A 114,207-nucleotide genomic window follows, 5' to 3' on the forward strand; every position below is an offset into this window, starting at 1 on the left:
CAACCATATCCGCTTCGCCCGCCTGGGCCTGGCCGCCGCGGAAATCGCTGCCGGTGAAGGCATGGTCCACTGGAAGCCCGACCTGGTCCACGCCCACGACTGGCCCGCCGGCCTGGCCCCGGCCTACATGCACTGGCGCGGCCTGCAGACCCCGACCCTGTTCACCATTCACAACCTGGCCTACCAGGGCGTGGTCAGCCGCGCCTGCTGCCCGGAGCTGGCGATTCCCAACCATGCCCTGCAGCAGGAAGGCATGGAGTTCTACGGCAAGCTGTCGTTCCTCAAGGCCGGCCTTGCCTACTCCAGCCACATCACCACGGTCAGCGCCACCTACGCCCGAGAGATCACCACGCCGTCGTTCGGCTGCGGGCTGGATGGCTTTCTAGCCAGCAAGGCTCAGCAAGGCCTGCTCAGCGGCATTCCCAACGGCATCGACGAAAGCTGGGACTCGGCCAGCGACCCGCACCTGGCCCACCCCTTCAGCCTCAACGACTGGGAGGGCAAAGCCGTCAACGCCCGGCAGGTCCGCGCGCTGTTCGAGCTGCAGCCCTCGACCGGGCCGCTGTTCGCCGTGGTCTCGCGCCTGGTGTACCAGAAAGGCCTGGACCTGACGCTGGGGGTGGCCGACTACATTGTTCGCCAAGGCGGCCAGATCGCGATCATCGGCCGCGGCGAGCCAGAAGAAGAGCAAGCCATGAGCGAACTCGCCCTGCGCTATCCCGGGCAGATCGGCGTGCGCATCGGCTTCAACGAAACCGATGCCCGGCGCATGTTCGCCGGCAGCGATTTCCTCTTGATGCCATCTCGCTACGAACCCTGCGGCCTGAGCCAGATGTATGCCCAGCGCTTCGGTTCGCTGCCGGTGGCACGCAACACCGGGGGCCTGGCCGACACTATCGAGAACGGCGTCACCGGTTTTCTGTTCGATGAGTCCACTGTCGACAGCTACCGCGAAGCCCTGAGCCGGGCGTTTTACGTGTACGGCAAGCAGAACCTGCTCAACGCCATGCGTTGCCTGGCCATGACCCAACCCTTCAACTGGTGCCAGGCCGTCGAGCCTTATGCCCGTCTCTACGAGGAATTGGTTGAAAACGCCCGTGTAACCCCACGCTGACGCGAGGTGGCAGGTATGCCCTTGAGGTCACAGGAACAAGCGACCCACGGGGCCGCGATGCTGGACAGTAGCAGCGCCCGGTTTGCCCTCTGGGCACCCGACGCGCAACGGGTTGAAGTCGAGTTCGAAGCGGGCCCGCGTGAACCTTTGCAGGCACAGGCCGACGGCTGGTTCGTCGGCCGCCTCGCCTGCAAGGCCGGTAGCCGGTACCGCTACCGGATTGACGCTGAGCAGACGGTCGCCGACCCGGCATCGCGCTACCAGCCCGAAGGCGTGCACGGCCCCAGCGAGCTGGTGGACCAGGCGGCCTACCGCTGGCAACATCCGAACTGGCACGGCCGCCCCTGGCACGAAGCGGTCATCTATGAGCTGCACGTCGGCCTGTGCGGCGGCTATGCCGGGGTCATCGAGCGCTTGCCGGCCCTGGCCGAGCTGGGTATTACCGCGATCGAACTGATGCCGATCGGGCAGCTCCCCGGGAATCGCAACTGGGGCTATGACGGCGTGCTGCCGTTCGCCCCGCAGCACAGCTATGGCACCCCGGACCAGCTGCGCCAACTGATTGACCAGGCGCACGGGCATGGCCTGATGATCGTGCTGGATGTGGTCTACAACCACTTCGGCCCGGATGGCAATTACCTCGGCCGCTACGCCAGCGGGTTTTTCCGTGAGGATCGCCAGACCCCCTGGGGCGCGGCGATCGATTTTCGCCGCCGCCAGGTGCGCGATTTCTTTATCGAGAACGCCCTGATGTGGCTGCAGGACTACCGCGTCGATGGCTTGCGCCTGGATGCCGTGCATGCCATCGACGATCCGGACTTTCTCGCCGAACTGGCGCGCCGGGTGCGCAGCCAGATCACCCCGGGGCGTCAGGTATGGCTGAACCTTGAGAACGAACACAACCAGGCGCACCTGCTTGAACAGGGCTTCGATGCGCAGTGGAACGACGACGGTCACAACGCCCTGCACGTGCTGCTCACCGGCGAACAGGAGGCGTATTACGCCGACTACAGCGAGTCGACCATCGAGAAGCTGGCGCGCTGCCTGAGCCAGGGCTTTGTCTTCCAGGGCCAACCCGACCGCAACGGCCGTCCCCGCGGCGAGCCCAGCGGGCACTTGCCGCCCACAGCCTTCGTGCTGTTCCTGCAGAACCACGACCAGATCGGCAACCGCGCGTTCGGTGAGCGCCTGAACCAGCTGTGTCCGCCACAGGCCTTGCGGGCAGCCACCACCCTGTTGTTGCTGTCGCCGATGATCCCGCTGTTGTTCATGGGCGATGAATGGGGCTGCGAGCAACCTTTCGTATTTTTCACCGACCATCACGACGAACTTGCCGACGCCGTGCGCGAAGGGCGACGGGCCGAATTTGCCGGCTTTGCCGCCTTCCAGGACGCAGCCACCCGGGCGCGCATTCCCGACCCCAACGCCATCAATACCTTTAACGCCTCACGGCCACGCCCGCCTGAATCGCGCCAGCGACCCTGGCTACAGTTCTACCGGCAGTTGCTGGCTCTGCGCGCCCGGCACATCGTCCCGCACCTGCCGGGTATCCATGCCCTCGGCGCACATGTGCTGGGGCCACAGGCCCTGAGTGTGCGCTGGCAATTACAGCAGGGTGGCGAGCTGCGTATCGACCTGAACCTGGGCCCGACTGCGCAACTTGCCGATCTTCCCGATGGCCCTTCGCGGCTGTTCACCTGCAGCCAGGCCAGTGTCGGCACTACACAACTACCGCCTTACACCACCCTGGTCAGCCTGACGCCGACCACCCCAGCGGAGCCTGCCCATGACTGACCCACGCTTGCAGCAACTGGCCGAACTGGCAGGCCTGGCAGTGGACTGGATCGACGCCAATGGCCGTGCCCAGCGAGTCAACGACCCGGCGCTGCAACGGGTTCTGGCAGGGCTTGGCCACCCGGCAGGCAGCGCTGAAGCGATCGAAGTCAGCATCCAGGCCCTGCTCAGCGCCCACGATGCCCGCCACCTGCCGCCGCTGTTGACGGTCGACCAGGACCTGGCACTTGAGCTGTCCGGCTATTTCCCTGCCGCGATGGATTGCCGGGTGCAGCTTGAGGATGGCAGCGAACAGTTGCTGCAATTGGACGCTCAGGCCAGGCTTCCCGCCGGGTTGCCCATCGGCTATCACCAGGTGCAAATCGACCGGCAGCACTTTACCCTGGCCGTAGCACCGGCACGCTGCTACAGCATTGCCGATGCCCTCGACACACCGACGCCGCGCTGCTGGGGCCTGAGTGCCCAGCTGTACAGCCTGCGTCGCCCCGACGACGGTGGCTATGGTGACTGCCTGGCCCTCGAAGCGCTGGTACGCAGCGCCGCCGAGCGCGGTGCCGATGCCCTGGCGATCAGCCCCCTGCACGCCATGTTCGCCAGCGACACCCAGCGCTACAGCCCTTACTCGCCGTCCAGCCGGCTGTTTCTCAACAGCCTCTATGCCAGCCCCGCGGCGCTGCTCGGTGATCGCGCCGTGCGCATGGCCATTGAAGCCTGTCAGTTGCATGGCCCACTGGAGCAGCTTGAACAGCTGCCGCTGATCGACTGGCCCCAGGCAGCGTCGTTCCGCCAGCGCCTGCTGCGGGCGCTGTATCGCGACTTTATCGCCGCCGAGCACCCGTTGTTCGCCGATTTCGACAGCTATCGCCAGCACGCAGGTCCCGCCCTTGAACGTCATTGCCGTTTCGAGGTGCTGCTGGAACACGCGCTCAAGCGCGATATCGGCCAGGACTGGCGCGACTGGCCCGCCGCCTGGCACGACCCGCACAGCCCGGAGGTGAGTGCGTTCGCCCGCCAGCACAGCGAAGAGGTGGAGTTTCACGCCTTTTGCCAATGGTTGATCGAACGCAGCCTGCAGCGCGCCCAGGATGCGGCACGCAGCAATGGCATGAGCATCGGCCTGATCGCCGATCTGGCGGTGGGGGCCGACGGCGCCGGCAGCCAGGCCTGGAGCCGCCAGGACGAGCTGCTGGCCGGCCTCAACGTCGGTGCCCCGCCCGACATCCTCAATCGCGCCGGGCAGAACTGGGGCATCTGCGCGTTCTCGCCCGAAGGTCTGCGGCGCAACGGCTACCGCGCCTTTATCGAAATGCTGCGGGCCAACTTCGCCCATGCTGGCGGCTTGCGCATCGACCACGTGATGGGCCTGCAACGCCTGTGGCTGATTCCCCAAGGCGCCACCCCGGCCGAAGGCGCCTATTTGCATTACCCGCTCGATGATCTGCTGCGCCTGCTGAGCCTTGAGTCGGTGCGCCACCAGGCCATCGTCCTCGGCGAAGACCTGGGCACCGTGCCCGACGGCCTGCGCGAAAAGCTCGCCGCACGGGCGATCCTTGGTATGCGCGTACTGTTGTTCGAACAGGACCCGCCCGGCCATTTCAAACCCATCCTCGACTGGCCCGACAGTGCCCTGGCCACCACCAGCACCCATGACTTGCCGCCGTTGGCCGGCTGGCTGCAGGCGCGCGATATCGACTGGAACCAGCGCCTGACCCTGATCGACGGCATCACCGAACGCCACTGGCGCGAAACGCGCCAACACGAACGCCAGGGCCTGCGGCGGATCCTTGAGCAGAACTACGGCCAGCCCCTGCAAGACAGCGACGCCCTGATCGATGCCAGCATCCGCTACCTCGGCCATACCCGCGCGCCGCTGGTGCTGGTGCCGCTGGAAGACCTGCTGGGCATCGACGAGCAACCCAACCTGCCGGGCACCACCGACAGCCACCCGAACTGGCGCCGGCGTTTTGCCCTGACCGCTACCGGCCTGCTCGACGACGAGGACGCGGCGCGGCGCCTGGAGCTGCTGGCGCAAGCCCGCGAACAAGCCTGGGAGCGTGACCGATGAAAGCCCTGACGGCGACCCTGCGCCTGCAGTTTCATGCCGACTTCAGCCTCGACGATGCCGTGCCTCTGGTGCCCTACTTCGCCCGCTTAGGTATCAGCCACCTGTACGCCTCGCCGCTGCTGCGCGCCCGCCCCGGCTCGCGTCATGGCTACGATGTGGTCGACCCCGGCCAGGTCAGCCCGGAGCTGGGCGGCGAAGCGGCGCTGGAGCGGCTGGTGGCAGCGCTACGCCTGCATGGCATGGGGCTGATCCTCGACATGGTCTCCAACCATATGGCTGTCGGCAGCGACAATCCCTGGTGGCAGGACCTGCTGGCCTGGGGCCGGCGCAGCCGTTATGCCGAATTCTTCGACATCCAGTGGCACTCGCCGGACCCGTTGCTCGAAGGCCAGCTGTTGCTGCCGTTTTTGGCCAGTGACTACGGTGCGGTGCTACAGGCCGGAGAAATCCCCCTGCGGTTCGATGCCGCTACGGGCCAGTTTCATATTCAGCACCACGAACACCGTTTTCCGATCTGCCCCGCAGATTATGGGGTGATTCTCACCAACGGCGGCGCCGCCCTGCAGGAGCTGGGTACACGCTTGAGTGGTTTGCGCAGCGGTGCCGATGCGCCGCTGCGGGCCAGGCCACTGCTGGCTGAGCTGGCAGCAGTGGCCCGGCAGCAGCCTCTGGACGATGTGTTCACTGCGTTCGACAGTCGTACGCCTGAAGGCTTCAAGCGCCTGCACGCCCTGCTCGAACGCCAGCCCTATCGCCTGGCCAGCTGGCGCACCGCCGGCGACGATATCAACTGGCGACGCTTCTTCGACGTCAATGAGCTGGGCGGCCTGCGGGTGGAGCGTGCGGCGGTGTTCGAGGCCACCCACAGCAAGGTGTTCGAGCTGATCGGCCGCGGCCTGGTCGACGGCCTGCGGGTTGACCACATTGACGGTCTGGCCGACCCCCGTGGCTACTGCCGCAAGCTGCGCCGCCGGGTCGACGGGCTGCTGGCCCAGCGCCCGCTTGAGGCGGCGCTGGAGCACTTTCCGATTTTTGTCGAGAAGATCCTCGGTGCCGACGAGCAGTTGCACCGCGACTGGCAAGTCGACGGCACCACCGGCTACGAATTCATGAACCAGGTCTCGCTGTTGCAGCACGACCCGGACGGCGAAGGCGAACTGGCAGCGCTGTGGAGCGCGGTGAGCGACCGCCCGGAGTTTACCGAGGAAGTGCGCCTGGCTCGCCAGCAGATCCTCAGCGCCAGCCTGGCCGGCGATTTCGAATCGGTGTCCCAGGCATTGTTGCAGGTTGCCCGTGACGACCTGATGAGCCGCGACCTGACCTTCGGCGCCATTCGCCGCGCCCTGCAGGCACTGATCGAGCACTATCCGGTGTACCGCACCTACATCAATGCTTGCGGCCGTCCCGCAGAAGACGAAGCGTTCTTCCAGCAGGCCATGCGCGGTGCCCGCCAGTGCCTGAGCGAGGCCGACTGGCCGGTGCTCGACTACCTGCAACGTTGGCTCGGTGGCGAACCCTGGTGCCGCTTGCCGCCAGGACGCCCGCGCAAGCACCTGCGCCATGCCTGCGTACGCTTTCAGCAGCTGACTTCACCCACGGCCGCCAAGGCCGTGGAAGACACCGCCTTCTACCGCTCGGCGCTGCTGCTGTCGCGTAACGATGTCGGCTTTGATGCCGAGCGTTTCAGTGCGCCGATCGAAGACTTCCATCAGCATTGTCTTGTGCGCCTGGAGCAGTTCCCGGACAACCTGCTGGCCACCGCCACCCATGACCACAAACGCGGTGAAGACACCCGTGCGCGCCTGGCGGTGCTCAGCGAACGCAGCAGCTGGTTTGCCAGCCGGGTCGAACACTGGCGTGAACTTGCCAGTCCCTTGCGCAGCACGCTGGCCGACGGCGAGGCACCGGGCGCCGCTGATGAACTGCTGCTGTACCAGACCCTGCTCGGGAGTTGGCCGCTGGACCTGGACGAGAACGATCCGACGGCGCTCGAAGCCTATGCCCAACGCTTGTGCCAGTGGCAGCGCAAGGCCCTGCGCGAGGCCAAGTTGCGCAGCAGCTGGAGCGCACCCAACGAGGCCTATGAGCGGGCTTGCCTGGACTTCATCGACACCCTGTTGCTGGAGCGCGCCAGCCAGCAGTTGCGGCACTCACTGACCGAGGCGGCGCAGGCGATCGCTTGCCCGGGCGCCCTCAACAGCCTGGCGCAGTGCCTGCTGCGCATGACCGCGCCAGGCGTGCCCGACCTGTACCAGGGCAACGAATTCTGGGATTTCAGCCTGGTCGACCCCGACAACCGCCGCCCGGTGGATTTTGCCAGCCGCCGTCAGGCGCTGGTGGACGGCACCACAACGGCGCAGCGGCTGCAGGACTGGCGCAGCGGCCGGATCAAACAGGCGCTGATCAACCAGGTGCTGGAGTGGCGTCAACAATACCCGCAGCTGTTCCTGCGCGGTCAGTACCTGCCGCTCGAAGTGCGCGGCAGACACGCCGACCGGGTCCTGGCGTTTGCCCGCGTGACGGCTGGCGAGCGCGCCATTGTCGTCGTGCCGCGCCTGGCCTGGGGCTTGTTTGCACAGTCCCCGATCCCCCTGATCCCGGCACAGAACTGGGACGATACCCGGCTGATCCTGCCGTTTGCCTTGTCGCCTGCCACTTGCTCGGGACTTTTTGCCACGGGCGCAGTCACAGCCTCAAAGGAGCTGTGGCTGAGCACTGCACTCAAGGAGTTTCCGGTCAATCTGTTCGTTGAACATACTTAAGTCCTCAGGAGCGTAGAGATGAGTGTCGAAGAAAAACGTATCCGTGAATTCGCCTATCAGATCTGGGAGTCGGAAGGTAAGCCCGAAGGCCAGGAAGAGCGGCACTGGGCGATGGCGCGCAAGCTCGCCGAAGCCGAAGCGCTGGCACCCAAGGTGACGCCACGCAAGCCAGCCAAGGCGCCGGCGGCCAGCACCAGCAAGGCCAAACCGGCCAGCGCGGCGGCGGCGCCGAAAAAGCCCAGGGCAGCCAAGAAGCCACCGGTGGCTTAAGCCGTTGAAAGCATCGCTGGCAAGCCAGCTCCCACAGGGGCTGCTTGCACCGAATCCTGTGGGAGCCGGCTTGCCGGCGATGGGCTGCAGAGCAGTCCCAGCCTCATCAAGGAGCACAAATGACCATCCGCAAAGCCAAGCCTACCGCCGAAGCTCACCTCGAACCCTCGCGCATCCGCGAAGGCCTGCCCTTCCCCCTGGGGGCTACCTGGGATGGGCTGGGGGTCAACTTCGCGCTGTTCTCGGCCAACGCCACCAAGGTCGAGCTGTGCCTGTTCGATGCCAGCGGCGAGGTCGAGCTCGAACGTATCGAGCTGCCGGAATACACCGATGAGATCTTCCACGGCTACCTGCCCGACGCCCACCCCGGGCAAATCTACGGCTACCGGGTACACGGCCCGTACGCCCCGGAAAACGGCCACCGCTTCAATCCCAACAAGCTGCTGATCGACCCCTACGCCAAGCAACTGGTCGGTAGCCTGAAATGGTCCGAAGCACTGTTCGGCTACACCATCGGCCACCCCGATGGCGACCTCAGCTTCGATGAGCGCGACAGCGCGCCGTTCGTACCCAAGTGCAAGGTCATCGATCCGGCCTACACCTGGGGCCGCGACCAGCGCGTGGGCATCCCCTGGGAGCGCACCATCCTCTACGAAGCCCATGTGCGCGGCATCAGCATGCGCCACCCGGCGGTGCCGGAGGCCAACCGCGGTACCTTTGCCGGGCTGATGTGCGACGAGTTGCTCGGCCATATCAAGCAGCTCGGGGTATCGTCGATCGAGCTGCTGCCGATTCATGCCTTCGTCAACGACCAGCACCTGCTGCAAAAAGGCCTGAACAATTACTGGGGCTATAACAGCATTGCGTTTTTTGCCCCACACCCGCGCTACCTGGCCAATGGCAAGATCGCCGAGTTCAAGGAGATGGTCGCGCACCTGCATGACGCCGGCCTCGAGGTGATTCTCGACGTGGTCTACAACCACACTGCCGAGGGCAACGAGCTAGGACCGACCCTGTCCATGCGCGGCATCGACAACTCGTCCTATTACCGCCTGATGCCCGACGACAAACGCTTCTACATCAACGATTCCGGCACCGGTAACACCCTCGACCTCAGCCACCCCTGCGTGCTGCAACTGGTTACCGACTCGCTGCGTTACTGGGCCGGCGAGATGCACGTGGACGGTTTCCGCTTCGACCTGGCGACCATTCTCGGGCGTTATCACGAGGGCTTTGACGAACGTCACAGCTTCCTCGTCGCCTGTCGTCAGGACCCGTTGCTCAGCCAGGTCAAACTGATCGCCGAACCCTGGGACTGCGGCCCGGGAGGTTATCAGGTGGGCAACTTCGCCCCCGGCTGGGCGGAATGGAATGACCGCTTTCGCGATACCGTGCGGGCCTTCTGGAAAGGCGACGAAGGCCAACTGGCCGACTTCTCCGCGCGCATGACCGCCTCCGGCGAGCTGTTCAACCGCCGCGGGCGCAGGCCCTATGCTTCGGTCAACTTCATCACCGCCCACGACGGGTTCACCCTGCGTGACCTGGTGTCGTACAACGACAAGCACAACCTGGACAACGACGAAGACAACCAGGATGGCAGCAACAACAACCTGTCCTGGAACCATGGCGTCGAAGGCCCCACCGACGACCCCGAGATCAAGGCCCTGCGCCTGCGCCAGATGCGCAACTTCTTCGCCACCCTGCTGCTGGCCCAGGGTACGCCGATGATCGTCGCTGGCGACGAGTTCAGCCGTACCCAGCACGGCAACAACAATGCCTACTGCCAGGACAGCGAAATCGGCTGGGTCAACTGGGAACTGGATGACGATGGCGCGGCGCTGCTCAAGTTCGTCAAGCGCCTGACCAAGCTGCGCCTGGCCTATCCGGTGCTGCGCCGCTCGCGTTTTCTGGTCGGTGACTACAATGAGGCGATCGGGGTCAAGGACGTCACCTGGCTGGCGCCGGACGCCAGCGAGATGAGCGTCGAGCAATGGCAAGACGCCCACGGGCGCTGCCTGGGCATGCTGATGGATGGCCGTGCCCAGGTCAGCGGTATTCTGCGCCCCGGCGCCGATGCCACCTTGCTGCTGATCGTCAACGCTCATCACGAAGCGGTCGCCTTCACCCTGCCCGAGGTGCCGGAGGGCGAATACTGGAACTGCCTGATCGACACCGACCGACCACAATTGCGCAAAGGCGAGCATCATGACTTTGGCAGCGAGTTTCAGGTCAGCGGGCGCTCGCTGCTGTTGCTCGAGCTGTACCGCGACGACGATGCCTGAATGCCGGGGAACTGGAGGTTCCCCGGCAAGTCCGATGCTATAGATTTGTCGACTAGGAGTAACCGTGAGCGTCGAATCGGACACCAGCAACACCGCCACTGCCCGCCAGGCTGCTGCGATCAAGCGCCTGCGGGTACTGACCGTCAATACCCACAAGGGCTTTACCGCCTTCAACCGCCGCTTCATCCTCCCCGAACTGCGTGAAGCGGTGCGCAGTACCCGCGCCGACATCGTCTTCCTCCAGGAAGTGCTCGGTTCCCACGACCGCCATGCCGCGCGCTACGCCGGCTGGCCGCAGACCTCGCAGTACGAATTCCTGGCCGATAGCATGTGGAGCGATTTCGCCTACGGGCGTAATGCCGTGTACCCGGACGGCCATCACGGCAATGCGCTGTTGTCCAAGTACCCGATCATCGAACACCGCAACCTTGATGTCTCGATTACCGGCCCCGAGCGCCGCGGGCTGCTGCACTGCGTGCTGGACGTGCCCGGGCAGAGCGAGGTGCACGCCATTTGCGTGCACCTGTCGTTGCTCGAAAGTCATCGGCAAAAACAGCTGCAACTGCTGCGGCGGCTGCTGGACTCGCTGCCGGCCGACGCCCCGGTGATCATCGCGGGTGACTTCAACGACTGGAAACTGCGCGGCAATCGCACCCTGAACCTGCACCGCGACCTGCACGAAGCCTTCGAGCGCCATCACGGCCTGCTCGCACGAACCTACCCTGCCCGCCTGCCACTGCTGCGTCTGGACCGCATTTACCTGCGCAATGCCAACAGCCATGCCCCGCAAATCCTCGGCAACAAGCCCTGGAGTCACCTCTCCGATCATCTGCCATTGGCGGTGGAAGTGCAGCTTTAGCAATGATTCGGCATAGCCGCGACCCTGGAAAGAGCGGTTGCGGCTATCAGATATATATTTTTGTTTGATTTCAGCCTATTGGCGCTTCCAATAGCTTGATAACGGTTGTTTCACGCTTTCTTGACGCACGCCCCGTCCTCTCCTTAGCTAGAAGTAATGCAGCAACTGCAGACTCCATTCCGAACCTCTAGCTCGCGCTTTTCAGCGCGTGGCAGGGAGCGGTTTGCTGGTTTGGGTCGCCCTCTGGTTATGCCTTACAGCCGTGACATCAGGCCAGACCTTGGCTGTTAAACACAGAGGAGATCCGCCATGAAAAAAACTCCAAATCCTACGGGCTTTGAGTATGTTTTCTATGCGGTTTCCACGTCGCTGCTCTTGGCAACCCCGTTGGAAACCCATGCATTGGGCCTGGAGGATAACGACCCGTTGATTAATCTTGTGCAAGCCCAGCCTGTACTCTCGCTGACCCCGGTCAGCGCCAGCGGCTTGGGCCTCGGTGCCCTTGGCGCCTTTTCCGAGCGCCTGGCCGAGCGCAACGCCCCGGCCGCCACCGACAGCATCGCCAGCCAGTGGGCGCAGTTTTTCCCGACGCCGGTGCGTACCCCGGGCCCGGAAATCGATCAACTCGATACCCCGAACCAGAGCCTGCAGATCAGCCCGGACCTGTTCATTCGTGAAACAGCCGGCGGCAATACTCACCGTGCCGGTTTCTTCGTCGGCCACAGCACCCTGCAAAGCGGTTTTGACGGCCTGCGCAGACCCCAGGTCGGTGACCAGAAGACCGTCGTCAACCTCGACGGTGAAAGCCTGGGTGTGTACTGGAGCATGACCCACGACCAGGGCTGGCACCTGGATGCAGTGGCCATGGGTACACGCTTCGATATCAATGGCCGCAGCGAAACCGGCCAGCGCCTGGACGGCAACGGCCATGCCCTGACGCTGTCGATCGAAGGCGGCTACCCCATCAGCCTGGGTAGCAACTGGACCCTGGAGCCGCAAGCGCAGTTGATCAACCAGCAGTACTTTCCGGGCAGCCAGAGCCAGACTGACACACAGGAAGCGTTCGACCAGCAACCGAACTGGACCGGGCGGGTCGGTGCCAGGTTGTCGGCACGCTACAACGTGCACGGCATGCCGATCGAGCCGTTCGTACGTACCAACGTCTGGTATGACTTCACCAACGCTGAAACCGTGAGCCTGGGCCAGGTCGACAAGATCAGTAGCGGACGCAACTCCGCCACCGTCGAGTTGGGGTTGGGCCTGGTGGCGCGGGTAACGCCGAAGGTCGCGCTGTTTGTCAGTGCCGATTACAGCAGCGATGTGGACGACAATGACTTGAATGGCTTGATCGGCAACCTGGGGATCAGGGTGCGCTGGTAAAGGCGCGCTATTACCAGCGCGTGCGACTGTACAGCGCCGGTGCCGCACCCAGGTCCTTGACCGTCAGGCCCTGATTCAGCGGCACCGCCTGCATGGCCGCCGGGTCTATGACCTCGACGCGAAAGTGTGGCAGCGACTCAGGCACAGCAAGCCCATAAGCACTGAGCATGGGTCTTTGGGAAAAGTAGTGCTTAAGTACCGAGCTGTAACCCGACAAGGAATCGGCCGAGATCAGGCCGATGTTGGGGTCATAGAAGTGGAATACCGAGCGCCCTTGTTCCTGACGCACGGCCATCAGCATGGAATGGTTGGGGGTATTGATCTGCAGATAGGCGTTGTGTCGCTCATCCGCCAGGCGTTTGATGACTGCCTCCAGCTCAAGGTTGCCTGGCAGGGTCCTCACTGCAGACCCACCGCTACCGTGCAGCACCCCAAGCGCTTTGCTGAACAGAACCGCTTCGCTGCTCTGGGCATCCGCCGCCACCAGATACATCCTGTCCATCAGCGCGTGTTCGCTGCCCCCTTCCAGTGCTACAGCCATGGTGCGTGCCAATGGCAGACAGCGGCCGTTGTCCGGGCGGGTCACCAGGATTTGCGGCGCCGGCCGGTAACTCCTCGCCCCATGCAGACGCAGCTTTCTGCCATGAGCTCCGGCACGGGCGAAGGCTTGCTGCCAGTGCTGCTCAAGCTCCAAGCGATTGATCCTGCCTGCCAGTGCGCCAAGTTGATGAGGTGTGAGGTTCGAATCGGGACGTATGAACAGCCGTTTCAAATGCACCAGATCACGCCGGGCGCGCAGATCCACACCGGGGACGGTAAGCATTCCGTAATCCCGCAGTCCCTGTTGAAACTCCGTCTTCTTGTTGCTGAGGTTTTGCCAGTCCTTGCACAGCTTGGCGTAACGTTGCTCCACCTGCTTTGCCGGCATGAGCTCGTGACGGGCAAAATTCCCTCCCCCGAGCAGCTCTTCTGTTCGTACCCATTCACGCCCCGACTCGACTTTGTAGAAATCCGGAGCCATCAACAAGACGGACCGTTCCTGATACGCAGTGGCTGCCGTGCTGCGTGCCAACCGCGCCGACGTCCTGGCACTGGGTAGATCGACGAAATCCTGGTATTTCATCAGCCGGTTGCCGCCAGCCTGTTGAAAGCGGGCCGCCCAGACCGGCTCGGGGACAACCATCGGCTCCAGGTCCAGGCGGGTGCGCCGGGCAGCCATCAGGTCGAAAGCCATGTGACCGTGCTCCGGGTGACGACCTACCAACAGGAAATGGCTGCTACTGGCCTTGTTGACCTTGTCCCAGCTGTGCACCACCCTGACCTTGATATCGAAGAAGCCGTGCTTTGCCATGTAGGCTCTGACTGTTCGCAAAAGCGGGCCAGGGCGTTGCTTGCCGGTGGCGAGCAAGCGCGAGACTTTCGGATACTTGCGCAAATCGGCGAGGAAGCCCTGCTCAAGCAATGTTTGCGACTCACTGAGACTGGCTGCTTGTGCACTGCGCAGTTCCTCGGCCCTGAATTCGGGCGCAGCGTGCTCGACAACAATCCGTACGTCGCGGCCGTCCGCCAGCTTGCCCGCCTGTCGCTCGAACCTCAGCAACCGAGCATCCGCCAGGTACAGCTCATGCCAGCCTTTGACCGATTCACCCAAGGTGAGCGCACTGTTATCGAGGCTGATGACCTTACCCTCGCCCAGGCTCAAACCCGCCTGCAGCACCTTGTTGCTGTCCTTTGCCAATACCACTACGCGGTAACCGGCTGGCAGGCGCTTGATGTCATCCAGGCAATAAAGCTGTTGACCGCTCCCCCCCAGAAACCCCTCGACAGTATCGGCCCCGGGCAGGCTCACCAGCCGTTGCAGCGTCTGCGCATCAATCACCCCGGCGCGTTGCTGCAGATGCAGAACGCCTTCCAGCGGGCCGGCAGCGTCACTGATGGCAGCCGGCACCAAATTCAGTTGCGCCAGCATCAGCGCACGCTGGCGGGGCGACAGGCTGATCAACAGGTCCAGCGACTTGCTGTAGCCTTCGGTTAGCGAAGATGAACGAATCAGCGCGACCAGGTTGCGCACGTCGGCGGCCAAGTGCGCCGCTGCCGGCACCGCACGGGCCACAGGCCTGGCCAGGACCGCCAGATCGCCAGCGCCGACGAAAACCAACGTCAGCTTGCCCAGGGCAACATCCGCCTGGGCCTGGCGGTAGACATCGCCCCGATCAGCAACGTCCAGCATCCGCTCATCGAAATACAGATTGCCCGCCGCCAGTGCCACGTCCATCGAGGCAAGTGCCATCGGCATCGCCAAGCCTTCGAATGGCACCATTACCACCATCGAGATCAAGGTCGTGCCGAACTGCATCAGGCGTTCTGCAGCCTGCGTCCAGCGTTGCTGATTCTCTTCCTGGGCAGTGAAGACCGCACTATTGAGGTTGCTTTTGATCATCTCCAGATCAGCCGCAAGCAACTGTGGCATGACCTCACCACCGCCAAAGGTCAACTGCGATTGATAAAAAGTCACATCGGTCAGCCTGAGCGAGCGCTTGGCGATAATGGCGGTGCGCTCGATCACGCCGTTGTCAAAATCCGACAGATGCGAGCGGATGAACCGCTCCAGGGCAACCGAGGTATCGTCGGCCACCCACGGATATACACTGCCAGTGGTCAGTGAAACCAGAAAGCCGCCAGCGTGGTCTCTCACCGCCAGTAGATTGGGTACAACCTTGTCCGTGACCTTTACCACCTCGGCAACCAGATCACCCGACACCCAACGATCAAGAACATGGCGCAAGGGGCCATTGGTGCTGGCCAGCAGTCGTGTCATTACGCCATTGAAACGGTGATGGGCAAAGCTCTGGTATTGCTGCTTGAACGCATCATCACTCGCCAACTGGACAAAGTCCTCCATCACTGCGGCCTGCACGCGAGTACGCAGTTGAGCATCGAGGACCAGTGGCAGCAGCGGCGCGGGTAGCCCAGGTGAGGCTGACGGCAATTGATCGACGTAGTTTACGAGGTTGCGTTGATGCTCACCCAAGGCTACCTGACGGACGCTGAACACTTCCTTGCGTGAATGACTGGCGCTGCCCAGGAAAGTCACCGGCGTTTTCGGCTGAAAGGACAGCGTCTGGTTCAGCAGCGCCAGGTTGATGGACCGCGGATCCATACCTGCTGCCTGCGCATCCTGCTGCAAACAGCGGATGATGGTCTCGTCGATATGCTGCGCCTGGCCGAGGACCAGCCCCGTGGTTTGGGAAGTGTCCAGCGCGGGAGCCGCCACAGTGCCAGTGTCTTTCGGCTGCGGCTGCTTCAAGCCCTGCAGTTGTCGGTAGCGCTCGCTGATGGTGAACGCAGCCCTGAGCGCCTCGCGCTGCAACTTTTCTGCCTTAAGCGATAGCACGGCTTTTACCGTGACCAGCCCCAACAGGTCAGGAACCGCTTGCTTGGCATAGGCGGGCGCTGCTGCGGCGCGCTTGCGTAGCCGCGTGGCCTGACGCTCCAATTGCTGATTGTGCTTTTGCAAGCGCTGGATATCCGCTAGCAATTGGGCCTGAGACGTCGAGGTGGGGGCTTCGCGTGCTTGTCGCCTTTTGCCTTGCGCCTCAACCAGCGGCACCTGCCAAGGCTCCGAACGCCAGGGCAGTTGGACCGCCGGTTGAGTATATTCCTCTGCTGCGACGAATGATCCTGCTGAGGAATACGCGACTGCCGAATCCTTTGCTTGGGTGACGACACGCTCGCTGCCATCCTGCTCGCGAACAACCTGGGTAAGCTGCTTCAAATTCAAAGGGGGCTTGCCGGCATAGTATTTTTCACCCGGTATAAAGCCTGGCGCACCCCAGCCCACCAGTAACTCAAGCCCTGCCCCCAAGAGCGTCGGCTTCAGGCTCAGGTCGGGTCTGGACTGTTCCTTTTCGCGGGTATCGCGCAACCAGTCCCAGGGATTGATGCGCTCCAGCAGCTCATTGCCCGTCATGTTCGGGGCGCGCTGTGCGAACTGGCTTCTGAGGTTGTCGACAACGACTTCAAGATCCAGATCGGCCAGCTTCCCGTCAAGTGCCTGCAGCAGGATGTGCAACTGAGCATCGTCGAGCCCGGGCAGTTTCCTGGCGAGCGTCAACACCAGCGCCTCGCGGGTGTCCCGCTGTGACTGGTTACCCAACTGCACCGCTGCCGCCATCGGCAACCCCAGATACCAGGCACCAAGCACCACCGGCAAGCCAAAGGCACCGAACACCCCGAAGCTGGCGGGGATTGCAGCCAGGACGCTAGCGCGCATCACCAGGCTTGCCGGGTTGAGCGGCGCGCCTTGCGGGTTCACCTCCTCAACCGCGGGGTGCGCCTGCGCCCAGATCCGTGCCATCAGCGGATCCGCCATCAGTACCCGCTCGGCCAATTCATTGCGCAGCTCTGCTACTTGCTGATCAGTGATCAACTGCGGATCACAGTCGTTGACCATGGCTACCACCACCTTGAAGAAAGCATCGCCCTCAAGGTCGAGTGAACGGTATTCACCGCGGCTTACTGCACCAATACGCGTAGGCTCCAGCCTGATCCTGGCAGCCTGCTCCAGCTGCACAGCGTCCAATTGTCCAGGCTCCAACAGGCAAGCCGGATCGGTAATGTCGACCCCGTACAGCACCTGGCCATCCACACCCTCGAGCACCAGGGTGTTGCATTCGAGCACACCACTGGCCACCAGTAGCCCCGGTAGCAGGGTCATGGCAATGTTTTCTTCAACCGCGGCCGTGCGCAGGGCCTGGGCAACACGTTGCAGGTTCGTACCGGGCAGATTCGCAACCGCCGCCTGCCGTTGTTCGCTGACAAGGTACTCGGTCGGTGTGTACTGACGGTTGAGTGGTGGGTTAGAGACCAAGGGCATGGCTGCGCTTCTATGAAAAACCGGAAGCGCAGTAGACACCGATACCCTGCCCCGGGCTTGTACAGAACGCTCAAGCCGTCATTGCGGGCGCAAAATCAACACCCCCAGCGGCGGCAGGTTCAACCCCAGCGACAACGGCTGGCCATGGCTGGACAACGCCTGGCTGGCCACTTCACCGAGGTTGCCGTAATTGGACCCGGCATAACCCTCGGCATCGCTGTTGAACACCTCGACCCAGCGCTCGCCAAACGGCACACCGATGCGATAACCCTCGCGCGGCACCGGGGTGAAGTTGGCCACCACCAGCAACGGCTCGCCGCCAGCGCTCCAGCGCAGCCAGGCATAGACACTGTTGTGCGCATCATCGCCGATCAGCCACTGAAAGCCTTGCGGCAGGCAGTCCTGCTCGTGCAGGGCCCGCTCGTCGCGGTACAAACGGTTGAGGTCGCTGACCAGGCGCTGCACGCCCAGGTGCTCGGGGTACTTGAGCAGGTACCAGTCCAGTTCGCTGTCATGGTTCCACTCGCGCCACTGGCCGAACTCGCAGCCCATGAACAGCAGCTTCTTGCCCGGATGGGTCCACATGAAGGTCAGGTAGGCGCGCAGGTTGGCGAACTTCTGCCAGCGATCGCCAGGCATCTTGTCGATCAGAGAGTGCTTGCCGTGCACCACCTCGTCATGGGAAATCGGCAGGATGAAATGCTCGGAATAGGCATAGATCAGGCCGAAGCTCATCTCGTTGTGGTGATAGGTGCGGTGGATCGGGTCGTTCTGGATGTAGTGCAGGGTGTCGTGCATCCAGCCCATGTTCCACTTGTAGGCAAAGCCCAGGCCGCCCTGCTGGGTCGGCTGGCTGACGCCCGGCCAGGCCGTGGACTCTTCGGCGATCACCAGGGCACCGGGGGCTTCCAGCGCCACCACGTCGTTAAGGTGACGCAAGAAGTCGATGGCTTCCAGGTTCTCGCGGCCGCCGTGGCGGTTGGGCACCCACTCCCCGGCCTTGCGTGAATAGTCGCGGTAGAGCATCGACGCCACGGCATCGACACGCAGGCCGTCGATATGGAAATGCTTGAGCCAGTGCAGCGCCGAGGCCAGCATGAAACCGTGCACTTCGGTGCGGCCAAGGTTGTAGATCAGCGTGTCCCAGTCCTGGTGGAAACCCTCCAGCGGGTTGTCGTACTCGTACAAGGCGGTGCCGTCGAAGCGCGCCAGGCCGTGGGTGTCGGTCGGAAAATGCGCCGGCACCCAGTCGAGAATCACCCCGATGCTCGCCTGATGGCAGGCATCGATGAACGCGGCAAAGTCTTCGGCGCTGCCGTAGCGCGCGGTCGGCGCGAACATCGACAATGGCTGGTAACCCCAGGAGCCGCCAAAGGGATGCTCCATGATCGGCATCAGCTCGATATGGGTGAAGCCCAGTTGCTGGATATACGGCACCAGGCGCTCGGCCAGTTCGCGCCAGTTGTAGAAGCGTGCCACTTCACCGTTGTCGTCCAACTCGCACTGCCAGGAGCCGGCGTGCAGTTCGTAGATAGACAGCGGCGCGCTGGTGACCTGGCGTTCGCCGCGCTGCTGCATCCAAGCCTGGTCCTGCCAGTCATGGGCCAGAGGGCCGGCGACCCTCGAGGCGGTGCTCGGCGGCAACTCGGTGGCACGGGCCAGCGGGTCGGCCTTGAGCGGCAGGATGCCTTCGCGCCCGAGCACTTCGTACTTGTAGGCTTCGCCAGCCTGCAGGCGCGGCACGAACAGCTCCCAGACCCCGGACGGATGGCGCAGGCGCAGGGGGTGACGGCGCCCGTCCCAGTTGTTGAAATCGCCCACCACCGAGACCCGCCGCGCATTCGGCGCCCACACCGAAAAGCGCACGCCGTCGACACCTTCGACCGTCACCGGTTGCGCACCCATGGCGCCGGACAGGTCTCGATGATTGCCCTCGGCGAACAGGTACAGGTCCATGTCGCCGAGCAGTGGCCCGAAGCTGTACGGATCTTCAGTGATCTGCTCACCGCCCGCCCAGTTGATCTGCAACAGGTACGGCTGCGGCTCCCGCAGATGAGTGATGAACAACCCCGGTACCGGGCCCTGCTCCAGCTCTGCCAATACGCGACTGCCGTCGCGAGCCAACACCCGCACGTTCAGGGCATTGGGCAGATAGGCGCGGACAAACTGGCCACCAGCACCATCCGGGTGCGGGCCGAGCACCGCGAACGGGTCGGTGTGTTCGGCTCTTACCAGGGCATCGATATCGCGCTGCCCCAGTCCTCCTTCCTCGCGCTTGCGTTGAATCATTTACTGCTCTCCCCAGGTACTGATCAGACCATGCAGGCCATGCAAAGGCACGGCCAGCCAATTCGGACGGTTCTCGGCTTCGTAGAGGATTTCGTAGGCGGCCTTCTCGAGACTGAACAACGCCAGCGCCGCCTGCTCGCCGTCGCCATGCTCCCAGGCATGGGGCATGGCCGCACTGGCCAGACCATAAGCCTCGACAAAAGCATGCCGGGCCTGGTGCAGGTAACGCCGGGCGACGCGTTGACGTGCCTGGCGGGCAGCCTCGGAAAGGTCGACAGCGGAAGCACTGCGCAGCACCATCGCTGCAGCATAGTCGAAGGAACGCAGCACGCCGCTGACGTCCTTGTACGGGCTGTGCTTGGCCCGGCGCTCATCGAGTGGCCGCGCCGGTTCACCCTCGAAATCGATCAGGTAGGCATCGCCCTGAACCACCAGCACCTGGCCCAGGTGCAGGTCACCATGCACGCGCATCAACAGCCCACCCACCGCTTGCTTGCTGAGTTCGGCAATGTGCTTGAGCAAGCTCTTGCGCTGCTGTTGCAGATCGTCGATCAGGGCCTGGCTGTCGCTGTCGAGGCTGGCACGGTGTTCCAGCAGCAGGTCCAGGGCGCGGGTCAGCTGGGCACCGACCTGTTTGTTCCAGGCCTGGCTGTCGCGGCGAGTGCTGGCCCGCGGCTGGAACGCAGGGTCGGCGCTGGGCGCGGCCAGCAGCAGGTGCATCTCGCCCAGGCGCTGGCCGAGCAAGGCGGCGAAGTCGGCCAGATCCTGCAGGGCATCGGTGTGCACATCCTGGTCTTTGCTCGAAGGCTCCATCTCGTCGCGAATGGCCCGTTCCAGGTTGTTCTGAGTCCAGTCCCAGGCGTCGCCCTGGTTGCTCAGGTAGCCCTGCGCGATCATCAGCAGATGCGGCTGGGCCTGGGCGTCCACGCGGCTGACCCAACCCAGCAGCGGCGAGATATTGGCAAAACCGGCGGTGGTCAGGTAGGCGCTCATTTCCAGTTCCGGGTGCACCCCGGGGTTGACCCGGCGGATCAGCTTGAGCACCAGGCTGGCGCCGACCACCACCGAACTGTTGGACTGCTCGGCGCTCAGGTAGCGGACTACCGCGTCGTCCCCCAGGTTCAGCGCCGCCAGCTGCCCGGTGGCCTCAAAACGCAGCTCACCCTCGCTGCAGGGCAGACGCAAGCCGTCCCGGCAGCCGCTGAGCACGGCGCGCACGAAGCTCTCCAGGACGAAGCCATCGGTGATCAAGCCCACCTGACGACCGCGACGGACCCGGGCCAGGGCCAGTTGCTGCGGCGCCGGGCTGTTGATGTGCTCTTCGGCGATCAAGCCGAATGGCAATTGATAGCGGCTGCTCTGGCCACCGCCCTGCACTTCGATCTCGCTGAGCAGCACCGGGCTGGTCGCGGCGCCAAAGCGCACGCCATAGATGATCTGCACCTGTTCGATGCGGGTTTCCTTGCCGGCGAACCAGCGGCGCTTGGGCAGGTACTGGGGCAGGATGCCGTCTTGCAAGGTGACCCGTGACGGCGCTTCCAGCAGCTCTTCCATGCGTTTTTTCAGCACCAGGGTGGTGAACTCCGGCAGGCTCTGGGCCGGTTCCACATGCCAACTGGGCATCTGGTCCTTGTCAGCCAGCAGGAACCAGTAAAAACCATAGGGCGGCAGGGTCAGCAGGAACGGCAACTGGCCGATTGGCGGGAAGGCACTGCCACCGAGCATTTCCACCGGCACCTTGTCGGCGTACTGCTGCAGCTCAAGCTCCGCCGCCTGCGCAGCGCGCGATACGTTGGCGACGCAGAGGATGATCTCGCTCTTGCCATCAGGGCCGGTGTACTCACGGATATAGGCGAGGATCCGCCGGTTGCTCGGCGTGAGCATCTTCAGGGTGCCGCGGCCAAAGGCCTTCTGCTGCTTGCGGACCGCCAGCAGGCGCCGGTTCCAGTTCAGCAGCGAGTGCGGGTCATGGGCCTGAGCTTCGACGTTGACCGCCTGGAAGCCGTACAGCGGGTCCATGATCGGCGGCAGCACCAGGCGCGCAGGGTCGGCACGGGAGAAACCACCGTTGCGGTCGATCGACCACTGCATTGGCGTGCGTACGCCATCGCGGTCGCCCAGGTAGATGTTGTCGCCCATGCCGATCTCGTCGCCGTAATACAAGGTCGGCGTGCCGGGCATCGACAGCAGCAGGCTGCACAGCAGCTCGACCCGCCGCCGGTCCCGTTGCAGCAACGGCGCCAGACGCCGGCGAATGCCGAGGTTGATCCGCGCGCGGCGGTCCTCGGCGTAGTAGTTCCACAGGTAATCGCGCTCGCGATCAGTGACCATTTCCAGGGTCAGCTCATCATGGTTGCGCAAGAAGATCGCCCACTGGCAGTTGGCCGGAATCTCCGGGGTCTGGCGCAGGATGTCGGTGATCGGGAAGCGGTCTTCCTGGGCCACGGCCATGTACATGCGCGGCATCAGCGGGAAGTGAAAGGCCATGTGGCATTCGTCGCCCTGCCCTTCGCCAAAATACAGCTGAGTGTCTTCCGGCCACTGGTTGGCCTCGGCCAGGAGCATGCGGTCGGGGTAGTTGGCGTCGATTTCGGCGCGGATCTTCTTCAGCACCTGATGGGTTTCGGGCAGGTTCTCGTTGTTGGTGCCGTCACGCTCGATCAGGTACGGGATGGCGTCCAGGCGCAGGCCGTCGACGCCCAGGTCGAGCCAGTAGCGCATGACCCCGAGCACCGCCTTGAGCACTTGCGGGTTGTCGAAGTTGAGGTCCGGCTGGTGCGAGTAGAAACGGTGCCAGAAGTACTGGCCGGCCACCGGGTCCCAGGTCCAGTTGGATTTCTCGGTGTCGAGGAAGATGATCCGCGTACCGTCGTACTTCTGGTCGCTGTCGGACCACACATAAAAGTCCCGGGCCTTGCTCCCCGGCTTGGCGCGCCGGGCCTTCTGGAACCACGGGTGCTGGTCGGAGGTGTGGTTGATGACCAGCTCGGTGATTACCCGCAGGCCGCGTTTGTGCGCCTCGGCAATGAAGCGTTTGACGTCGGCCAGGGTGCCGTAGTCGGGGTGCACCGCCTTGTACTCGGCGATGTCGTAGCCATCGTCGCGGCGAGGCGAAGGATAGAACGGCAGCAGCCACAGGGTGTTGACCCCAAGCTCGGCGATGTAGTCGAGCTTGGCGATCAGGCCGGGAAAGTCACCGATGCCGTCGTTGTTGGAATCGAAGAAGGACTTGACGTGTACCTGGTAGATGATCGCGTCTTTGTACCACAGTGGATCATCGATAAAGGCGGCTGGGCGGGCGCGCTTGGCCATGCTCGACTCCTTTCTAGAGGGCTTTTTCGATACGCCAGATAGCAAACGGCAGGTGCCAGGGCTCGATGCGCATCCATTGGGTCTTGCCGTGCCAGGTCCAGCGATGGCCGCTCATCAGGTCTTCGCCGAGGGTGTCGGCAGTGTCGTCCAGCCCCAGCTCCCACAGCGGCAGTTCGAAATGCGCCTCCTGAGCGTTGTGCGGATCGAGGCTGACGGCGACCAGGATGAAGTTGTCGCGCTCGGCGGTGCGTTTGCCGAAGTACAGGATGTTGTCGTTCCAGGCGTGATAAAAAGCCACGCCCAGGTGGGTTTGCAACGCAGGGTTCTGCCGACGGATACGATTGAGCTGGGCGATTTCGGCAATGATGTTGCCGGGCTGGGTAAAGTCCCGCGGGCGGATCTCGTACTTCTCGGAATCGAGGTATTCCTCCTTGCCCGGCACCGGCGTCGCCTCGCACAGCTCGAAGCCCGAGTACATGCCCCACAGGCCCGAGCCCATGGTCGCCAGGGCGGCGCGGATGAGAAACCCGGCGCGCCCGGACTCATGCAGAAAGTACGGGTTGATGTCCGGTGTATTGACGAAGAAGTTCGGCCGGTAGCAGTAGCGCCAGGGTGGCTGGTTGAGCTCTTCGAAGTAGCTTTGCAGCTCGGCCTTGGTGTTGCGCCAGGTGAAGTAGCTGTAGCTCTGGGAATAACCGACCTTGCCCAGGCGCGCCATCATCGCAGGCTTGGTGAAGGCTTCGGCGAGGAAGATCACCTCCGGGTACTGGCTGCGGACATTGGCGATCAGCCAGTGCCAGAACGGCAAGGGTTTGGTGTGCGGGTTATCGACCCGAAAGCTCTTGACCCCCTCCTTGACCCAACCCACCACCACGTCGCGCAGGGCCAGCCACAACGCCGGTACCGCATCGGCGGCGTAGAAGTCGACATTGACGATGTCCTGGTATTTTTTCGGCGGATTCTCGGCATAGCGAATGCTGCCGTCCGGGCGCCAGGAAAACCAGCCCGGGTGCTCCTTGAGCCAGGGGTGGTCCTGGGAACACTGAATGGCAAAATCCAGGGCGATTTCCAGGCCATGCTCGGCAGCGGCAGCCACCAGCCGGCGAAAATCCTCGCGGCTGCCCAGTTGCGGATGAATCGCCTCGTGCCCGCCTTCGGCACCGCCGATGGCATAGGGGCTGCCGGGGTCATCCGGCTCGGCCTGCAAGGCATTGTTGCGGCCCTTGCGGTGGCGCACGCCGATGGGGTGGATGGGCGGGAAGTACAAAACGTCAAAGCCCATGTCACGGATCATCGGCAGGCGTTCGTGCACGTCATTGAAGGTGCCGTGGCGCTCAGGGTCGTCGGTGACCGAACGGGGAAACAGCTCGTACCAGCTGGCAAACTGCGCCTGGATACGCTCGACATCCAGCGGGTATTCGGGGCTGCGGCTGAGGTAGGTGCGGTGCTCGGCTTCGGCCATCAGCAGCGCCGTGTCCGGGTGCAGCAGCAAGGCCACCTGCTCGTCGGCGGACAGGCCCGGCAGGTGCCGGTGCAAGGCCTGCAACTGATCGCGCAACGGCCCGTTGCTGCGGCCGATATTGTTTTCGATCAGCAGTTGCCCCTCCTGCAGCTCCAAGGGCACCGCGATGCCGGCGTTGAACTTCTTCTCCAGGTCATGGCAATAGGTGGCGAACGGGTCGATCCAGGCCTCAATGCTGAACAGGTGGCGACCCTGCTCGCTGACGGTGAATTCGGCCTGCCACAGGTCGTTGCCGGTAAACTGCATCGGCAGGCAATGCCAGCGCCGGCTGTGGGCCTGGCGCCAGTTGAGCATCACCACCAGGGCGTCATGGCCATCGGCATAGACCTTGCTGCTGACCTGCACCGGCTCGCCCACCACCGCCTTGACCGCAAACAGCCCGCCATCGAGCACCGGCAAGGTGTTCTCGATCACGATCCGCGGTTCGAGCAAGGCCTGGGACAGGCTCAGGGCCTGGTCCGGGTGGTCGTTTGCCGGGGTCATGCGGTCGGTTTCGAAGGGCTCATCGCGGGTCATCGAACGTTGCTCCGTTATGAAGTGGCACTAAAGGTTCAGAGCGGGGGCGCGGCCCGGGGTTCAAAAAAAATGAGCGATTGGCCAAGGCCAGGGTCGAAACCCCGAGCCGACACGGCCAACACCGCTGAAAGAGTAGTATCCAATCGCTGGCAAGCCAGCTCCCACAAGGTTCTCAGAGCACTCAAGGGCTCTGCTGCACCTGTGGGAGCTGGCTTGCCAGCGATAGCAGCGCCGCGGACTCAGCGCTTGATCAGCTCTTCAATGCTGATCTCGCGCATCCTGAACTTCTGCACCTTGCCAGTTACCGTCATCGGAAACTCTTCGACAAAGCGGAAGTAACGCGGGGTCTTGAAGTGGGCAATGCGGCTCTTGCACCACTGTTGCAGCTCGATCTCGCTGGCGCTGTGGCCGGGGTGGAACTTGATCCAGGCGACGATCTCTTCGCCATAGCGCTCATCGGGAATACCGATCACCTGCACGTCCGCCACCGCCGGGTGGGTAAAGAAGAACTCCTCCAACTCCCGCGGATAGATATTCTCGCCACCCCGGATGATCATGTCCTTGTTGCGCCCGGCGATGCAGACATAACCCGCCTCGTTCATGGTCGCCAGGTCGCCGGTGTGCATCCAGCCCGCCGGGTCGATGGCTTCGCTGGTCGCCGCCGGGTTGCCCCAGTAGCCAAGCATCACGCTGTAACCGCGAGTGCACAGCTCGCCGATCTGCCCGCGCGGCACGATGCAGCCCTGCTCGTCGATGATCTTGCTTTCCAGCTGCGGCTGGGTGCGCCCGACCGTGGTCACACGCAGTTCCAGGTCGTCATCCGGGCCGGTCTGCATCGACACCGGGCTGGTTTCGGTCATGCCGTAGGCGATCTGCACCTCGCTCATGTGCATCTCGCCGATCACCCGGCGCATCACCTCGATCGGGCAGGTGGCGCCGGCCATGATCCCGGTGCGCAGGGTCGACAGGTCCATGTCAGGCCGTTGCGGATGGTCGAGCATGGCGATGAACATGGTCGGGACGCCATACAGCGCCGTGGCCTTCTCCTCGGCGACGCAGCTCAAGGTCAAAAGCGGGTCGAAGGCATCGTTGGGGTAGATCATGGTGCTGCCATGGGTGATGCAACCGAGGTTGCCCATGACCATGCCGAAGCAGTGGTACAGCGGCACCGGGATCACCATGCGGTCGTGCTCGCTCAGGCCCAGGCTCTCGCCGACCATGTAGCCGTTGTTGAGGATATTGTAGTGGCTGAGCGTGGCACCCTTGGGGAAGCCGGTGGTGCCGGAGGTGTACTGGATGTTCACCGGCTGGTCGAACTGCAGGCTTTGCTGGCGGGCCTGGAAATCAGCGGGAGCGGTTTCGCTGGCCAGCCAGCCCAGGCGCTCCCAGGGCAGAAAGCCGGCTGGCGGCTGCGGGTCGAGGCTGATCAGCCCGCGCAGCTCCGGCAGGCGCTCGCTGCGCAGTTGACCGGGTGCTTGCTGGGCCAGGTCCGGCAGCAGTTCACCGAGCATGGCGTGGTAATCGGAGGTCTTGAAGGCGCCGGCGCTGATCAGCCATTGGCAACCCGACTGCTTGAGCACGTATTCAAGCTCGCTGGTGCGGTAGGCCGGGTTGATATTGACCAGGATCACGCCGATCTTGGCGCTGGCGAACTGGCTGATGCACCACTGTGCGCAGTTCGGCGCCCAGATGCCCAAGCGATCACCGGTTTTCAACCCCAGCGCCATCAGCGCCCGGGCATGCAGGTCGACGCTGGCGGCCAGCGCCTGCCAGGTGTAGCGCTGCTGTTGATGACGTACCACCAGTGCCTCGCGCTCGGCAAAGCGTGACACGGTCTGGTCGAACGCCTGGCCGATGGTCATGGCCAGCAACGGCTTGTCCTGGCGGCCCTGGGTATAGCTCGGTTGATTCATGGCGGTCCCTTTTTGTGGTTGTTCTGGGAGCTGATTCAAGCGGGTCTTACTCTGGCCCATATTTACGTTAACGTAAAGGTCATGGCGAGATTGACAGCATCCGGCGGCAGGTTTACGTTAACGTAAAGGTTATAAGCCCCATCGCTGGCAAGCCAGCGATGAGGGCAGACACCACACCCTGATCCAAGAACAAATAGAAGGTGCCAGCATGCGTTATCCGACCCTGAACTTCGCCCTGGGCGAAACCATCGACATGCTTCGCGACCAGGTCCAGTCCTTCGTCGCCGCTGAACTGGCGCCGCGCGCCGCGCAGATCGACCAGGACAACCTGTTCCCCGCCGACATGTGGCGCAAGTTCGGCGACATGGGCCTGCTCGGCATCACCGTCCCGGAAGAATACGGCGGCGCCGGTCTCGGTTACCTGGCTCACGTGGTGGCCATGGAAGAAATCAGCCGCGGCTCGGCCTCGGTCGCCCTCTCCTACGGCGCCCACTCCAACCTCTGCGTCAACCAGATCAACCGCAACGGCAACGCCGAGCAGAAAGCCAAGTACCTGCCCAAGCTGATCAGCGGCGAGCACATCGGCGCCCTGGCCATGAGCGAACCCAACGCCGGCTCCGACGTGGTGTCGATGAAACTGCGCGCCGAACAGCGCGGCGACCATTTCGTCCTCAACGGCAGCAAGACCTGGATCACCAACGGCCCCGACGCCAACACCTATGTGATCTACGCCAAGACCGACCTTGAGAAAGGCGCCCACGGCATCACCGCCTTTATCGTCGAGCGCGACTGGAAGGGCTTCAGCCGCAGCAACAAGTTCGACAAGCTCGGCATGCGCGGCTCCAACACCTGCGAGCTGTTCTTCGACAACGTCGAAGTGCCCAAGGAGAACATCCTCGGCGTGCTCAACGGCGGCGTCAAAGTGCTGATGAGTGGCCTGGACTACGAGCGCGTGGTGCTCTCCGGCGGCCCGACCGGGATCATGCAGGCCTGCATGGACCTGGTGGTGCCCTACATCCACGACCGCAAGCAGTTCGGCCAGAGCATCGGCGAGTTCCAGCTGATCCAGGGCAAGATCGCCGACATGTACACCCAGCTCAACGCCGGCCGCGCCTACCTGTACGCCGTGGCCCAGGCCTGCGATCGCGCCGAAACCACGCGCAAGGACGCCGCCGGGGTCATCCTCTATACCGCCGAGCGCGCCACCCAGATGGCCCTTGAGGCAATCCAGATCCTGGGGGGCAACGGCTACATCAATGAATTCCCGGCCGGCCGCCTGCTGCGCGATGCCAAGCTCTACGAGATCGGCGCCGGCACCAGTGAGATCCGCCGGATGCTGATCGGCCGCGAACTGTTCAACGAAACCCGCTGAGCACAAGGAATCGCGCCATGGCTACCTTGCACACCCACATCAACCCGCGCTCGGCGGAATTCGCCACCAACAGCGCGGCCATGCTTGAACAGGTCAACGCCTTGCGCAGCCTGATCGCCCAGGTTCACCAGGGCGGCGGGCCCAAGGCCCAGGAGCGGCACACCTCGCGGGGCAAACTGCTGCCGCGCGATCGGATCGACCGCCTGCTCGACGCCGGCTCGCCGTTCCTCGAAATCGGCCAGCTGGCCGCCCATGAGGTGTACGGTGAAGACGTCCCGGCCGCTGGCGTGATCGCCGGCATCGGCCGGGTCGAAGGCGTCGAATGCATGATCGTCGCCAACGACGCTACGGTCAAAGGCGGCTCCTACTACCCGCTGACGGTGAAAAAACACCTGCGCGCCCAGGCCATCGCCCTGCAGAACCGCCTGCCGTGCCTGTACCTGGTGGACTCCGGCGGCGCCAACCTGCCGCGCCAGGATGAAGTGTTCCCCGACCGCGAGCACTTCGGGCGGATCTTCTTCAACCAGGCCAACATGAGCGCGCTCGGCATTCCGCAGATCGCCGTGGTCATGGGCTCGTGCACCGCCGGTGGCGCCTATGTGCCGGCGATGGCCGACGAAGCGATCATGGTCCGCCAGCAGGCGACGATCTTTCTCGCCGGCCCCCCGCTGGTCAAGGCCGCTACGGGTGAAGTGGTCAGCGCCGAAGACCTCGGTGGCGCCGACGTGCACTGCAAGACCAGCGGCGTGGCCGACCACTATGCCGACAACGACGAGCACGCCCTGGCCATCGCCCGGCGCTGCGTGGCCAACCTCAACTGGCACAAGCTCGGCGAGCTGCAGCAACGCGCCCCGGTGGCGCCGCTGTACAGCAGCGAAGAGCTGTACGGCGTGGTCCCGGCCGACGCCAAGCAGCCCTTCGATGTGCGCGAGGTGATCGCGCGGCTGGTCGACGGCTCGGTGTTCGATGAATTCAAGGCGCTGTTTGGTACCACCCTGGTGTGCGGCTTTGCCCACCTGCACGGATACCCCGTGGCGATCCTGGCCAACAACGGCATCCTCTTCGCGGAAGCGGCGCAAAAAGGCGCGCACTTCATCGAACTGGCCTGCCAGCGTGGCATCCCGCTGTTGTTCCTGCAGAACATCACCGGTTTCATGGTCGGCCAGAAGTACGAAGCCGGCGGCATCGCCAAGCACGGCGCCAAGCTGGTTACCGCCGTGGCCTGCGCCCAGGTGCCGAAGTTCACGGTGATCATCGGCGGCAGTTTCGGCGCCGGTAACTACGGCATGTGCGGCCGCGCCTACGACCCGCGCTTCCTGTGGATGTGGCCGAACGCGCGAATCGGCGTGATGGGCGCCGAACAGGCGGCCGGCGTGCTGGCCCAGGTCAAGCGCGAGCAGAGCGAGCGCAGTGGCCAGGCCTTCAGCGCCGAAGACGAAGCGCGCCTCAAGCAGCCGATCCTCGACCAGTACGAACACCAGGGCCACCCCTACTACTCCAGCGCGCGGCTGTGGGACGACGGCGTCATCGACCCGGCGCAAACCCGCGAGATCCTTGGCCTGGCGTTGTCTGCTGCCCTCAACGCACCGATCGAACAGAGCCGTTTCGGCATTTTCCGGATGTGACCATGAGCGACTTCAGTACCCTTGAACTGATCAAGGACCCCCGTGGTTTCGCCACCCTGTGGCTGAGCCGGGAAGACAAGAACAACGCTTTCAACGCACAGATGATCCGCGAGCTGATCATCGCCATCGACCACATCGGCGCCGACAGCAGCCTGCGTTTCGTATTGCTGCGTGGCCGTGGCCGGCACTTCAGCGCCGGCGCCGATCTGGCCTGGATGCAGCAGTCGGCAGCGCTGGACTACAACACCAATCTTGATGACGCCCGCGAGCTGGCCGAGCTGATGTACAACCTGGCCCGGCTCAAGGTGCCGACGTTGGCCGTGGTGCAAGGCGCAGCCTTTGGCGGCGCCCTGGGCTTGATCAGTTGCTGTGACATGGCCATTGGCGCCAGTGACGCGCAGCTGTGCCTGTCCGAGGTGCGCATCGGCCTGGCGCCGGCAGTGATCAGCCCGTTCGTGGTCCAGGCCATGGGCGAGCGCGCCGCGCGCCGCTACGCGCTGACCGCCGAACGCTTCAGTGGCGACCGCGCCCGTGAGCTGGGCCTGCTGGCCGAAGCCTACCCGGCCGCGGAGCTGGAACAGCAGGTCGGCATATGGATCGACAACCTGCTGCTCAACAGCCCGCAGGCCATGCGTGCCAGCAAGGAGCTGTTGCGTGAAGTCGGCCACGGCGAACTGACCCCGGCCATCCGCCGCTACTGCGAGAACGCCATCGCCCGCATCCGCGTCAGCCCCGAAGGCCAGGAAGGCTTGCGCGCTTTCCTGGAAAAACGCAGCCCGGCCTGGCAGAGCGAACCGTCGAACAAGGAGCCGCGCCCATGAGCCGCACCCCGTTGACCACCCTGCTGGTTGCCAACCGCGGCGAGATCGCCTGCCGGGTGATGCGCACCGCCAAGGCCCTGGGCCTGACCACCGTGGCCGTGCACAGCGCCATCGACCGTGAAGCGCGGCACAGCCGCGAAGCTGATATCCGCATCGACCTCGGCGGTGCCAAGGCGGCTGAAAGCTACCTGGACATCGACAAGCTGCTGGCCGCGGCAAAAGCCAGCGGCGCCCAAGCGATCCACCCCGGCTACGGCTTTTTGTCCGAAAACGCCGGCTTCGCCCGCGCCATCGAACAGGCCGGGCTGATCTTCCTCGGCCCACCGGCCAGCGCCATCGATGCCATGGGCAGCAAGTCGGCGGCCAAGGCCCTGATGGAACAGGCCGGCGTGCCACTGGTGCCGGGCTATCACGGCGAGGCCCAGGACCTGGAAACCTTCCGCGCCGCCGCCGAGAAGATCGGCTACCCGGTGCTGCTCAAGGCCACCGCCGGGGGCGGTGGCAAGGGCATGAAGGTAGTCGAACACGAAAGCCAGCTCGGCGAAGCCCTGGCCTCGGCCCAGCGTGAAGCGCAGTCGTCGTTCGGCGATGCGCGCATGCTGGTGGAAAAATACGTGCTCAAGCCCCGCCACGTGGAGATCCAGGTATTCGCCGACCAGCACGGCAACTGCCTGTACCTCAACGAGCGCGACTGCTCGATCCAGCGTCGGCACCAAAAGGTTGTCGAAGAAGCCCCTGCCCCGGGCCTGAGCAGCGCCCAGCGCCAGGCCATGGGCGAAGCGGCGGTCAAGGCGGCCCAGGCGATCGGCTATGTCGGCGCCGGCACCGTGGAGTTCCTGCTCGATGCCCGTGGCGAATTCTTCTTCATGGAGATGAACACGCGCCTGCAGGTCGAACACCCGGTTACCGAGGCGATCACCGGCCTCGACCTGGTGGCCTGGCAGATCCGCGTCGCCTGTGGCGAGCCGCTGCCGATCACCCAGAACCAGGTGCCGCTCAATGGCCACGCCATCGAAGTGCGCTTGTATGCCGAAGACCCGGCCAATGATTTTCTGCCGGCCACCGGTCACCTGGCGCTGTACCGCGAGTCGGCACCGGGCGAAGGACGGCGGGTCGACAGCGGCGTCAGCGAAGGCGACGACGTCTCGCCGTTCTACGACCCGATGCTCGGCAAACTGATCGCCTGGGGCGAAACCCGCGAGCAGGCCCGCCTGCGCTTGCTGGCGATGCTCGATGAGTTCGCCATTGGCGGGCTGAAGAGCAACATCGCCTTCCTGCGGCGCATCCTTGCCCACCCGGCATTTGCCGAGGCCGAGCTGGATACCGGGTTCATCCCGCGCTACCAGGAGCAGCTACTGCCTGCGCCACAAGCCTTGCCAGCGGCGTTCTGGCAGGCAGCGGCCGAAGCTTTCATCCAAAGCCAGCCGTTGCAACCGCGGACAGATGATCGTTATTCGCCGTGGGCAGCCAACAGCGGCTTTCGTGCCGGCGTTCCGTTGCAGATCAGCCTGCACCTGACCTGCAACGGTGAAGCCCAGGCCATCAACCTGAACCAGGCGGCGGCCTCGAACCTGAAGCTTGACGGCGAGCAACTGCTGATCGACCAGGACGGCTTGCGCCGTCGGCACCTGGCGATCCGCCGTGGCGAGACCCTGTACCTGCAATGGGATGGTGAGCTGCACAGCGTCAACCGCTATGACCCGATTGCCGAAGCCGACGCCAGCCACAGCCATCAGGGCGGCCTGGGCGCGCCCATGAACGGCAGCATCGTGCGGGTGCTGGTGGAGGTTGGCCAGGCAGTCGAAGCCGGTACGCAACTGGTGGTGCTGGAGGCCATGAAGATGGAACACAGCATCCGCGCGCCCCATGCCGGGACGGTCAAGGCACTGTTCTGCCAGGAAGGCGAGATGGTCAGTGAAGGAGCTGTGCTGGTGGAGCTGGAAGAGGCTTGAGGGCCTCATCGCGGGGCAAGCCCGCTCCCACAGTCCGGTGTGGGAGCGGGCTTGCCCCGCGATCAGATTCACCTCAAAACTTGACCAATGCCTGCACCACCACCCCCAGCAACTCACACTGCTCGGTGCACAAGGCCTTGGGATAGGTCGGGTTGAGCGGGCGCAAATAGCGCTGGCCACCCTCCTCGCTCAACTGGCGAAAACTCGTCGCCGTGCTGTCGGGCGAACGCGCGATCACCAGCTTGCCGGTTTCGGCCTCAAGCCCGGTATCGACCAGGATCAACATACCTTCCGGCACGCTCAAGCCCAGCGGCGCCGTCATCGCATCGCCTTCGACCTTGAGCCAGAACGCCCTCCCCTGTGCTTTATAGTCAGTTGACTGCAGCGCACGGTCTTCGGCCACCTCGACCTCGTCGAGATTGCCCCAAGCCAGAATTGGATAGCGAAAATACAGTTCGTGCTGTAGGCCATCGGCGCCAGTAACAGTAGTCGGATTGCCCGCGACTGCGTAGGAACCGTTGTTTTCCGCCACCTGGTGAGGGAAGACCATTTGCAGCGGCGGCAGGCCCACTTCCACCAGAATCTGGTTGAGCACCCTGAGTTTCGGCTCGCGCTCCTCGCGCAGCCAGTGGCCCACGGCGCCCTGGGTGACCCCGATGCGTTCGGCGAGATTTTCCTGCGTGACCTTCAGCTCACGCATCCTGGCTTTGACCAGGTCAGTCCATTTATCCATCGCTGGCACGATACGGACTGCCTCCTGGCGCTCAATACACATATTGTAGTATTTAAACAATAGTCATAACTACAGAGCGTATTAATATCTGTCGGCACCTTTCATTGCTTACCCAGATAGCAGGCAGCCGAATGAAACCGACATTTCCTGAAACGGACCTCAGCCTTGATTCCGAAGCATTAAGTAACAGTGATGCCGCCCGGCGTGCGCTGGACTACTACCTCAACCCGGCACCGGTGACGTTTGGCCCCGACGAACCGCTGCTGGTCGCCCGTCAAGGCCTCAGCGATGCCCAGGCGACCGCCCATGCCACCAACCTGTTGCGCTGCGCCGCCGCCACCGCCTGCGAATCAGCTGACGGCCTGCAAGGGGTGCCGCGCGACCTGGCGCTGGCGTCGATGCACATGATCAACATGGCCAGGGCCATGCTCGAGCGCACAGCGGCCAATCAGGACCAGGCCTGAGCATATTTCTGCAAGTTACGTGGAGAGTCGACCAAAAGCGGGTGTTGGTGTCCGCCGGTCAGGAGGGAGCGCATTCGGTAAAAGTTTTTTACGGAATGACAGAAAATTCATTTGACTTGCAAATGATAACGATTATTATTGCTCACAACTGGTCGCGAGACTGGTTGGATAACCTGAAAGCCCTTAGGTCGGACTCTCAGATTATCTCCTCATCAGGCTAATCACGGTTTTTGACCCGGCTTTTTGCCGGGTCTTTTTTTTGGTCTTCAGGCTAATGAAGATGGGTGTTGCTCGAATGGCCGCGATGATAGCAAATGTATGTCGCGCAGTGAATGGTTGTAACAGCGCTTTGCAGAATTAGCACTTGAGAATCAATCTCGTTACGAATAAGCTGGTGCAGCGTCACGGAAGACGCCCCCACTCCACTGACCAGCAAGGAGCTTGTACATGACCCGTCTGTTGCTGCCCCTTGAACACACTCCCCTTTCCCACGAGCTTGCCGACGATGCCTTGCTGCAGCGTCTGAAAAAACTGCCGCGTCGCGTTCAACAGGTATTCCTGCTCAGCCGCCTCGACCAACTGTCGTTCGCCAGCATCGCCGAGCGCCTCGACCTGCCCGCGATCACCGTTGAGCGCCACATGAACCAGGCGCTGCAGATTGCCCGCGAAGAACGCGACGCCCTGGCGAGCATCGCCGGCCAATGGTACGTGCGCCTGCAAAGCCCGCAGGTGACCGCCAGTGAACGCATCGATTTTCGCCGCTGGCTCGATAGCGCCCCCGAGCACCGCGAAGCCTTCCATGCCACCGAACTGCGCTGGCGCACCTTGCTGGCCCCGGCCCGCCAGCTGGGCGAGGACGGCTGGTACCGGCAACCACGGGCAGCCTTGTCGCTGGGTGGTTGCTCGGTGGCCATCGGCCTGGGCCTGGCCGCCTTGGCAGCGATCGGTTTCTGGTCCTGAGCCAGGCGTGTAGAGTAGTTGCCACAACAACTCTACATGGAGCCTGGTGATGACCGTGACGCTGTCCCCCCTGCACATCGACTGCGATTTCGATTCCGGCAACATCCTCGTCAAGGATGCCAGTGACCCCAAGCGGGTGCGCCTGGATATCCGCCCCGACACCAGCAGCGACCACTTCCAGTGGTTCCACTTCAAGGCTGCGGGGCTGACCCCGGGCCAGACCCATGGGTTCAGCCTGGAAAACGCCGGCGCCTCGTCCTACCACGAGGCCTGGAGCGGTTACCAGGCCGTGGCCTCCTACGACCAGCAACAGTGGTTCCGGGTGCCCACTACTTTCGATGGCAAGGCCCTGAACTTCAGCCTCAAGGCCGAGCAGCCCCAGGCCTGGTTCGCCTACTTCGAGCCCTACCCGCGCGCGCGCCACAACCAGTTGATCGAGCGTGCCAGCACCCTCCCAGGTGTCGAACTGCTGGCCACCGGCCGCAGTGTCGAAGGCCGCGACATCCAGTTGCTGCGTGCCGGCAGCGGTGCGCCGGGCAAGCGCAAACTGTGGATCATCGCCCAGCAGCACCCGGGCGAGCACATGGCCGAATGGTTCATGGAAGGGGTGATCGACCGCCTGCAACACAATGACCCGACCATCCAGGCATTGCTCCAGGAAGCCGACCTGTACCTGATTGCCAACATGAACCCCGACGGCGCCATCCATGGCCACCTGCGCACCAATGCCAAGGGCCAGGACCTGAACCGCGCCTGGCAGGATGCAAGCATCGACAAAAGCCCGGAAGTGTTCTTCGCCCAGCAGCAAATGAAGCTGCATGGCGTCGACCTGTTCCTCGACGTGCATGGCGACGAAGAAATCCCCCACGTGTTCACCGCTGGCTGCGAAGGCAACCCCGGCTACAACGCGCGTATCGCCGCACTGGAAGCCACCTTCCGCGACAGCCTGTGCAAGCGCACCGTGGACTTTCAGCAGGTGCATGGCTATCCGCTTTCCGCTCCTGGCCAGGCCAACATGACCCTGGCCTGCAACAGCGTCGGCCAGGCCCATGACTGCCTGTCGCTGACCCTGGAAATGCCGTTCAAGGACCACGACGACGCACCCAATGCCGAGACCGGCTGGAACGGCCTGCGCAGCAAGGACCTGGCCAGCGCCGTGCTCGATGTGTTCGGGCAGATGGCCGGCACCCTGCGCTAACCCTGCTGGCGAGCAGGATCAACCGCCCTGGCAGGCAAAGCAAAGACCTGCCAGGGCCTTCCCACCCTAAATGACGGCCACCAACGCCGCCGTTTAGGAACCCGTGCCATGACCACCCGCCTCCTCCCTTCGCTCAAGGCAACCGGCCTGTGCCTGCTGCTTGTCCTGCCCCCGGTTCAGGCCCTTGAGCTGTATACCGATGACGATACTCACCTGAATGCCAACTTCCTCGCCGTGTATGGCCTGTTCAACAGCCGCAAGAACTACGACGGCACCGGCGGCGGCTCGACCTGGCGCGAGGGCTTCATCAATTATGGCGTCAGCGCCGACCAACGCCTGGGCGAGCTGGGCACGGTCTACGGCACCGCCAACCTGGTCAGCTCGGCCACCTGGGGCGACGGCGATGCCGCCGGCATCAGCGATGGCAGCGAACGCACCACCAAGTTCGACGAAGCCTTCGCCGGCTGGCGCTCGGGCAAGCTGATCCCGGCCCTGGGTGACGATGGCCTGGACCTGTCGTTCGGCCGCCAGGTCATCACCCTCGGCGATGGTTTCATCATCAACGACGACGGCCTGAACTTCGGCAAGGGCCCGGCCGATGGCGAGCTCAATCGCGGCGGCGCCTATTACCTGGCCGCCCGCCACGCCTTCGACAAGACCGCAGTGCTGCGCCTGGGTGGCAAGGATGGCCTGCACGGCAGCCTGCTGTGGATGAAGTCGGACAACCGCGCCCAGGCCAACAGCGAACTGGCTGCCAGCACCCTGGCCTACAGCGCCGCCCCCGGCACCCTGGAGCTGACCTACATCCGCGGCTTGAATGTCGATGATCGTTACGCCAGCGAATTGCAGAAACAGCGCGAAGGCATGGACATCTACAGCCTGCGCGGCGCCGGTAACGCCGGGGTCGATAACGCGCATTTTGCCTTCGAGTACGCCTGGCAAAACAAGGACGCAGGGCCGGAGAAAGCCTGGTATGCCGAAGCCGGCTACACCTTCGCCGAACTGCCCTGGCGCCCGGACCTGACCTACCGCTACAGCCGTTATTCCGAAGGTTGGGACGCGATGTTCAACGGCATGAACCGCGGCTACGGCACCTGGTTCCAGGGCGAGGTCACAGGCAACTATTCAGGCCCGTTCAACAGCAACAACGATGTGCACTTTGTCGGCCTCAAGGCTACCCCGGTCGAGGCGCTGACCCTCGGCGTGCTGCTGTTCAACTACAAGACCCTGCACGAGCGCGACAGCCTCAACCTCGATGGTCGCGAGCTGGACCTGTACGCCGAATGGGCGGTAAGCGAGCACCTGATCATCAGCCCGCTGCTGGGCCTGTACCAGCCGCGCAAGAGCAGCGATAACGGTGGCAACCAGGTGGGCGGCAACGGCACCAACGTCTACAGCCAGTTGACCATTGCCGTGCCGTTTTAAGCGGTGCCGTGGGCCTTGTGCTTGAGTTTTTCAGTATCGACGCGGACGAACACCGAGTCAGCGGTGACGGTCAGCACGTCGTCGGCCCAGACTTCGCAGATCACCCGGGTCTTGCGCCCGACTTCGCCTTCGACCCGGGCCTTGAGCAGCAGTTCGACGCCCATGGGCGTGGGCTTGAGGTAAGTCAGGTTGAGCTGGCCGGTGACGCAGTCGATGCGCGGCAGGCTGCCGGGCTCCCGGCCTTCTGCACGGTAGTGGTAGGCCATGGCGGTCCAGTTGGAATGGCAGTCGACCAGCATGGCGAGCAAGCCGCCATACACCAGCCCCGGCCAACCAAGGAAGGTGCTGTCCGGCGAATGGCGGCACAGCAGGTGGATACCGTCGGCTTCCCAGTGACTCTTCAGGTGCAGGCCGCTGGGGTGGGAACAGCCGCAGCCGTAGCAGACGCCTTCGGGGGCGGCCAGTTCCTGCAGGGATAAGGCTTGGGTACTCATAGGCTTCCTGATTGTCTGTTATTGGTGGGAAAGCGACCCCGATAGTAACGCCGCACAACGAAAAAGCCCATGAACCGGTCATGGGCTTTTGCCTTGCCAGGCGCAGCGCTAGAGGCCTTTGCCCGATACCGCCGGGCTGCCGACCGGCTCGTTGGCCGGCGTTTTGCGCCGGGTCAGCGAGATCAGCAGGATGGCCAGGGTCACACCGGCGGTCATCAGGGTTTCATAGCGGTAGGCCGGGCTGATCAGCATGTAGCCGAGCACCAGCGTGATCAGGCCGATCACCAGCCAGGTCAGCCACGGGAACAGCCACATCTTGAACGCAAGCTCGGTGCCCTGGCGATCAGTAATGGCGCGCATGCGCAGCTGCGACACAGCGATCACCAGGTACACCAGCAAGGCGATGGCGCCGGTGGTCGACAGCAGGAAGCCGAAGACCTTGCCGGGGAACACGTAGTTGACCAGGCAACCGGCGAACCCGGCGAAGGTCGAAAGGATCACTGCCACGGTCGGCACGCCATTGCCGGAGATGCGCTTGGTGATCTTCAGCGCTTCGCCGCGCGAGCCCAGCGAGTAGAGCATGCGCGAGGCGGTGTAGAGGCCCGAGTTCATGCAGCTGGTCACCGCCACCAGCACCACCAGGTCGACCATCAGTTTGGCGCCCGGCACATTGAGCACTTCCAGCACGCGCTGGAACGAACCCACCGCCTTGAGGCCCGGGTCGTTCCAGGCCACCAGCGAAACGATGAAGAAGATCGAGACGATGTAGAAGATCGCGATGCGGTACACCACCAGGTTGGTGGCCTTGCGGATCTTGTCCTTGGGGTTGGAGGTTTCGTCGGCAGCGATGGTGACGATCTCGGCGCCGAAGAACGAGAAGATGGTCACCAGCACACCACCGAGCACCGCGCCAAAGCCATTGGGCATGAAGCCCCCGGTCGCCCACAGTTGCTGCACGCCCGAGACTTCGGCCAGTGGCCAGAAGCCGAACACCGCCAGGGTGCAGACGCCGATGAAGGCGAGAATGGCAATGACCTTGATCAGGGCGAACCAGTATTCGAATTCACCGAAGTTCTTCACGCTGATCAGGTTGGTGCCCGACAGCACGATCATGATCAGGAAGGCGAACAGCCACGACGGCACACCGGGAAAGTACGCATGCAGGATATCGGCGCCGGCGATCGCCTCGACCGGAATGATCAGCACCCAGAACCACCAGTACAACCAGCCAATGGTAAACCCGGCCCAGGGCCCGATGGCCTGGCTGGCGTAGGTGGAGAACGAGCCGCTGTTGGGATTGGCGATGGCCATTTCCCCGAGCATGCGCATGACCAGCAGCACCAGCAGGCCGGTCATGGTGTAAGAGATCAGAATGGCCGGCCCGGCCGTGGCGATGGCGGTGGACGAGCCAATGAACAACCCGGCACCGATGATCCCGGCAATGGAGATCATCGACACCTGGCGCGAGGTCAGACCGTGTTGCAGCGAACGCTGTTTCTTTTGTTGTAGCGATGCCATGGGTAACCCTCAACTGGTAGGGTGAAAGCGGTTTTTATTGTTCCACTGGCGGGATCGGTGGCGCGGCCATCGCTGGCAAGCCAGCTCCCACAGAGTCCTTGTGGGAGCTGGCTTGCCAGCGATGGGGCCGACTCGGTAATCAGTCGAACACAATCCCCTGCGCCAACGGCAGCTCACGGGAATAGTTCACGGTATTGGTCTGCCGACGCATGTAGGCCTTCCACGAATCCGAGCCCGACTCACGGCCACCGCCGGTTTCCTTCTCACCGCCAAATGCCCCGCCAATCTCCGCACCGCTGGTGCCGATGTTGACGTTGGCAATCCCGCAGTCACTGCCTGCCGCACTCTGGAAGCGCTCGGCTTCACGCAGGTCGGTGGTGAAGATGCACGACGACAGACCTTGCGGCACTTCGTTGTTCAGGCGCAGGGCTTCGTCGAATTCGTCGTAGGTCAGCACGTAGAGGATCGGTGCGAAAGTTTCATGACGAACCACGGCGCTCTGCGCGGGCATCTCGGCAATAGCTGGAGAAACGTAGTAGGCATTCGGGTACTGGTCCTGAAGCTGCCGCTCACCACCAAACACCTGGCCGCCTTCATCGCGGGCGCGGGCCAACGCATCCTGCATGCCTTCAAACGAAGCCTTGTCGATCAGCGGGCCGACCAGGTTGTCTTTACGTGGATCACCGATGCGTACCTTGGCGTATGCGGCTTTGACCCGGGCCACCACTTCGTCCTTGATCGAACGATGAACGATCAGCCGGCGCAGGGTGGTGCAACGCTGGCCCGCAGTGCCAACGGCGCTGAACAAGATGCCGCGCACGGCCAGGTCGAGGTCGGCGCTGGGCGCGAGGATCATCGCGTTGTTGCCACCCAGCTCGAGGATGCTGCGACCGAAACGCGCGGCCACACGCGGGCCGACTTCACGGCCCATGCGGGTGCTGCCGGTGGCGCTGACCAGCGGCACGCGCGGGTCGTCGACCAGGGCTTCGCCGGCATCGCGATCACCGATGATCAGCTGGCTCAGGCCTTCTGGCGCTTCGCCAAAGGCTTTCAGGGCTTTTTCGAACAGCGCCTGGCAGGCCAGCGCGGTCAGCGGGGTTTTCTCCGACGGCTTCCACACCACGGCGTTGCCACACACCAGTGCCAGGGTGGTGTTCCAGGCCCAGACCGCGACCGGGAAGTTGAAGGCGCTGATCACCCCGACCACTCCCAGCGGATGCCAGGTTTCACGCATGTGGTGGCCCGGGCGCTCGGAGGCGATGGTCAGGCCGTACAGCTGACGCGACAGACCGACGGCGAAGTCGCAGATATCGATCATTTCCTGCACTTCGCCCAGGCCTTCCTGGGTGATCTTGCCGGCTTCGATCGACACCAGCTCACCGAGTTCGGCCTTGTGCTTGCGCAGTACTTCGCCAAACAGGCGGATCAACTCACCGCGACGCGGGGCCGGAACGTTGCGCCAAGCCTGGAAGGCTTGTTCAGCCTGATCGATCTTGGCGGTCACCTGGGCTTTGCTTTCCAGGTGCACCGAGGCAATCGCGCTGCCATCGATAGGGGTGTGAACGGGATGGTTGCCATGGGTGTAGGCAGTAGTGGGAACACCGAGGCGGTCAAGCAGTCCATCAACCATTTTCTTCTCCTGCATGCGATGAGTGGTTGAAATAGTGATAGGGATCAGTATTAATCCGATCACTCTGGCGCAACAAACGACCTTTATTCTGCATATCATTCCGCCAGGTAATGATCTACTGGCTTAGAGACCGCTATGTCCAAACGTCTGGTGCCATCGATGGCCGCCCTGCAGTGTTTCGAGGCTGCCGCCCGGCACCTGAGCTTCACCCGCGCCGCCGAAGAGCTGCACCTGACCCAGAGCGCGGTGAGCAAGCAGGTGGCCCAGCTTGAAGAGATGCTCCGCCATCACCTGTTCCTGCGGATCCGCCGGCGCCTGCAACTGACTCCAGCAGGCGCGCTGTACCTGGCCGAGGTCAACAAGATTCTCACCCAGGTCGATATGTCCAGCCGTTACATCATGTCCTACGGCGAACAGACCGAAGTCCTCAAGGTAGCCACTCAACCGAGCTTTGGCGTGCGCTGGCTGATCCCGCACCTCAAAGGCTTCGGCAAGCAGCACCCGAACATCCACCTCGACATCCGCAACGAGATGGAGCCCTTTGCCCTGCTGCAGGCCACTGCCGACGTGGTGTTCTTCTTTGGTCAGGGCACCTGGCCGGGGGCCACCTGCATCGAGCTGTTCGGCGAGGAAGTGCTGCCGGTGTGCGCACCGGAACTGTTGCAGGGGCGCACGCTCAAGGACGCCAGCGAACTGGCCGAGCTGGTGCTGCTGCAAAGCACTTCGCGTCCGGAGGCCTGGCACGAGTGGTTTCTCGAGCAAGGCCTGCATTCGGCCAACAGTTATCACGGGCCGCGCTTCGATACCTTCTATATGAGCCTCAGCGCTGCCCAGTCCGGCTGCGGCGTGGCCCTGGTGCCGCGCTATCTGGTGGCCCAGGAACTGGCCGAAGGCAAATTGATCGTGCCCTGGCAGCACAGCATGCGCAGCAATGGCGCGCATTTCCTGGCGTTTTCCGAGCATGCGGCGGAGGTGCCGAAGGTACGCGCGTTGGTCGATTGGATTCGGGCGGAGCTGGACCTGCAAGGTTGATAATTTTTGGAATGACAGATCGACTTTTTTTCGCTTGTGCGAGCACTGCATTCCTCGCTTTCATGTAAGGGTGCCCACTTACCAGGAAGCTTTCGATGCCCGCTCAAGATTTCGTCAGCCCGGACAGCATTCGCGCGCAGTTCTCGGCCGCCATGTCGCTCATGTACAAGCAAGAGGTGCCGCTGTACGGCACGCTGCTGTCACTGGTGAGCGAAATCAATCAGCAGGTCATGACCCAGCAACCCGAGGTTGCCCAGGCCCTGCGCTGGACCGGTGAAATCGAGCGCCTCGACCAGGAACGCCACGGCGCCATTCGCGTCGGCACCGCCGAAGAGCTGGCAACCATCGGCCGCCTGTTCGCGGTGATGGGCATGCAACCAGTGGGGTACTACGACCTCAGCAGCGCCGGTGTACCGGTGCATTCCACCGCCTTTCGCGCCGTGCACGAGCAATCGCTGCACATCAGCCCGTTCCGGGTCTTCACCTCGCTGCTGCGCCTGGAGCTGATCGACAACCCGGCGCTGCGTGAGCTGTCGCGCGAGATTCTCGCCCGCCGGCAAATCTTCACCCCGCGTGCGTTGCAGTTGATCGAGCAATTCGAGCGCGATGGTGGCCTGAATGCCGACGATGCCCTGGCGTTTGTCGACGAAGCCCTGCACACCTTCCGCTGGCACCGGGACGCCACGGTGACCGCCGAGCAGTACCAGCAACTACACGACCAGCACCGCCTGATTGCCGATGTGGTGGCCTTCAAGGGCCCGCACATCAATCACCTGACTCCGCGCACCCTGGACATCGATGCCATCCAGCTGGGCATGCCGGCCAAAGGTATTCCGCCCAAGGCCGTAATCGAAGGCCCGCCACCGCGTCGCTGCCCGATACTGCTGCGTCAGACTAGTTTCAAGGCGCTGCAGGAGAAGGTCGCGTTCACTGATCAGCAGGGTGAAGGCAGTGGCAGCCATACCGCGCGCTTTGGCGAGATCGAGCAACGGGGTGCAGCACTGACGCCAAAAGGTCGCCAGCTTTATGACCAATTGCTCGATGCCGCCCGCACGGCGCTGGGTGGCGTTCCCGCCGAGGCCAATGCCGAGCGCTACATGAGTCTGCTCAGCGACAGCTTCAAGGCCTTCCCGGATGACCTGGCGCAGATGCGGGAGCAGGCGCTGGCGTACTTCCGCTACTTCCCGACCGAACGCGGGTTGGCGGCGCGTGGTGAAGCGCAGCGGCCGACTTCATTGCAGGGGCTGATCGACGCTGGGCATGTTCACTTTGAAGCGCTGGTGTACGAGGATTTTCTGCCGGTCAGTGCGGCGGGGATTTTCCAGTCGAACCTGGGCGATGATGCGCAGAACGAGTACGGCAGCAATGCCAACCGCGAAGCCTTCGAACAGGCGCTGGGCAAACCGGTGCAGGATGAGCTGGGGTTGTACGCCGAGAGTGAGCGGCGATCGTTGATGGCCTGTGCGCAGGCGCTGGGCCTGTCGCAGCTGTAGGAACCCAGGGCTGCTACGCAGCCCATCGCTGGCAAAGCCAGCTCCCACAGTTCAGTGTTTGCAGTTCCATTGTGGGAGCCGGCCTTGCCGGCGATGGGCCGCAAAGCGGCCCCGATTTAGAACCTAACGCCCAACCCGAAAGCGATCCACTTCCTGCCGCAACTGCCCCGCCAATCCCTCAAGCTCACGCGCCGTAGCCGCCAGGTTCGTCGCTACCTCGCGCTGCTCACTGTTGGCCAGGGCAATGCTCTGCAGGTTACGGCTGAGCACATTCGCCGTGCTGCTCTGCTCCTGGGTTGCCGTGGTGATGGCGGCAAACTGTTCCCCCGCCGAACGGCTGCGTTCATCAATCTGCGCCAGCGCCGCGGCAACCTTGGCATTGCGCTCCAACCCTTCCTGCATCAGGCGGTTGCCCTGCTCCATGGTGCTGATGGCGTTGCCGGTTTCCTGCTGGATGCTGCCGATCATGGTCGAGATTTCATCGGTAGCCTGACGGGTACGCGAGGCCAGATTGCGCACCTCGTCCGCGACCACGGCAAAGCCCCGCCCCTGTTCACCGGCCCGCGCCGCTTCAATGGCAGCGTTCAAGGCCAGCAGGTTGGTCTGCTCGGCAATCGAGGTGATCACCCCGACGATGCCGCCAATTTCCTGGGAGCGCAGGCCGAGGGTGTCGATCACTTCGGCGGTGCCGGCCAGTGCGCTGGCGATCTGCTCAAGGGACGACGACGCCTGGTCCATCGAGGTGCGGCCAATGCGGGTTTGCTGGACGTTGTCCTGGGCCATGCGCTCGGTGCTGCCCATGTTGTCGGCAATGTTCATCGAAGTGGCGCTGAACTGCTCGACGGCACCGGCCATGCTGGTGATTTCGCCGGACTGCTGCTCCATCCCCTCACAGGCACCGGAGGACATTCCCGACAATGCCTGGGCACGGCTGCTGACCTGCTCTGCCGCTGCGCGAATGTGCTCGACCATGCTCGCCAGCGCTTCGCCCATCTGGTTGAAACTGTGCGCCAGCTGGCCGATTTCATCGTTGCTCGATACCCGCAGACGCGCCTGCAGGTCACCGCCACCCAGGGCTTGCGCTTGCTGCAGCAGATCACCCAGCGGGCGCAGACGGCGGCGTAACAGCCACAGGGTCGCAGCAACGGCCAGCAGCATCGCCAACAGGCTGCCGATGGCCAGGCGGGTACCGACGCTCCAGGTTACCGCGCGGATTTCCGCCTTCGGCATGCTCGCCACCACCGTCCAGGGCCCGCCTGCAAACGGCACGGCAACGCTGAACAGCTCTTCGACACCGTCATGCCAGAAACGCCCTTCGCCCGCGGTGAACCCGGCAAGTGCCTGTGCCGCCTGGCTATCCGGGCGCACACCTGCTGGCGGCACCAGCCAGTGCTGCTTGTCGTCGAGCAGGGCCAGTGAGCCGGTCTGGCCGATGCGAAAGCGCCCGAGGTTGGCGAACTGGGCCTTTTGCGCATCGGTGTAGTCGAAGCCGACGAACAGCACCGCAATCACCCGCCCGCTGCTGTCACGCACCGGGGTGTACTGGGTCATGTAATCGCGCTCGAACAGGTTCGCCCGGCCAACATAGGCCTGACCGGCCAGCAAGCGGGCGTAGGCCGGATGCTGGCGGTCGAGCAGCGTGCCGATGGCGCGGCTGCCGTCCTGCTTGGTCAGCGAGGTGCTGATACGGACAAAGTCTTCACCGCTGCGCACGAACAAGGTGGCGACGCCCGCGGTCATCTGGCGGAAATCATCCACCTGGCGAAAGTCGTTGTTGAGCAGTTGATCACCCAGGTACAGCGCGGGTGTGGTAACCCCCGCAACCGTCACCGACTCCCCGGAATGCAACTGCAAACCGGCGGCAAAGCGCTTCTCGAACAAGCCGCTCAGGCGCTGAGTGCTTTCGCGCAGAGTGCTGTGAAAGGTATCGAGCTGATCGGCGAGCAGTCGCGCTTCGCTGGCCAGGTGTTCCTGGCGGGTAATCAGGTTGGCGTTGTCCAGCGAACGCAGGGCAAACAGGGTGCTACCGGTAATCACCACGGCCAGCACGATGGCGAGGGCGATACCGAGTTGCGAGGCAATCCGGGCACGGGGTTGAGACATGGAAGCTCCTGGCAAGAGGGGCCGGGATCGTCCTGATCACGCTGACCGTCCGCATCAATACGGGAAGCGAGCCATCTAGACGTGGCTCTGATGCCTCTGCTTCGGCGGCGCGCGGCAATACTTGAGTGTGCAACAGGGTTATCCCGCGCAAACGTTCAACTGCTTCCGATAGACGCTGATGGCCCCAGTATTTCCACCTTGGGCAAGTCCATGGAGTCTGCTTCGCCTTGCAGGAAGTCACTCAAGCGTCGCAAGCGCTCGCCACCGGGGCGGGTTTTCGGCCAGACCAGGTAGTAATCCAGCCCACTGGCAACCGCCGTCGGCCATGGCAGGCTAAGCCGGGCCTGGGCGACATCCTCGGCCACCATCAACAAGTCCCCCATGGACACGCCGTAACCCCGGGCAGCGGCGATCATGCCCAGTTCCAGGGTATCGAACACCTGGCCACCCTTGAGCGAGACCTTGTCGGTGAGGTCCATGCGCGCCAGCCAGCTGCGCCAGTCGCGCTTGTCGGGGGTCGGATGAAGCAGCTCGACACCCGCCAGGCGCCGCTCATCCCAGGGCCCTTCCTTGAGCAGTTCCGGCGCGCCGACCGGTATCAGCAGCTCGGAAAACAGCCGCTTGACCTCCCAATCCGGCGGGAAGTGACCGTCACTCAGCAACACCGCGCAGTCGAAAGGCTCATGGTTGAAATCGACATGATCGACGTCCATCCAGGCGCTGGTCAGCTGTACTTCGTTGCCCGGCTGCAGGTGGCGAAAGCGGCTCAGGCGTGCCAGCAGCCAGCGCATGGTCAGGGTCGAAGGGGCTTTCATGCGCAGGATGTCGTCCTCGCTGCGCAGGGTGTTGCAAGCCCGCTCCAGTGCCGCAAAGCCTTCGCGCACTCCGGGCAGGAGCAAACGCGCCGCTTCGCTGAGTTGCAGGCTGCGGCCGTTGCGCACGAACAAACGGCAAGCGAAGTGCTCCTCAAGGGTGCGGATGTGCCGGCTGACCGCGCTCTGGGTGATTGATAACTCATCTGCGGCGCGGGTGAACGAACTGTGCCGGGCGGCCGCTTCGAAAGCCCGCAGTGCGTACAAGGGCGGTAAACGACGAGACATGAGGGACGGGCTCCGGGTTATCCACAGGCGATCGTCAGGATCATACTCCCATGAGTTTTAATCATGCCAAGCATCGCTATTATCCTTTTGTGGATAACCGTGCAAAGCCTCAAGCTTTCATGCTTTGAATCTATCGCGTAAGAAAAGGACGACTCCATGCAGGCTGCGCCTACCCATGAACTCAAGGCTTTGCTGCGCCTGGCCGGGCCGCTGATTGCCTCGCAGTTGGCGCACATGCTGATGGTACTCACCGACACCCTGATGATGGCCCGCATCAGCCCGCAAGCGCTGGCCGGTGGTGGTCTGGGGGCGGCGAGTTATTCGTTCGTGTCGATCTTTTGCCTGGGTGTGATCGCCGCGGTCGGCACCCTGGTGGCGATTCGCAAGGGTGCCGGTGACATCGCCGGCGCCACCCGCCTGACCCAGGCCGGGTTGTGGCTGGCCTGGGTCATGGCCCTGGTGGCAGCACTGGCGCTGTGGAACCTGGAGCCGGTGCTGCTACTGCTCGGCCAGAGCCCCAACAATGTCGAGGCCGCCGCGCAGTTCCTGTTGTTGCTGCCCTTCGCCCTGCCCGGCTACCTGAGCTTCATGGCCCTGCGCGGCTTTACCAGCGCCATCGGCCGTTCGACGCCGGTGATGGTTATCAGCCTGGTCGGCACAGTGGCCAACTTCCTGCTCAATTACGCCTTGATCGAGGGCATGTTCGGCCTGCCGAAACTGGGCCTGGTGGGCATCGGCCTGGTGACCGCGATCGTTGCCAACTGCATGGCCGTGGCCATGGCGTTGTATATCCGCTGGCACCCGGCCTACGCGCCCTACCCGATTCGCCAGGGCCTGAGCCGCCCGTCGTGGCCAGCCCTGCGCGAGCTGTGGCGCCTGGGCTTGCCGATTGGCGGCACCTACACCGTCGAGGTCGGCCTGTTCGCCTTCGCCGCACTGTGCATGGGCGTGCTCGGCAGCACCGAGCTTGCCGCGCACCAGATCGCCCTGCAGATCGTCTCGACCGCGTTCATGATTCCGGCGGGCCTGTCGTATGCCGTAACCATGCGTGTAGGGCTCTATTACGGTGCCGATAACCTCTTGGGTGCCCGACACGCTGGCCGGGTTGGGATCGGTTTTGGCGCGGCGATGATGCTGATGTTCGCCATCCTCTTCTGGCTGCTGCCAGACCCGCTGGTGGGGCTGTTCCTCGACCACGGTGACCCGGCCTTTGCCGACATCATCCAGCTGGCCGTGAGCCTGCTGATGGTCGCCGCCTGGTTCGAGCTGTTCGATGGTGTGCAGACGATTGCCATGGGCTCGATCCGCGGGCTCAAGGATGCCAAGACCACCTTCCTGGTCGGGCTGTTCTGTTACTGGGTGATCGGTGCGCCGGCGGCCTGGTTGCTGGCGTTCAACCTCGGCCTGGGTGCGGTGGGCGTGTGGTGGGGGCTGGCGCTGGGCCTGGCGTGTGCGGCGGTGAGCCTGACTTGGGCATTTGAATGGCGAATGAAGCGCTTGCTGGGCAGTGCCGGTGGGGTGAACAAGGTGACTGCTTCGGTGGTTTGAAGGCCCTGTGGGAGCTGGACTTGCCAGCGATGGGCTGCAAAGCAGCCCCAGAATCTACAAAGCCACCGACTGCTGCGCCGGACCACGCAGCAGATACTCCATCAACTCATCCATCGGCAACGGCCGGCTGATCAGAAACCCCTGCACCTGGTCACAATCAAAACTGCGCAACAGGTCCATCTGCTCCGGGGTTTCCACACCCTCGGCCACCACCTCGAGGTTGAGGTTGTGCGCCAGGTTGATCATCGCGTGCACCAGCTTGCGGTTTTCTTCGCGCTGCTCCATGCCGCCGACAAAGCTGCGATCGACCTTGAGCAAGGTGATCGGCAAGCTGTTCAGGTGCACGAACGACGAGAAGCCGGTACCGAAGTCATCCAGGGAAAAGCGCACACCCAGGCGCCCGAGCGCATCCATGGTCTGCTTGACCAGGTCGTTGCGCCGCATCACCGCGGTTTCGGTCAGCTCGAACTCCAGCCAGCGGGCATCGACGCCGTGCTCGATGATCAGCCGGCTCAGGGTCGCCAACAGCTGGCTGTCCTGGAACTGGCGGAACGACAGGTTCACCGCCATGTGCAAGGGCGCCAGCCCTTGTTCGCGCAGCGCCTGCATGTCGCGCAGGGCACGGGAAATCACCCAGTAGCCCAGGGGCACGATCAGCCCGCTCTGCTCGGCCAGGGGCACGAACTCGCTGGGCGGCAGCAGCCCGCGTTCGGCATGGCGCCAGCGCACCAGGGCTTCGAGGCCGACGATGCGCCCGTCGGCCAGGTTCAGCCGCGGCTGGTAGTGCAGTTCCAGCTCGTCACGACGCAGCGCCCGGCGCAGTTCGCTTTCCAGGTCGGCAAGGCTGCGGGCGTTGCGGTTGATGCGTTCGTTGAAGACGTGGAAGGTACAGCCCTGGGTGCTCTTGGCCTGCTGCATGGCGATGTGCGCATGCCACATCAGCGGGTCGGCGCCACCCTGGGCGCGGGCGTGGGCGACGCCCAGGCTGCAGCCTAGCAGCAGGCTTTCGCCGTCGATCCAGTAGGGTTCGGCCAGGGCTTCGGTGATGCGTTCGGCCATCCATTCGGCGCGCTGCGGCTCGCGGCGAGTATCGATCAACAGGGCGAATTCGTCGCTGCCCAGGCGCGCGACCTGGTCACCGGCTTCGAGCTGGCTTTTCAGCCGGCCCACCACTTGCAGGATCAGCCGGTCGCCGGCCTGATGACCAAGGGCATCGTTGGCATGGCGAAAGTTGTCGAGGTCCAGATGACCGAGGGCGACACCGCGCCCTTCGCTGTCAGCCAGGCGCGCTGCCAACAGGGTCTGAAAGCCCTGGCGGTTGGCGATGCCGGTCAGCGGGTCCTGCTCGGCCAAACGCTGCAAGGTCGCTTCGAGGACGCCGCGCTCGCGGACATGGCGCAGGCTGCGGCGCAGGATATTGCTGGTCAGTTGGTCGCGGATCAGCCAGTCGCTGACCCCCGGCGGCGGCACCTGCGGCTCGTGCTCGAGCAGCAGAACCATCGGCAATATGCAGCGCCCGGGCGCCGGTTGCAGTGGCGGGGTCGCCAGCACCAGCGCATTGCGGTCGTTGGCAAACAGGGTGTCGACTGCCTCCCAGTTCGGAGCGGTCAGCAATACCGCCTGGCCCGCCATCGGCAGCAGACACTCGCGCAAGACAGTGGCCCATTCCGGCTCATCGGCCAGCAGGAGCAAACGCAAGGGTTCGACGGGCGTAGACAAGCTGGCTCCTTAGGACGTAGGCGCAGTCAAATGACGATGGGCAGCGAGAATGCGTATCCTAAACCATTAATGAAAATGATTTTCACTTAAAGTCATGCCATTCCATTGCCGACATCCCGCAGGTTTCGCCACGCATCCTGCGGGAAAGTATCAAATGCGGCAAATTTAGATCGCGTGGTACGTCACACTGTCAGACGGTCGCGGCAGAAACTTTCTACCCCTGCTAAAATGTCCGGCTATTTTTCTAGCGTCCCCGGTTTTCGTCATGTCCCGACTCAACCCCCGGCAACAAGAAGCCGTGAACTACGTCGGCGGCCCTCTTTTGGTGCTCGCCGGTGCTGGCTCCGGCAAAACCAGCGTGATCACCCGCAAGATCGCGCACCTGATCCAGAACTGCGGCATCCGTGCCCAGTACATCGTGGCCATGACCTTCACCAACAAGGCCGCGCGGGAGATGAAGGAGCGGGTCGGCACCCTGCTGCGCAAGGGCGAAGGCCGCGGCCTGACCGTGTCGACCTTCCACAATCTGGGCCTGAACATCATCCGCAAGGAGCATGAACGGCTGGGCTTCAAACCGGGCTTCTCGATTTTCGACGAGACCGACGTCAAAGCCCTGATGACCGACATCATGCAGAAGGAATACTCGGGCGACGACGGCGTCGACGAGATCAAGAACATGATCGGCGCCTGGAAGAACGACCTGATCCTGCCGCCCGAAGCCCTGGAAAAGGCCCGCAACCCCAAGGAGCAGACCGCCGCGGTGGTCTATGCGCACTACCAGCGCACCCTGCGGGCATTCAACGCGGTAGACTTCGACGACCTGATCCTGCTGCCGGTCAAGCTGTTCCAGGACAACCCCGATGTCCTGGAGAAGTGGCAGAACAAGGTACGTTACCTGCTGGTCGACGAATACCAGGACACCAACGCCAGCCAGTACTTGCTGGTGAAGATGCTGATCGGCACGCGCAACCAGTTCACCGTGGTCGGCGACGACGACCAGTCGATCTACGCCTGGCGCGGTGCGCGGCCCGAGAACCTGATGCTGCTCAAGGACGACTACCCGTCGCTGAAAGTGGTGATGCTCGAGCAGAACTACCGCTCCACCAGCCGCATCCTGCGTTGTGCCAACGTACTCATCTCGAACAACCCGCATGCCTTCGAAAAGCAGCTGTGGAGCGAGATGGGCCACGGCGACGAGATCCGCGTGATCCGCTGCAAGAACGAGGAAGCCGAGGCCGAACGGGTGGCCATGGAAATCCTCAGCCTGCACCTGCGCACCGACCGGCCCTACAGCGACTTCGCCATTCTTTACCGGGGCAACTACCAGGCCAAGCTGATCGAGCTGAAGCTGCAGCACCACCAGGTGCCGTATCGCCTGTCGGGCGGCAACAGCTTCTTCGGACGCCAGGAAGTCAAAGACCTGATGGCCTACTTCCGCCTGCTGGTAAACCCGGACGACGATAACGCCTACCTGCGGGTGATCAACGTGCCGCGCCGGGAAATCGGCTCGACCACCCTGGAAAAACTTGGCAACTACGCCACCGAGCGCAAGGTTTCGATGTACGCCGCCAGCGAGGAGCTGGGCCTCGGCGAACACCTGGACAGCCGCTACACCGACCGCCTGCAGCGCTTCAAACGCTGGATGGACAAGGTCCGCGAGCAGGTCGCCCTGGAAGATCCGATCGCTGCCCTGCGCAGCATGATCATGGACATCGACTACGAGAACTGGATTCGCACCAACAGCTCCAGCGACAAGGCCGCGGACTTTCGCATGGGCAACGTCTGGTTCCTGATCGAGGCGTTGAAAAACACCCTCGAGAAAGACGAAGACGGTGGCATGACCATCGAGGAAGCCATCGGCAAGCTGGTGCTGCGCGACATGCTCGAACGCCAGCAGGAAGAGGAAGACGGCGCCGAAGGTGTGCAGATGATGACCCTGCACGCTTCCAAGGGCCTGGAATTCCCCTACGTGTTCATCATGGGCATGGAAGAGGAAATCCTACCGCACCGTTCCAGCATCGAAGCCGACACCATCGAAGAAGAACGGCGCCTGGCCTACGTCGGGATTACCCGCGCACGTCAGACCCTGGCCTTCACCTTTGCCGCCAAGCGCAAGCAGTACGGCGAGATCATCGATTGTTCGCCGAGCCGCTTCCTGGACGAGCTGCCCGACGACGACCTGGCCTGGGAGGGCCTGGACGACGCGCCGACCGAAGTGAAGGCCGCTCGTGGCAACAATGCACTGGCCGATATCCGTGCCATGCTCAAACGTTAGATAATCAACCTTTGCTGCGGCGTATTGCCGTGGCCACTCTTGCTACATCGAGGAAATACCACAGTGGAAGCACTGCACCAGAAGATTCGCGAAGAAGGCATCGTGCTTTCCGATCAGGTTCTCAAAGTCGATGCGTTTCTCAACCATCAGATCGACCCTGCGCTGATGCAACTGATTGGCGACGAGTTCGCCCGTCTGTTCGCCGACTCGGGCATCACCAAGATCGTCACCATCGAAGCCTCGGGCATTGCTCCAGCGGTGATGACCGGCCTGAAACTGGGCGTTCCGGTGATTTTCGCGCGCAAGCACCAGTCGCTGACCCTGACCGAAAACCTGCTGGTGGCTTCGGTGTATTCCTTCACCAAGCAGACTGAAAACACCGTGGCGATCTCCCCGCGCCACCTCAACAGCAGCGACCGCGTGCTGGTGATCGACGACTTCCTGGCCAACGGCAAAGCCTCCCAGGCGCTGATCTCGATCATCAAGCAAGCCGGTGCCACCGTTGCCGGTTTGGGTATCGTCATCGAGAAGTCGTTCCAGGGCGGCCGTGCCGAGCTGGACAGCCAGGGCTACCGCGTTGAATCGCTGGCTCGGGTGAAGTCGCTGGAAGGTGGCGTGGTTACTTTCATCGAGTAATTTGCGCTGGCCTCATCGCTGGCAAACCAGCTCCCACAGGTACTGCATACCGCGGACCTTGTGGGAGCTGGCTTGCCAGCGATAGCGTCCTCAACGGAACGCTGTTGCCTGCAACCCCGCCAGCAACAAGCGCTGATACAAGTCCTCCTTCAGCCCCTGCGGCTGCGCCAGTCCCATCCGCGTCAACTGCCCGGGAAACGCCTCGGGTGCCGGTGCATCCAGCGCCGCCTTGCCCAGCTCAAGCACCTCGCTCAGTTTGAACTTGCTCTTGAGCCAGTTCAGCGCCCGCAACAAATCACGCTCCTCAGCCGTGAAGTCACTGCCCAGCGGATACTCGGGGAACAACCGTGCGTGCCTTTCGCGCAGCGCCTGCAAACGCTGCGGGGTGTTCTCGGTGAAGCGCTGATCCAGGCAAAAATCCTTCGGCAACTTGCCGGCCTTCTGCGCCCGTTCGATCAGCTCGGGCTGAAAGCGCGTGTCGCTGATCGCCAGCAACCGTGCAATCACCTCGGCGTCAGTTTGCCCACGCAGGTCGGCGATGCCGTACTCGGTGACGACGATGTCGCGCAGGTGCCGGGGAATGGTGCAGTGACCGTATTCCCAGACCAGATTGGAGCTGACCTCCCCGCCCGCTTCACGCCAGCTGCGCAGCAGCAGGATCGAGCGCGCGCCTTCAAGTGCATGGCCCTGGGCAACGAAGTTGTACTGCCCACCTACCCCGCTGAGCACCCGGCCGTCTTCCAGCTGATCGGCCACCCCGGCGCCCATCAAGGTCATGGTGAACACCGTGTTGATAAAGCGCGCATCCCGGCGCTGCAGGCGCTTGAGCGACTCCTGGCCATACAGCTCGTTGATGTAGCTGATGGCGCTCATGGCAAAGCGTTTGCGCTGGCTTAAAGGCATTTCCCGCAAGCGCTGGTAAAAGGCCTGAGGGCCAAGAAAGAAGCCGCCATGCACCAACACGCCCTGGTCATCCAGCTCGCCATTGTTGGCCGCCTGCTGGCGTGCCTCTTCAGGATAAACCGGGCGGCGGATGATCCCCGCTTCGACCAGTGCCAGCAGGCCGTTGACGAACATTTCGCTACAGCCATACAGGCCGTGGGTAAAGGGCTCGATGCCGCCTTCGCGTGCGATCAGGGTATGCCAGGGCGTGAGGTCAATATCAGCCAGCAACGCACTGTAGGCCTCGCTGTCAGCCTGCCGCGCCAGCAGCCCGGCGGTCAGCGCATCGCCCATGGCGCCAATGCCGATCTGCAGGGTGCCGCCATCGCGCACCAGGGTACTGGCATGCAGGCCGATGAAATGGTCCTGGGTGGTGACCGGCATGTTCGGCGTGGAGAACAACCGGGTGCTTTCCGCGCTGTCGATCAGCAGGTCGAAGTCATCTCGGGGCAGCTCCGAGGCGCCCGGCATGTACGGCAGTTCGGTATGCACCTGGCCGAGCACCAGGATGGTTTCACCGGCCGCGCGGCGGCGGGCGATCATTGGCAACAGGTCGAGGGTGATGTCCGGGTTGCAACTCAGGCTCAGCTGGCCGGGATGCGCCGGGTCTTCGGCGACCAGCTGCGCCACCAGGTTCAAGCCCTTGGCATTGATATCGCGGGCGGCGTGGCTGTAGTTGCTGCTGACGTAGTCCTGCTGGGCCATGGCGCTGTGCAGCAGGCTGCCGGGCTGCATGAAGAACTGCTCGACACGGATGTTCGCCGGCAACTGGTTGCGGCGCAGGTCGTGCAGGTAGTCCAGTTCGAGGTAGTCGGCGAACACACGCTCGATGAAGGGCTCAAGAAAGCGCCGTTGCAAGCCGTCACCAAGGTCCGGGCGGCCGAGACTCAAGGCGGTGTAGATCGTCAGTTGCCGCTCGGGCAACTGGCGGATCCGCGCATACAGGGCATTGACGAAGCGGTTGGGCTTGCCCAGCCCCAGCGGCAGGCCCATGTGGATATGCGCGGGCAGGCGTGCCAGCACCTGGTCCACGGCAGTGTCGATCGAACAGCTGTACGCCATCTCGGCCTCCTGTGGCATTCCTTGACCACTTTGGACCGAGCATGCCGCCAGAATGCTGCGCTGACCAGCGCTAAAACGCACAAAGCCCGCACGTGGCGGGCTTTGCTGGGCAAGCGCTGGGCTTACAGGCCGGACATCTTCTTGATGGCGCCCATCAGGTCGTCATCCGAGCAGTCGGCGCAGGTGCCTTTTGGCGGCATGGCGTTGATGCCGGTGATGGCCTTGGCGAGGATGCCGTCCAGACCACCCTGATGGTCAGAGCGCTCTTTCCAGGCGGCGGTATCGCCGATTTTCGGTGCGCCGAGCAGGCCGCTGCCATGGCAAGCATTGCAATGCTTGGCGATGATTTCATCCGGGGTCTTGGCACCGCCGCCAGCAGCAGCTGCCGCGACTTCCATACCCTTGCATTCCTGACCCTGTACACACACCTGGCCAACCGGTTCCAGTCGCTTGGCGATGTCGTCGTTGGTCGCAGCTTGTGCGCTGACTGCCCAAAGGGCCAATACGGCAGCTGGTACGGCCAGCATTTTCTTGATTAGATTCACGCGTACACCCTCATGGTGGCTAGTCACGCCCGCGGCCACGGTTTCGCAGGCGGCGCAAGTATAACGGGAACCCTGCCTCACCGAAACAACCCTAGTGTCCAAAGGGTCTTAGCCGCGACAATCCGCCGCGCAATGCCCACTAGAAGTTGGCCGGAGTCGCCGCGCTGATCAGCCGGGCCGGCTCATCGTAAGGATTGCGGAAACGGTGCGGCTTGGTACTTTCAAAATAGTAGCTGTCGCCCGCTTCGAGGATGAAAGTTTCCAGGCCCACCACCAGTTCAAGGCGGCCTTCGAGGAGGATGCCGGTCTCTTCGCCATCATGGGTGAGCATTTCTTCGCCAGTATCGGCACCCGGCGGATAGACCTCGTTGAGAAAGGCAATAGCCCGGCTCGGGTGCGCCTTGCCGACCAGTTTCATGGTCACCGCACCGTCCGAAATGTCGATCAGTTCGTGGGCTTTATAGACGATCTGGGTAGGGTTTTCCGGTTGCAGCTCTTCGGAAAAGAACTCGACCATGGACATTGGAATACCGCTCAGCACCTTGCGCAGCGAGCTGATTGAAGGGCTGACGCTGTTCTTCTCGATCATCGAGATGGTGCTGTTGGTGACGCCCGCACGTTTGGCGAGTTCACGCTGTGACAGGCCCTTGAGCTTGCGAATGGCTTGCAGTCGTTCACCGACGTCCAATGCTGGAGCCCTCCTAAACGAACGAGTGGGGTCGAAATTGAACGTTATCATCGCAACAGCGTTCAGTATTTACAACACTTCGACCCGCAGCCTGTCCGCTTTGGCGCCTTAATCGCCGCTGTAGTCCAGCGGTACGCGCTTGAGGTTGCAGAAAATCTGGTAAGGGATGTTGCCAGCATGCATGGCCACTTCGCTGGCCAGCACGTTTTTGCCCCACAGCTCCACCGGGCTGCCGAGGCCCGCTTCCGGCACGTCGGTCAGGTCAATGCAGAGCATGTCCATCGACACCCGGCCGATCAGCTGGGTGCGTTTGCCGGCCACCAGCACCGGTGTACCGTTTGGCGCCTGGCGCGGGTAGCCATCGGCGTAACCCATGGCCACCACGCCAACCCGGGTCGGCCGCGGGCTGATGAACTTGGCGCCATAACCGACAGGCTCGCCAGCCGGCAGCTCACGCACACTGATCACCCGCGATTGCACGGTCATTACCGGCTGCAGGCGCGCAGCTTCTGCCTGAGGCACTTCGAAGGGCGTGGCGCCGTACAGCATCAGGCCCGGGCGCACCCAGTCGCTGGGCATATTCGGCCAACCGAGCACGGCCGGCGAGTTGCGCAGGCTGACCTCGGCGCTCAGGCCCTGGCGCGCGGCCTGGAATACCGCCAGTTGTTCGTTGCTGGCGTCGCTGTCGAGTTCATCGGCACGGGCGAAGTGGCTCATCAGCACGATACGCGCAACCTTGCCGCTGGCCAGCAGGCGCTGGTACGCGGCCTGATAGTCCTTGGCGTGCAGGCCGACCCGGTGCATGCCCGAGTCGAGTTTGAGCCAGACGGTGATCGGCTTGCTCAGGTGCGCCTGTTCGATCGCCTCCAGCTGCCACAGCGAATGCACGACACACCACAGGTCATGCTGGGCGATCAGTTGCAGTTCGCTGGCTTCGAAAAAGCCTTCAAGCAGCAGCACCGGCGGCTTGATCCCGGCTGCGCGCAGCTCCAGCGCCTCTTCGATGCAGGCCACGGCAAAACCATCGGCTTGCTGCTCCAGGGCCAGGGCACAACGCACGGCACCGTGACCATAGGCATCGGCCTTGATCACGGCCAGGGCTTTGGCTCCGGTCAGTTCGCGGGCAAGTTGATAGTTGTGACGCAGGGCTTGAAGATCGATCAGGGCACGGGCAGGACGCATGACGGCAGCCTTCTGGGCAGTCTGGTTAGAAGTAAAAAACCCGGTGCCCGAAGGCAGCTGGTCGGCCGCCGGCGGCACCGGGTGAGGGATCGGGTGTTACGGCAGTGCGGCGACCACCGACAGCTCGATGAGGATTTCCGGTTCGCACAGCTTGGCTTCAACGGTGGCGCGGGCCGGCGCGACGCCTTTTGGCAGCCACTTGTCCCACACCGCGTTCATGCCCTGAAAGTGCGCGTCGATGTCCTTGAGGTAGATGGTCACCGAGAGCAGGCGGCTCTTGTCGGTGCCGGCCAGGTCCAGCAGGCGCTCGATGTTGGCCAGGGTCTCGCGGGTTTGCTGCTCGATCCCGGCGTTCATGTCGTCACCCACCTGACCCGCCAGGTAGACGGTGCCGTTGTGGGTGACGATCTGGCTCATGCGCTCATTGGTGAGCTGGCGCTGGACTGACATGTTTGGCAGGCTCCTGGTGTTTTCCGTAGCGAGAGATATCGAGGCCTTCGGCGCTGATTTGCGGCTTCTTGCGCGCAATCAGGTCGGCCAGCAGGCGACCGGAACCGCAAGCCATGGTCCAGCCCAACGTACCGTGCCCCGTGTTGAGGAACAGGTTGCGGAACGGCGTGGCGCCAACGATCGGCGTACCGTCCGGAGTGGTCGGGCGCAGGCCGGTCCAGAAACTGGCCTGGCTCAGGTCGCCGCCACGAGGATAAAGGTCGTTGACGATCATCTCCAGGGTTTCGCGCCGACGCGGGTTCAGCGACAGGTCAAAACCGGCGATTTCAGCCATGCCGCCAACGCGGATGCGGTTGTCGAAACGGGTGATCGCGACCTTGTAGGTTTCGTCGAGAATAGTCGAGGTCGGGGCCATGGCCGGGTCGGTGATCGGCACGGTCAGCGAGTAACCCTTGAGCGGGTAGACCGGGGCCTTGATGCCCAGCGGCTTGAGCAGCTGCGGCGAATAGCTGCCCAGGGCCAGCACGTAGCGGTCGGAGGTTTCCAGCTTGCCGTCGATCCACACACCATTGATGCGGTCACCGGCGTAGTCCAGGCGCTGAATGTCCTGGCCAAAGCGGAACTCGACGCCGAGCTTGATCGCCATTTCCGCCAGGCGGGTGGTAAACAGCTGGCAGTCGCCGGTCTGGTCGTTGGGCAGGCGCAGGGCACCGGCGAGGATGTCAGTAACGTTGGCCAGGGCCGGTTCGACGCGGGCGATGCCTGCGCGGTCGAGTACTTCGTACGGCACACCGGACTGCTCGAGGACGGCGATGTCCTTGGCGGCGTTGTCCAGCTGTGCCTGGGTGCGGAACAGCTGCGTGGTACCCAGGGTACGGCCTTCGTAGGCAATCCCTGTTTCAGCGCGCAGCTCGTCGAGGCAGTCACGGCTGTACTCGGACAGGCGCACCATGCGCTCCTTGTTCACCGCATAACGGCTGGCGGTGCAGTTGCGCAGCATTTGCGCCATCCACAGGTATTGGTCAATGTCGGCAGTGGCCTTGATGGCCAGGGGCGCGTGGCGTTCAAGCAGCCACTTGATGGCCTTGAGCGGCACACCCGGGGCAGCCCAGGGCGAAGCGTAACCAGGCGAGACCTGGCCGGCGTTGGCAAAACTGGTTTCCATGGCGACTGCCGGTTGACGGTCGACCACGACGACTTCGAACCCTTGCCGTGCCAGATAGTAGGCACTGGCGGTTCCGATCACACCGCTACCAAGCACCAGAACTCGCATGTTTATTACCCTCGACGCAGCGTACCGCTGACATTTGTTGTTAATGGCATAGATGGGCGCAGTATAGGAAGGTATGACCAGTGCTTTTCACTATATAAAAGCCTATATTTGGCGAGAATTCTCGGCAAGGTTGGCTTTTACGGAGGGGCATCCACTATGAGAACCCAGCACCAAAGCAAACGTGAACTGGACAAGATCGACCGCAATATCCTGCGCATCCTGCAGGCAGATGGGCGTATCTCGTTTACTGAACTGGGCGAAAAGGTCGGCCTGTCGACGACCCCCTGCACCGAGCGGGTCCGGCGCCTGGAGCGCGAAGGGATCATCATGGGCTACAACGCCCGGCTCAACCCGCAGCATTTGAAGGGCAGCCTGCTGGTGTTCGTCGAAATCAGCCTCGACTACAAGTCGGGCGACACCTTCGAGGAATTCCGACGTGCCGTGCTGAAGTTGCCACATGTGCTCGAGTGCCACCTGGTCTCGGGCGATTTCGATTACCTGGTCAAGGCACGGATTTCCGAGATGGCCTCCTACCGCAAGCTGCTCGGCGACATCCTGCTCAAGCTGCCGCATGTGCGCGAGTCGAAGAGCTATATCGTCATGGAAGAGGTGAAGGAAAGCCTCAACCTGCCGATTCCGGACTGAGGCTCAGACCAGCACCTGCCGGGTGCTGGCGATGTACTGGTGCACCAGCTTCTCGGCCTGCGGCTCGATCATCTCGGCCGGGGCGCGGCCATTGGGGCATGGCAGCTTTGGGGTAGTGCCGAACAAGCGGCAGATCAGCGGCCGTTCTTCGTACACGGTGCAGCCGTTGGGGCCCAGGTGCACGCAGTTCAGTTCCGCCAGTGCGGCTTCCTGCTCGGCGGCGCTCTTGCGCGGCAGGCGGGCCATTTCTTCGCTGGAGGTGGTCACCGGCCCACAGCAGTCGTGGCATCCGGGCACGCATTCGAATGACGGGATCTGCTCACGCAGGAAGCGGATCTTGTGGCTGTTGCAACTCATGGCGGCCTGCGGCAAAGAAGTGTGGCGCACTATTTTGCCCTACGGTTGCCCGCCCCTGAAAGCGCAGCTTATCCTGCGTAAAATTTTCCAAACACTCAGAACCAGGACAATGCCATGAACGCCGGCGTTCAGCAGCCCGCCTCGCACACCGCTTCCTACTACGCTGCCAGCAGCGTCCCACAGGCGGATTACCCACAGCTGCAGGGCGAACTGAGTTGTGACGTCTGCGTGGTCGGCGGCGGTTTTTCCGGGCTGAACACGGCAATCGAACTGGCCGAACGCGGCCTCAATGTGATCCTGCTGGAGGCGCGCAAGATCGGTTGGGGCGCCAGCGGGCGCAATGGCGGCCAGCTGATTCGCGGAGTCGGCCATGGCCTTGAGCAATTCACCCCGATCCTTGGCAGCGACGGCGTGCGAGAGCTCAAGCTGATGGGCCTGGAAGCGGTAGATATTGTCCGCGAGCGAATCGAGCGCCACGCCATCGACTGCGACCTGGCCTGGGGCTACTGCGACCTGGCCAACAAACCCCGTGACCTGCAGGGTTTCGCCGAGGACGCCGAAGAGCTGCGCAGTTTGGGTTACCGCCATGAGCTACGCCTGGTGCAGCCGGAGCAGATGCACAGCGTAGTCGGCTCGGACCGCTACGTTGGTGGCCTGATCGACATGGGCTCGGGACATCTGCATCCGCTTAACCTGGCCCTGGGCGAAGCGGTCGTCGCCAGCAAGCTGGGCGTGCGTCTGTTCGAGCAGTCGGCGGTGACACGGATCGACTATGGCTCGCAAGTGCGGGTGCACACCGCCAACGGGACCGTCCATGCCAGCACCCTGGTGCTGGGTTGCAACGCCTACCTGAACGACCTGAATGCCGAGCTTGGCGGCAAGGTGCTGCCCGCCGGCAGCTATATCATCGCCACCGAACCCCTGAGCGAGGCCCAGGCCAGCCAGTTGCTGCCGCAAAACATGGCCGTCTGCGACCAGCGCGTGGCCCTGGACTATTACCGTCTGTCCGCCGATCGCCGGCTGCTGTTCGGCGGCGCCTGCCACTATTCCGGGCGTGATCCGCAGGATATCGCCGCCTATATGCGACCGAAGATGCTCAAGGTGTTCCCACAGCTCGCCGATGTACGTATCGACTATCAATGGGGCGGGATGATCGGCATCGGTGCCAATCGCCTGCCGCAGATCGGCCGCCTGCCCGACCAGCCCAACGTGTACTTCGCCCAGGCCTACTCCGGCCATGGCCTCAATGCCACGCACCTGGCCGGCAGGCTGCTCGGCGAAGCCATCAGCGGCCAGCACAGCGGGCGCTTCGACCTGTTCGCCCGGGTACCGCACATCACCTTCCCGGGCGGCAAGCACCTGCGCTCGCCGCTACTGGCCCTGGGCATGCTCTGGCACCGACTGAAAGAGCTGACCTAAGAGCGCCAGAAGGGTTTCAACCCTTCCTCGCGGGCCTGCTCACGGGTCAGACCGACATCGCGCAACTGTGCGGCGTCCAGCTCCAGCAGCGCCCTGCGGGTATGCCAGCGATGAACCATCAGGCCCCAGCGGTTGAGGCCGGCGGGCGTACTGGATAACCGGGTGCGCTGCTCGCGGCTCAGTTCTTCGGCATACAGTTTCAGGCGCACATCGCTCATGCCGCTCATTGCTTGTTACCTCCAGGGTGTGTGAACCGTGGAGCAAGCATGCGCGTCGGTGCAAAACCATTACAGATCCAAAGCCTGACTATTATTTCCATACAGAATTGGCAGATTTCCTACTGAATGCTGTATTTTTTCCCCATCTGTATTGGTCAGTTGCTGTAGCCGCCCTCCGGAGTATGCCATGACGCTGTACGTCAACCTCGCCGAGTTGCTCGGCGCCCGCATCGAACAAGGCCTGTACCGTCCCGGCGATCGCTTGCCTTCGGTGCGCGCCCTGAGCCTCGAGCATGGTGTCAGCCTGAGCACCGTCCAGCAGGCCTATCGCCTGCTGGAAGACAACGGCCTGGCCGCGCCCCGGCCGAAATCCGGTTACTTCGTGCCCAACAATCGCAGCCTGCCTGCCCTCCCCGATGTCAGTCGGCCGGCACAACGCCCGGTGGATATTTCCCAATGGGAGCAGGTCATCGAGCTGATTCGCAGCGTGCCGAGCAAGGACGTGGTGCAGTTGGGCCGTGGCATGCCCGACATCGACAGCCCGACCCTCAAGCCGCTGCTGCGCAGCCTGGCCCAGCTCAGCAGGCGTCAGGACATGCCCGGCCTGTACTACGACACCATCTCCGGCACCCAGGCCCTGCGCGAGCAGATCGCCCGGCTGATGCTCGATTCCGGCTGTACCGTGAGCCCGGCGGACCTGGTGGTCACCACCGGCTGCCACGAAGCGCTGTCGAGCAGCATCCGTGCGGTGTGCCAGCCCGGTGATATCGTCGCGGTGGATTCGCCCAGCTTTCATGGCGCCATGCAGACCCTCAAGGGCCTGGGCATGAAGGCCCTGGAAATCCCCACCGACCCGCTCACCGGGATCAGTCTCGAAGCCCTGGAACTGGCCATGGAGCAATGGCCGATCAAGCTCATCCAGATCACCCCGAACTGCAACAACCCGCTCGGCTACATCATGCCCGAGGCGCGCAAGAAGGCTTTGCTGACCCTGGCGCAACGCTTCGACGTGGCGATCCTCGAAGACGATGTGTATGGCGACCTGGCCTACACCTATCCCAGGCCACGGACCATCAAGTCGTTCGACGAGGACGGTCGGGTGCTGCTGTGCAGCTCGTTCTCCAAAACCCTGGCGCCAGGCCTGCGTATTGGCTGGGTAGCCCCCGGGCGTTACCTGGAGCGGGTGCTGCACATGAAGTACATCAGCACCGGATGCACCGCCACGCAGCCACAACTGGCCATCGCCGACTTCATCGAAGGCGGACACTACCAGCCGCACCTGCGGCGCATGCGCAGCCAGTACCAGCGCGGGCGCGACCAGATGAGCGACTGGGTCACCCGCTACTTTCCACCGGGCACCCGCGCCAGCCGGCCTCAGGGCGGCTTCATGCTCTGGGTGGAGCTGCCGGAAAGTTTCGACACATTGCGCCTGAACCGGGCTTTACTTGGGCAAGGGGTGCAGATTGCCGTCGGCAGTATTTTCTCGGCCTCGGGCAAGTACCGTAACTGCCTGCGGATGAACTTCGCCGCACGCCCCAGCGCCGAGATCGAAGCGGCGGTGCGCAAGGTCGGCGAGACCGCCATTCGTCTACTGGCCCAAGAGCACAGCAACGGGTAACTTTCCGCCGCCGCTCGCGGTCCATATCCATATGCTTCAGTTGTAACAGGACGAATTTTCTTGAAAAGCCAGCGGGTGCTGCCCCTACTGCTGTCGCTGCTGCTCGGCCTGGGCGGCTGTGCCAGCGTCAGCCAGCCACGGGAAATCAGCCAGGTCCTGCCGGCCAGCGAGTCGTCGTTCGGCCGCTCAGTACAGCGCCAGGCCTCGGCCTATGACGGACGCTCGGGGTTTCGCCTGCTGCCCAACAGCAATGAAGCCTTCCGCGCCCGCGCCGAACTGATCCGCAACGCCCGGTCGAGCATCGACCTGCAGTATTACATCGTCCACGACGGCCTGAGCACCCGCGCCCTGGTGCATGAACTGCTGCAAGCCGCCGACCGCGGCGTACGGGTGCGCATCCTGCTCGATGACACCACCAGTGACGGCCTCGACGAACTGATGGGCACCCTGGCCGCGCATCCGAACATCCACATCCGCGTGTTCAACCCGTTACACCTGGGCCGCAGCACCGGCGTGACCCGGGCCATGGGCCGACTGTTCAACCTGTCGCTGCAGCATCGGCGCATGCACAACAAGCTGTGGCTGGTGGACAACAGCATGGCCATCGTCGGCGGGCGCAACCTGGGAGATGAGTATTTCGATGCCGAACCCAACCTGAACTTCACCGACATCGACTTGCTCGGCGTCGGCCCGGTGGCCGAGCAATTGGGGCACAGCTTCGATCAATACTGGAACAGCGCCTTGAGCAAGCCCATTGGCGACTTCCTGCTCACCCAACCGGACGCTCGCGACTTGCGCGAAAGCCGTCAGCGCCTGGAGGCCTCACTGGCTGAAGCACGGATCAAGCGCCAGGCACTCTATGACCGGCTGATGGCCTACCAGACCCGGCCGCGCCTGGATGTGTGGCGCAACGAGCTGATCTGGGCCCATAACCAGGCGCTCTGGGACGCGCCGAGCAAGGTCCTGGCCCGCGATGAGCCCGACCCGCAGTTGTTGATGTCTCAGCAACTGGCGCCCGACCTGAACAATGTCCAGCACGAACTGATCCTGATCTCGGCCTACTTCGTGCCCCGCGAGTCCGGCCTGCTCTACCTGACCAGCCATGCCGACAAAGGCGTTTCGGTGAAGTTGCTGACCAACTCGCTGGAAGCCACCGATGTACCGGCGGTGCACGGCGGCTACGCCCCCTATCGCAAGGCACTGCTCGAGCACGGCGTGCATCTGTATGAACTGCGCCGCCAGCCGGGCGATCCGAGCGCAAGCCGCAGTGTCAATTTGCGCGGCAGCTCCGACTCCAGCCTGCACAGCAAGGCGATCGTCTTCGATCGCAAGAAGACCTTCATCGGTTCGTTCAACTTCGACCCGCGCTCGGTGCTGTGGAACACCGAAGTCGGCGTGCTGGTCGACAGCCCGGAGCTGGCCGAGTACACCCGCGAACTGGCTGCCCAAGGCATGGCCCCGGCCCTCAGCTACCAGCCGCAACTGGTCGATGGCCAGCTGGTCTGGGTGACCGAAGACAACCACCGCCTGCACACCCTGACCACCGAGCCCGGCGGCGTCTGGCGGCGCTTCAACGCCTGGATCAGCAAGGCCGTGGGCCTGGAGAAGATGCTCTAGACCGGGGCCGGCTCGAAAGCATTGGGCCGCCGCGCAAGCAGCACCAGGCCAAACGCGCCCAAAGCCATGAACAGCGGCAGCGCATGCCCACTGACCCACTGGCTGCCCGCCCCTGCCGCCAGCGGCCCGATCAGGCAACCGATGCCCCACAGCTGCGCAACGTGGGCATTGGCGCGAACCAGCGCGTCGTCGCGATAACGCTCGCCAATCAGCACCAGCGACAAGGTGAACAGGCCGCCAGCACTGGCGCCGAACAGCACCCACAGCGGCCAGATCAGCGGCGTTTGCAGCAGCAGCGGAATCGCCAGGCTTGAAGCCAGCAGGGTCAATGCGCAACCACTGAACAGCGTGCGCCGCGACATGCGGTCGGCCAACGCGCCAATCGGCAACTGCAGCAGCGCATCACCGACCACTACAGTGCTGACCATGAACAGGGCGATTTCGGTGGTGAAACCCTGCTGCAGGCAGTAGACCGGCAGCAAGGTCAGAATCATGGCCTCGAAGGCAGCAAACAAAGCAATGGCCCAGGCGATCACTGGCAAGCGCCGACAGAAGCCGAACAGGTCCGCGAAGGTCACACTGCAGGATTCGGCACTGGGCGCGCCATCGCGACCGAGCAGTACCAGCGGCGCGGCAATCAGCAGGCCGGCACCGAGCCAGAAGCCCAGGTCATCTTCCGAACCCACGACGCCGAGCAACAGCGGCCCGGCCAACTGGCTCAGGGCATAGCTGCTGCCATACAGTGCCACCAGACGTCCGCGCCACTGTTCGACCACCAGCTGGTTGATCCAGCTTTCGCCAAGAATGAAGACGATGGTCAGGATCACCCCGATCAGCAAGCGCAGGGCCAGCCATAACGGATAACTGGGTAGCAGCGCCAGCAGGCCGATGGAAAACGCCCCGGCCCACAGGCACAGGCGCATCAGCCCCGGCGTGCCGAAGCGCGCAGCCAGACGGCTGGAAAGGCTGGCACCGACCAGCACGCCAATGGCCGGCATTGCCGCCATCACGCCGATAGCAAAGCTGCCGTAGCCCCAGCCCTCCAGGCGTAACGACACCAGCGGCATACTGACGCCCAAGGCCAGACCGACACTGAGCACGGCCGCCAGCACGGCGAAATAGGTTCCCCAACGCATCGGCGTCTTCCTTCCAAAAAAATCGCGGGGCAAGCCCGCTCCCACACTGTGGAAGAGGGCTTGCCCCGCGACAGGTCCGCCAGGACTTACAGTTTGATCCAGGTCGCTTTCAGCTCGGTGTACTTGTCCAGCGCATGCAGCGACTTGTCGCGGCCGTTGCCCGACTGTTTGAAGCCGCCGAACGGCGCGGTCATGTCGCCGCCATCGTACTGGTTGACCCACACGCTACCGGCACGCAGGGCCTTGGCGGTCAGGTGCGCCTTGGAGATGTCGGCGGTCCACACACCGGCAGCCAGGCCGTACGGGGTGTCGTTGGCGATGTTGATCGCTTCTTCGGTGGAGTCGAAGGTGATGACCGACAGCACCGGGCCGAAGATCTCTTCCTGGGCGATCTTCATGGCATTGGTCACGCCGTCGAAGATAGTCGGTTCGACGTAGGTGCCGCCGGTTTCCTCGAGAATGCGCTTGCCGCCCACCAGCAGCTTGGCGCCATCGCTGTGGCCAGCGTCGATGTAGGACAGCACGGTGTTCATCTGCTGGGTATCGACCAGGGCACCGACGGTGGTGGCTGGGTCCAGCGGGTTGCCCGGCTTCCAGGCCTTGAGTGCTTCGAGCACCAGCGGCAGGAACTTGTCCTTGATCGAGCGCTCGACCAGCAGGCGCGAACCTGCGGTGCAGACTTCGCCCTGGTTGAAGGCGATGGCGCTGGCAGCGGATTCGGCAGCGGCGTTGAGGTCCGGGGCGTCAGCGAAGACGATGTTCGGGCTCTTGCCACCGGCTTCCAGCCAGACGCGCTTCATGTTCGACTCGCCAGCGTAGATCATCAACTGCTTGGCGATCTTGGTCGAACCGGTGAACACCAGGGTATCGACGTCCATGTGCAGGGCCAGGGCCTTGCCGACGGTGTGACCATAGCCTGGCAGCACGTTGAGCACGCCGGCCGGGATACCAGCCTCGATCGCCAGTTGGGCGATGCGGATGGCGGTCAGTGGCGACTTTTCCGAAGGCTTGAGCACCACCGAGTTACCGGTGGCCAGCGCCGGGCCGAGCTTCCAGCAGGCCATCAGCAGCGGGAAGTTCCACGGCACGATGGCAGCAACCACGCCCACCGGCTCACGGGTCACCAGACCCAGCTGATCATGCGGGGTGGCGGCGACTTCGTCGTAGATCTTGTCGATCGCTTCACCGTTCCAGCTCAGGGCCTGGGCGGCACCTGGCACGTCGATGTTCAGCGAGTCGCTGATCGGCTTGCCCATGTCCAGGGTTTCCAGCAGGGCCAGCTCTTCGACGTTCTGCTTGAGCAGGCCGGCGAAACGAATCATGGTGGCCTTGCGCTTGGCCGGGGCCAGGCGCGACCAGACGCCGGAGGCGAAGGTGGCACGGGCATTTTCCACGGCGCGGTTGGCATCGGCCTCGTCGCAGCTGGCGATCTGCGCCAGGAGGCGTCCGTCGACCGGGCTGAGGCACTCGAACGTGGCGCCGGAAACGGCAGCGGTGTATTCACCATTGATGAAAGCACGGCCTTCGATCTTCAGTTGCTGGGCACGTTGCTCCCAGTCCGCACGAGTCAGGGTGGTCATACGAAACTCCTCCTCTTGTTAAGGTGCAGTGCCGCACGAGGGCTTGGGGGCACTGTCGAAAATTCTGGCTGGGCGACACACGCGCACAGGCACCTGCCACCCTAAACCACCGGCGCCCTAATTTTCAATATATTTGACATAATCACACCAAACACCTACTGATGTTCATTTTATTAAACAACAAAAAGGGGACCCGACCATGCGCATTAACCAGATCATCGACTTTGCCCAGGTGCTGACCGAGGCCGAGCGCTACCGCCCCGCCGCAGAAAAGGTGCTCAAGGGCGATCCCGAGCAGGCGGTCTACAACCACTACTCCAGCCCGTGCTCACAGTTTCATGCGGGCGTCTGGGAAGGCGCGGTCGGGCAATGGACCGTCAATTACACCGAACATGAGTATTGCGAGATCGTTCAAGGCGTCTCGGTACTTCGTGATGAGGACGGCGGGGCAAAAACCCTGCGCGCTGGCGACCGCTTCGTGATCCCGGCGGGCTTCAAGGGCACCTGGGAAGTGCTGGAACCGTGCCGCAAGATCTATGTGATGTTCGAGCAGAAATAAATATCTACCGCTCGAGCAGGACTTGTCCAACAGAGCATGGCGTTGCCCAACCGGGCATTCAATCAATCGAAGGAAGCAACGTCATGACCAACGAAGAAGCCCTGCAACAGATCGATCACCTTATCGGCACCCGCTATGTACCTAGCGTCAAAGCCTACGTCAGTGAGTTGACCGGTCGTGACCGCGTCGTCGGCATCAATGACCGCTCGACTCGCGAGTATGATCCGGAGCGGATTCAGATCGAGGGGGATGCGGACGGCAAGATTAAATCGTTCGCCTTCAACTGATCGACAGCCGGGCTTAGGCCCTGGTACCGAAAAAGCGGCATAAAAAAAAAGGGCCCGTATCCTGAGATACGGGCCCTTTTTTCGTCAGCCGGATCAATTACTTGATCTTGGCTTCCTTGTAGATCACGTGCTTGCGAACAACCGGATCGAATTTTTTGATTTCGATTTTGTCCGGAGTGGTGCGCTTGTTCTTGTCGGTGGTGTAGAAGTGGCCGGTATTAGCGGTCGACACCAGACGGATCAATTCACGCATGATTCTCTCCCTTAGACCTTAGCGCCGTTACGGCGAATGTCGACCAGAACGGCATCGATGCCGCGCTTGTCGATGATGCGCATGCCTTTGGCAGATACGCGCAGACGCACGAAACGCTTCTCGGACTCGACCCAGAAGCGATGATGCTGCAGGTTCGGCAGGAAACGACGACGGGTTTTGTTGTTTGCGTGGGAAATGTTATTCCCGGTTACCGGACCCTTACCGGTAACTTGACAGACTCTCGACATGCCTCAGCCCTCTAAAACCACATGCCCAACCCGGCATGGGTTGGCCGCTTAATCTCTCAGTCTTTGGCGCCAGGCGCCGTGTTTCTTCAGGGTCTTATCGACTCGGTCAGCAGATGCGACAAGCCGAGCCCCTAGAAAAGAGCGCTGCTTTATACCAGAAAGACCAGAGCACAACAACAGAAGATGTGCTTTGACTTGCTGTTCGACACGCCGGAGCAGCATAACCACTGGCCCGGCCGGCTGTCGACCGCCCGTCGCCCGATCGGCAAAAAAGGATATGGTCATTTGCCTCACGGCACACTAGGGTAGGACTTTTCCAGACTGCATTGGCAGATGGGCCATCGATCAGCCAAGGAATCCCCATGCGCGCTGCCGTTCTACCCCTGTTGTTCGCCACCCTGCTCGGCCCGGCTTTCGCCCAGGCGGCTGCGCTGAGCGTATGCACCGAAGCCAGCCCCGAAGGCTTCGACGTGGTCCAGTACAACTCGCTGACCACCACCAATGCCTCGGCCGATGTATTGATGAACCGCCTGGTCGAGTTCGACGCACGCCAGGGCCAGGTAGTGCCGAGCCTGGCGCAAAGCTGGACGGTGTCGCCGGACGGCCTGATCTACGAGTTCAAGCTGCGCCCGGGGGTGAAATTCCACAGCACCGGCTACTTCAAGCCCAATCGCACCCTGGACGCCGACGACGTGCTGTTCAGCTTCCAGCGCATGCTCTACCCCGCCCATTCCTGGCACAAGATCGCCCAGAGCGGCTACCCGCACGCCCAGTCACTGCAGTTGCCCAGCCTGATCAAGCAGATCGAGGCGGTAGACCCGCTGACCGTGCGCTTTACCCTCGATCACCCCGACGCCACTTTCCTGGCCACCCTGAGCATGGGCTTTGCCTCGATCTACTCCGCCGAGTACGCCGACCAACTGCTCAAGGCCGGTACTCCGGAGAAGCTCAACAGCCAGCCAATCGGCACCGGGCCTTTCGTGTTCAATCGCTTCCAGAAGGACGCGGTAATCCGCTACCGGGCCAACCCGGACTACTTTGCCGGCAAGCCTGGGGTTGATCCACTGATCTTCGCCATCACCCCCGACGCCAACGTGCGCCTGCAAAAACTCAAGCGCAACGAGTGCCAGATCGCACTGTCGCCAAAACCGCTGGATATCGCCGCGGCCAGCGAGGATCCGACCCTGAAGGTAGAAAAGACCGAAGCCTTCATGACTGCGTTCGTCGCCATCAATAGCCAGCACGCGCCACTGGACAAGCCGGAAGTGCGCCAGGCCATCAACCTCGCCTTCGACAAGGCCAGCTACCTCAAGGCTGTGTTCGAAGATACCGCCGTTGCCGCCAATGGTCCGTACCCACCCAACACCTGGAGCTACGCCAAGGACCTGCCCGGCTATCCGGCCAACCTCGACAAGGCCCGGGCGCTGCTCACCAAGGCCGGCCTCAAGGACGGCTTCAGCACCACCATCTGGACCCGCCCGCAAGGCAGCCTGCTCAACCCCAACCCCAGCCTTGGCGCTCAGTTATTGCAGGCAGACCTGGGTAAAATCGGCATCAAGGCCGAAATCCGCGTGATCGAATGGGGCGAGCTGATCCGCCGGGCCAAGGCCGGCGAGCACGACCTGCTGTTCATGGGCTGGGCCGGCGACAACGGCGACCCGGACAACTTCCTCAGCCCACAGTTTTCCTGCGCGGCGGTCAAGTCCGGGACCAACTTCGCCCGCTACTGCGATCAGCGCCTCGACCAGCTGATCAGCGCCGGCAAGACCACCAACGACCAGAGCGTGCGCAGTCGCCTGTACCAGCAGGCCCAGACGCTGATCCAGCAGCAGGCCTTGTGGCTGCCCCTGGCCCACCCGACGGCCGCCGTGCTGGCCCGCAAGGATGTCCAGGGTTATCAGGTCAGCCCGTTCGGCCGCCAGGACTTTGCCGGGGTCAGTACTTCGCGTTAAAGCCAGCCGTGCTCAGCCATCGACAGCGGCTCGCCGTCGCCGATGACGAAATGGTCGAGCACGCGGACTTCGATCATGTCCAGGGCCTTGGTCAGGCGCCGGGTCAGCACCAGGTCGGCATCGCTGGGCTCGCTCACCCCCGAGGGATGGTTGTGGCAGAGGATCAACGCCGCAGCGTTGTGCGCCAGGGCCCGCTTGATCACTTGCCGGGGATAGACACTGGCGCTGTTGATCGAACCCTGGAACAGCGCCTCGAAGGCCAGCACCCGGTGCTTGCTGTCGAGAAACAGGCAACCGAACACTTCGTGCGGCTCGTGGCGCAGACACGCCTTGAGGTAATCCTTGACCGCTTGCGGGCTCTGCAAGGCTGAATCGCGCCGCAGGCGCTCAGCCAGGTGGCGCCGGGACATTTCCAGCACGGCTTGCAACTGGGCGAACTTCGCCGGCCCCAGCCCGAGTTCGCCGTTGAAGCTGCGGCTGTCAGCCTCGAGCAGCCCGCGCAAGCTGCCGAAGCGCCCGAGCAAATGCCTGGCCAGGTCGACCGCGCTACGCCCACGCACGCCCGTGCGCAGAAAGATCGCCAGCAGCTCAGCATCCGACAGGCTGCCCGCCCCCGACTCCAACAGTTTTTCCCGCGGTCTTTCCGCCGCAGGCCAGTCCCTGATACTCATGACAATTCCCTCTGTCTTTCGGTTACTGCTCCCGGTTTGAGCCCTGTGCTACATTAGCCGCTCATTTTTACGCGACGAACCGGCCTGGGGAGGCGTCGTCGCCGCGTGTAATCACTGAGCAAAAGGCAAGCCTATGCAGCGGCTGTATCGGAAGCGCATCGTTCTCGGCGTCGGCGGCGGCATTGCCGCCTACAAGAGTGCCGAGCTGGTTCGCCGACTCCTGGAACACGGCGCCCAAGTACGCGTCGTCATGACCCGTGGCGGCGCCGAATTCATCACCCCACTGACCATGCAGGCCTTGTCCGGGCATCCGGTGCACATGGACCTATTGGACCCTGCTGCCGAAGCGGCGATGGGCCATATCGAACTGGCCAAGTGGGCCGACCTGGTGCTGATTGCCCCAGCCACCGCCGACCTGCTCGCGCGCCTGGCACAGGGTGTTGCCGACGATCTGCTGACCACCCTGGTACTGGCTACCGACGCCACTGTGGCCGTGGCCCCGGCGATGAACCAGGCGATGTGGCGCGACCCGGCCACCCAGGCCAACCTGGAGCTGCTGCAAAGCCGTGATATCCAGGTGTTCGGCCCGGCCTCCGGCAGCCAGGCCTGTGGCGACGTGGGCCTGGGCCGCATGCTCGAAGCCACTGACCTGGCCTGGTGCGCCGCCGAGACCTTCAAGCGCGAGTCGCTGACCGGCAAGCACGTGCTGATCACTGCTGGCCCGACCCAGGAAAACATCGACCCGGTGCGCTACATCACCAACCACAGCTCGGGGAAAATGGGCTTTGCCCTGGCCGAAGCGGCTGTCGAAGCCGGCGCCAAGGTGACCCTGGTCACCGGCCCGGTGAACTTGCCAACGCCCGATCGTGTCACCCGCATCGACGTGGTCAGCGCCCGCGACATGCTCGCCGCCTGCGAAGCGGCCATACCCTGCGATGTGTTCATCGCCTCGGCAGCAGTCGCAGACTACCGCCCAGAGGTTGTAGCCCCGCAAAAACTCAAGAAAGACCCTACGACAGGTGACGGCCTGCTGCTGCAGATGGTCCGTAATCCGGACATTCTCGCCAGCATCTCCACCCGCCCCGATCGCCCGTTCAGCGTCGGCTTTGCCGCCGAGACCGAACACCTGCTCGATTACGCCGCGCGCAAGCTCAAGGACAAGAACCTCGACCTGATTGTCGCCAACGATGTGGCCAACCCCAGCATCGGCTTCAACAGCGAGGAGAACGCCTGCAGCGTCATCGACCGTCAACTTCACGCAACTATTTTCGCGCAGACCAGCAAGGGCAAGATCGCCCGCCAGCTGGTCGCTTTCATCGCCGAACGTCTCAACCAGGTTTAATTTCGCATGCACGCTCTACAAGCCAAGATTCTCGATCCACGCATCGGCAGCGACTTCCCGCTGCCGCAGTACGCCACCCCGGGTTCGGCCGGCCTCGACCTACGCGCCATGCTCAAGCAAGACACCGTCCTCGAGCCTGGCCAGACCCTGCTGATCCCTACCGGCCTGTCGGTCTACATCGGTGATCCGGGCCTGGCGGCACTGATCCTGCCGCGCTCGGGCCTTGGCCACAAACACGGTATCGTCCTCGGCAACCTGGTCGGCCTGATCGACTCCGACTACCAGGGCGAGCTGATGGTTTCCTGCTGGAACCGCGGCCAGACCCCGTTCACCATCGCCATCGGCGAGCGCATCGCGCAGCTGGTGCTGGTACCGGTGGTACAGGCGCATTTCGATATCGTCGAAGCCTTCGACGAAAGCCAGCGCGGCGCTGGCGGTTTCGGCCATTCCGGTAGCCATTGATCCGTCGGTTGCCCAGCGCGAGCCAAGGATGGCGAACTCTCTGGCGAAATGGCCGTCAAAGCGTTCAGTTTGAGCCTGCCCTGCACGCCCTCTAAATTGGAGCTCCCCAGAGATGAACGACATGGCACACCTGGTACCTGTACTTCCCGCCAGCATCTTCCGCGCTTATGACATCCGTGGCGTGGTCGGTGACACCCTCACCGCCGAAACCGCCTACTGGATCGGTCGCGCCATCGGCGCACAAACCCTCGCCCAGGGTGAACCGAACATCTCGGTCGGCCGTGACGGCCGCCTGTCCGGGCCGATGCTGGTCGAGCAACTGATCAAGGGCCTGGTCGAAGCCGGCTGCAAGGTCAGCGATGTCGGCCTGGTACCGACCCCTGCCCTGTACTACGCCGCCAACGTGCTGGCCGGCAAGTCCGGGGTGATGCTCACCGGCAGCCACAACCCGCCGAATTACAACGGCTTCAAGATCGTCATAGCCGGCGACACCCTGGCCAACGAACAGATCCAGGCGTTGTTGACCCGCCTGCAAAGCAACGACCTGAGCCGTGGCGAAGGCAGCGTCGAGAAAGTCGAAATCCTCGATCGCTACTTCAAGCAGATCACCGGTGATATCAAGCTGGGGAAAAAGCTCAAGGTGGTCGTCGACTGCGGCAACGGTGCGGCCGGCGTGATCGCTCCCCAGCTCATCGAAGCCCTGGGCTGCGAGATGATCCCGCTGTTCTGCGAGGTTGATGGCAACTTCCCCAACCACCACCCGGACCCAGGCAAACCTGAGAACCTGGTCGACCTGATTGCCAAGGTCAAGGAAACCGGTGCCGACCTGGGCCTGGCCTTCGACGGCGATGGCGACCGCGTCGGCGTGGTCACCAACACCGGCAGCATCGTCTACCCGGACCGCCTGCTGATGCTGTTCGCTCAGGACGTACTTGAGAGAAATCCGGGCGCCGAGATCATCTTCGACGTCAAATGCACCCGTCGCCTGACCCCGTTGATCGAGCAATACGGTGGCCGCGCACTAATGTGGAAGACCGGCCACTCGTTGATCAAGAAAAAGATGAAGCAGACCGGTGCTTTGCTCGCAGGCGAGATGAGCGGTCACATCTTCATCAAGGAGCGCTGGTATGGTTTTGACGACGGCATTTACAGCGCCGCACGCCTGCTGGAAATCCTCAGCAAGGCCAAAACCGATGCCGAACAGCTGTTTGCTGCGTTCCCGAACGATATTTGCACGCCGGAAATCAATATTGATGTGACCGACGAGGGTAAATTCAGCATCATTGATGCACTGCAACGCAACGCCGACTGGGGCAACGACGCCAACCTGACCACCATCGATGGTGTGCGGGTCGACTACCCCCACGGCTGGGGCCTGGTTCGCGCCTCCAACACCACGCCGGTGTTGGTATTGCGCTTCGAGGCCGACAACGACGCCGAACTGCAGCGTATCAAAGAGGTATTCCGCGCCCAACTGAAGCGCGTTGCCCCTGACCTGCAACCCAAGTTCTGACCGACCCCCTGTTCCAACTGGAGCCCTGCATGACCCTCGATCGCGATGCCGCCACCCATGTCGCCCAGGTTTTGTCCGAAGCGCTGCCTTACATTCGCCGCTTTGTCGGCAAGACCCTGGTGATCAAATACGGCGGCAACGCGATGGAGAGCGAAGAGCTCAAAACCGGTTTTGCCCGCGATGTGGTGCTGATGAAAGCCGTCGGCATCAACCCGGTGGTGGTGCACGGCGGCGGCCCGCAAATCGGTGACCTGCTCAAGCGCCTGTCGATCGAAAGCCACTTCATCGATGGCATGCGCGTTACCGACGCGCAAACCATGGACGTGGTGGAGATGGTCCTCGGCGGCCAGGTCAACAAGGACATCGTCAACCTGATCAACCGTCATGGCGGCAGCGCCATCGGCTTGACCGGTAAGGATGCCGAGCTGATCCGCGCGAAGAAGCTCACCGTCACCCGTCAGACGCCAGAGATGACCACCCCGGAAATCATCGACATCGGTCATGTGGGCGAAGTGGTCGGGGTCAACACCGACCTGCTCAACATGCTGGTCAAAGGCGACTTCATCCCGGTGATCGCGCCAATCGGCGTGGGCGCCAATGGCGAGTCGTACAACATCAACGCCGACCTGGTGGCAGGTAAAGTGGCCGAAGCGCTGAAGGCTGAAAAGCTGATGCTGCTGACCAACATCGCCGGCCTGATGGACAAGCAAGGCACCGTGCTCACCGGCCTGACCACCGAGCAGGTCAACGAACTGATCGCCGACGGCACCATCTACGGTGGCATGCTGCCGAAGATCCGCTGCGCACTGGAAGCGGTGCAAGGCGGGGTCAACAGCTCGCACATCATCGATGGCCGGGTGCCGAACGCGGTGCTGCTGGAGATCTTCACCGACAGCGGCGTGGGTACCCTGATTACCAATCACAAGCCGCGTTAAACCCTTTCGCGGGTCAAGCCCGCTCCTACAGAGCCTGTGGGAGTGGGCTTGACCCGCGATGAGGCACAAAAAAAGGCGACCCTATGGTCGCCTTTTTTTATTGGCTTCAGATACCGTACTGCGCCCGGTAGGCCTCGACGGCCGGCAAGTGCTGCTTGAGCGCCGGGTCGTCGGCGAGGAACTCCAGCACCTGGGTCAGCGAGACGATGCTCACCACCGGGATGCCGAAGTCACGCTCGACTTCCTGGATCGCCGACAGCTCACCGTTGCCGCGCTCCTGGCGGTTCAGTGCGATCAGCACGCCAGCAGCCTTGGCTTGCTGACCCTGGATGATCTGCATGACTTCGCGGATGGCAGTGCCGGCAGTGATCACGTCGTCGATGATCAGTACATCGCCGGTCAGCGGCGCGCCGACCAGGCTACCGCCTTCACCATGGGCTTTGGCCTCTTTGCGGTTGAAGCACCATGGCAGGTCGAGGTCATGGTGCTCGGCAAGGGCCACGGCAGTGGCTGCCGCCAGGGGGATACCCTTGTAGGCCGGGCCGAACAGCACGTCGAAGGGGATCTTGCTGTCGACGATCGCCGCAGCATAGAAACGCCCGAGCTGAGCCAGGGCCGAGCCGCTGTTGAACAGGCCGGCATTGAAGAAGTACGGGCTGGTGCGCCCGGACTTGAGGGTGAATTCACCGAAGCGCAGAACCCCGCGGTCGATGGCAAAACGAATGAAGTCGCGCTGATACGGCTGCATGAAGAGTCCCGGATACCACGGATTTAGCTAATTGAGTACAGCTCGGGTATCATACACGCACGAGATTTTTGGGGCCATTTATGCGGATCATCAGTGTGAACGTTAATGGCATTCAGGCTGCCGTTGAGCGTGGTTTGCTCAGCTGGCTACAAGCCCAGAATGCTGACGTCATCTGCCTTCAGGATACCCGCGCCTCGGCCTTTGAACTCGACGACCCAGCTTTCCAGCTCGATGGCTACTTCCTTTATGCCTGCGACGCAGAAGTTCCCGCCCAAGGCGGCGTGGCACTTTATTCGCGGTTGCAGCCCAAGGCAGTCATCAGCGGCCTGGGCTTCGAGACAGCCGACCGCTACGGACGTTACCTGCAGGCCGATTTCGACAAGGTAAGTATCGCAACCCTGTTGCTACCTTCGGGAATGAACGGCGATGAAGACTTGAACCAGAAGTTCAAGTTGATGGACGACTTCGCCAAGTACCTGGACAAGCAACGGCGCAAGCGTCGTGAATACATCTATTGCGGCTCGTTGTACGTGGCGCAGCAGAAACTCGACGTCAAGAACTGGCGAGATGGCCAGCAATCTCCAGGCTTCCTGGCGCCGGAACGCGCCTGGATGGACGAGATTGTCGGCAACATGGGTTATGTCGATGCCCTGCGCGAAGTCAGCCGTGAAGGCGACCAGTACAGCTGGTGGCCAGACAACGAGCAAGCCGAGATGCTCAACCTGGGCTGGCGCTTCGACTACCAGTTGCTGACCCCGGGCCTGCGCCGTTTCGTGCGCAGCGCACGCCTGCCACGCCAGCCGCGCTTTTCTCAGCACGCGCCGCTGATCGTGGACTACGACTGGACGCTGACCATCTGATTTGCTCAGCCACAAAAAAGCCGACTTCGCGTCGGCTTTTTTGTCACTGCAACATTCAGCTGATCATTATTTGATCGGCCGCCAGGTCAACGGGTAGCGATAAGGCTGGCCGTCATTGGCCTTGACCCCGGCCATGATGGTCAGGATCAGCACGGCGATCATCAGCATGCCGAACAACACCACACCGATCAGCACGAACATCAGCACGGCGCAGATGATCGAGGCAATGAACACGGTGATCTGAAAGTTCAACGCTTCCTTGCCCTGGGCATCGACAAACGGATCGACGTCCTTCTTCCAGATCCACATCACCAACGGCCCCAACAGGCTACCGAAGGGAAAGACCAGGCCCAACAGCGCGGCCAGGTGGCAGAACATTGCCCACTGCCGCACTTCGGCATTGGGGGTAGGCAACTGCAACGGCTGCTCGGTCATATTCTGCTCCTTGCCCGGGTTGAATTCAGTCAGCCAGCGAGGCTTGCTGCAGTTCGAACAGGTCGACCATGCCTTTTTGCGCCAATGCCAACATGGCATTGAGCTCTTCCGGCTGGAATGGCGCGCCTTCGGCAGTGCCCTGGACTTCAATGAAACCGCCCTGGCTGGTCATCACCACGTTCAGATCGGTCTCGGCGGCCGAGTCTTCGAGGTAATCCAGGTCGAGCACCGGCTCACCCTGGTACATGCCCACCGAAACGGCAGCGATCATGTGCTTGAGCGGGTCGCCGCCCTTCAGGCCGCCACGCTTCTTGACCACGCGCAGAGCGTCGACCAGGGCAACCATGGCGCCGGTGATCGATGCGGTGCGGGTGCCGCCGTCGGCCTGGATCACGTCGCAGTCGACGTACAGGGTGATGTCGCCCAGCTTGCTCATGTCCAGCGCGGCGCGCAGGGAACGGCCGATCAGGCGCTGGATTTCGAGGGTGCGCCCGCCTTGCTTGCCACGGCTGGCTTCGCGCTGGTTACGCTCGCCGGTGGAGCGCGGCAACATGCCGTATTCGGCAGTCAGCCAGCCCTGGCCCTGACCTTTGAGGAAGCGCGGGACACCGTTCTCGACACTGACGGTACAGATGACTTTGGTGTCACCGAACTCGACCAGTACTGACCCCTCGGCGTGTTTGGTGTAGTTGCGGGTGATGCGGATCGAGCGAAGCTGATCGGCAGCGCGACCACTTGGACGTTTCATTTGGGATACCTGTACTGGACTTGAATCTGCCCAGCATTATAGAGCGCGCCGGGCGATGAGGACATGCCTATTGTCGCAGGCCCCGAAACAGACGGCCCAGGGCCGCAGGTCGGGTTTTTCCGGGAACGGCCCAAGGGTTTGTAACATCAGTGGATTGGGAGCCAGCGCTGCACTGCGCTACAATCCTGCGCCTTCAGCCGTTGGCTTTCCTTCATCTATTGCGCGAGGTACTTCCCATGGTGCACAGCATGACCGCTTTTGCTCGTGTCGAGCGCGCCGGTAGCCGGGGCACCCTGATCTGGGAACTGCGCTCGGTCAATCATCGCTACCTGGAGCCGCACCTGCGCCTGCCAGAAGCCTTCCGCGACCTCGAAGGTGCTGTGCGCGAGAGCTTGCGCCAGGGCCTGTCGCGCGGCAAGGTCGAGTGCACCCTGCGCTTCAACGAAGAGAATAACGGCAAGGCCCTGCAGATTGATCGCGAGCGCGCCGCGCAATTGGTTGCCGCCGCCGAGACAGTCGCCAGCCTGATCAAGCAGCCAGCACCGCTCAATCCGCTCGAAGTACTGGCCTGGCCGGGCGTGCTGGTGGCTGATGCCGCCGACCCGCAGGCGCTCAACAGCGAAGCCATGGCCTTGTTCGAAGAGGCCCTGAACGAACTGAAGAATGGCCGTAACCGCGAAGGCGCCGAGCTGGCCCGATTGATCAACGAGCGCCTGGACAACATGGCCAGCGAGGTCACCACCCTGCGCGTCCTGGTACCGCAGATGCTCGCCGCCCAACGGCAGAAGATCCTCGACCGCTTCAGTGACATGCAGGCCGAGCTCGACCCGCAGCGCCTGGAACAGGAAATGGTCCTGCTGGCGCAAAAGAGCGACGTTGCCGAAGAACTCGACCGCTTGAGCACCCACGTCACCGAAGTGCGCCGGGTGCTCAAGTCCGGCGGCGCCGCCGGCCGGCGCCTGGACTTCCTGATGCAGGAGCTCAACCGCGAAGCCAACACCCTGGGCTCCAAAGCCTTCGACCCACGCAGCACCCAGTCCGCGGTCAACCTCAAGGTACTGATCGAGCAGATGCGTGAACAAGTACAGAACATTGAGTAAGGCCACCCCGACCATGAATCACAGCAGCGGCACCCTTTATATCGTTTCGGCCCCCTCCGGCGCCGGCAAGACCAGCCTGGTCAAAGCCCTGATCGACGCTGACAACAGCATCCAGGTATCGGTCTCGCACACCACCCGGGCCATGCGCCCGGGCGAAGTGCACGGCGTGAACTACCACTTCGTCGAGCATACCGAGTTCAAGCTGATGATCGAGCAAGGCGACTTCCTCGAGCAGGCCGAGGTCTTCGGTAACTTCTACGGGACTTCGCGCAGCGCGCTGCAGCAGGCCCTTGACCAAGGCCGGGACCTGATCCTCGAGATCGACTGGCAAGGCGCCCAGCAGGTGCGCAAGCTGATGCCCGAGGCGCGATCGATCTTCATCCTGCCGCCGACCCAGGAGGCCCTGCGCCAGCGCCTGACCAACCGCGGCCAGGACAGCGACGAGATCATCGAAGGACGGATGCGTGAAGCGGTGAGCGAAATGAGTCACTACGACGAATATGACTTCGTCATCATCAATGATGACTTCGCCACGGCACTGGAAGACCTCAAGGCGGTGTTCCGCGCCAATCGCTTGCTGCAGGCCAATCAGCAGCAGCGTCATGGCCAGCTGCTCAAGCAATTGCTTGCCTGAGCAACCGGCACCTCCAGCCGCTTAACGGCGGCTGGAGACCGTGGCGTGACGGTGCAAGGTCATGCCCAGGAAGAACGCCGGCGCACGCAGGCGGGACAGCATCATCAGCACCAGTCCGAGCACGGTGATGATCATTGCGATCACGAACACCAGGCCCAACCCACCCACATGCGAACCGCTGCCGAACGACGGCGAAGCGCTGTCGATGGCCGTCTGCAGGAAGATCACCGAAAGGATGCCGCCGCCGAGCAGCGGGCACAGGCCGCGCATCAGGAAGTGACGCAGGCTGTCGAACAGGCTGTGGCGGAAGTACCAGACACAGGCGTAGGCGGTCAGCGAATAGTAGAAGCAGATCATCATGCCCAGGGCGGTGATGGTGTCAGCCAGGACGTTCTCGCTGAGGGTGCGCATGGTCACGTAGAACACGCCTGCTGCAACGCCAGCGCAGATGGTGGCATAACGCGGGGTTTTCGAACGAGGGCAGACACTGGCGAAACGCTCAGGCACGGCCCCGTAGTAACCCATGGCCAGCAGCGTACGTGCTGGCGACACGAAGGTGGACTGCAGCGAGGCAGCAGTGCTGGCCAACACAGCGATCGACATCAGGATCGCCAACGGGCCCATGACCGGACCTGCCAGGTGGGCGAAGACGTTTTCCTGAATGCGCGGGTTGTTCAAGCCCAGGCCAATATCACCGATACCGGCAAACTGCAGCGTGGCAATCGCCGTGACCAGGTACAGGCCGAGAATCAACAGTACCGTCAGAGTGGCCGCGCGGCCGGGGGTGTCACCGCTACCTACCGACTCTTCACTGATGCTCAGGCACACGTCCCAGCCCCAGAAGATGAAGATCGACAGCGACAGGCCGGCGGTAAAAGCCGAGAACGATTCAACGCCGAAGGGGTTGAACCAGTCCAGGTCGAACGCCAGCGGCGGCGTCGCCGAAGACTCGCCAAACGCAGCCATGGCAAAGCCCACCAGCACCACCAGCTGCAATGCCACCAGGCCGTACTGCACGGTCATGGTCGTGGCGATGCCGCGGCAACAGATCCACACCGCCATGGCGATGAACACGCAACAGGTGACCACATTGATCAGCAAGTTGTCGCTGAGCGCAGCCACCTCGTGGCTGCCGGTGATCTGCCCAAGGAATAGATAGAAGAAGTCGACGGCCACCCCGGCCAGGTTGGACAGCACGATGGTGGTCGCAGTGACCAGCCCCCAGCCGCCGATCCAGCCGATCATCGGGCCGAAGGCCCGCGCCGACCAGGTAAAGGAAGTACCGCTGTCCGGCTCGGCCGCGTTCAGTTCGCGGTAACCCAGGGCCACCAGCAGCATCGGCAGGAAGCCAACGATGAATACCGCCGGCAGGTGAGCCCCGACTTCACGCACGGTCGGTCCCAGCGCGCCGGTCAGGGTATAGACCGGGGCGATGGTGGAGATGCCCAGCACGATGCTGGCCAGCAGTCCGAGCCGGCCCTTGGCCAGCCCCTTGGATCGCCCGCCCTCACCTGGGGACAGGCCTGCTTTGTGTTCACTCATGAGTAGTTGCCGCCAATATTGGTATTGTTTTTCAGGACGCCCCGCAGGGTGTCCGCTTTCACTCACTGAAACCTGTTGCGTGGTACTTCAAGCCCGGATCAACCGGTTGACCTCATAGGGTCTTCTCCCGGATCTGCTCGCCCATGGCATGGGCCAGGCATGCCTCACGGAACGCCTGGAACAGGCGCAGCGAGACCGGGTTGTCGGCAAAGCGGTACTCGGGGTGCCATTGCACACCGACCACAAAGCCTGGGGCGTCATCCATGGACACCGCCTCGATCAGTCCATCGGGGGCCAATGCCTCGGCTCGCAAGCCGTCAGCCAGGCGATCGATACCCTGACTGTGCAGCGAATTGACCATGAAGCTGTGCTCCATCCCCAGGCGCTCGAACAGCCCGCCGGGCTGGACAGTAACCAGGTGACGGAGGCTGTATTGTTCTTCCAGCGGGGCATCCTGCGGCTCGCGATGATCCAGGTAACCAGGCAGCTCCTGCACCCGCTGGTGCAGGGTGCCGCCGAGGGCCACGTTGAGTTCCTGGAATCCGCGGCAGATGCAGAACACCGGCACGCCGTCGGCAATCGCGGCCTGCAGCAGCGGCAGGGTCAGCCGATCGCGAAACACGTCGTGCCTGGTCCCTTCCACGCTGGGGGCGCCATTGTAATGATGCGGCTCGACATTTGAAGGCGAACCGGTAAAAAGAATGCCATCGAGCCGCTCTAATACGCGGCGCGGGTCGCTGGGCTCGGCCCGTGCCGGGAGGATCAGCGGGATCCCGGCAAAACCTGCGGCCTCGACATATTTGTCGCCAACGGTGTGCGACGAGTTCTTGCCCAGTTGCTGGCGGCAAGCGGAAACGCCAATCAAAGGCGGCATTGCGGCGGTAGTTTGCATGGGTTCACCCTCCCTTACAGCTTGATCCAGGTCGCCTTGAGTTCGGTGTATTTGTCGAAAGCGTGCAGCGATTTGTCCCGGCCATTGCCCGACTGCTTGAAGCCGCCGAACGGCGCGGTCATGTCGCCGCCGTCGTACTGGTTGACCCAGACGCTGCCAGCACGCAGGGCGCGAGCGGTGTTGTGGGCGCGGGAAATGTTGCTGGTCCATACCGCCGCGGCCAGGCCGAAAGGCGAGTCGTTGGCGATGGCGATGGCTTCTTCGGCGCTGTCGAAAGTGATCACCGACAGCACCGGGCCGAAAATTTCTTCGCGGGCGATACGCATGGCATTGGTGACGCCGTCGAAGATCGCCGGCTGCACGTAAACACCGCAGGTGTCTTCCAGGACACGCTCGCCGCCAATGACCAGGGTGGCACCGTCAGCCTTGCCGGCTTCGATGTAACCCAGCACGGTATCCAGCTGGGTGGTGTCCACCAGGGCGCCGACGCGGGTGTCCGGGTCCAGCGCATGGCCGGGTTTCCAGGCCTTGAGGGCTTCGACCACCATCGGCAGGAAGCGCGCCTTGATGCTGCGCTCGACCAGCAGGCGCGAACCGGCAATGCATACCTCGCCCTGGTTGAAGGCAATGGCGCTGGCCGCAGCTTCGGCGGCGGCCTGCAGGTCCGGGGCGTCGGCGAAGACAATGTTCGGGCTCTTGCCACCGGCTTCGAGCCAGACCCGCTTCATGTTCGACTCACCGGCGTAGACCATCAGCTGCTTGGCGATACGGGTGGAGCCAGTGAACACCAGGGTGTCGACGTCCATGTGCAGGGCCAGGGCCTTGCCGACGGTGTGGCCGTAGCCTGGCAGCACGTTGAGGACGCCGGCCGGCAGGCCCGCTTCGATCGCCAGTTGGGCGATACGAATGGCGGTCAGCGGCGATTTTTCGGACGGCTTGAGGATCACCGAGTTACCGGTGGCCAGGGCCGGGCCGAGTTTCCAGCAGGCCATCATCAGTGGAAAGTTCCACGGAACAATGGCCGCGACCACGCCGACCGGCGAGCGGGTGACCAAACCCAGCTGGTCGGACGGGGTCGCAGCAACTTCGTCGTAAATCTTGTCGATGGCTTCGGCGTTCCAGCGAATGGCGTTGGCCGCCGCCGGAATGTCGATGCTCAGGGAATCGGCAATCGGCTTGCCCATGTCCAGGGTTTCCAGCAATGCCAGTTCTTCGGCGTTTGCCAGCAGCAAATCAGCAAAGGCGATCAGCACCCGCTTGCGCTGGGCCGGGGCCTGGTTGGCCCAGACACCACTGTCGAAACTGCGCCGGGCAACGGCCACCGCACGTTCGGCGTCGGCGCTGTCACAGCTGGCGATGTGCGCCAGTTGGCGACCGTCGACCGGGCTTGTGCACTCGAAGGTCTCGCCAGACACACTGGTGCAGTACTGGCCGTCGATAAAGGCACGGCCTTCGATGTTCAGGCCCTGGAAAAGCTGTTCCCAGTGTTGGCGTGGTGCTGTTGTCATTGTTGTTCTCTCCGGCGTCACACCGTGTGCAGGTACCAGTTGTATTCGAGGTCGGAAATCGACACCTCGAACTCGGCCATCTCGCTTTCCTTGCAGGCGACAAAAATATCGATGTAGTCAGGGCTGATGTACTTGTTCAGCACTTCACTGTCATCGAGCTCTCGCAGCGCATCGCGCAGGTTGTTCGGCAGGCTCTGTTCCAGTTGCTCGTAAGAGTTGCCTTCGATAGGCGCTCCCGGCTCGATCTGGTTGGTCAGGCCGTGATGGATACCGGCGAGAATCGCCGCCATCATCAGGTACGGGTTGGCGTCAGCACCGGCGACACGGTGCTCGATGCGCACGGCATCGCTGCTGCCGGTCGGCACGCGGACCGCTACGGTGCGGTTGTCCAGCCCCCAGCTTGGTGCGTTGGGCACATAGAACTGGGCACCGAAACGGCGGTAGGAGTTGATGTTCGGGCAGAGGAAGGCCATCGATGCCGGCATGGTCTCCAGCACGCCGCCGATAGCGTGGCGCAGGGTCTCGCTTTGCGAGGGGTCTTCGCTGGTGAAGATGTTCTTGCCGGTTTTCTTGTCCAGCAACGAGATGTGCACGTGCAGGCCGTTGCCCGCCTGGCCCGGATAGGGCTTGGCCATGAAGGTGGAATCCATTTCATGGTCGTAGGCGATGTTCTTGATCAGGCGCTTGAGCAACACTGCGTAGTCGCAGGCCTTCATCGGGTCGGCGACGTGGTGCAGGTTGACCTCGAACTGCGCCGGGGCGCTTTCCTTGACGATCGCATCCGCCGGGATGCCCTGCTCTTTGGCCGCTTCGAGCATGTCCTGCAGGCAATCGACGTATTCGTCGAGATCGTCGATCAGGTACACCTGGGTCGACTGCGGGCGCTTGCCGGAGATCGGCGAACGCGGCGGTTGCGGACGGCCGTTGAGGTTGTCCTGGTCGATCAGGTAGAACTCGAGCTCAAACGCCGCGCAGATATCCAGGCCCAGCGCATCGAACTTCTCCACCACACTGCGCAGCACTTCCCGCGGGTCGGCGAAGAACGGCGTGCCGTCCAGCTCGTGCATGGTCATCAGCAATTGCGCGGTCGGGCGCTTCTGCCAGGGCTCGTAGGCCAGGGTGCCGGGGATCGGATAGCAGATGCGGTCGGCATCGCCGATGTCCAGGCCCAGGCCGGTGCTTTCGACGGTCGAGCCGTTGATGTCCAGGGCAAACAGCGAAGCCGGCAGGTTGATACCTTTTTCGTAGACTTTAACCAGGCTTGCACGCTCGATGCGCTTGCCGCGCACCACGCCGTTCATGTCTGCAATCAGCAGATCGACAAATTGCACCTCAGGGTGGGCCTGGAGAAATTCGCCCATCTCATCGAGAGGGATGGCGCACGGGGAGACCGACGTCATGGCTAGGCATCCTTTGATTTTTTATCGAACGACATGGAGGAGGTACTACTGCGCTATCGGGAGCGGCGATGGTTTCATTTGTTCTTTTAAGTGGTCCCATCGTGGGGAACAGCTGAACGCCGTGGCTTCGCACGGACGTTCCAGATTTATCTGACAACGTCGCGACTTGATTCACGACTGCCGCCTCACTATAGAATGGCCCCCACGCAACAGACATTGGCATTTAGGCAAGCAAAGAGTGCATCCATGCAATATCAGATCAGCCACGCCGACCTTTCACTGGTGCTCGCCCTGGTCCGCGGCCGCTCCCTGGCCAAGGCCGCCGAGCTGCTGAAGGTCGATGTATCGACTGTTTTTCGTTCGATCCGGCGCATGGAAGCCGCCCTGGGTACCGCGTTGTTCGTCAAAAGCCGCAAGGGTTACATCCCCACCGGCACCGCCCAGGCCCTGGCCGAGCAGGCCGAGCGCGCCGAGCAGGCGCTGGATGCGGCGCGCGTGGCACTGGAGCATGGTGAACAGGTGGTCAGCGGCACAGTGCGCCTGACCTGCACCGACGCCGTGCTGCACAGCCTGCTGCTGCCGGCGCTGGCCGAGTTCATGCCAGCGTATCCCGCACTGTCGCTGGAGCTGGCGACCTCCAATACCTTTGCCAACCTCAGCCGGCGGGATGCCGACCTGGCCCTGCGCCTGACCAATACGCCGCCGGAGCATCTGGTCGGACGTTGCCTGGGGGCGGCGTCCTACGTGATCTGTGGGCGCGAGGAGTTTCGTGAACGCCTGACTGAAAACCCTGCCAGCGTGGCCTGGATCGCCCCGGACGACGCCATGCAGGATCACCCGACCGTGGTCTGGCGCAGCGAGCACATGCCCGGGGTGATGCCCAAATACCGCTGCAGCGGGATTTCGGCAATTGCCCAACTGGTCAGTGCCGGCCTGGGCGTTGCCGCCCTGCCCGACTACATGGCCCATACCCTGCCGGGGGTGGAGCAGTTGAGCGATCCGCTGCCCGGTTGCGATACCGAACTGTGGCTGCTGACCCGGCCGGATTGCCGGGCCTTGCGTTCGGTACAGACGCTGTTCGACGAATTGACCCCGCGCCTGCGTGACGCCTTGGGTCGCCAGTGAAATCGTCCTCGCGGGGCAAGCCCGCTCCCACAGAACCTCTGTAGGAGCGGGCTTGCCCCGCGATGCTATTGAATTGAGCACGCATACAAGACAGTTGTGCTAGAGCCCTTGAAATGGTTATCGTCGGGGTATCAAGGGCTCGAAATGAAATCAGCGCTTCCATAAAGGCTGGTGATTTTTTAAACTATCGAGTCCGCTCGCCCATTCGGGCTGAACACCGCATTTGCTACTTGAGGAAGACCATGGCCCGCGTAACCGTTGAAGACTGCCTAGAACACGTGGATAACCGTTTTGAGCTGGTCATGCTCTCCACCAAACGTGCCCGTCAACTGGCCACCGGCGGCAAAGAGCCGAAAGTGGCATGGGAAAACGACAAACCTACCGTCGTTGCCCTGCGCGAAATCGCTGAAGGTATCTGCACCCCTGAGTTCATGGCCGAACAGGATATCCGTACGCAAGAAGATCCGATCTTCGCGTTCGGCGAGGGTGACGAGGCCAACGAGGCGGTCTAAGCCCATGCCTGGTCGACGTAGTACGGCGCCGGTCCCCGTCCCTTGGCAAGAGGTAATCCCATGCCGAGCATAGACGCCCTCGCCGATCGCTTGTCGACCTACCTCGGCGCAGACCAGGTCAACCTGGTGCGCCGGGCGTATTTCTACGCCGAACAAGCCCACGACGGCCAGCGCCGTCGCAGCGGCGAAGCCTACGTCACGCATCCGCTGGCGGTGGCAAGCATCCTTGCCGACATGCACATGGACCATCAGAGCCTGATGGCGGCCATGCTCCATGACGTGATCGAAGACACCGGCATCGCCAAGGAAGCGCTCAGCTCGCAATTTGGCGAAACCGTGGCCGAACTGGTCGACGGCGTCAGCAAGCTGACCCAGATGAACTTCGAGACCAAGGCCGAAGCCCAGGCGGAAAACTTCCAGAAAATGGCCATGGCCATGGCCCGGGACATCCGCGTGATCCTGGTCAAGCTGGCCGACCGCCTGCACAACATGCGCACCCTCGAAGTGCTGTCCGGCGAAAAACGCCGGCGCATCGCCAAAGAAACCCTGGAAATCTACGCGCCCATCGCCAACCGCCTGGGCATGCACAGTGTGCGCGTAGAGTTCGAAGACCTCGGTTTCAAGGCCATGCACCCGATGCGTTCGGCGCGCATCTACCAGGCGGTCAAGCGTGCCCGCGGCAACCGCAAGGAAATCGTCAACAAGATCGAAGAGTCGCTGGCCCACTGCCTGGCGGTCGACGGTATCGAGGGCGAAGTCAGCGGCCGGCAGAAGCACCTCTATGGCATCTACAAGAAGATGCGCGGCAAACGCCGGGCCTTCAACGAGATCATGGACGTCTACGCGTTCCGTATCATCGTCGACAAGGTCGACACCTGCTACCGCGTGCTCGGCGCCGTGCATAACCTGTACAAGCCGCTGCCGGGGCGCTTCAAGGATTACATCGCGATCCCCAAGGCCAACGGCTACCAGTCGCTGCATACCACGCTGTTCGGCATGCACGGGGTACCGATCGAGATCCAGATCCGCACCCGCGAAATGGAAGAGATGGCCAACAACGGCATCGCCGCCCACTGGCTGTACAAGTCCAGTGACGACGAGCAGCCCAAGGGCACCCATGCCCGGGCGCGCCAGTGGGTCAAAGGCGTGCTGGAAATGCAGCAACGTGCGGGCAACTCCCTCGAATTCATTGAGAGTGTGAAGATCGACCTGTTCCCGGACGAGGTCTACGTGTTCACGCCCAAAGGCCGGATCATGGAGCTGCCCAAAGGCTCCACGGCGGTCGACTTCGCCTACGCGGTGCACACCGACGTCGGCAACAGCTGCATTGCCTGCCGCATCAACCGCCGCCTGGCACCGTTGTCCGAACCGCTGCAGAGCGGCTCGACGGTCGAGATCGTCAGCGCCCCGGGCGCGCGGCCGAACCCGGCCTGGCTCAACTTCGTGGTGACCGGCAAAGCCCGCACGCACATCCGCCATGCGCTCAAGCTGCAGCGCCGCTCGGAGTCCATCAGCCTTGGCGAACGCCTGCTGAACAAGGTCCTCAACGGTTTCGACAGTGCCTTGGACAAGATCCCCCAGGAGCGCATCCAGGCCATGCTCGGCGAATACCGCCTGGAGCTGATCGAAGACCTGCTCGAAGACATCGGCCTGGGCAACCGCATGGCCTATGTGGTGGCCCGCCGCCTGCTGTCCACCGAAGGCGAGCAACTGCCAAGCCCGGAGGGCCCGCTGGCGATCCGCGGCACCGAAGGCCTGGTACTGAGCTACGCCAAATGCTGCACGCCGATCCCGGGCGACCCGATTGTCGGGCACCTGTCGGCGGGCAAAGGCATGGTGGTGCACCTGGAAAACTGCCGCAACATCAGCGAAATCCGCCACAACCCGGAAAAGTGCATCCAGCTGTCCTGGGCCAAGGATGTCACCGGCGAATTCAACGTCGAACTGCGCGTCGAGCTGGAGCACCAGCGCGGCCTGATCGCCCTGCTGGCCAGCAGCGTCAATGCCGCCGACGGCAATATCGAGAAAATCAGCATGGATGAACGCGATGGTCGCATCAGCGTGGTCCAACTGGTGGTCAGCGTGCACGACCGAGTGCACCTGGCACGCGTGATCAAGAAACTGCGCGCCCTGACCGGGGTGATCCGAATCACCCGCATGCGTGCGTAGCCCAATAACAGCAAGGAGTCATCATGACCAAGACCGTCATCACCAGTGACAAGGCCCCAGCCGCCATCGGTACCTACTCCCAGGCGATCAAGGCCGGCAACACGGTGTACATGTCCGGGCAGATCCCGCTGGACCCGAAAACCATGGAGCTGGTCGAAGGCTTTGAAGCCCAGACCGTTCAGGTCTTCGAAAACCTCAAGGCCGTTGCTGAAGCTGCTGGCGGTTCGTTCAAGGACATCGTCAAGCTGAACATCTTCCTCACCGACCTGAGCCACTTCGCCAAGGTCAACGAGATCATGGGCAAGTACTTCGACCAGCCGTACCCGGCCCGCGCCGCCATTGGCGTTGCTGCCCTGCCGAAGGGTTCGCAGGTTGAAATGGATGCCATCCTGGTCATCGAGTAATACCCCCTGAAGGCGCACCGCCCGGTGCGCCTTCATCCCCCGCCCCTGCAAGGACCCCCGCCATGCGCTACGCGCTCGCCCTGTCGCTGCTCGCCACCCTGTTGAGCGGCTGCGCCAGCCACAGCCCGGAAGACCTCAACGGTACCTGGATCAATCAGAACGCCATCGATGCTGCGGCCAAAGGCGTCAACCTGCGCCAGGCCCTGCTCGCCAATGGCCCGAACCTTGAGTGGAAGGTCAACATTGCCGCCGCCCAGGCCACCTTCAGCAACGGCTTCGAAGCCGGGGACGGCAAGCTCAAGGCGCTCAAGGACGACCAGTGGGAAGTCGATTTCTACGGCAACTATGTCGAAACGCTGAGCCTGGACGGCGACGAACTGGTTCAAGCGGCCAGTGACGCCAATCCGCAGCAGAGTTTCCAGCGCGCCGAAACCCCGGCCCCGATTGATGCGCCAGCTGGCACCACCTTCGAAACCGAGCTGTACAAGGCTTACCTGGGTGGCAACTGGAAGATCATCGAAGGCCCCGGACAGGGGACGATTGCGCATTTTCGCGCCAATGGCAGCCTCGACGGCCTGCCCGGCCTGGATCGCTACGCCCTGTGCCTGGCTGGCGACTGCGCGGCCATGAGCGGCGAGTACGACAGCCTGTGGCTGGAGCGCAATCAGCAAGGCAACCCGTGGATCTTCAAGCGTGACGGCAAACAGCTGGAAATCTTCCAGGCCGTCAATCAGGCCCAGGCCGACGAGATGCCGGATCTGCATCCTGGCACTCGCCGCTGGCTGCTTGAGCGTCAGTAAGGGTTAATTGCTACCGGCAAGGATGGCCGCATAGCCTTCCTTGTAGCTAGGGTACTGTGGCACCCAGCCCAGTGCCCGGGCCCGGGCGTTGCTGCAACGCTTGCTGCCGGTGCGCCGCACCCGCTCCTGCTCCGACCACTGGGTAACGCCCATGTACTCGCGCAGCCAGGCGACTACATCGAACAGCGGCGCCGGCGCGTCATCGACACCGATGTAACAATCTTCCAGGGCCTTGCCCTGGTGATCGGCCTTGAGCAAAAAGGCCAGCAACCCGGCCGCGTCTTCAGCGTGGATACGGTTGCCGTACAGCGGCGGCTCTTCAGTCACCCGATAGCCCTGGCGTACCTGGCTCAGCAACCATTCGCGGCCCGGGCCGTAGATCCCCGTGAGGCGCACGATGGTGCCTGGAATGCCGCTGGCCAGCGCCAACTGCTCGGCTTCGAGCATTACCCTGCCGGAATAGCCTTCGGGCTCCACGGCAGCGGTTTCGTCAATCCACTCACCATCCTTCTGCGCATACACGCTGCTGCTCGATACAAACAACAGCCGCCGCGGCTTCTGCCCGCGCTCGGCCAGCCAGCCCAGCACGCGGCGCAAGCCCTCAACATAAGCTGACTGATAACCGGCTTCGTCATGCTGGCTCGCCGCGACGCTGTAGACCAGGTAATCCGGCGCGTCAACCGGCCACTCGGGCGGACAGCGCGGATCATTCAAGTCGGCAGCGATAGCCGTCACCCCAACTGGCAATTGGCCAACACTGCGGCGCAAGCCGCTCACCGGCCAGCCAGAAGCCAGCAATTGCTTGGCCAGACGGCCACCGACATCGCCACAACCGACGATCAGAACTGAGGGCGCAGACATCCCGAAACTCCGCAAATCAAAGGCCCAGCCTATCCAAATAAATCGATAGGCGGCTAGCTATAGTGGAAAAAAAGTAACTTTATTACTTCTGCTAACAAGAATTACTTGCAATAATGGCCACCCAATTTTGTTCTCGGCCTGTCTCGAGGCCTGGAAGGACAAGCACCTCTTTCTTCTTCATCAGGTCAGGCCAGCATGACACGTATCCAACCTTCCGCTTCGCCAACCATGTCGCGCGCATGGCGCGCCATTGCCGCGCTGATGTTCAGCCTGGTAATGGCACCCGCCGCCCTGGCCGATGAGCCGACCACTGCCCCCGTCACTCCAGCTGCAGCCGTAGCACCGGCCGCACCAGGCGCCGAACAGGCTGCAGCACCGACCGATCCGGCTGCCGCACCTGCCGCTGCCCCGATCGACGGCCAGGCAGCCAACCCGGCCGACGAAAGCGTTGAAGCACTGGTTGAAGATACCAGCCTGGGCATGGCCCACGACCTGTCGCCGTGGGGCATGTACAAAAACGCCGACATCGTGGTCAAGATCGTCATGATCGGCCTGGCCATCGCCTCGATCATCACCTGGACCATCTGGATCGCCAAAGGCTTCGAGCTGATGGGCGCCAAGCGCCGCCTGCGTGGCGAGATTGCTGCACTCAAGCGTGCCACCACCCTCAAGGAAGCCAGCGACAGCGCCAATAAAGAAGGCACCCTGGCCCATATCCTGGTCCACGATGCCCTGGATGAAATGCGCCTGTCGGCCAATACCCGCGAGAAAGAAGGTATCAAGGAACGCGTCAGCTTCCGCCTTGAGCGCCTGGTAGCCGCCAGCGGCCGCAACATGAGCAGCGGCACCGGCGTACTGGCAACCATCGGTTCCACCGCCCCGTTCGTCGGTCTGTTCGGTACCGTATGGGGCATCATGAACAGCTTCATCGGCATCGCCAAAACCCAGACCACCAACCTCGCCGTGGTTGCCCCGGGTATCGCCGAAGCACTGCTGGCCACCGCCCTGGGCCTGGTAGCGGCAATTCCGGCAGTCGTCATCTACAACGTCTTCGCCCGCTCCATCGCCGGTTACAAGGCTCAGGTGTCTGATGCCTCGGCCGAGGTCCTGCTGCTGGTCAGCCGCGACCTGGACCACCAGCCAGGCGATCGTGCTGCCCCACCTCACATGGTCAAAGTGGGCTAAACCATGGGCCTGCATCTTAACGAAGGTGGCGACGACCTCGCCGAAAACCACGAAATCAACGTCACGCCGTTCATCGACGTCATGTTGGTCCTGCTGATCATCTTCATGGTGGCAGCGCCGCTGGCGACCGTCGACATCAAGGTCGACCTGCCAGCCTCGACCGCAAAACCTGCGCCGAGGCCCGAAAAACCGGTGTTCCTCAGCGTCAAGGCGGACCAGAACCTGTACGTCGGTGACGAGCAGGTCCAGCGTGACCAGCTCGGTGCGATCCTCGACGCCAAGACCAAGGGCGACAAGGACACCACGATCTTCTTCCAGGCCGACAAAGGCGTGGATTACGGCGATCTGATGGAAGTCATGAACACGCTGCGCGCGGCCGGTTACCTGAAAGTCGGTCTGGTCGGCCTCGAGACGGCAGCCAAGAAATGATCAAGACGCGGCATAAGCTGGCGCGTTACAGCAGTAGTCTGGCGATTGTGCTGGGTATCCATGCCGTTGCCGTGTTGCTGACGCTCAATTGGTCGGTGCCCCAGGCGATCGAGTTGCCGCCTGCGGCGATGATGGTCGAAATGGCACCGATGCCCGAACCGGCACCGCCACCTCCACCCAAGGTGGTCACCCCGCCACAACCGCCAGCGCCGGTAGAAGAACCGCCGCTGCCGAAACTGGCCGAGGCGCCGAAACCGAAGATCGCCATTGCCAAACCGGTCAAGCCGAAGGCCAAACCGCAGCCGCCCAAGCCTGAGAAAAAGCCTGAGCCGCCGCAGGAGAAGCCGGCCGACGAGGAAGCGGTCGATACACCGCCAAGCACCGCACCGGCGCAGAAATCGGCTGCCCCGGCGCCGAGCATCGCCACCAACAGCAACGCCCTGCCCACCTGGCAGAGCGACCTGCTGCGTCACCTGGCGAAGTACAAGAAGTACCCGGAAAACGCCAGGCGCATGCGCATGGAAGGCATCAACCGCCTGCGCTTCGTGGTCGATGGCGAGGGCAGGATCCTCTCCTACGCCCTGGCCGGTGGTTCGGGCAGCGCGGCACTGGATCGGGCGACTCTGGAGATGATCCGTCGTGCGCAACCGGTTCCACCGCCGCCAAAGGAATTGCTCAACAACGGCAGCATTGAAGTGATCGCGCCTTTCGTCTACTCGCTGGACAAGCGCTAACGCTTTGTTTCTGTCACAAACGAGCAAGTCTGATAACGTGCGTCTATCGATTGCAGCCGCTATGCTGGGGCCGCAACTTCATGGACGCACGTTATGACCCTCACAGAATTGCGCTACATCGTCACCCTCGCCCAAGAGCAGCACTTCGGCCACGCTGCCGAGCGCTGCCACGTCAGCCAGCCGACCCTGTCGGTCGGCGTGAAGAAGCTTGAGGACGAGCTGGGTGTACTGATCTTCGAGCGCAGCAAAAGCGCGGTGCGCCTGACCCCGGTCGGCGAAGGCATCGTGGCCCAGGCGCAAAAGGTCCTCGAACAGGCCCAGGGCATTCGCGAACTGGCCCAGGCCGGCAAGAACCAGCTGACCGCCCCGCTGAAAGTCGGCGCGATCTACACCGTCGGCCCCTACCTGTTCCCGCACCTCATCCCGCAACTGCACCGGGTCGCCCCGCAGATGCCGTTGTACATCGAAGAAAACTTCACCCATGTACTGCGCGACAAGCTGCGCAACGGTGAGCTGGACGCAGTGATCATCGCCCTGCCGTTCAACGAGGCCGATGTGCTGACGCTGCCGCTGTACGACGAACCTTTCTACGTGCTGATGCCCAGCGAGCATCCATGGACCCAGAAAGAAACCATCGACGCCGGCCTGCTCAACGACAAGAGCCTGCTGCTGCTCGGTGAAGGCCACTGCTTCCGTGACCAGGTGCTCGAGGCCTGCCCGACCCTGGCCAAGGGCAGCGACGGCGCCAAGCACACCACGGTCGAGTCCAGCTCGCTGGAAACCATTCGTCATATGGTCGCGTCGGGGCTCGGTGTGTCGATCCTGCCGCTGTCGGCGGTGCACAGCCATCATTATGCCCCCGGCGTGATCGAAGTGCGCCCCCTGAGCCCACCGGCACCGTTTCGTACCGTGGCCATCGCTTGGCGCGCCAGCTTCCCGCGGCCCAAGGCGATCGAGATCCTCGCTGACTCGATCCGCCTGTGCTCGGTCGCCAAACCCGCCGCGAGCCAGTAGGAAAGCACCATGCCGGAGTTGTCCCAGGTCTCGGTGACCGCGCTCAAGGGTGTCGGCGAGGCCATGGCCGAGAAGCTCGCCAAGGTCGGCCTGGAGAACCTCCAGGACGTGCTGTTCCATCTGCCGCTGCGCTACCAGGACCGCACCCGCGTGGTGCCCATCGGCGCCCTGCGCCCGGGCCAGGACGCGGTCATCGAAGGCGTGGTCAGCGGCACCGACGTGGTCATGGGCAAGCGCCGCAGCCTGCTGGTGCGCCTGGGCGATGGCAGCGGCGTGCTGAGCCTGCGCTTTTACCACTTCAGCAACGCGCAGAAGGAAGGCCTCAAGCGTGGCACCCACCTGCGCTGCTACGGTGAAGCCCGCCCCGGTGCTTCGGGCCTGGAGATCTACCACCCGGAATACCGCGCGCTGACCGGCGATGAGCCGGCGCCGGTGGAACAGACCCTGACACCGATCTATCCGACCACCGAAGGCCTGACCCAGCAACGCCTGCGCCAGCTGTGTCAGCAGAGCCTGGCGATGCTCGGCCCGCGGAGCCTGCCGGACTGGCTGCCGGAAGAGCTGGCCCGGGATTACCAACTGGCGCCGCTGGACGATGCGATCCGCTACCTGCATCACCCACCCGCCGATGCCGATGTCGATGAGCTTGCCGAAGGTCACCATTGGGCCCAGCACCGCCTGGCGTTCGAAGAACTGCTAACCCACCAGCTGTCCCAGCAACGCCTGCGCGAAAGCCTGCGCGCCCAGCGGGCGCCGGTGCTGCCCAAGGCCAGCCGGCTGCCCCGGCAGTACCTGGCCAACCTCGGCTTTGCACCCACCGGTGCGCAGCAGCGGGTCGGTAACGAGATTGCCTACGACCTCAGCCAGCCGGAGCCGATGTTGCGCCTGGTCCAGGGTGACGTTGGCGCGGGCAAGACCGTGGTCGCCGCCCTGGCCGCCCTGCAGGCGCTGGAAGCCGGTTACCAGGTGGCACTGATGGCGCCCACCGAGATCCTCGCCGAGCAGCACTTCATCACCTTCAAGCGCTGGCTGGAGCCGCTGGGCATCGAAGTTGCCTGGCTGGCCGGCAAGCTCAAGGGCAAGGCGCGCACCAGCGCCCTGGAACAGATCGCCGCCGGTGCACCGATGGTGGTCGGCACCCATGCCTTGTTCCAGGAAGAAGTGAAGTTCAAGAACCTGGCCCTGGCGATCATCGACGAACAGCACCGCTTCGGCGTGCAGCAGCGCCTGGCCCTGCGCCAGAAAGGCGTGGGTGGTCAGCTCTGCCCGCACCAGCTGATCATGACCGCGACGCCGATCCCGCGCACCCTGGCAATGAGCGCCTATGCCGACCTGGATACCTCCATCCTCGACGAACTGCCGCCAGGCCGCACCCCGGTCAATACCGTGCTGGTGGCTGACAGCCGTCGTTTCGAGGTGGTCGAGCGGGTCCGTGCAGCCTGTGCCGAAGGACGCCAGACCTACTGGGTGTGCACCCTGATCGAAGAATCCGAGGAGCTGACCTGCCAGGCCGCCGAAACCACTTTCGAGGAGCTCAGCAGCGCCCTGGGCGAGTTGCGTGTCGGCCTGATCCACGGGCGCATGAAGCCTGCGGAAAAAGCCGCGGTGATGGCCGAGTTCAAGCAGGGCAACCTGCAACTGCTGGTGGCGACCACGGTGATTGAGGTCGGCGTCGACGTGCCCAACGCCAGCCTGATGATCATCGAGAACCCCGAGCGCCTGGGCCTGGCCCAGTTGCACCAGCTGCGCGGCCGGGTTGGCCGTGGCAGCGCAGTGAGCCACTGCGTGCTGCTGTATCACCCGCCGCTGTCGCAGATCGGCCGCGAACGCCTGGGGATCATGCGCGAAACCAACGACGGCTTCATCATTGCCGAGAAGGACCTGGCGCTGCGCGGCCCCGGCGAAATGCTCGGTACCCGCCAGACCGGCCTGCTGCAATTCAAGGTCGCCGACCTGATGCGCGACGCCGACCTGCTACCCGCCGTGCGCGATGCCGCCCAAGCGTTGCTGGCGCGCTGGCCGACCCACGTCAGCCCGTTGCTGGAGCGCTGGCTGCGCCACGGCCAGCAATATGGCCAAGTGTGACGCCCGTCCCAGATTGCAGCCAGCCCAGGGTTCAAGCTGGTTATACTCATGCGATTGAAAAATTTTTGGATACAGACCATGACTGAAGTTGCTTTGGACACCGCAACCCCCCACGCTCCGTCTGTTATCCGGTTGCTGCTCGACAAGCTCGGCATCGCCTACCGCGAAGTGAGCGAACACCCGCAGCTACCGGCCGCCGCCAAGGTGCAGGCCGTACTGCTGGACGATGAAGTCGGCGCGCTGATGGTGCTGTTCCCGCAGAACCAGCTCCTCGACCTCAATCGCCTGACCGAACTGACCGGGCGCAAGCTCGCCGCCGTGCCGCTGGAACGCCTGCGCCACATGCTGGAAAAGCACGGCCTGAAGATCCTCCCCGGGATCCCGGCCCTGACTAGCTCGCCATGCCTGTATGAAGAAAGCCTGCTGCGCCCCGAGCGCCTGCTGATTCACTCCGGGGAGGCCGGGCTGTTGCTGGAGATCGAGCGCGACGATTTCAAGAAAATGCTCAGCAAGGCCAGCGCCGGCAACTTCGGCGAACTGCTGAGCAGCATCCGCCCCAACCTCGACCGCCCCCATGACGACCGCGACGAGATCTCCCAGGCCGTCCAGGCGTTCACCGCCAGGCGTATCCAGCAGCGCCTGGAAAGCACCATCGAGATCCCGCCGCTGGCGGAAACCGCGCAAAAGATCATCAAGCTGCGGGTCGACCCCAACGCCACCATCGATGACATCACCGGCGTGGTCGAAACCGACCCGGCGCTGGCCGCGCAAGTGGTCAGCTGGGCAGCATCGCCCTACTACGCCTCACCGGGCAAGATCCGCTCGGTGGAAGACGCCATCGTCCGCGTGCTGGGCTTTGACCTGGTGATCAACCTGGCCCTGGGCCTGGCTCTGGGCAAGACCCTGAGCCTGCCCAAGGACCACCCGCAACAGACCACGCCTTACTGGCAGCAATCGATCTACACCGCTGCGGTGATCGAAGGCCTGACCCGTGCCATGCCCCGGGCCGAGCGCCCGGAATCGGGCCTGACCTACCTGGCCGGGCTCCTGCACAACTTCGGCTACCTGTTGCTGGCACATGTGTTCCCGCCGCATTTCTCGCTGATCTGCCGGCACCTGGAGGTCAATCCGCACCTGTGCCACAGCTATGTCGAACAGCACCTGCTGGGCATCAGCCGCGAGCAGATCGGCGCCTGGCTGATGCGCTACTGGGACATGCCGGAAGAACTGTCCACCGCCCTGCGCTTCCAGCACGACCCGACCTACGCCGGCGACCACGCTGCCTTCCCCAACCTGGTATGCCTGGCAGTACGCTTGCTGCGCTCACGCGGGATCGGCTCGGGCCCGCAGGAAAGCATCCCCGACGAGCTGCTCGAGCGTCTGAACCTGACCCGCGAAAAAGCCGAGGATGTAGTCAACAAGGTGCTGGAAGCCGAAGCCATGCTCCGTGAGCTGGCCTCGCAGTTCAGCCAGCACTGAGGCCTGGGCCTGACCCTGACGGTCAGGCCTTCTTTTTCGGCTTCAGGTACTTCATCAGGCCCTGGAACCAGATCACCAGCGCCGGGTTGCCCTTGATCTGGATGCTCTTGTCCTGAATCCCCTGCATGAAGGCCAGCTGCTTGTTCTTGGCCTGCAGGGTGGCAAAGCCGAACGCTGCGTCCTTGAACGCTATCGCGAACGCCGGGGCGGCATGGGTGCCGGACTTGCTGCTGATGCGCATGTCCTTGACGATGAAATGGCGAGCGGCCTTGCCATCGAGGGTCTGCAACTGGAACACCAGATCCTTGTCAGCCAGTTGCTGCTGGAAGGCAGGGTTGTTGCGGCTGGCCTTGGCCATCAGCAGGCCCATGGCCCAAAGGAGAAAGCGAAACTTCATGTGCACGCCTCGGCTAAAAAGTGACTGGCGAAGCAGTTTATAGTCTCGCTACGAAAACGCCATAGTTCTCTGCGCTTTACGCGACGATAGCCGCCGTTGGCCTTGTAACCGGGTTATTCACTGGCGCCGGACCTTGCTCAGCAGGTGCAAGATCAACTGGTTCGCGCCGATTGCCGCCAATGCCGTGGAAACCCCCAGCACGCTGCAAAACAGCGCGCGCAGCGGATGCTGCGGCAGCAGGTACAAGAGGATCGTCGCAGGAATGGCGGCCGCCAGCAGCAACCGCCACTTGAGCCGCAGCACCAGCGCGATCACCAGGTTCATCAGCACCACGAAGTAGAAGATCAAATACATGCCCATGCCGATCGCCACCCCACGCGACATCAGCCCGCCGGCCATCTGCCTGTACATCGTCATGCCGGTGTTGTGCAGCAGCAGGTAAGTGACAATGGCCAACACATGCACAATCAGGGCGATTGCCAGGCGATAAGGGCGAGTTACAGGCATTTCTGCACTACATCCTCGACCACGCCTCGGTCGCTCAGGCGCTTGATGCCGTCCACGGCGCTATCACGGTAACCGCTCGCCTCAAGGGCGGCTTGTTGATAGCAAGCCATGGCGCGGGCATTGTCCTGCTGGCCAAGCTTGCCTTTCTCATAGGCGTAACCAAGGTCCACCAGCCCCCTCGGTGACTCCAGCTTCGCCGATTGCTGCAAGGCTTGCAGTGCTTTGCCCGGGTTTTGGCAGGTCAAGTTCTCGGCATACTCTTCGCCGTAGCACACAAAGTGCGCCAGCATGGCGCCGGCGTCGCGTTCAGTGCTCATGGCCGATTCCAGCAGTTGCACGATGGTCGCGTCCGGCAGCCGTTCGGCCTCTCCCGAAAAAATCAGGATGACCGCCTGCACCGCCGCTTCGTTGTTGCCCTTGGCAGCGGCACTGAGCAGGCTGTTGAGGGCGGCGTTCATCAGTTGCCCAGGGTTGTCGTAGAGCCCTGCCCTGCCCAGGTCCTCATAGAGCCTGGCACGCTCGACATCCAGCTCGCCGGCGACCTTCTCCTTGCGCCCGGTGAAGAAGCCTTCCAGGGACCAGTCGTCGATCCGCTGCAGCACCCAGCACTGGCCACGGGAAAAGGTGTAGACCTTGAGCAGTTCGCCCTTGGTGTCGTGCAACACCACTTGCCGTATGCCCTCCTGCTCGACCACCAGGCCCAGCTCGGCACGCTTGGCCGGCTGCAGCAATGCCAGGGACGGGCGCTGTTCGGGGGTCAGCTTGCGAATCGACACACGCGGTTGCTTGCGCCCGGGGTAGATCCGTTGCTCGATCAGCGGGTCGGCTACCAGCGACTGCTGCAGCGCCTCGCTCTGGGCAAACGCGGTGAAGAAGGCGCCGAAGTCATTGTCGGAGCAATCCGGCATGTCCACCGGGGCGGCAACACAGGTTGTCGCGCCGGCCAGCAGCAGAAACGAGCAGAGCCACTGCCGCAAGTTCGTCGCACAGCCCTTCATGGTTTGCCTCTGTCGATCAGTTGTTGAGTGGGGGTACACCAGTAGTCACTGAAGCCCAGCCAATAACTCAGCACATCCCAGATGAAGCGCAGGGCGTTTTCCGGCTTGCGGCAATCGGCCTGCTCGTCGGCCACGTCATAGGGCGTATTGCTGATGAAGTAGTTGAGCCAATGGGGTTCCCAGTTGGGCATGGCGATCTCGATATGCCCATCGGCCTTGAACAAGCTGATCCAGACGATGCCGACGCTGCCGTCGTCTTCGTAGTCGCGCATGTCCAAGGAGCTCTGCGAGAACAGCGGCGTGCGGTAAACCTGCTTTTGATTGCTGCGGTCAATGAAACGCAGGTAGGCCAGGTCATCGAAAGGCACCAGCCAGCCACCAACCGGCACGTTTTCCATGAGATAACGGCCCGATTCGCTGACCACCCTGACTTCGCCTGGCCGGTCGATCAGTACCTGGATGTTGTGTCCCACCCAAAGTACCAATGCCCCAACCATCGCCAGGGCAAAATAGTGCCTACGTTTCAAGACTGTCCCTTTTTGAATACATTCAGCCGGCCCAACCAGTGGGCAATCATTATCGCCAGGAAAGTCAGGCCACCGGCCAGGGGGCTGAAGAACATCGTGCGCACCGGGTGATCCGGCATCAGCCAGTAGATGATCAACGCCACCAGCGCACCATTGATCATGAGTTTGTGCTTGAGCCTCGGCACAAAAACGATCACCAGGCTGAAGATCACCATCACATCGAAGACCAGCCAGAAAATGGCGCCAGACGCCACGCCGCGGGCGGTGAAGCCGCCATAGACCTGCTTGTAGTAATCAACCCCGATGTCGTTGAGCACCAGGAACAGGTAGCAAGCCAGCGCGTGCGTGGCCAGGGCGATCAGCCAACGCTTGATCATCGGGTGTTTCCTTGCAAGACCTGGCACCAGCTGCGCACATCGTTCCTGTCGAAGCCCGGGCAGTTGTTGTCGCGGGGGATATAGCGATAGGGGTGCGCGGCGTCGTAGGTGAAGTGGTAGTAGTTGTGCTTGTCCTGGCCGTACAGCCAGTACGACGAGGAGCCCTGGGAAATCTGGTAGGGCTCGAAGGTCAGCATTGAGGACTCGGCGGGGATGAAGTTGTCAGGTTCCATCCATAGCAGCAGCGCGTTCCAGTACAACTGCGTGGTCACGCCTGGCAGCAGCAGGAGCACCAGCAACGCCAGAGCGAACCATCTGCCTTTGCTCATGCCGGTGGCAGGTTCGCGTAGTAGGAGCCCACCAGTTCCATGACCACCACGGTGGTCAGGCAAATGAACGTCAGCAGGCGATGCCAGAGCTGGTCGCGCCAGCGCCGGTGCAGGCCGGTGAGTATCAATATCAGGCAGACAAAGGCCAGGCTGCCGAACAGGTTGCTGTCGGCGACACTCGCCAGGTAGTTGGGCAAGGTCAGACCGTCATACATGGCGTTGCCCTGCGCTAGCGGTTACTGCGAATCCTTCGATCTTCATCACGGCCCTCCCTGGACACTTTCCCGTCCTTGCGACGGGGGCCGCGTATGCTAGCCAGATGCCAGGGCGGCGGCAATAAAAAACGGGCACCTTGTGCGGTGCCCGTTTTTTACTGCAATCGATCTGTGCGAGGCATCACGGATTGACGCTGTCCTTCAGGGATTTGCCGGGTTTGAAAGCAACGGTGTTGCTGGCCTTGATCTTGACCGGTTCGCCGGTTTGCGGGTTTTTACCAGTGCGGGCACCGCGGTGGCGCTGCAGGAAGGTACCGAAGCCGACCAGCGTCACGCTGTCCTTGCGATGCAGGGCGCCAGTGATTTCTTCGAGCACGGCGTTGAGCACGCGGTTAGCTTGCTCTTTGGTGAGATCGGCCTTTTCCGCAATGGCGGCGGCGAGTTCTGGTTTACGCATAGTGAAGCCTCTTTGACGGTTTTTTTGTTGTTATGCCGTGCTGCTCTTCAAGAACAGCGCCCAAGGCACCGCAGGCTCTAAACTGCGGCAGACGGGAGTGAGAATGGCATGCCCTCAGGGGCCGCGCCAGTCTCTGGGCGGCCATTGTTGGGGCAAAGGCAGGGGAAATCCGACAGAACGCCGGTTATTTACGCCATTAGCGCCGGAAGTTGCCGATTTAGAGCCAGCTTCTCCATGACCGCAGTGCCGGTCAGGGCATAGCCCAGCAACTGGCCGTCCGCATCGTGACAGAGCACCTTGAGGTCCGTACCCAGCCCCTCAACGCTCCACTGGCCTTCGCGGCCATGGGGCGGGGGCGAAACCACCAGCGGGCAGGCCGGGGTTTTCACCGTGACCGGCATCGGCCCATAGGCAACCGCTGTCGGGTTACCGGCCAGGGTTTGCGCCAATGCCCGGGCGCAGCTCATCAAGGGCATTACGTACAGCAGGTTGAGGCCATCGACTTCGGCGCAGTCGCCCAGGGCAAAGATATTGTCGTGAGAGGTGCGCAGTTGACGGTCGACCACCACGCCGCGGTTGACCTGCAGCCCCGCTGCCGAAGCCAGATCGATGCGTGGCCGCAGGCCAACGGCTGAAACCACCAGGTCGCAAGCGATCACGCTGCCGTCTGACAAGTGCGCCTCCAGGCCCTGCTCCAGCCGCTGCAGGCGGGTCAGCACCGGCCCCAGGTGGAAACGCACGCCCAGCCCCTCCAGGCCAACCTGTACGGCGGCAGCGGCCGCCGGGTGCAGCAAGGTCGGCATGACCTGCTCGCACGGCGCCACCAGCTCGACCTGAAAGCCGCCCAGGCTCATGTCATTGGCAAATTCACAGCCGATCAAGCCGGCACCGAGGATCAGCACCCGTTGCTTGCCGGCTGCCGCGGCACGGAAACGGGCGTAGTCTTCGAGGTCGTTGATCGGGAAAATCAGCTCGGCAGCATCGCCTTCGACGGGCACCCGCACGGTCTCGGCACCCCAGGCCAGGATCAGGTCGCGATAGGGCACCTGCTCTTCGCCGATCCACAGGCGCTTGTGGCCCGGATCGATGCCGCTGATGCGGGTGTGGGTGCGCACTTCGGCCTTGAGCTGCTCGGCCATGGCGCCGGGCTCGGCCATGCTCAGGCCGTCGGCGTCCTTGTTTTTGGCAAAACCGGTGGAGAGCATCGGCTTGGAGTAGGAACGGCCGTCGTCGGCGGTGACCAGCAGCAACGGTGTTTCACCGTCGAGCTTGCGAAATTCGCGAGCCAGGTTGTAACCCGCCAGACCCGTACCGACAATCACCACTGGAGCCGTCATGCGCTGCTTTCCTTGAATCTGATTGAGTGAGATCAGTTGATTTCGATCATTTCGAAGTCCATCTTGCCGACACCGCAGTCCGGGCACAGCCAGTCTTCGGGTACATCTTCCCACTTGGTGCCTGGAGCGATACCGTCATCCGGCCAACCGTCGGCTTCGTTGTAGATCAGGCCACAGACGATACATTGCCACTTTTTCATTACGCACTTCCTCGAAAGACTCAGGCTTTGGAGTGGCCGCTCTCGTGAACATTACAATGGCGGCCATCAAAGAGGGGCTTTGTACTGGAGCGAGGTGCCAGCATGCAAGCCGGATCGGGCAATCATGCTAAGCTCGGCGTCTCTCTGGCCTGTTATTCGATACCGACGTGCCGTACGAAACATTGCAAGCGCCCGCTGCATTCTGGCTGCAGCACCCTGACGTGGCAGACAACACCTCGCCCGCGACCCTTGACTGGTTGTTCGACCAGGGCTCCCTGACCCGCCGCCTGATCCAATTATCCGCCGATCACTTTTCCGTGACACCCCTTTGCGAAGGCTGGCAACGCCTGCGCGACGACGAATGCCTGGCCCTTGACCTGCCCCAGGGCAGCGAAGGCTGGGTGCGCGAGGTGTACCTGCGCGGCCATGGCCAGCCCTGGGTGTTCGCCCGCAGCGTGGCCGCGCGCAGTTCGCTGGAAAGTGGCGGCCTGGACCTGGAAGCACTGGGCAGCCGCTCACTGGGTGAGCTGTTGTTTTGCGAAAAGGGTTTTGTCCGCAGGCCCATTGAGGTCTGCAACTATCCACAGGCCTGGCTGCCGGCGGAACAACGCCATGAAAGCTTGTGGGGGCGCCGCTCACGCTTTGACCGCGGCCCCTTGAGCGTGCTGGTGGCCGAGGTGTTCTTGCCTACGCTGTGGATTGCTGCCGACACCCCTTCGGAGAACCACTGATGTACCTGCAGTTGCTCAAGTCGTTCAATCGCCTGCACCCACGGGCCTGGGACTTCATTCAGCTGAGCCGGATGGACCGCCCGATCGGCATCTATCTGCTGCTGTGGCCAACCCTCTCGGCAGTCTGGATTGCGGCCAAGGGCACACCGACCGTGGCCAACGTGCTGATCTTCACCCTTGGCGTGGTACTGATGCGCGCCGCCGGTTGCGCGATCAACGACTTTGCCGACCGCAAGGTCGATGGCCACGTCAAACGCACCGCCGATCGCCCTCTGGCCGCTGGCCGGATCAACGCCCGCGAAGCGCTGACCCTGTTTGCCGTGCTGGTCGGAGTGAGTTTTCTGCTGGTGTTATGCACCAACGCCACCACAGTGTGGCTGTCGTTCGGCGCGGTGGCGCTGGCGGCCTGTTACCCGTTCATGAAGCGCTACACCTACTACCCACAGGTAGTACTGGGCGCGGCCTATTCCTGGGGTATCCCCATGGCCTTCACCGCGGCCACCGGCGAGCTGCCGGCCATTGCCTGGCTGCTGTACATCGCCAACTTGCTGTGGACCGTGGGTTACGACACCTACTACGCCATGGTCGACCGTGATGACGACCTGAAGATCGGGGTCAAATCCACTGCCATTCTGTTTGGCGAAGCCGATCGGGTGATCATTCTGACCTTGCAGGTGCTGTCGCTGGGCTGCCTGCTGCTGGCCGGCAACCGCTTCGAGCTGGGCGGCTGGTTCCACCTGGGGCTGTTGGCGGCATTAGTGTGCTTTGCCTGGGAGTTCTGGTCGACGCGCAAGCTGGACCGCGAGTCGTGCTTCAAGGCCTTTTTGCACAATCACTGGGCGGGGCTGCTGATCTTTATCGGCATCGTGCTGGATTACAGTTTCTGATTTTTTTGCGGGCAAGCCCGCTCCTACATGTAGGAGCGGGCTTGCCCCGCGATTGAAGGCACTGTTACTTGATCACGTGCCAGACATCTTTCATGCCATCACCGGTCATGTCACCGGCTTTCTTGTCCTTGATGAAGGTGTACACCGGCTTGCCTTTGTAGGCCCACTGCATTGAACCGTCATCGCGCTTGATTTGAGTCCAGCCCTCTTCCGCCATGTCGCCAGCTTTGACCATCAGCGGCGGCCAGTTCTTGGCACACTCATCGTTGCACATGGACTTGCCGCCCGAATCCTTGTCAAAGGTGTAGAGCGTCATGCCAGCATGGTCGACCATCATGCCGTCCTTCATCATGGCATGATGGGCCGACGCTATCCCTGGCAACGCCAGTGCCACTGCAGCGAAAAGCGTCATCCAGTTCAGCGTATGTCGTGTCATTGGATTCACCGTAATAATCGGGAGAGGGAGTTTAAGCCTAGCCCAGTAACAGAATGTTGCTGCAATGGCCCACGAGCTGTCACACGACTGCAATAATTCCGTTATCTAATGCGGGCCAAGACACCTTTAATGGAAGAGGTTTGAGCATGGTTGGCAGAAACATTCTGATCGTTGACGACGAAGCGCCAATTCGCGAGATGATCGCCGTTGCATTGGAAATGGCCGGCTATGACTGCCTGGAAGCCGAGAACTCCCAGCAGGCCCACGCCATTATCGTCGACCGCAAGCCGGACCTGATCCTGCTCGACTGGATGCTCCCGGGCACCTCGGGCATCGAGCTGGCCCGACGCCTCAAGCGCGACGAGCTGACCGGCGACATCCCGATCATCATGCTCACCGCCAAGGGTGAGGAAGACAACAAGATCCAGGGCCTGGAAGTCGGCGCCGACGACTACATCACCAAGCCATTCTCGCCGCGCGAGCTGGTAGCCCGGCTCAAGGCCGTACTGCGCCGCGCAGGCCCGAGCGATGGCGAAGCACCGATCGAAGTCGGTGGCCTGCTGCTCGACCCGATCAGCCACCGGGTGACCATCGACGGCAAGCCCGCCGAAATGGGCCCGACCGAGTACCGCCTGCTGCAGTTCTTCATGACCCACCAGGAGCGCGCCTACACCCGCGGCCAGCTGCTCGACCAGGTCTGGGGGGGCAATGTCTATGTCGAGGAGCGCACCGTCGACGTGCACATCCGCCGCCTGCGCAAGGCGCTGGGTGATGCCTACGAAAATCTGGTACAAACCGTCCGCGGCACGGGTTACCGGTTCTCGACCAAAAGTTGAGAACGCTGCAAGCTGCCAGCCTCAAGCTGCAAGAAAGAGCAAAAGCAAACGCAGATCCGCTTCAACCTTGCAGCTTGTAGCTTGCAACGTGCAGCTGATCCGCTAAGGATCCCAATTGAACCAGAACTGGCATGGCACCCTGATTCGCCACATGCTGTTGCTGATCACCGTCTGCCTGCTGGCGGGCCTGATCAGCGGCTACTATGGCTGGAGCCTGGCCCTGGGCCTGGCCATCTACCTGGGCTGGACCCTCAAGCAACTGCTGCGCCTGCATGAATGGTTGCGCCTGCACAAACCCGATGAAGCACCGCCCGATGGTTATGGCCTGTGGGGCGAGGTGTTCGACAGCATCTATCACCTGCAACGCCGCGATCAGCGCGTGCGCGGGCGCCTGCAGGCGGTGATCGACCGGGTGCAGGAGTCCACCGCTGCGCTCAAGGACGCGGTGATCATGCTCGACAGCGATGGCAACCTGGAGTGGTGGAACCGCGCAGCAGAAACTCTGCTGGGCCTGAAAACCCCGCAGGACAGCGGCCAGCCGGTGACCAACCTGGTCCGCCATCCGCGCTTCAAGGAGTATTTCGAGCAGGAAAACTATCAAGAGCCGCTGGAAATCCCTTCACCGATCAACGACCGCATGCGCGTGCAGTTGCACATCACCCGCTACGGCAACAACGAACACCTGATGCTGGTGCGCGATGTCACCCGCATCCACCAGCTGGAACAGATGCGCAAGGACTTCGTTGCCAACGTCTCCCACGAGCTGCGTACGCCGCTGACGGTGATTGCCGGCTACCTGGAAACCTTGCTCGACAACGTTGAGGAGGTGAATCCACGCTGGGTTCGCGCCCTGCAGCAGATGCAGCAGCAAGGCGGGCGCATGCAGACCCTGCTCAATGACCTGCTGTTGCTGGCCAAGCTGGAGGCCACCGACTACCCCTCGGACAACCAGCCAGTAGCCGTCGAAATCCTGCTGCAGTCGATCAAGGGCGACGCTCAGGCGCTATCCGGGCAACGTAACCAGCGCATCAGCCTTGAAGCCCAGCCAGGCATCCGCCTCAAGGGCAGCGAGGCAGAGCTGCGCAGCGCCTTCTCCAACCTGGTGTTCAACGCGGTCAAATACACCCAGGATGAAGGCCAGATCCGCATCCGCTGGTGGGCCGACGAGCAAGGCGCGCACCTGAGCGTGCAGGATTCAGGCATCGGCATCGACCCCAAGCACCTGCCACGCCTGACTGAGCGCTTCTATCGGGTCGACTCCAGCCGCGCCTCCAACACCGGCGGCACCGGCCTGGGCCTGGCGATCGTCAAGCACGTCCTGTTGCGCCATCGCGCGCGCCTGGAAATCAGCAGCGTACCCGGCCACGGCAGCACCTTTACCTGCCATTTCTCCCCTGCCCAGATCGCGGCGCGCCAGGCCTCCTGAGCCGCCGCCCTTTAAATTTGCACAGTCAGCCGCTACATTGGCTGACTCGCGCCAGCACATGCTGGCATTGCTGTACTCCCATTCTTAGAAGACGGACCCCGTAAAACTCCATCATGGACCCTTCCCCTGGTTTCAACCTCGCTGCACTGTTCGCCGATTTCGGCATGATTCTTTTTGCTCTGCTGCTGGTGCTGCTCAACGGCTTTTTCGTTGCCGCCGAGTTCGCCATGGTCAAATTGCGCTCGACCCGGGTCGAGTCGATTGCCGAGCAGCATGGCTGGCGCGGGCAGATCCTGCGTACCGTCCACAGCCAACTGGACGCCTACCTGTCCGCCTGCCAACTGGGTATCACCCTTGCCTCGCTGGGCCTGGGCTGGGTGGGTGAGCCAGCGTTCGCGCACCTGCTCGAACCGCTGCTGGGCGCAGTCGGCGTCGAGTCGCCGGAAGTGATCAAGGGCATCTCGTTCTTCAGCGCCTTCTTCGTCATCTCCTACCTGCACATCGTCGTCGGTGAGCTGGCGCCCAAGTCCTGGGCGATCCGCAAGCCCGAGCTGCTGTCGCTGTGGACGGCGGTGCCGCTCTACCTGTTCTACTGGCTCATGTACCCGGCCATCTACCTGCTCAACGCCAGCGCCAACGCCATCCTGCGTATCGCTGGCCAGGGCGAGCCCGGGCCGCACCACGAACACCATTACAGCCGCGAAGAGCTCAAGCTGATCCTGCACTCCAGCCGTGGCCAGGACCCTAGCGACCAGGGTATGCGCGTACTGGCTTCGGCAGTGGAAATGGGCGAGCTGGAGGTAGTCGACTGGGCCAACTCCCGTGAAGACATGGTCTGTCTCGACGCCAATGCACCGCTCAAGGAAATCCTCGCGATGTTCCGCCGGCACAAGTTCAGCCGCTACCCGGTACTCGATGCCGAGCGCGGCGAATTCATCGGCCTGCTGCACATCAAGGATCTGCTGCTGGAGCTGGCCGACCTCGACCATATTCCCGAGTCGTTCAACCTGGCGGAACTGACCCGCCCGCTGGAACGTGTGTCGCGGCATATGCCGCTGGCTCACTTGCTGGAGCAGTTCCGCAAAGGCGGCGCGCACTTTGCCCTGGTCGAGGAAGCCGACGGCAAGGTGATCGGCTACCTGACCATGGAGGACGTGCTGGAAGTGCTGGTTGGCGATATCCAGGACGAACACCGCAAGGCCGAACGCGGCATCCTCGCCTATCAGCCGGGCAAGCTGCTGGTGCGCGGTGATACACCGCTGTTCAAGGTCGAGCGCCTGCTTGGTGTCGACCTTGACCATATCGAAGCGGAAACCCTCGCCGGCCTGGTCTACGAGACCCTCAAGCGGGTGCCGGAAGAGGAAGAGCTGCTGGAAGTCGAAGGCCTGCGCATCATCATCAAGAAGATGAAAGGCCCGAAGATCGTCCTGGCCAAGGTGCTCAAGCTCGATTGAACCGCCTCAGGGGTTGCCGGCGGTAAAGTTCGGCAACCCGCCGACGGGCTGGTTGAACTGGTAGGGTATCGACTCCAGCGCCAGCCCGACGTTGCGCTGCACCACAAAGTGCAGGTGCGGGCCACTGCTGTTGCCGGTATTGCCGGATTTGGCCAGCGGCGTGCCGTACACCACTCGCTGCCCTTCCCTGACCACCACCGAGCCGCGCATCAGGTGCAGGTACACGCCCATGGTGCCGTCTTCGTGGAGGACCCGCACGAAATTGCCCGAAGGATGGCTGCCACGGCCGCTTTGGCTATTTTCAGTCTTGATCACTACCCCCGCCCTTGCGGCGATGATCGGCGTGCCTTCAGGCATGGCGATGTCCATGGCATAGCGGCCCTTGGGCCCGAAATGGCTGTAGCGGCCGTTTGGCCCTTGGCTCAGGCGAAAAGGCCCGCCGCGCCAGGGCAAGGGGTAGCGGAAGGCCAGTTGGCGCTGGCCCGGGTTGCCCAGGGCGTAAGAGAATTTCTCCTTATAGCTCACCGGTCTGCCGGGCTGCCGTGCACTTAGCAGGGTCAACGGCATCGTCGTGCGTGCCGGTATTACCCCCCGTACCAGCCGTGACGCCCCACCCTGCACATTGCCCATGCGCTGCAGACGCAGCTCCACCTCGACTGGCGCGTAAGTGTCGTTGCGCGCACTGAAGCGCACACCACCGGCAAACCGGTTGACCTGCAACTGCACCTGGGTGTCCAGCTGTTCGACCATCCTGTCGCCAAAGACAAACGCCCGGCTGCCGGGAATCGGGCGATCGGAATAAGACACCACGCCATAGGCGTCGGTACTTTTGTAGAGGGTTATGCCGAGCACAGGGCCGCAAGCCATGAGCAAGGCGCAGAACAGCAGCGTGCGTGCAGGCATGAGTAGTGGCTTTTTGACAGTTGATGGTCTGTCGAAGCCTAGCAGCAGATTTTGGCGGGGATGCGGCGAGAGTGTTTCAGGGGTGTGCCAGGAGACGAGCGGTGCTTTGATCGCCGGCAAGGCCGACTCCCACAGAAACGATAGTCACAGACCCTGTGGGAGCTGGCTTGCCAGGGATGGGGCCGTCAGGCCCCCGGCACGAAGTGCTTCTGCGCCGATCCGCGGGCAATCAGACGCGACAGGTAGTCGAGCTTCTGCGCATCCTGGTCAACGAACTTGAAGGTCAGTTGCAGCCAGTCGCTGTCCGGCTTGGGCTCCAGCGCGGCAATCGCATGCAGGTAGCCATTGAGACGGGCGATCTCGGCGTTCTCGCCCTGCTCCAGGTCAAGCACCGCGCCCTCCAGTACCTGTGGCAGAGTTTCGCCACGGCGCACCACCAACAGCGCCTCCTTGAGGCTCAGGGCCTTGATCACGCACGGCTGAACGCCGCTTGGCAAACGCAGTTGGCCCTGGCCACGACCTGCCGGTGCGGCAGTTGCAGGCTTGGGAGCGCTCACCAGTGGCTTGGCCGCCGCTACCGGGGCTGCTGGCGCTGCCGGCTTGACCGTTTCGGCACGGCCGCCGGTCAGGGCACTCAGCGAGTCGTTGGCAAACGCCGAAGTAGCGCGGGTCGGTGCACTGGCCAGCAACGTGTCGAGCTTGCCGACCTTGGTCAGGGCTTTTTTCACCTTGGTCAGCAGCTGTTCGTTGGTGAATGGCTTGCCGACAAAGTCCGAGACCCCGGCCTGGATCGCCTGAACCACGTTCTCCTTGTCGCCACGGCTGGTCACCATGATGAACGGCAGGGTCTTCATCGACTCCTGCTGGCGACACCAGGTCAGCAGCTCAAGGCCGGACATTTCCGGCATTTCCCAGTCGCACAGGACCAGATCGAAGGTCTCACGGCTCAACAAGGTCTGGGCCTTGCGACCGTTGACCGCGTCTTCGATCACAACACCGGGGAAGTAGTTACGCAGGCACTTCTTGACCAGATCGCGAATGAACGGCGCATCATCCACAACCAACACACTGACTTTACTCATCGCCACTCCTATTGAATCCCGACTAGCATAACGCTGACTGATGGCCATTTGCCAAACATTGGGTCACGCCGGGACTCGTTGTTTCGTTCGCGGCTGCCTCACCCGCAAACGAAAACGCCCGGCCAAGGCCGGGCGTTCATTCTCGGGCAGTCTTAGTTATCGTCAGATTTGCCCGGAACATTAGCCTTTTCGCCGCTGCGCTGAACCTCTTCCTGCATGCGCTTGAGGCCCAGGTGACGGACGTCGGTGCCGCGCACCAGGTAGATCACCAGCTCGGAGATGTTGCGCGCGTGGTCACCGATACGCTCCAGCGAGCGTAGGGCCCAAATTACGCTGAGAACACGCGAGATCGAGCGTGGATCTTCCATCATGTAGGTGACCAGCTCGCGCAGGGCGGTCTTGTACTCGCGGTCGATGGTCTTGTCGTACTGGGCCACCGACAGCGCCAGGTCGGCGTCGAAACGGGCAAAGGCATCGAGGGCATCGCGGACCATGTTGCGCACCTGGTCGCCGATATGGCGCACTTCGACGTAACCGCGGGGCGACTCGCCTTCTTCGCACAACTGGATGGCGCGGCGGGCGATCTTGGTCGACTCGTCGCCGATGCGCTCCAGGTCGATCACCGACTTGGAAATGCTGATGATCAGGCGCAGGTCGGACGCCGCCGGCTGACGACGGGCCAGAATGCGCACGCACTCTTCGTCGATGTTGCGCTCCATCTGGTTGATCTGCTCGTCGACTTCGCGCACCTGCTGGGCCAGGCCCGAGTCGGCCTCGATCAGCGCGGTAACCGCGTCGTTGACCTGCTTCTCGACCAGGCCGCCCATCGCCAGGAGGTGGCTGCGAACCTCTTCGAGTTCGGCGTTGAACTGCTGGGAGATATGGTGGGTAAGGCTGTCTTTATCGATCATGCTTTCGCTCCGCGAAAAAGCTTCAAGTAGCAAGCTTCAAGCTTCAAGTTTGTTCGTGTCGTTCCCGGGCTTCACGCTCGCCACTTTCTTGCAGCTTGCGGCTTGAAGCTTGCAACTGCCGTTAGCCGTAACGGCCAGTGATGTAGTCTTCGGTCTGCTTCTTCGCCGGGTTGGTGAACAGCGTGTCGGTATCACCGAACTCCACCAGCTTGCCCATGTACATGAATGCGGTGTAGTCCGAGACCCGCGCCGCTTGCTGCATGTTATGGGTAACGATGACGATGGTGTACTTGGACTTGAGCTCGTAGATCAGCTCTTCGACCTTCAGCGTCGAGATCGGGTCGAGTGCCGAGCAGGGTTCGTCGAGCAGCAGTACTTCCGGCTCCACGGCGATGGTGCGGGCAATCACCAGACGTTGCTGCTGACCACCGGACAGACCCAGCGCCGACTCGTGCAGGCGGTCCTTAACCTCTTCCCACAGCGCCGCGCCCTTGAGCGCCCACTCCACGGCTTCGTCGAGCACACGCTTCTTGTTGATGCCCTGGATGCGCAGGCCGTAGACCACGTTCTCGTAGATGGTCTTGGGGAACGGGTTGGGCTTCTGGAACACCATGCCGACCCGGCGGCGCAGCTCGGCAACGTCTTCGCCCTTGCGGTAGATGTTGTTGCCGTAGAGGTTGATCGCGCCTTCCACGCGGCAGCCGTCAACCAGGTCGTTCATGCGGTTGAAGGTACGCAGCAAGGTCGACTTGCCGCAGCCGGACGGGCCGATGAAGGCGGTCACGCGCTGCTTGGGGATGTTCATGCTGACATCGAACAGGGCTTGCTTGTCGCCGTAGTACAGGCTCAGGCCAGGCACTTCGATGGCTACGGTTTCTTCAGCCAGGCGCAGGCTCTGTTTGTCGCGACCCAGGGCCGACATGTCTATACCGTGAGAATGGGTTTCATGTTGCATGATTTCACTCCGTTTGTAGCTGCTAGCTTCTCGCTGCAAGCTGCAAGTTTGAGCAAAAGCGGCTTGTAGCTTGCCGCTTATGGCTAATAGCTTTCAGTCAGCTGTCCAGCGCCTTGTACTTCTCGCGCAGGTGGTTACGAATCCATACCGCCGAGAGGTTCAGGGTGGCGATTACCAGCACCAGCAGCAACGCGGTGGCGTACACCAGCGGCCGCGCGGCCTCGACGTTCGGGCTCTGGAAGCCGACGTCATAGATGTGGAAGCCCAGGTGCATGATCTTCTGGTCCAGGTGCAGATACGGGTAGTTGCCGTCCACCGGCAGCGAAGGCGCCAGCTTGACCACACCCACCAGCATCAGCGGCGCGACTTCACCTGCGGCGCGGGCCACGGCGAGGATCATGCCGGTCATCATCGCCGGGCTGGCCATCGGCAAGACGATCTTCCACAGGGTCTCGGCCTTGGTCGCACCGAGCGCCAGCGATCCTTCGCGGACCGTGCGCGGAATCCGCGCCAGGCCTTCTTCGGTGGCCACGATCACCACCGGCACCGCCAGCAGCGCCAGGGTCAGCGAA

Annotated in this window: 100 protein-coding genes (2 of these 100 cut by a window edge); 51 read left to right on the plus strand and 49 right to left on the minus strand. The window is 62.9% G+C overall.

What is annotated here, in order from left to right:
- From glgA to JV241A_RS25945, 8 genes are all read left to right on the plus strand, one after another.
- Positions 1 to 1,114: the 3' portion of a glycogen synthase GlgA gene (gene glgA / locus JV241A_RS25910; RefSeq protein ID WP_115086889.1), read on the plus strand. The gene continues 446 nt to the left of window position 1, outside the view; the window shows 1,114 of its 1,560 coding nt (coding positions 447–1,560); its start codon lies beyond the left edge, outside the window; it ends in the stop codon at positions 1,112 to 1,114.
- A 15-nt stretch (positions 1,115 to 1,129) separates the two neighbouring features.
- Positions 1,130 to 2,908: a malto-oligosyltrehalose trehalohydrolase gene (gene treZ, locus JV241A_RS25915; RefSeq protein ID WP_275670894.1), complete on the plus strand. Its 1,779-nt coding sequence runs from the start codon at positions 1,130 to 1,132 to the stop codon at positions 2,906 to 2,908.
- Positions 2,901 to 4,973, plus strand: coding sequence for a 4-alpha-glucanotransferase (gene malQ / locus JV241A_RS25920; RefSeq protein ID WP_134065164.1), 2,073 nt, complete (start codon positions 2,901 to 2,903; stop codon positions 4,971 to 4,973). The genes treZ and malQ overlap by 8 nt, the downstream gene beginning before the upstream one ends.
- A complete protein-coding gene (locus tag JV241A_RS25925; protein WP_134065166.1) occupies positions 4,970 to 7,735 on the plus strand; it encodes a malto-oligosyltrehalose synthase in 2,766 nt (921 codons plus the stop codon). The genes malQ and JV241A_RS25925 overlap by 4 nt, the downstream gene beginning before the upstream one ends.
- 18 nt (positions 7,736 to 7,753) lie before the next feature.
- On the plus strand, positions 7,754 to 8,005 hold the full coding sequence (locus JV241A_RS25930; protein WP_134065168.1) for a DUF2934 domain-containing protein: 252 nt from the start codon (positions 7,754 to 7,756) through the stop codon (positions 8,003 to 8,005).
- Between the two features lie 119 nt (positions 8,006 to 8,124).
- Positions 8,125 to 10,287, plus strand: coding sequence for a glycogen debranching protein GlgX (gene glgX / locus JV241A_RS25935; RefSeq protein ID WP_134065170.1), 2,163 nt, complete (start codon positions 8,125 to 8,127; stop codon positions 10,285 to 10,287).
- A gap of 64 nt (positions 10,288 to 10,351) precedes the next feature.
- Positions 10,352 to 11,146, plus strand: coding sequence for an endonuclease/exonuclease/phosphatase family protein (locus JV241A_RS25940; RefSeq protein ID WP_115086895.1), 795 nt, complete (start codon positions 10,352 to 10,354; stop codon positions 11,144 to 11,146).
- A 309-nt stretch (positions 11,147 to 11,455) separates the two neighbouring features.
- A complete protein-coding gene (locus tag JV241A_RS25945; protein WP_115086896.1) occupies positions 11,456 to 12,526 on the plus strand; it encodes an autotransporter outer membrane beta-barrel domain-containing protein in 1,071 nt (356 codons plus the stop codon).
- A gap of 10 nt (positions 12,527 to 12,536) precedes the next feature.
- Here the strand turns inward: JV241A_RS25945 and JV241A_RS25950 are convergent, their stop codons facing one another.
- The 5 genes from JV241A_RS25950 to JV241A_RS25970 all read right to left on the minus strand — a co-directional run bounded on the left by JV241A_RS25950 (position 12,537) and on the right by JV241A_RS25970 (position 26,954).
- On the minus strand, positions 12,537 to 17,402 hold the full coding sequence (locus tag JV241A_RS25950; RefSeq protein ID WP_134065172.1) for a hypothetical protein: 4,866 nt from the start codon (positions 17,400 to 17,402) through the stop codon (positions 12,537 to 12,539).
- A 78-nt stretch (positions 17,403 to 17,480) separates the two neighbouring features.
- The gene (glgB, locus tag JV241A_RS25955) at positions 17,481 to 19,691 is read right to left on the minus strand and encodes a 1,4-alpha-glucan branching protein GlgB (RefSeq protein WP_134065174.1); all 2,211 of its coding nucleotides are present in this window, start codon (positions 19,689 to 19,691) and stop codon (positions 17,481 to 17,483) included.
- A complete protein-coding gene (gene treS / locus JV241A_RS25960) occupies positions 19,692 to 23,003 on the minus strand; it encodes a maltose alpha-D-glucosyltransferase (protein WP_115086899.1) in 3,312 nt (1,103 codons plus the stop codon).
- A gap of 13 nt (positions 23,004 to 23,016) precedes the next feature.
- The gene (locus tag JV241A_RS25965) at positions 23,017 to 25,041 is read right to left on the minus strand and encodes an alpha-1,4-glucan--maltose-1-phosphate maltosyltransferase (protein WP_134065176.1); all 2,025 of its coding nucleotides are present in this window, start codon (positions 25,039 to 25,041) and stop codon (positions 23,017 to 23,019) included.
- 239 nt (positions 25,042 to 25,280) lie between these two features.
- Entirely contained in the window at positions 25,281 to 26,954 is a 1,674-nt protein-coding gene (locus JV241A_RS25970) for an AMP-binding protein (protein ID WP_134065178.1), read from the minus strand.
- Between the two features lie 208 nt (positions 26,955 to 27,162).
- Here JV241A_RS25970 and JV241A_RS25975 point away from each other — a divergent pair, with 208 nt between their 5' ends.
- Genes JV241A_RS25975 through JV241A_RS25990 form a run of 4 tightly spaced genes read left to right on the plus strand, consistent with a single transcriptional unit; the run spans position 27,163 to position 32,724 of the window.
- Positions 27,163 to 28,326 (plus strand): isovaleryl-CoA dehydrogenase, encoded by a 1,164-nt coding sequence (locus JV241A_RS25975; protein WP_010223751.1) that lies wholly within the window; start codon positions 27,163 to 27,165, stop codon positions 28,324 to 28,326.
- A gap of 17 nt (positions 28,327 to 28,343) precedes the next feature.
- Entirely contained in the window at positions 28,344 to 29,951 is a 1,608-nt protein-coding gene (locus JV241A_RS25980; protein WP_115086902.1) for a carboxyl transferase domain-containing protein, read from the plus strand.
- Between the two features lie 2 nt (positions 29,952 to 29,953).
- Complete coding sequence (locus JV241A_RS25985; protein WP_115086903.1) at positions 29,954 to 30,772, plus strand: gamma-carboxygeranoyl-CoA hydratase; 819 nt, start codon at positions 29,954 to 29,956, stop codon at positions 30,770 to 30,772.
- Positions 30,769 to 32,724 (plus strand): acetyl/propionyl/methylcrotonyl-CoA carboxylase subunit alpha, encoded by a 1,956-nt coding sequence (locus JV241A_RS25990; RefSeq protein ID WP_134065180.1) that lies wholly within the window; start codon positions 30,769 to 30,771, stop codon positions 32,722 to 32,724. Before JV241A_RS25985 ends, JV241A_RS25990 begins: the two co-directional genes overlap by 4 nt.
- Before the next feature lie 73 nt (positions 32,725 to 32,797).
- On the opposite strand, the gene JV241A_RS25995 is transcribed toward JV241A_RS25990, so the two are convergent.
- On the minus strand, positions 32,798 to 33,457 hold the full coding sequence (locus tag JV241A_RS25995; protein WP_233674558.1) for a LexA family transcriptional regulator: 660 nt from the start codon (positions 33,455 to 33,457) through the stop codon (positions 32,798 to 32,800).
- Positions 33,458 to 33,588: 131 nt separating this feature from the next.
- Here JV241A_RS25995 and JV241A_RS26000 point away from each other — a divergent pair, with 131 nt between their 5' ends.
- The 4 genes from JV241A_RS26000 to JV241A_RS26015 all read left to right on the plus strand — a co-directional run bounded on the left by JV241A_RS26000 (position 33,589) and on the right by JV241A_RS26015 (position 37,504).
- Complete coding sequence (locus tag JV241A_RS26000; RefSeq protein ID WP_115086906.1) at positions 33,589 to 33,921, plus strand: DUF3077 domain-containing protein; 333 nt, start codon at positions 33,589 to 33,591, stop codon at positions 33,919 to 33,921.
- 447 nt (positions 33,922 to 34,368) lie between these two features.
- Entirely contained in the window at positions 34,369 to 34,881 is a 513-nt protein-coding gene (locus JV241A_RS26005) for a DUF4880 domain-containing protein (RefSeq protein ID WP_115086907.1), read from the plus strand.
- 49 nt (positions 34,882 to 34,930) lie between these two features.
- Positions 34,931 to 36,079: a M14-type cytosolic carboxypeptidase gene (locus JV241A_RS26010; protein WP_115086908.1), complete on the plus strand. Its 1,149-nt coding sequence runs from the start codon at positions 34,931 to 34,933 to the stop codon at positions 36,077 to 36,079.
- Between the two features lie 108 nt (positions 36,080 to 36,187).
- Positions 36,188 to 37,504, plus strand: a complete 1,317-nt coding sequence (locus JV241A_RS26015) for a hypothetical protein (RefSeq protein WP_134065182.1) — start codon at positions 36,188 to 36,190, stop codon at positions 37,502 to 37,504.
- Here the strand turns inward: JV241A_RS26015 and JV241A_RS26020 are convergent.
- The 3 genes from JV241A_RS26020 to JV241A_RS26030 all read right to left on the minus strand — a co-directional run bounded on the left by JV241A_RS26020 (position 37,501) and on the right by JV241A_RS26030 (position 41,146).
- Complete coding sequence (locus tag JV241A_RS26020; RefSeq protein ID WP_134065184.1) at positions 37,501 to 37,998, minus strand: PaaI family thioesterase; 498 nt, start codon at positions 37,996 to 37,998, stop codon at positions 37,501 to 37,503. The two genes, JV241A_RS26015 and JV241A_RS26020, sit on opposite strands and share 4 nt — an antisense overlap.
- A gap of 108 nt (positions 37,999 to 38,106) precedes the next feature.
- The gene (locus JV241A_RS26025) at positions 38,107 to 39,516 is read right to left on the minus strand and encodes an amino acid permease (protein ID WP_134065186.1); all 1,410 of its coding nucleotides are present in this window, start codon (positions 39,514 to 39,516) and stop codon (positions 38,107 to 38,109) included.
- A 139-nt stretch (positions 39,517 to 39,655) separates the two neighbouring features.
- Positions 39,656 to 41,146 (minus strand): aldehyde dehydrogenase family protein, encoded by a 1,491-nt coding sequence (locus tag JV241A_RS26030; RefSeq protein WP_134065188.1) that lies wholly within the window; start codon positions 41,144 to 41,146, stop codon positions 39,656 to 39,658.
- Between the two features lie 135 nt (positions 41,147 to 41,281).
- Between JV241A_RS26030 and JV241A_RS26035 the strand changes: the two genes are divergently transcribed.
- Together JV241A_RS26035 and JV241A_RS26040 are read left to right on the plus strand one after the other, a co-directional pair.
- Entirely contained in the window at positions 41,282 to 42,178 is an 897-nt protein-coding gene (locus JV241A_RS26035; protein WP_115084707.1) for a LysR family transcriptional regulator, read from the plus strand.
- A 95-nt stretch (positions 42,179 to 42,273) separates the two neighbouring features.
- Positions 42,274 to 43,671, plus strand: coding sequence for a VOC family protein (locus tag JV241A_RS26040; protein ID WP_134065190.1), 1,398 nt, complete (start codon positions 42,274 to 42,276; stop codon positions 43,669 to 43,671).
- Between the two features lie 123 nt (positions 43,672 to 43,794).
- On the opposite strand, the gene JV241A_RS26045 is transcribed toward JV241A_RS26040, so the two are convergent.
- Positions 43,795 to 45,774, minus strand: a complete 1,980-nt coding sequence (locus JV241A_RS26045; RefSeq protein WP_134065192.1) for a methyl-accepting chemotaxis protein — start codon at positions 45,772 to 45,774, stop codon at positions 43,795 to 43,797.
- A gap of 155 nt (positions 45,775 to 45,929) precedes the next feature.
- Positions 45,930 to 46,874, minus strand: coding sequence for a LysR substrate-binding domain-containing protein (locus JV241A_RS26050; protein ID WP_134065194.1), 945 nt, complete (start codon positions 46,872 to 46,874; stop codon positions 45,930 to 45,932).
- Between the two features lie 156 nt (positions 46,875 to 47,030).
- On the opposite strand from JV241A_RS26050, the gene JV241A_RS26055 reads away from it, so the two are divergent.
- On the plus strand, positions 47,031 to 48,422 hold the full coding sequence (locus JV241A_RS26055) for a NorM family multidrug efflux MATE transporter (protein WP_134065196.1): 1,392 nt from the start codon (positions 47,031 to 47,033) through the stop codon (positions 48,420 to 48,422).
- Positions 48,423 to 48,476: 54 nt separating this feature from the next.
- Here the strand turns inward: JV241A_RS26055 and JV241A_RS26060 are convergent, their stop codons facing one another.
- Complete coding sequence (locus JV241A_RS26060; protein WP_115084699.1) at positions 48,477 to 50,141, minus strand: bifunctional diguanylate cyclase/phosphodiesterase; 1,665 nt, start codon at positions 50,139 to 50,141, stop codon at positions 48,477 to 48,479.
- A 265-nt stretch (positions 50,142 to 50,406) separates the two neighbouring features.
- Between JV241A_RS26060 and rep the strand changes: the two genes are divergently transcribed.
- Together rep and JV241A_RS26070 are read left to right on the plus strand one after the other, a co-directional pair.
- Positions 50,407 to 52,416 carry a DNA helicase Rep gene (gene rep, locus JV241A_RS26065; RefSeq protein ID WP_115084697.1) on the plus strand — a complete coding sequence of 670 codons (2,010 nt, stop codon included), beginning with the start codon at positions 50,407 to 50,409 and terminating at the stop codon, positions 52,414 to 52,416.
- Positions 52,417 to 52,479: 63 nt separating this feature from the next.
- Positions 52,480 to 53,052 (plus strand): xanthine phosphoribosyltransferase, encoded by a 573-nt coding sequence (locus JV241A_RS26070; RefSeq protein ID WP_010225834.1) that lies wholly within the window; start codon positions 52,480 to 52,482, stop codon positions 53,050 to 53,052.
- A gap of 90 nt (positions 53,053 to 53,142) precedes the next feature.
- Here JV241A_RS26070 and JV241A_RS26075 read toward each other — a convergent pair whose 3' ends face one another.
- The 6 genes from JV241A_RS26075 to dadA all read right to left on the minus strand — a co-directional run bounded on the left by JV241A_RS26075 (position 53,143) and on the right by dadA (position 59,194).
- Complete coding sequence (locus JV241A_RS26075; RefSeq protein ID WP_134065198.1) at positions 53,143 to 55,056, minus strand: acetyl-CoA hydrolase/transferase C-terminal domain-containing protein; 1,914 nt, start codon at positions 55,054 to 55,056, stop codon at positions 53,143 to 53,145.
- 122 nt (positions 55,057 to 55,178) lie between these two features.
- Positions 55,179 to 55,601 (minus strand): c-type cytochrome, encoded by a 423-nt coding sequence (locus JV241A_RS26080; RefSeq protein WP_177414928.1) that lies wholly within the window; start codon positions 55,599 to 55,601, stop codon positions 55,179 to 55,181.
- A gap of 139 nt (positions 55,602 to 55,740) precedes the next feature.
- Positions 55,741 to 56,289, minus strand: a complete 549-nt coding sequence (locus tag JV241A_RS26085) for a cupin domain-containing protein (RefSeq protein WP_010225839.1) — start codon at positions 56,287 to 56,289, stop codon at positions 55,741 to 55,743.
- Positions 56,290 to 56,397: 108 nt separating this feature from the next.
- Positions 56,398 to 57,471, minus strand: coding sequence for an alanine racemase (alr, locus tag JV241A_RS26090; RefSeq protein WP_115084692.1), 1,074 nt, complete (start codon positions 57,469 to 57,471; stop codon positions 56,398 to 56,400).
- Positions 57,472 to 57,567: 96 nt separating this feature from the next.
- Entirely contained in the window at positions 57,568 to 57,921 is a 354-nt protein-coding gene (locus JV241A_RS26095; RefSeq protein WP_010225843.1) for a RidA family protein, read from the minus strand.
- Positions 57,893 to 59,194, minus strand: coding sequence for a D-amino acid dehydrogenase (gene dadA / locus JV241A_RS26100; protein ID WP_134065200.1), 1,302 nt, complete (start codon positions 59,192 to 59,194; stop codon positions 57,893 to 57,895). The genes JV241A_RS26095 and dadA overlap by 29 nt, the downstream gene beginning before the upstream one ends.
- A gap of 156 nt (positions 59,195 to 59,350) precedes the next feature.
- Here dadA and dadR point away from each other — a divergent pair, with 156 nt between their 5' ends.
- Positions 59,351 to 59,839, plus strand: coding sequence for a transcriptional regulator DadR (gene dadR, locus JV241A_RS26105; protein WP_008366790.1), 489 nt, complete (start codon positions 59,351 to 59,353; stop codon positions 59,837 to 59,839).
- Positions 59,840 to 59,842: 3 nt separating this feature from the next.
- Here the strand turns inward: dadR and JV241A_RS26110 are convergent, their stop codons facing one another.
- Positions 59,843 to 60,196 carry a YkgJ family cysteine cluster protein gene (locus JV241A_RS26110; RefSeq protein ID WP_115084689.1) on the minus strand — a complete coding sequence of 118 codons (354 nt, stop codon included), beginning with the start codon at positions 60,194 to 60,196 and terminating at the stop codon, positions 59,843 to 59,845.
- A gap of 114 nt (positions 60,197 to 60,310) precedes the next feature.
- Between JV241A_RS26110 and JV241A_RS26115 the strand changes: the two genes are divergently transcribed.
- Positions 60,311 to 61,615 (plus strand): FAD-binding oxidoreductase, encoded by a 1,305-nt coding sequence (locus JV241A_RS26115; RefSeq protein ID WP_134065202.1) that lies wholly within the window; start codon positions 60,311 to 60,313, stop codon positions 61,613 to 61,615.
- On the opposite strand, the gene JV241A_RS26120 is transcribed toward JV241A_RS26115, so the two are convergent.
- The gene (locus tag JV241A_RS26120) at positions 61,612 to 61,842 is read right to left on the minus strand and encodes a DUF1127 domain-containing protein (protein ID WP_115084686.1); all 231 of its coding nucleotides are present in this window, start codon (positions 61,840 to 61,842) and stop codon (positions 61,612 to 61,614) included. The genes JV241A_RS26115 and JV241A_RS26120 overlap by 4 nt on opposite strands.
- Before the next feature lie 178 nt (positions 61,843 to 62,020).
- Here JV241A_RS26120 and JV241A_RS26125 point away from each other — a divergent pair, with 178 nt between their 5' ends.
- Positions 62,021 to 63,451, plus strand: a complete 1,431-nt coding sequence (locus JV241A_RS26125; RefSeq protein ID WP_134065204.1) for a PLP-dependent aminotransferase family protein — start codon at positions 62,021 to 62,023, stop codon at positions 63,449 to 63,451.
- A 60-nt stretch (positions 63,452 to 63,511) separates the two neighbouring features.
- Positions 63,512 to 65,068, plus strand: a complete 1,557-nt coding sequence (locus JV241A_RS26130; protein ID WP_134065206.1) for a phospholipase D family protein — start codon at positions 63,512 to 63,514, stop codon at positions 65,066 to 65,068.
- Here JV241A_RS26130 and JV241A_RS26135 read toward each other — a convergent pair.
- On the minus strand, positions 65,065 to 66,204 hold the full coding sequence (locus tag JV241A_RS26135; RefSeq protein ID WP_115084682.1) for an MFS transporter: 1,140 nt from the start codon (positions 66,202 to 66,204) through the stop codon (positions 65,065 to 65,067). The genes JV241A_RS26130 and JV241A_RS26135 overlap by 4 nt on opposite strands.
- Before the next feature lie 86 nt (positions 66,205 to 66,290).
- Positions 66,291 to 67,784: an aldehyde dehydrogenase gene (locus JV241A_RS26140; RefSeq protein ID WP_115084681.1), complete on the minus strand. Its 1,494-nt coding sequence runs from the start codon at positions 67,782 to 67,784 to the stop codon at positions 66,291 to 66,293.
- A gap of 199 nt (positions 67,785 to 67,983) precedes the next feature.
- Here JV241A_RS26140 and JV241A_RS26145 point away from each other — a divergent pair, with 199 nt between their 5' ends.
- Positions 67,984 to 68,343 (plus strand): cupin domain-containing protein, encoded by a 360-nt coding sequence (locus JV241A_RS26145; protein WP_115084680.1) that lies wholly within the window; start codon positions 67,984 to 67,986, stop codon positions 68,341 to 68,343.
- An 83-nt stretch (positions 68,344 to 68,426) separates the two neighbouring features.
- Entirely contained in the window at positions 68,427 to 68,630 is a 204-nt protein-coding gene (locus JV241A_RS26150; protein ID WP_134065208.1) for a hypothetical protein, read from the plus strand.
- Between the two features lie 97 nt (positions 68,631 to 68,727).
- Here JV241A_RS26150 and rpmG read toward each other — a convergent pair whose 3' ends face one another.
- Together rpmG and rpmB are read right to left on the minus strand one after the other, a co-directional pair.
- Positions 68,728 to 68,883, minus strand: a complete 156-nt coding sequence (rpmG, locus tag JV241A_RS26155) for a 50S ribosomal protein L33 (protein ID WP_010225867.1) — start codon at positions 68,881 to 68,883, stop codon at positions 68,728 to 68,730.
- An 11-nt stretch (positions 68,884 to 68,894) separates the two neighbouring features.
- Positions 68,895 to 69,131 carry a 50S ribosomal protein L28 gene (gene rpmB, locus JV241A_RS26160; RefSeq protein WP_010225868.1) on the minus strand — a complete coding sequence of 79 codons (237 nt, stop codon included), beginning with the start codon at positions 69,129 to 69,131 and terminating at the stop codon, positions 68,895 to 68,897.
- A gap of 362 nt (positions 69,132 to 69,493) precedes the next feature.
- On the opposite strand from rpmB, the gene JV241A_RS26165 reads away from it, so the two are divergent.
- Complete coding sequence (locus tag JV241A_RS26165; RefSeq protein WP_115084678.1) at positions 69,494 to 71,083, plus strand: ABC transporter substrate-binding protein; 1,590 nt, start codon at positions 69,494 to 69,496, stop codon at positions 71,081 to 71,083.
- On the opposite strand, the gene radC is transcribed toward JV241A_RS26165, so the two are convergent.
- A complete protein-coding gene (radC, locus tag JV241A_RS26170) occupies positions 71,080 to 71,754 on the minus strand; it encodes a DNA repair protein RadC (protein ID WP_115084677.1) in 675 nt (224 codons plus the stop codon). The two genes, JV241A_RS26165 and radC, sit on opposite strands and share 4 nt — an antisense overlap.
- A 133-nt stretch (positions 71,755 to 71,887) precedes the next feature.
- On the opposite strand from radC, the gene coaBC reads away from it, so the two are divergent.
- The 4 genes from coaBC to argB all read left to right on the plus strand — a co-directional run bounded on the left by coaBC (position 71,888) and on the right by argB (position 76,006).
- Complete coding sequence (coaBC, locus tag JV241A_RS26175) at positions 71,888 to 73,096, plus strand: bifunctional phosphopantothenoylcysteine decarboxylase/phosphopantothenate--cysteine ligase CoaBC (protein WP_115084676.1); 1,209 nt, start codon at positions 71,888 to 71,890, stop codon at positions 73,094 to 73,096.
- Positions 73,097 to 73,102: 6 nt separating this feature from the next.
- Positions 73,103 to 73,558: a dUTP diphosphatase gene (dut, locus tag JV241A_RS26180; protein ID WP_134065210.1), complete on the plus strand. Its 456-nt coding sequence runs from the start codon at positions 73,103 to 73,105 to the stop codon at positions 73,556 to 73,558.
- Between the two features lie 112 nt (positions 73,559 to 73,670).
- Positions 73,671 to 75,071, plus strand: a complete 1,401-nt coding sequence (locus tag JV241A_RS26185; RefSeq protein WP_115084674.1) for a phosphomannomutase/phosphoglucomutase — start codon at positions 73,671 to 73,673, stop codon at positions 75,069 to 75,071.
- A gap of 29 nt (positions 75,072 to 75,100) precedes the next feature.
- On the plus strand, positions 75,101 to 76,006 hold the full coding sequence (argB, locus tag JV241A_RS26190; protein ID WP_115084673.1) for an acetylglutamate kinase: 906 nt from the start codon (positions 75,101 to 75,103) through the stop codon (positions 76,004 to 76,006).
- A 106-nt stretch (positions 76,007 to 76,112) separates the two neighbouring features.
- On the opposite strand, the gene pyrE is transcribed toward argB, so the two are convergent.
- Positions 76,113 to 76,754, minus strand: a complete 642-nt coding sequence (gene pyrE / locus JV241A_RS26195; RefSeq protein ID WP_010225878.1) for an orotate phosphoribosyltransferase — start codon at positions 76,752 to 76,754, stop codon at positions 76,113 to 76,115.
- 80 nt (positions 76,755 to 76,834) lie between these two features.
- Here pyrE and JV241A_RS26200 point away from each other — a divergent pair, with 80 nt between their 5' ends.
- Positions 76,835 to 77,614 carry an exodeoxyribonuclease III gene (locus tag JV241A_RS26200; protein WP_010225880.1) on the plus strand — a complete coding sequence of 260 codons (780 nt, stop codon included), beginning with the start codon at positions 76,835 to 76,837 and terminating at the stop codon, positions 77,612 to 77,614.
- A 66-nt stretch (positions 77,615 to 77,680) separates the two neighbouring features.
- On the opposite strand, the gene JV241A_RS26205 is transcribed toward JV241A_RS26200, so the two are convergent.
- Positions 77,681 to 78,049: a DUF4870 domain-containing protein gene (locus JV241A_RS26205; RefSeq protein ID WP_115084672.1), complete on the minus strand. Its 369-nt coding sequence runs from the start codon at positions 78,047 to 78,049 to the stop codon at positions 77,681 to 77,683.
- Positions 78,050 to 78,074: 25 nt separating this feature from the next.
- A complete protein-coding gene (gene rph / locus JV241A_RS26210) occupies positions 78,075 to 78,797 on the minus strand; it encodes a ribonuclease PH (RefSeq protein ID WP_115084671.1) in 723 nt (240 codons plus the stop codon).
- Positions 78,798 to 79,033: 236 nt separating this feature from the next.
- Here rph and JV241A_RS26215 point away from each other — a divergent pair, with 236 nt between their 5' ends.
- Both JV241A_RS26215 and gmk read left to right on the plus strand, forming a co-directional pair.
- Positions 79,034 to 79,897 (plus strand): YicC/YloC family endoribonuclease, encoded by an 864-nt coding sequence (locus JV241A_RS26215; protein ID WP_115084670.1) that lies wholly within the window; start codon positions 79,034 to 79,036, stop codon positions 79,895 to 79,897.
- Between the two features lie 13 nt (positions 79,898 to 79,910).
- On the plus strand, positions 79,911 to 80,531 hold the full coding sequence (gmk, locus tag JV241A_RS26220) for a guanylate kinase (protein WP_115084669.1): 621 nt from the start codon (positions 79,911 to 79,913) through the stop codon (positions 80,529 to 80,531).
- A gap of 21 nt (positions 80,532 to 80,552) precedes the next feature.
- Here gmk and JV241A_RS26225 read toward each other — a convergent pair whose 3' ends face one another.
- The 4 genes from JV241A_RS26225 to JV241A_RS26240 form a co-directional block, all read right to left on the minus strand.
- Entirely contained in the window at positions 80,553 to 82,073 is a 1,521-nt protein-coding gene (locus JV241A_RS26225; protein WP_115084668.1) for an APC family permease, read from the minus strand.
- A gap of 112 nt (positions 82,074 to 82,185) precedes the next feature.
- A complete protein-coding gene (locus tag JV241A_RS26230) occupies positions 82,186 to 82,965 on the minus strand; it encodes a gamma-glutamyl-gamma-aminobutyrate hydrolase family protein (protein ID WP_134065212.1) in 780 nt (259 codons plus the stop codon).
- Between the two features lie 14 nt (positions 82,966 to 82,979).
- Positions 82,980 to 84,473 (minus strand): aldehyde dehydrogenase, encoded by a 1,494-nt coding sequence (locus JV241A_RS26235; RefSeq protein ID WP_134065214.1) that lies wholly within the window; start codon positions 84,471 to 84,473, stop codon positions 82,980 to 82,982.
- A gap of 17 nt (positions 84,474 to 84,490) precedes the next feature.
- Positions 84,491 to 85,873 (minus strand): glutamine synthetase family protein, encoded by a 1,383-nt coding sequence (locus JV241A_RS26240; RefSeq protein ID WP_134065216.1) that lies wholly within the window; start codon positions 85,871 to 85,873, stop codon positions 84,491 to 84,493.
- A gap of 246 nt (positions 85,874 to 86,119) precedes the next feature.
- Between JV241A_RS26240 and JV241A_RS26245 the strand changes: the two genes are divergently transcribed.
- From JV241A_RS26245 to JV241A_RS26265, 5 genes are all read left to right on the plus strand, one after another.
- A complete protein-coding gene (locus tag JV241A_RS26245) occupies positions 86,120 to 86,998 on the plus strand; it encodes a LysR family transcriptional regulator (protein WP_115084665.1) in 879 nt (292 codons plus the stop codon).
- Positions 86,999 to 87,240: 242 nt separating this feature from the next.
- Complete coding sequence (gene rpoZ / locus JV241A_RS26250; RefSeq protein ID WP_115084664.1) at positions 87,241 to 87,510, plus strand: DNA-directed RNA polymerase subunit omega; 270 nt, start codon at positions 87,241 to 87,243, stop codon at positions 87,508 to 87,510.
- 60 nt (positions 87,511 to 87,570) lie between these two features.
- On the plus strand, positions 87,571 to 89,679 hold the full coding sequence (gene spoT, locus JV241A_RS26255) for a bifunctional GTP diphosphokinase/guanosine-3',5'-bis pyrophosphate 3'-pyrophosphohydrolase (RefSeq protein WP_045199568.1): 2,109 nt from the start codon (positions 87,571 to 87,573) through the stop codon (positions 89,677 to 89,679).
- Between the two features lie 23 nt (positions 89,680 to 89,702).
- Positions 89,703 to 90,083 carry a RidA family protein gene (locus JV241A_RS26260; RefSeq protein WP_003229509.1) on the plus strand — a complete coding sequence of 127 codons (381 nt, stop codon included), beginning with the start codon at positions 89,703 to 89,705 and terminating at the stop codon, positions 90,081 to 90,083.
- 62 nt (positions 90,084 to 90,145) lie between these two features.
- A complete protein-coding gene (locus tag JV241A_RS26265) occupies positions 90,146 to 90,883 on the plus strand; it encodes a hypothetical protein (RefSeq protein ID WP_115084663.1) in 738 nt (245 codons plus the stop codon).
- 3 nt (positions 90,884 to 90,886) lie between these two features.
- Here the strand turns inward: JV241A_RS26265 and JV241A_RS26270 are convergent, their stop codons facing one another.
- Positions 90,887 to 91,744 (minus strand): SDR family oxidoreductase, encoded by an 858-nt coding sequence (locus JV241A_RS26270; protein ID WP_134065218.1) that lies wholly within the window; start codon positions 91,742 to 91,744, stop codon positions 90,887 to 90,889.
- Positions 91,745 to 91,939: 195 nt separating this feature from the next.
- Here JV241A_RS26270 and exbB point away from each other — a divergent pair, with 195 nt between their 5' ends.
- From exbB to JV241A_RS26300, 6 genes are all read left to right on the plus strand, one after another.
- A complete protein-coding gene (gene exbB / locus JV241A_RS26275; RefSeq protein ID WP_115084661.1) occupies positions 91,940 to 92,929 on the plus strand; it encodes a tonB-system energizer ExbB in 990 nt (329 codons plus the stop codon).
- 3 nt (positions 92,930 to 92,932) lie between these two features.
- The gene (exbD, locus tag JV241A_RS26280) at positions 92,933 to 93,358 is read left to right on the plus strand and encodes a TonB system transport protein ExbD (RefSeq protein WP_045199557.1); all 426 of its coding nucleotides are present in this window, start codon (positions 92,933 to 92,935) and stop codon (positions 93,356 to 93,358) included.
- On the plus strand, positions 93,355 to 94,092 hold the full coding sequence (locus JV241A_RS26285) for an energy transducer TonB (protein ID WP_115084660.1): 738 nt from the start codon (positions 93,355 to 93,357) through the stop codon (positions 94,090 to 94,092). The genes exbD and JV241A_RS26285 overlap by 4 nt, the downstream gene beginning before the upstream one ends.
- Before the next feature lie 93 nt (positions 94,093 to 94,185).
- The gene (locus tag JV241A_RS26290) at positions 94,186 to 95,106 is read left to right on the plus strand and encodes a hydrogen peroxide-inducible genes activator (protein WP_010225913.1); all 921 of its coding nucleotides are present in this window, start codon (positions 94,186 to 94,188) and stop codon (positions 95,104 to 95,106) included.
- 9 nt (positions 95,107 to 95,115) lie between these two features.
- Positions 95,116 to 97,191: an ATP-dependent DNA helicase RecG gene (gene recG, locus JV241A_RS26295; protein ID WP_115084659.1), complete on the plus strand. Its 2,076-nt coding sequence runs from the start codon at positions 95,116 to 95,118 to the stop codon at positions 97,189 to 97,191.
- Positions 97,192 to 97,269: 78 nt separating this feature from the next.
- Positions 97,270 to 98,670: an aminoacyl-tRNA deacylase and HDOD domain-containing protein gene (locus JV241A_RS26300; RefSeq protein ID WP_115084658.1), complete on the plus strand. Its 1,401-nt coding sequence runs from the start codon at positions 97,270 to 97,272 to the stop codon at positions 98,668 to 98,670.
- 22 nt (positions 98,671 to 98,692) lie between these two features.
- Here the strand turns inward: JV241A_RS26300 and JV241A_RS26305 are convergent, their stop codons facing one another.
- From JV241A_RS26305 to JV241A_RS26350, 10 genes are all read right to left on the minus strand, one after another.
- On the minus strand, positions 98,693 to 99,067 hold the full coding sequence (locus tag JV241A_RS26305) for a helicase (protein ID WP_134065220.1): 375 nt from the start codon (positions 99,065 to 99,067) through the stop codon (positions 98,693 to 98,695).
- A 117-nt stretch (positions 99,068 to 99,184) separates the two neighbouring features.
- On the minus strand, positions 99,185 to 99,574 hold the full coding sequence (locus JV241A_RS26310; RefSeq protein ID WP_115084656.1) for a hypothetical protein: 390 nt from the start codon (positions 99,572 to 99,574) through the stop codon (positions 99,185 to 99,187).
- Entirely contained in the window at positions 99,565 to 100,572 is a 1,008-nt protein-coding gene (locus tag JV241A_RS26315) for a sel1 repeat family protein (protein ID WP_134065222.1), read from the minus strand. Before JV241A_RS26315 ends, JV241A_RS26310 begins: the two co-directional genes overlap by 10 nt.
- The gene (locus JV241A_RS26320; protein WP_134065224.1) at positions 100,569 to 101,099 is read right to left on the minus strand and encodes a hypothetical protein; all 531 of its coding nucleotides are present in this window, start codon (positions 101,097 to 101,099) and stop codon (positions 100,569 to 100,571) included. The genes JV241A_RS26315 and JV241A_RS26320 overlap by 4 nt, the downstream gene beginning before the upstream one ends.
- Positions 101,096 to 101,476, minus strand: a complete 381-nt coding sequence (locus JV241A_RS26325) for a hypothetical protein (protein ID WP_115084653.1) — start codon at positions 101,474 to 101,476, stop codon at positions 101,096 to 101,098. Before JV241A_RS26325 ends, JV241A_RS26320 begins: the two co-directional genes overlap by 4 nt.
- Positions 101,473 to 101,805 (minus strand): hypothetical protein, encoded by a 333-nt coding sequence (locus tag JV241A_RS26330; RefSeq protein ID WP_115084652.1) that lies wholly within the window; start codon positions 101,803 to 101,805, stop codon positions 101,473 to 101,475. The genes JV241A_RS26325 and JV241A_RS26330 overlap by 4 nt, the downstream gene beginning before the upstream one ends.
- Positions 101,802 to 102,020, minus strand: a complete 219-nt coding sequence (locus tag JV241A_RS26335; protein WP_010225925.1) for a hypothetical protein — start codon at positions 102,018 to 102,020, stop codon at positions 101,802 to 101,804. The genes JV241A_RS26330 and JV241A_RS26335 overlap by 4 nt, the downstream gene beginning before the upstream one ends.
- Positions 102,021 to 102,201: 181 nt before the next feature.
- Positions 102,202 to 102,477, minus strand: a complete 276-nt coding sequence (locus JV241A_RS26340) for an HU family DNA-binding protein (protein ID WP_003213368.1) — start codon at positions 102,475 to 102,477, stop codon at positions 102,202 to 102,204.
- A gap of 188 nt (positions 102,478 to 102,665) precedes the next feature.
- Positions 102,666 to 103,814, minus strand: a complete 1,149-nt coding sequence (locus JV241A_RS26345; protein WP_134065226.1) for an FAD-dependent oxidoreductase — start codon at positions 103,812 to 103,814, stop codon at positions 102,666 to 102,668.
- A gap of 32 nt (positions 103,815 to 103,846) precedes the next feature.
- Positions 103,847 to 104,014: a rubredoxin gene (locus JV241A_RS26350; RefSeq protein WP_038997996.1), complete on the minus strand. Its 168-nt coding sequence runs from the start codon at positions 104,012 to 104,014 to the stop codon at positions 103,847 to 103,849.
- Between the two features lie 167 nt (positions 104,015 to 104,181).
- On the opposite strand from JV241A_RS26350, the gene JV241A_RS26355 reads away from it, so the two are divergent.
- A complete protein-coding gene (locus JV241A_RS26355; protein ID WP_115084650.1) occupies positions 104,182 to 104,745 on the plus strand; it encodes a chorismate lyase in 564 nt (187 codons plus the stop codon).
- A complete protein-coding gene (ubiA, locus tag JV241A_RS26360; protein WP_115084649.1) occupies positions 104,745 to 105,632 on the plus strand; it encodes a 4-hydroxybenzoate octaprenyltransferase in 888 nt (295 codons plus the stop codon). Before JV241A_RS26355 ends, ubiA begins: the two co-directional genes overlap by 1 nt.
- Before the next feature lie 64 nt (positions 105,633 to 105,696).
- Here ubiA and JV241A_RS26365 read toward each other — a convergent pair whose 3' ends face one another.
- On the minus strand, positions 105,697 to 106,068 hold the full coding sequence (locus tag JV241A_RS26365) for a hypothetical protein (RefSeq protein ID WP_115084648.1): 372 nt from the start codon (positions 106,066 to 106,068) through the stop codon (positions 105,697 to 105,699).
- A gap of 146 nt (positions 106,069 to 106,214) precedes the next feature.
- Here JV241A_RS26365 and phoB point away from each other — a divergent pair, with 146 nt between their 5' ends.
- The 3 genes from phoB to JV241A_RS26380 all read left to right on the plus strand — a co-directional run bounded on the left by phoB (position 106,215) and on the right by JV241A_RS26380 (position 109,784).
- Positions 106,215 to 106,904, plus strand: coding sequence for a phosphate regulon transcriptional regulator PhoB (phoB, locus tag JV241A_RS26370; protein WP_010225936.1), 690 nt, complete (start codon positions 106,215 to 106,217; stop codon positions 106,902 to 106,904).
- A gap of 151 nt (positions 106,905 to 107,055) precedes the next feature.
- Complete coding sequence (phoR, locus tag JV241A_RS26375; RefSeq protein WP_240047907.1) at positions 107,056 to 108,330, plus strand: phosphate regulon sensor histidine kinase PhoR; 1,275 nt, start codon at positions 107,056 to 107,058, stop codon at positions 108,328 to 108,330.
- A 113-nt stretch (positions 108,331 to 108,443) separates the two neighbouring features.
- Positions 108,444 to 109,784, plus strand: a complete 1,341-nt coding sequence (locus JV241A_RS26380) for a hemolysin family protein (protein ID WP_038997990.1) — start codon at positions 108,444 to 108,446, stop codon at positions 109,782 to 109,784.
- A gap of 6 nt (positions 109,785 to 109,790) precedes the next feature.
- Here the strand turns inward: JV241A_RS26380 and JV241A_RS26385 are convergent, their stop codons facing one another.
- From JV241A_RS26385 to pstA, 5 genes are all read right to left on the minus strand, one after another.
- Entirely contained in the window at positions 109,791 to 110,687 is an 897-nt protein-coding gene (locus tag JV241A_RS26385) for a peptidoglycan DD-metalloendopeptidase family protein (RefSeq protein ID WP_134065230.1), read from the minus strand.
- Positions 110,688 to 110,872: 185 nt separating this feature from the next.
- Complete coding sequence (locus JV241A_RS26390; RefSeq protein WP_115084644.1) at positions 110,873 to 111,769, minus strand: response regulator; 897 nt, start codon at positions 111,767 to 111,769, stop codon at positions 110,873 to 110,875.
- 152 nt (positions 111,770 to 111,921) lie between these two features.
- On the minus strand, positions 111,922 to 112,680 hold the full coding sequence (gene phoU, locus JV241A_RS26395; protein WP_038997986.1) for a phosphate signaling complex protein PhoU: 759 nt from the start codon (positions 112,678 to 112,680) through the stop codon (positions 111,922 to 111,924).
- A 121-nt stretch (positions 112,681 to 112,801) separates the two neighbouring features.
- Entirely contained in the window at positions 112,802 to 113,635 is an 834-nt protein-coding gene (gene pstB, locus JV241A_RS26400) for a phosphate ABC transporter ATP-binding protein PstB (protein ID WP_115084643.1), read from the minus strand.
- Between the two features lie 97 nt (positions 113,636 to 113,732).
- A protein-coding gene (gene pstA / locus JV241A_RS26405) for a phosphate ABC transporter permease PstA (protein ID WP_177414932.1) crosses the window boundary here: on the minus strand, positions 113,733 to 114,207 show its final stretch. 1,142 nt of this gene lie beyond the right edge of the window; 475 of the gene's 1,617 nt are visible here — the last part of the coding sequence; its start codon lies off the right edge, out of view; it ends in the stop codon at positions 113,733 to 113,735.

The sequence above is a fragment of the Pseudomonas sp. JV241A genome (genome assembly GCF_900275665.1).
Lineage (GTDB): Bacteria > Pseudomonadota > Gammaproteobacteria > Pseudomonadales > Pseudomonadaceae > Aquipseudomonas > Aquipseudomonas wadenswilerensis.

Bases quoted from the DNA above. Each gene is read 5' to 3' on its own strand.
- JV241A_RS25985 (WP_115086903.1), top strand. From the start codon at position 29,954: ATGAGCGACTTCAGTACCCTTGAACTGATCAAGGACCCCCGTGGTTTC.
- glgB (WP_134065174.1), bottom strand. From the start codon at position 19,691: ATGATTCAACGCAAGCGCGAGGAAGGAGGACTGGGGCAGCGCGATATC.
- ubiA (WP_115084649.1), top strand. From the start codon at position 104,745: ATGTACCTGCAGTTGCTCAAGTCGTTCAATCGCCTGCACCCACGGGCC.
- JV241A_RS26135 (WP_115084682.1), bottom strand. From the start codon at position 66,204: ATGCGTTGGGGAACCTATTTCGCCGTGCTGGCGGCCGTGCTCAGTGTC.
- JV241A_RS26120 (WP_115084686.1), bottom strand. From the start codon at position 61,842: ATGAGCGGCATGAGCGATGTGCGCCTGAAACTGTATGCCGAAGAACTG.
- JV241A_RS26385 (WP_134065230.1), bottom strand. From the start codon at position 110,687: ATGCCTGCACGCACGCTGCTGTTCTGCGCCTTGCTCATGGCTTGCGGC.
- malQ (WP_134065164.1), top strand. From the start codon at position 2,901: ATGACTGACCCACGCTTGCAGCAACTGGCCGAACTGGCAGGCCTGGCA.
- rpmB (WP_010225868.1), bottom strand. From the start codon at position 69,131: ATGTCGAGAGTCTGTCAAGTTACCGGTAAGGGTCCGGTAACCGGGAAT.
- phoB (WP_010225936.1), top strand. From the start codon at position 106,215: ATGGTTGGCAGAAACATTCTGATCGTTGACGACGAAGCGCCAATTCGC.
- treS (WP_115086899.1), bottom strand. From the start codon at position 23,003: ATGGCCAAGCGCGCCCGCCCAGCCGCCTTTATCGATGATCCACTGTGG.
- JV241A_RS26310 (WP_115084656.1), bottom strand. From the start codon at position 99,574: ATGCCTGTAACTCGCCCTTATCGCCTGGCAATCGCCCTGATTGTGCAT.
- JV241A_RS26335 (WP_010225925.1), bottom strand. From the start codon at position 102,020: ATGTATGACGGTCTGACCTTGCCCAACTACCTGGCGAGTGTCGCCGAC.
- JV241A_RS26345 (WP_134065226.1), bottom strand. From the start codon at position 103,814: ATGACGGCTCCAGTGGTGATTGTCGGTACGGGTCTGGCGGGTTACAAC.
- JV241A_RS26030 (WP_134065188.1), bottom strand. From the start codon at position 41,146: ATGGTTGATGGACTGCTTGACCGCCTCGGTGTTCCCACTACTGCCTAC.
- dadA (WP_134065200.1), bottom strand. From the start codon at position 59,194: ATGCGAGTTCTGGTGCTTGGTAGCGGTGTGATCGGAACCGCCAGTGCC.
- JV241A_RS25965 (WP_134065176.1), bottom strand. From the start codon at position 25,041: ATGACCCGCGATGAGCCCTTCGAAACCGACCGCATGACCCCGGCAAAC.
- gmk (WP_115084669.1), top strand. From the start codon at position 79,911: ATGAATCACAGCAGCGGCACCCTTTATATCGTTTCGGCCCCCTCCGGC.
- JV241A_RS25990 (WP_134065180.1), top strand. From the start codon at position 30,769: ATGAGCCGCACCCCGTTGACCACCCTGCTGGTTGCCAACCGCGGCGAG.
- JV241A_RS26380 (WP_038997990.1), top strand. From the start codon at position 108,444: ATGGACCCTTCCCCTGGTTTCAACCTCGCTGCACTGTTCGCCGATTTC.
- JV241A_RS26025 (WP_134065186.1), bottom strand. From the start codon at position 39,516: ATGGCATCGCTACAACAAAAGAAACAGCGTTCGCTGCAACACGGTCTG.
- JV241A_RS26165 (WP_115084678.1), top strand. From the start codon at position 69,494: ATGCGCGCTGCCGTTCTACCCCTGTTGTTCGCCACCCTGCTCGGCCCG.
- JV241A_RS25925 (WP_134065166.1), top strand. From the start codon at position 4,970: ATGAAAGCCCTGACGGCGACCCTGCGCCTGCAGTTTCATGCCGACTTC.
- JV241A_RS26265 (WP_115084663.1), top strand. From the start codon at position 90,146: ATGCGCTACGCGCTCGCCCTGTCGCTGCTCGCCACCCTGTTGAGCGGC.
- JV241A_RS26205 (WP_115084672.1), bottom strand. From the start codon at position 78,049: ATGACCGAGCAGCCGTTGCAGTTGCCTACCCCCAATGCCGAAGTGCGG.
- recG (WP_115084659.1), top strand. From the start codon at position 95,116: ATGCCGGAGTTGTCCCAGGTCTCGGTGACCGCGCTCAAGGGTGTCGGC.
- treZ (WP_275670894.1), top strand. From the start codon at position 1,130: ATGCCCTTGAGGTCACAGGAACAAGCGACCCACGGGGCCGCGATGCTG.
- JV241A_RS26035 (WP_115084707.1), top strand. From the start codon at position 41,282: ATGTCCAAACGTCTGGTGCCATCGATGGCCGCCCTGCAGTGTTTCGAG.
- spoT (WP_045199568.1), top strand. From the start codon at position 87,571: ATGCCGAGCATAGACGCCCTCGCCGATCGCTTGTCGACCTACCTCGGC.
- dadR (WP_008366790.1), top strand. From the start codon at position 59,351: ATGAGAACCCAGCACCAAAGCAAACGTGAACTGGACAAGATCGACCGC.
- JV241A_RS26010 (WP_115086908.1), top strand. From the start codon at position 34,931: ATGACCGTGACGCTGTCCCCCCTGCACATCGACTGCGATTTCGATTCC.
- coaBC (WP_115084676.1), top strand. From the start codon at position 71,888: ATGCAGCGGCTGTATCGGAAGCGCATCGTTCTCGGCGTCGGCGGCGGC.
- JV241A_RS26225 (WP_115084668.1), bottom strand. From the start codon at position 82,073: ATGAGTGAACACAAAGCAGGCCTGTCCCCAGGTGAGGGCGGGCGATCC.
- JV241A_RS26340 (WP_003213368.1), bottom strand. From the start codon at position 102,477: ATGCGTAAACCAGAACTCGCCGCCGCCATTGCGGAAAAGGCCGATCTC.
- JV241A_RS26185 (WP_115084674.1), top strand. From the start codon at position 73,671: ATGAACGACATGGCACACCTGGTACCTGTACTTCCCGCCAGCATCTTC.
- JV241A_RS26365 (WP_115084648.1), bottom strand. From the start codon at position 106,068: ATGACACGACATACGCTGAACTGGATGACGCTTTTCGCTGCAGTGGCA.
- JV241A_RS26055 (WP_134065196.1), top strand. From the start codon at position 47,031: ATGCAGGCTGCGCCTACCCATGAACTCAAGGCTTTGCTGCGCCTGGCC.
- JV241A_RS26235 (WP_134065214.1), bottom strand. From the start codon at position 84,473: ATGACAACAGCACCACGCCAACACTGGGAACAGCTTTTCCAGGGCCTG.
- rpmG (WP_010225867.1), bottom strand. From the start codon at position 68,883: ATGCGTGAATTGATCCGTCTGGTGTCGACCGCTAATACCGGCCACTTC.
- JV241A_RS25950 (WP_134065172.1), bottom strand. From the start codon at position 17,402: ATGCCCTTGGTCTCTAACCCACCACTCAACCGTCAGTACACACCGACC.
- JV241A_RS26240 (WP_134065216.1), bottom strand. From the start codon at position 85,873: ATGACGTCGGTCTCCCCGTGCGCCATCCCTCTCGATGAGATGGGCGAA.
- argB (WP_115084673.1), top strand. From the start codon at position 75,101: ATGACCCTCGATCGCGATGCCGCCACCCATGTCGCCCAGGTTTTGTCC.
- JV241A_RS26115 (WP_134065202.1), top strand. From the start codon at position 60,311: ATGAACGCCGGCGTTCAGCAGCCCGCCTCGCACACCGCTTCCTACTAC.
- phoR (WP_240047907.1), top strand. From the start codon at position 107,056: ATGCTGTTGCTGATCACCGTCTGCCTGCTGGCGGGCCTGATCAGCGGC.
- phoU (WP_038997986.1), bottom strand. From the start codon at position 112,680: ATGATCGATAAAGACAGCCTTACCCACCATATCTCCCAGCAGTTCAAC.
- JV241A_RS26305 (WP_134065220.1), bottom strand. From the start codon at position 99,067: ATGAAGTTTCGCTTTCTCCTTTGGGCCATGGGCCTGCTGATGGCCAAG.
- JV241A_RS26230 (WP_134065212.1), bottom strand. From the start codon at position 82,965: ATGCAAACTACCGCCGCAATGCCGCCTTTGATTGGCGTTTCCGCTTGC.
- JV241A_RS26015 (WP_134065182.1), top strand. From the start codon at position 36,188: ATGACCACCCGCCTCCTCCCTTCGCTCAAGGCAACCGGCCTGTGCCTG.
- JV241A_RS26390 (WP_115084644.1), bottom strand. From the start codon at position 111,769: ATGAGTAAAGTCAGTGTGTTGGTTGTGGATGATGCGCCGTTCATTCGC.
- JV241A_RS26260 (WP_003229509.1), top strand. From the start codon at position 89,703: ATGACCAAGACCGTCATCACCAGTGACAAGGCCCCAGCCGCCATCGGT.
- JV241A_RS25930 (WP_134065168.1), top strand. From the start codon at position 7,754: ATGAGTGTCGAAGAAAAACGTATCCGTGAATTCGCCTATCAGATCTGG.
- JV241A_RS26125 (WP_134065204.1), top strand. From the start codon at position 62,021: ATGACGCTGTACGTCAACCTCGCCGAGTTGCTCGGCGCCCGCATCGAA.
- radC (WP_115084677.1), bottom strand. From the start codon at position 71,754: ATGAGTATCAGGGACTGGCCTGCGGCGGAAAGACCGCGGGAAAAACTG.
- glgX (WP_134065170.1), top strand. From the start codon at position 8,125: ATGACCATCCGCAAAGCCAAGCCTACCGCCGAAGCTCACCTCGAACCC.
- alr (WP_115084692.1), bottom strand. From the start codon at position 57,471: ATGCGTCCTGCCCGTGCCCTGATCGATCTTCAAGCCCTGCGTCACAAC.
- pyrE (WP_010225878.1), bottom strand. From the start codon at position 76,754: ATGCAGCCGTATCAGCGCGACTTCATTCGTTTTGCCATCGACCGCGGG.
- JV241A_RS26050 (WP_134065194.1), bottom strand. From the start codon at position 46,874: ATGTCTCGTCGTTTACCGCCCTTGTACGCACTGCGGGCTTTCGAAGCG.
- rpoZ (WP_115084664.1), top strand. From the start codon at position 87,241: ATGGCCCGCGTAACCGTTGAAGACTGCCTAGAACACGTGGATAACCGT.
- JV241A_RS26145 (WP_115084680.1), top strand. From the start codon at position 67,984: ATGCGCATTAACCAGATCATCGACTTTGCCCAGGTGCTGACCGAGGCC.
- JV241A_RS26215 (WP_115084670.1), top strand. From the start codon at position 79,034: ATGGTGCACAGCATGACCGCTTTTGCTCGTGTCGAGCGCGCCGGTAGC.
- JV241A_RS26350 (WP_038997996.1), bottom strand. From the start codon at position 104,014: ATGAAAAAGTGGCAATGTATCGTCTGTGGCCTGATCTACAACGAAGCC.
- JV241A_RS25995 (WP_233674558.1), bottom strand. From the start codon at position 33,457: ATGGATAAATGGACTGACCTGGTCAAAGCCAGGATGCGTGAGCTGAAG.
- JV241A_RS26095 (WP_010225843.1), bottom strand. From the start codon at position 57,921: ATGTCAGTCCAGCGCCAGCTCACCAATGAGCGCATGAGCCAGATCGTC.
- JV241A_RS25970 (WP_134065178.1), bottom strand. From the start codon at position 26,954: ATGAATCAACCGAGCTATACCCAGGGCCGCCAGGACAAGCCGTTGCTG.
- JV241A_RS26040 (WP_134065190.1), top strand. From the start codon at position 42,274: ATGCCCGCTCAAGATTTCGTCAGCCCGGACAGCATTCGCGCGCAGTTC.
- JV241A_RS26075 (WP_134065198.1), bottom strand. From the start codon at position 55,056: ATGGCGTACAGCTGTTCGATCGACACTGCCGTGGACCAGGTGCTGGCA.
- JV241A_RS26325 (WP_115084653.1), bottom strand. From the start codon at position 101,476: ATGATCAAGCGTTGGCTGATCGCCCTGGCCACGCACGCGCTGGCTTGC.
- JV241A_RS26005 (WP_115086907.1), top strand. From the start codon at position 34,369: ATGACCCGTCTGTTGCTGCCCCTTGAACACACTCCCCTTTCCCACGAG.
- JV241A_RS25980 (WP_115086902.1), top strand. From the start codon at position 28,344: ATGGCTACCTTGCACACCCACATCAACCCGCGCTCGGCGGAATTCGCC.
- JV241A_RS26045 (WP_134065192.1), bottom strand. From the start codon at position 45,774: ATGTCTCAACCCCGTGCCCGGATTGCCTCGCAACTCGGTATCGCCCTC.
- JV241A_RS26330 (WP_115084652.1), bottom strand. From the start codon at position 101,805: ATGAGCAAAGGCAGATGGTTCGCTCTGGCGTTGCTGGTGCTCCTGCTG.
- JV241A_RS26140 (WP_115084681.1), bottom strand. From the start codon at position 67,784: ATGACCACCCTGACTCGTGCGGACTGGGAGCAACGTGCCCAGCAACTG.
- JV241A_RS26290 (WP_010225913.1), top strand. From the start codon at position 94,186: ATGACCCTCACAGAATTGCGCTACATCGTCACCCTCGCCCAAGAGCAG.
- JV241A_RS25975 (WP_010223751.1), top strand. From the start codon at position 27,163: ATGCGTTATCCGACCCTGAACTTCGCCCTGGGCGAAACCATCGACATG.
- JV241A_RS26000 (WP_115086906.1), top strand. From the start codon at position 33,589: ATGAAACCGACATTTCCTGAAACGGACCTCAGCCTTGATTCCGAAGCA.
- dut (WP_134065210.1), top strand. From the start codon at position 73,103: ATGCACGCTCTACAAGCCAAGATTCTCGATCCACGCATCGGCAGCGAC.
- JV241A_RS26285 (WP_115084660.1), top strand. From the start codon at position 93,355: ATGATCAAGACGCGGCATAAGCTGGCGCGTTACAGCAGTAGTCTGGCG.
- JV241A_RS26200 (WP_010225880.1), top strand. From the start codon at position 76,835: ATGCGGATCATCAGTGTGAACGTTAATGGCATTCAGGCTGCCGTTGAG.
- rep (WP_115084697.1), top strand. From the start codon at position 50,407: ATGTCCCGACTCAACCCCCGGCAACAAGAAGCCGTGAACTACGTCGGC.
- JV241A_RS26150 (WP_134065208.1), top strand. From the start codon at position 68,427: ATGACCAACGAAGAAGCCCTGCAACAGATCGATCACCTTATCGGCACC.
- JV241A_RS25945 (WP_115086896.1), top strand. From the start codon at position 11,456: ATGAAAAAAACTCCAAATCCTACGGGCTTTGAGTATGTTTTCTATGCG.
- exbD (WP_045199557.1), top strand. From the start codon at position 92,933: ATGGGCCTGCATCTTAACGAAGGTGGCGACGACCTCGCCGAAAACCAC.
- rph (WP_115084671.1), bottom strand. From the start codon at position 78,797: ATGAAACGTCCAAGTGGTCGCGCTGCCGATCAGCTTCGCTCGATCCGC.
- JV241A_RS26300 (WP_115084658.1), top strand. From the start codon at position 97,270: ATGACTGAAGTTGCTTTGGACACCGCAACCCCCCACGCTCCGTCTGTT.
- JV241A_RS26270 (WP_134065218.1), bottom strand. From the start codon at position 91,744: ATGTCTGCGCCCTCAGTTCTGATCGTCGGTTGTGGCGATGTCGGTGGC.
- JV241A_RS26315 (WP_134065222.1), bottom strand. From the start codon at position 100,572: ATGAAGGGCTGTGCGACGAACTTGCGGCAGTGGCTCTGCTCGTTTCTG.
- JV241A_RS26245 (WP_115084665.1), top strand. From the start codon at position 86,120: ATGCAATATCAGATCAGCCACGCCGACCTTTCACTGGTGCTCGCCCTG.
- JV241A_RS26110 (WP_115084689.1), bottom strand. From the start codon at position 60,196: ATGAGTTGCAACAGCCACAAGATCCGCTTCCTGCGTGAGCAGATCCCG.
- exbB (WP_115084661.1), top strand. From the start codon at position 91,940: ATGACACGTATCCAACCTTCCGCTTCGCCAACCATGTCGCGCGCATGG.
- pstB (WP_115084643.1), bottom strand. From the start codon at position 113,635: ATGCAACATGAAACCCATTCTCACGGTATAGACATGTCGGCCCTGGGT.
- JV241A_RS26020 (WP_134065184.1), bottom strand. From the start codon at position 37,998: ATGAGTACCCAAGCCTTATCCCTGCAGGAACTGGCCGCCCCCGAAGGC.